The 114,203-nt window shown below is 67.5% G+C and carries 96 protein-coding genes and 2 pseudogenes (1 of these 98 running past the window's edge); 44 read left to right on the top strand and 54 right to left on the bottom strand.

Features of this window, described 5'->3' with window-relative positions:
• The 5 genes from AC1D2F_RS12565 to AC1D2F_RS12585 all read left to right on the top strand — a co-directional run.
• A partial coding sequence (locus tag AC1D2F_RS12565; RefSeq protein ID WP_476966854.1) for a PKD domain-containing protein occupies positions 1–304 on the top strand: 304 nt, incomplete at its 5' end.
• A gap of 417 nt (positions 305–721) precedes the next feature.
• The gene (locus AC1D2F_RS12570) at positions 722–2,248 is read left to right on the top strand and encodes a M23 family metallopeptidase (protein WP_476966855.1); all 1,527 of its coding nucleotides are present in this window, start codon (positions 722–724) and stop codon (positions 2,246–2,248) included.
• A gap of 139 nt (positions 2,249–2,387) precedes the next feature.
• Entirely contained in the window at positions 2,388–2,873 is a 486-nt protein-coding gene (locus AC1D2F_RS12575; RefSeq protein ID WP_229993695.1) for a glutathione peroxidase, read from the top strand.
• Positions 2,874–3,095: 222 nt separating this feature from the next.
• The gene (fdhA, locus tag AC1D2F_RS12580; RefSeq protein ID WP_229993694.1) at positions 3,096–4,307 is read left to right on the top strand and encodes a formaldehyde dehydrogenase, glutathione-independent; all 1,212 of its coding nucleotides are present in this window, start codon (positions 3,096–3,098) and stop codon (positions 4,305–4,307) included.
• A gap of 241 nt (positions 4,308–4,548) precedes the next feature.
• A complete protein-coding gene (locus tag AC1D2F_RS12585) occupies positions 4,549–5,490 on the top strand; it encodes a phosphodiesterase (RefSeq protein ID WP_229993692.1) in 942 nt (313 codons plus the stop codon).
• A gap of 63 nt (positions 5,491–5,553) precedes the next feature.
• Here the strand turns inward: AC1D2F_RS12585 and AC1D2F_RS12590 are convergent, their stop codons facing one another.
• Positions 5,554–6,969, bottom strand: a complete 1,416-nt coding sequence (locus AC1D2F_RS12590) for a stealth family protein (protein ID WP_476966856.1) — start codon at positions 6,967–6,969, stop codon at positions 5,554–5,556.
• A gap of 301 nt (positions 6,970–7,270) precedes the next feature.
• Positions 7,271–8,185, bottom strand: coding sequence for a Cof-type HAD-IIB family hydrolase (locus tag AC1D2F_RS12595; RefSeq protein WP_476966857.1), 915 nt, complete (start codon positions 8,183–8,185; stop codon positions 7,271–7,273).
• Positions 8,186–8,363: 178 nt separating this feature from the next.
• Here AC1D2F_RS12595 and AC1D2F_RS12600 point away from each other — a divergent pair, with 178 nt between their 5' ends.
• Together AC1D2F_RS12600 and AC1D2F_RS12605 are read left to right on the top strand one after the other, a co-directional pair.
• On the top strand, positions 8,364–8,663 hold the full coding sequence (locus AC1D2F_RS12600) for a type II toxin-antitoxin system VapB family antitoxin (RefSeq protein WP_026266597.1): 300 nt from the start codon (positions 8,364–8,366) through the stop codon (positions 8,661–8,663).
• On the top strand, positions 8,656–9,333 hold the full coding sequence (locus AC1D2F_RS12605; RefSeq protein ID WP_364748428.1) for a LytR C-terminal domain-containing protein: 678 nt from the start codon (positions 8,656–8,658) through the stop codon (positions 9,331–9,333). The genes AC1D2F_RS12600 and AC1D2F_RS12605 overlap by 8 nt, the downstream gene beginning before the upstream one ends.
• A 23-nt stretch (positions 9,334–9,356) precedes the next feature.
• Here AC1D2F_RS12605 and AC1D2F_RS12610 read toward each other — a convergent pair whose 3' ends face one another.
• The gene (locus AC1D2F_RS12610; RefSeq protein WP_229993688.1) at positions 9,357–9,995 is read right to left on the bottom strand and encodes a TetR/AcrR family transcriptional regulator; all 639 of its coding nucleotides are present in this window, start codon (positions 9,993–9,995) and stop codon (positions 9,357–9,359) included.
• Positions 9,996–10,097: 102 nt separating this feature from the next.
• Complete coding sequence (locus AC1D2F_RS12615) at positions 10,098–11,051, bottom strand: GlxA family transcriptional regulator (protein WP_229993687.1); 954 nt, start codon at positions 11,049–11,051, stop codon at positions 10,098–10,100.
• Positions 11,052–11,152: 101 nt separating this feature from the next.
• Here AC1D2F_RS12615 and AC1D2F_RS12620 point away from each other — a divergent pair, with 101 nt between their 5' ends.
• The 3 genes from AC1D2F_RS12620 to gad all read left to right on the top strand — a co-directional run bounded on the left by AC1D2F_RS12620 (position 11,153) and on the right by gad (position 16,663).
• Positions 11,153–12,505 (top strand): alpha/beta fold hydrolase, encoded by a 1,353-nt coding sequence (locus tag AC1D2F_RS12620; protein ID WP_229993686.1) that lies wholly within the window; start codon positions 11,153–11,155, stop codon positions 12,503–12,505.
• Positions 12,506–13,137: 632 nt separating this feature from the next.
• Positions 13,138–15,252 carry a chloride channel protein gene (locus AC1D2F_RS12625; RefSeq protein WP_229993685.1) on the top strand — a complete coding sequence of 705 codons (2,115 nt, stop codon included), beginning with the start codon at positions 13,138–13,140 and terminating at the stop codon, positions 15,250–15,252.
• A 31-nt stretch (positions 15,253–15,283) separates the two neighbouring features.
• Complete coding sequence (gene gad, locus AC1D2F_RS12630; protein ID WP_364748424.1) at positions 15,284–16,663, top strand: glutamate decarboxylase; 1,380 nt, start codon at positions 15,284–15,286, stop codon at positions 16,661–16,663.
• 62 nt (positions 16,664–16,725) lie between these two features.
• Here the strand turns inward: gad and AC1D2F_RS12635 are convergent, their stop codons facing one another.
• Positions 16,726–17,976 carry an MFS transporter gene (locus AC1D2F_RS12635; protein ID WP_364748422.1) on the bottom strand — a complete coding sequence of 417 codons (1,251 nt, stop codon included), beginning with the start codon at positions 17,974–17,976 and terminating at the stop codon, positions 16,726–16,728.
• Between the two features lie 74 nt (positions 17,977–18,050).
• On the opposite strand from AC1D2F_RS12635, the gene AC1D2F_RS12640 reads away from it, so the two are divergent.
• Positions 18,051–18,593: an ArsR/SmtB family transcription factor gene (locus AC1D2F_RS12640; RefSeq protein WP_229993681.1), complete on the top strand. Its 543-nt coding sequence runs from the start codon at positions 18,051–18,053 to the stop codon at positions 18,591–18,593.
• A 63-nt stretch (positions 18,594–18,656) separates the two neighbouring features.
• Here AC1D2F_RS12640 and AC1D2F_RS12645 read toward each other — a convergent pair whose 3' ends face one another.
• From AC1D2F_RS12645 to AC1D2F_RS12705, 13 genes and pseudogenes are all read right to left on the bottom strand, one after another.
• Positions 18,657–19,979, bottom strand: a complete 1,323-nt coding sequence (locus AC1D2F_RS12645) for a nicotinate phosphoribosyltransferase (protein WP_364748419.1) — start codon at positions 19,977–19,979, stop codon at positions 18,657–18,659.
• A gap of 84 nt (positions 19,980–20,063) precedes the next feature.
• Positions 20,064–20,834 carry a DsbA family oxidoreductase gene (locus AC1D2F_RS12650; protein WP_229993678.1) on the bottom strand — a complete coding sequence of 257 codons (771 nt, stop codon included), beginning with the start codon at positions 20,832–20,834 and terminating at the stop codon, positions 20,064–20,066.
• 113 nt (positions 20,835–20,947) lie between these two features.
• Positions 20,948–21,484: a GNAT family N-acetyltransferase gene (locus tag AC1D2F_RS12655; RefSeq protein ID WP_229993677.1), complete on the bottom strand. Its 537-nt coding sequence runs from the start codon at positions 21,482–21,484 to the stop codon at positions 20,948–20,950.
• A 123-nt stretch (positions 21,485–21,607) separates the two neighbouring features.
• Entirely contained in the window at positions 21,608–22,456 is an 849-nt protein-coding gene (locus AC1D2F_RS12660; RefSeq protein WP_229993676.1) for a sugar phosphate isomerase/epimerase family protein, read from the bottom strand.
• A gap of 89 nt (positions 22,457–22,545) precedes the next feature.
• Positions 22,546–23,769 (bottom strand): substrate-binding domain-containing protein, encoded by a 1,224-nt coding sequence (locus AC1D2F_RS12665; protein ID WP_229993675.1) that lies wholly within the window; start codon positions 23,767–23,769, stop codon positions 22,546–22,548.
• Positions 23,769–24,881, bottom strand: a complete 1,113-nt coding sequence (locus tag AC1D2F_RS12670; RefSeq protein ID WP_229993674.1) for an ABC transporter permease — start codon at positions 24,879–24,881, stop codon at positions 23,769–23,771. Before AC1D2F_RS12670 ends, AC1D2F_RS12665 begins: the two co-directional genes overlap by 1 nt.
• Positions 24,878–25,915, bottom strand: a complete 1,038-nt coding sequence (locus AC1D2F_RS12675; protein ID WP_229993673.1) for an ABC transporter permease — start codon at positions 25,913–25,915, stop codon at positions 24,878–24,880. The genes AC1D2F_RS12670 and AC1D2F_RS12675 overlap by 4 nt, the downstream gene beginning before the upstream one ends.
• Positions 25,912–27,492 carry a sugar ABC transporter ATP-binding protein gene (locus AC1D2F_RS12680; RefSeq protein WP_476966901.1) on the bottom strand — a complete coding sequence of 527 codons (1,581 nt, stop codon included), beginning with the start codon at positions 27,490–27,492 and terminating at the stop codon, positions 25,912–25,914. The genes AC1D2F_RS12675 and AC1D2F_RS12680 overlap by 4 nt, the downstream gene beginning before the upstream one ends.
• Positions 27,493–27,586: 94 nt before the next feature.
• Positions 27,587–28,582, bottom strand: coding sequence for a sugar phosphate isomerase/epimerase family protein (locus AC1D2F_RS12685; protein ID WP_229993672.1), 996 nt, complete (start codon positions 28,580–28,582; stop codon positions 27,587–27,589).
• A gap of 1 nt (position 28,583) precedes the next feature.
• Positions 28,584–29,780, bottom strand: a complete 1,197-nt coding sequence (locus tag AC1D2F_RS12690) for a Gfo/Idh/MocA family protein (protein WP_229993671.1) — start codon at positions 29,778–29,780, stop codon at positions 28,584–28,586.
• 9 nt (positions 29,781–29,789) lie between these two features.
• The gene (locus tag AC1D2F_RS12695; RefSeq protein WP_229993670.1) at positions 29,790–30,917 is read right to left on the bottom strand and encodes a Gfo/Idh/MocA family protein; all 1,128 of its coding nucleotides are present in this window, start codon (positions 30,915–30,917) and stop codon (positions 29,790–29,792) included.
• Entirely contained in the window at positions 30,914–31,669 is a 756-nt protein-coding gene (locus AC1D2F_RS12700; protein ID WP_229993669.1) for a sugar phosphate isomerase/epimerase family protein, read from the bottom strand. The genes AC1D2F_RS12695 and AC1D2F_RS12700 overlap by 4 nt, the downstream gene beginning before the upstream one ends.
• Before the next feature lie 45 nt (positions 31,670–31,714).
• Positions 31,715–31,972 (bottom strand): annotated as a pseudogene (locus tag AC1D2F_RS12705) (carbohydrate ABC transporter permease); the annotation flags it as partial.
• Between the two features lie 241 nt (positions 31,973–32,213).
• On the opposite strand from AC1D2F_RS12705, the gene AC1D2F_RS12710 reads away from it, so the two are divergent.
• The 3 genes from AC1D2F_RS12710 to AC1D2F_RS12720 all read left to right on the top strand — a co-directional run bounded on the left by AC1D2F_RS12710 (position 32,214) and on the right by AC1D2F_RS12720 (position 35,534).
• The gene (locus tag AC1D2F_RS12710) at positions 32,214–33,425 is read left to right on the top strand and encodes an ROK family transcriptional regulator (protein WP_229993667.1); all 1,212 of its coding nucleotides are present in this window, start codon (positions 32,214–32,216) and stop codon (positions 33,423–33,425) included.
• A 119-nt stretch (positions 33,426–33,544) separates the two neighbouring features.
• Complete coding sequence (locus AC1D2F_RS12715) at positions 33,545–34,732, top strand: MFS transporter (protein WP_476966858.1); 1,188 nt, start codon at positions 33,545–33,547, stop codon at positions 34,730–34,732.
• A gap of 178 nt (positions 34,733–34,910) precedes the next feature.
• Positions 34,911–35,534 carry a dihydrofolate reductase family protein gene (locus AC1D2F_RS12720; RefSeq protein ID WP_229993665.1) on the top strand — a complete coding sequence of 208 codons (624 nt, stop codon included), beginning with the start codon at positions 34,911–34,913 and terminating at the stop codon, positions 35,532–35,534.
• A 358-nt stretch (positions 35,535–35,892) separates the two neighbouring features.
• Here AC1D2F_RS12720 and aceB read toward each other — a convergent pair whose 3' ends face one another.
• Both aceB and aceA read right to left on the bottom strand, forming a co-directional pair.
• Positions 35,893–37,557 carry a malate synthase A gene (gene aceB / locus AC1D2F_RS12725; RefSeq protein WP_476966859.1) on the bottom strand — a complete coding sequence of 555 codons (1,665 nt, stop codon included), beginning with the start codon at positions 37,555–37,557 and terminating at the stop codon, positions 35,893–35,895.
• Positions 37,558–37,656: 99 nt separating this feature from the next.
• Positions 37,657–38,988, bottom strand: coding sequence for an isocitrate lyase (gene aceA, locus AC1D2F_RS12730; RefSeq protein WP_476966860.1), 1,332 nt, complete (start codon positions 38,986–38,988; stop codon positions 37,657–37,659).
• 142 nt (positions 38,989–39,130) lie between these two features.
• Between aceA and AC1D2F_RS12735 the strand changes: the two genes are divergently transcribed.
• From AC1D2F_RS12735 to AC1D2F_RS12745, 3 genes are all read left to right on the top strand, one after another.
• Positions 39,131–40,642 (top strand): helix-turn-helix transcriptional regulator, encoded by a 1,512-nt coding sequence (locus AC1D2F_RS12735; protein ID WP_229993662.1) that lies wholly within the window; start codon positions 39,131–39,133, stop codon positions 40,640–40,642.
• 82 nt (positions 40,643–40,724) lie between these two features.
• The gene (locus tag AC1D2F_RS12740) at positions 40,725–42,473 is read left to right on the top strand and encodes a pyruvate dehydrogenase (RefSeq protein ID WP_476966861.1); all 1,749 of its coding nucleotides are present in this window, start codon (positions 40,725–40,727) and stop codon (positions 42,471–42,473) included.
• A gap of 296 nt (positions 42,474–42,769) precedes the next feature.
• Positions 42,770–44,044: a serpin family protein gene (locus AC1D2F_RS12745; RefSeq protein WP_476966862.1), complete on the top strand. Its 1,275-nt coding sequence runs from the start codon at positions 42,770–42,772 to the stop codon at positions 44,042–44,044.
• 91 nt (positions 44,045–44,135) lie between these two features.
• On the opposite strand, the gene AC1D2F_RS12750 is transcribed toward AC1D2F_RS12745, so the two are convergent.
• Positions 44,136–44,498 (bottom strand): iron chaperone, encoded by a 363-nt coding sequence (locus tag AC1D2F_RS12750; protein WP_364748409.1) that lies wholly within the window; start codon positions 44,496–44,498, stop codon positions 44,136–44,138.
• A gap of 32 nt (positions 44,499–44,530) precedes the next feature.
• Complete coding sequence (locus AC1D2F_RS12755) at positions 44,531–45,403, bottom strand: hydroxymethylpyrimidine/phosphomethylpyrimidine kinase (RefSeq protein WP_364748407.1); 873 nt, start codon at positions 45,401–45,403, stop codon at positions 44,531–44,533.
• 157 nt (positions 45,404–45,560) lie between these two features.
• Between AC1D2F_RS12755 and AC1D2F_RS12760 the strand changes: the two genes are divergently transcribed.
• Positions 45,561–46,976, top strand: coding sequence for an MFS transporter (locus AC1D2F_RS12760; protein WP_476966863.1), 1,416 nt, complete (start codon positions 45,561–45,563; stop codon positions 46,974–46,976).
• 149 nt (positions 46,977–47,125) lie between these two features.
• Here AC1D2F_RS12760 and AC1D2F_RS12765 read toward each other — a convergent pair whose 3' ends face one another.
• Together AC1D2F_RS12765 and AC1D2F_RS12770 are read right to left on the bottom strand one after the other, a co-directional pair.
• Positions 47,126–47,908, bottom strand: coding sequence for an ABC transporter permease (locus AC1D2F_RS12765; RefSeq protein ID WP_476966864.1), 783 nt, complete (start codon positions 47,906–47,908; stop codon positions 47,126–47,128).
• A complete protein-coding gene (locus AC1D2F_RS12770) occupies positions 47,908–48,699 on the bottom strand; it encodes an ABC transporter ATP-binding protein (protein ID WP_476966865.1) in 792 nt (263 codons plus the stop codon). The genes AC1D2F_RS12765 and AC1D2F_RS12770 overlap by 1 nt, the downstream gene beginning before the upstream one ends.
• Before the next feature lie 388 nt (positions 48,700–49,087).
• Here AC1D2F_RS12770 and AC1D2F_RS12775 point away from each other — a divergent pair, with 388 nt between their 5' ends.
• Positions 49,088–49,783 carry a queuosine precursor transporter gene (locus AC1D2F_RS12775; RefSeq protein ID WP_229993655.1) on the top strand — a complete coding sequence of 232 codons (696 nt, stop codon included), beginning with the start codon at positions 49,088–49,090 and terminating at the stop codon, positions 49,781–49,783.
• A 239-nt stretch (positions 49,784–50,022) separates the two neighbouring features.
• Here AC1D2F_RS12775 and AC1D2F_RS12780 read toward each other — a convergent pair whose 3' ends face one another.
• Together AC1D2F_RS12780 and AC1D2F_RS12785 are read right to left on the bottom strand one after the other, a co-directional pair.
• The gene (locus tag AC1D2F_RS12780; protein ID WP_476966866.1) at positions 50,023–50,964 is read right to left on the bottom strand and encodes a type IV toxin-antitoxin system AbiEi family antitoxin domain-containing protein; all 942 of its coding nucleotides are present in this window, start codon (positions 50,962–50,964) and stop codon (positions 50,023–50,025) included.
• Between the two features lie 234 nt (positions 50,965–51,198).
• Positions 51,199–52,212: a LacI family DNA-binding transcriptional regulator gene (locus tag AC1D2F_RS12785; RefSeq protein ID WP_476966867.1), complete on the bottom strand. Its 1,014-nt coding sequence runs from the start codon at positions 52,210–52,212 to the stop codon at positions 51,199–51,201.
• 154 nt (positions 52,213–52,366) lie between these two features.
• Between AC1D2F_RS12785 and AC1D2F_RS12790 the strand changes: the two genes are divergently transcribed.
• Together AC1D2F_RS12790 and AC1D2F_RS12795 are read left to right on the top strand one after the other, a co-directional pair.
• Positions 52,367–53,545, top strand: a complete 1,179-nt coding sequence (locus AC1D2F_RS12790) for a Gfo/Idh/MocA family protein (protein ID WP_476966868.1) — start codon at positions 52,367–52,369, stop codon at positions 53,543–53,545.
• The gene (locus AC1D2F_RS12795; protein ID WP_229993651.1) at positions 53,542–54,561 is read left to right on the top strand and encodes a sugar phosphate isomerase/epimerase family protein; all 1,020 of its coding nucleotides are present in this window, start codon (positions 53,542–53,544) and stop codon (positions 54,559–54,561) included. Before AC1D2F_RS12790 ends, AC1D2F_RS12795 begins: the two co-directional genes overlap by 4 nt.
• Before the next feature lie 147 nt (positions 54,562–54,708).
• Here AC1D2F_RS12795 and tgt read toward each other — a convergent pair whose 3' ends face one another.
• From tgt to AC1D2F_RS12835, 8 genes are all read right to left on the bottom strand, one after another.
• Positions 54,709–56,007, bottom strand: coding sequence for a tRNA guanosine(34) transglycosylase Tgt (tgt, locus tag AC1D2F_RS12800; protein WP_476966869.1), 1,299 nt, complete (start codon positions 56,005–56,007; stop codon positions 54,709–54,711).
• 33 nt (positions 56,008–56,040) lie between these two features.
• Positions 56,041–56,766 carry an SRPBCC family protein gene (locus AC1D2F_RS12805; protein WP_229996195.1) on the bottom strand — a complete coding sequence of 242 codons (726 nt, stop codon included), beginning with the start codon at positions 56,764–56,766 and terminating at the stop codon, positions 56,041–56,043.
• 127 nt (positions 56,767–56,893) lie between these two features.
• A complete protein-coding gene (locus AC1D2F_RS12810; protein ID WP_476966870.1) occupies positions 56,894–57,955 on the bottom strand; it encodes a DUF6707 family protein in 1,062 nt (353 codons plus the stop codon).
• A 120-nt stretch (positions 57,956–58,075) separates the two neighbouring features.
• Positions 58,076–58,615, bottom strand: coding sequence for an NUDIX hydrolase family protein (locus AC1D2F_RS12815; protein WP_229994615.1), 540 nt, complete (start codon positions 58,613–58,615; stop codon positions 58,076–58,078).
• Between the two features lie 44 nt (positions 58,616–58,659).
• The gene (locus tag AC1D2F_RS12820) at positions 58,660–59,394 is read right to left on the bottom strand and encodes an RraA family protein (RefSeq protein WP_476966871.1); all 735 of its coding nucleotides are present in this window, start codon (positions 59,392–59,394) and stop codon (positions 58,660–58,662) included.
• Positions 59,391–59,837: a RidA family protein gene (locus AC1D2F_RS12825; RefSeq protein WP_476966872.1), complete on the bottom strand. Its 447-nt coding sequence runs from the start codon at positions 59,835–59,837 to the stop codon at positions 59,391–59,393. The genes AC1D2F_RS12820 and AC1D2F_RS12825 overlap by 4 nt, the downstream gene beginning before the upstream one ends.
• Positions 59,834–61,216, bottom strand: coding sequence for an MFS transporter (locus AC1D2F_RS12830; protein WP_229994618.1), 1,383 nt, complete (start codon positions 61,214–61,216; stop codon positions 59,834–59,836). The genes AC1D2F_RS12825 and AC1D2F_RS12830 overlap by 4 nt, the downstream gene beginning before the upstream one ends.
• A 187-nt stretch (positions 61,217–61,403) precedes the next feature.
• Entirely contained in the window at positions 61,404–62,594 is a 1,191-nt protein-coding gene (locus tag AC1D2F_RS12835) for an RsbRD N-terminal domain-containing protein (protein ID WP_476966873.1), read from the bottom strand.
• Positions 62,595–62,756: 162 nt separating this feature from the next.
• Here AC1D2F_RS12835 and AC1D2F_RS12840 point away from each other — a divergent pair, with 162 nt between their 5' ends.
• The 6 genes from AC1D2F_RS12840 (at position 62,757) to AC1D2F_RS12865 (ending at position 71,556) form a co-directional block, all read left to right on the top strand.
• Positions 62,757–64,094 carry an MFS transporter gene (locus AC1D2F_RS12840; protein ID WP_476966874.1) on the top strand — a complete coding sequence of 446 codons (1,338 nt, stop codon included), beginning with the start codon at positions 62,757–62,759 and terminating at the stop codon, positions 64,092–64,094.
• Positions 64,091–65,716: a thiamine pyrophosphate-dependent enzyme gene (locus AC1D2F_RS12845; protein ID WP_364748377.1), complete on the top strand. Its 1,626-nt coding sequence runs from the start codon at positions 64,091–64,093 to the stop codon at positions 65,714–65,716. The genes AC1D2F_RS12840 and AC1D2F_RS12845 overlap by 4 nt, the downstream gene beginning before the upstream one ends.
• Positions 65,717–65,728: 12 nt before the next feature.
• Positions 65,729–67,156: a gamma-aminobutyraldehyde dehydrogenase gene (locus AC1D2F_RS12850; RefSeq protein WP_364748375.1), complete on the top strand. Its 1,428-nt coding sequence runs from the start codon at positions 65,729–65,731 to the stop codon at positions 67,154–67,156.
• Between the two features lie 22 nt (positions 67,157–67,178).
• The gene (locus AC1D2F_RS12855) at positions 67,179–68,930 is read left to right on the top strand and encodes an amidohydrolase (protein ID WP_476966875.1); all 1,752 of its coding nucleotides are present in this window, start codon (positions 67,179–67,181) and stop codon (positions 68,928–68,930) included.
• A gap of 9 nt (positions 68,931–68,939) precedes the next feature.
• On the top strand, positions 68,940–70,202 hold the full coding sequence (locus tag AC1D2F_RS12860) for a M20 family metallo-hydrolase (RefSeq protein ID WP_364748372.1): 1,263 nt from the start codon (positions 68,940–68,942) through the stop codon (positions 70,200–70,202).
• 388 nt (positions 70,203–70,590) lie between these two features.
• Entirely contained in the window at positions 70,591–71,556 is a 966-nt protein-coding gene (locus AC1D2F_RS12865) for an amidohydrolase family protein (RefSeq protein WP_364748370.1), read from the top strand.
• A gap of 445 nt (positions 71,557–72,001) precedes the next feature.
• On the opposite strand, the pseudogene AC1D2F_RS12870 reads toward AC1D2F_RS12865, so the two are convergent.
• A pseudogene (locus tag AC1D2F_RS12870) lies at positions 72,002–72,268 on the bottom strand (IS110 family transposase); the annotation flags it as partial.
• Between the two features lie 268 nt (positions 72,269–72,536).
• Positions 72,537–73,304 carry a VOC family protein gene (locus tag AC1D2F_RS12875; protein ID WP_364748368.1) on the bottom strand — a complete coding sequence of 256 codons (768 nt, stop codon included), beginning with the start codon at positions 73,302–73,304 and terminating at the stop codon, positions 72,537–72,539.
• Positions 73,305–73,395: 91 nt separating this feature from the next.
• Here AC1D2F_RS12875 and AC1D2F_RS12880 point away from each other — a divergent pair, with 91 nt between their 5' ends.
• Positions 73,396–73,995: a YdeI/OmpD-associated family protein gene (locus AC1D2F_RS12880; protein ID WP_476966876.1), complete on the top strand. Its 600-nt coding sequence runs from the start codon at positions 73,396–73,398 to the stop codon at positions 73,993–73,995.
• Positions 73,996–74,073: 78 nt separating this feature from the next.
• Entirely contained in the window at positions 74,074–74,919 is an 846-nt protein-coding gene (locus AC1D2F_RS12885) for a phosphatase PAP2 family protein (protein WP_476966877.1), read from the top strand.
• Here AC1D2F_RS12885 and AC1D2F_RS12890 read toward each other — a convergent pair.
• The 5 genes from AC1D2F_RS12890 to AC1D2F_RS12910 form a co-directional block, all read right to left on the bottom strand.
• Positions 74,872–76,827 carry a glycogen debranching N-terminal domain-containing protein gene (locus AC1D2F_RS12890; protein ID WP_476966878.1) on the bottom strand — a complete coding sequence of 652 codons (1,956 nt, stop codon included), beginning with the start codon at positions 76,825–76,827 and terminating at the stop codon, positions 74,872–74,874. The two genes, AC1D2F_RS12885 and AC1D2F_RS12890, sit on opposite strands and share 48 nt — an antisense overlap.
• 26 nt (positions 76,828–76,853) lie before the next feature.
• Positions 76,854–78,044, bottom strand: coding sequence for an ABC transporter ATP-binding protein (locus tag AC1D2F_RS12895; RefSeq protein WP_476966879.1), 1,191 nt, complete (start codon positions 78,042–78,044; stop codon positions 76,854–76,856).
• Entirely contained in the window at positions 78,041–79,540 is a 1,500-nt protein-coding gene (locus tag AC1D2F_RS12900) for an ABC transporter permease (protein ID WP_476966880.1), read from the bottom strand. The genes AC1D2F_RS12895 and AC1D2F_RS12900 overlap by 4 nt, the downstream gene beginning before the upstream one ends.
• 98 nt (positions 79,541–79,638) lie before the next feature.
• On the bottom strand, positions 79,639–80,694 hold the full coding sequence (locus AC1D2F_RS12905; RefSeq protein ID WP_364748352.1) for an iron ABC transporter substrate-binding protein: 1,056 nt from the start codon (positions 80,692–80,694) through the stop codon (positions 79,639–79,641).
• Positions 80,695–80,858: 164 nt separating this feature from the next.
• Positions 80,859–82,058 (bottom strand): glycoside hydrolase family 76 protein, encoded by a 1,200-nt coding sequence (locus tag AC1D2F_RS12910; RefSeq protein WP_229994633.1) that lies wholly within the window; start codon positions 82,056–82,058, stop codon positions 80,859–80,861.
• Between the two features lie 195 nt (positions 82,059–82,253).
• On the opposite strand from AC1D2F_RS12910, the gene AC1D2F_RS12915 reads away from it, so the two are divergent.
• Both AC1D2F_RS12915 and AC1D2F_RS12920 read left to right on the top strand, forming a co-directional pair.
• Positions 82,254–83,102 carry an SDR family NAD(P)-dependent oxidoreductase gene (locus tag AC1D2F_RS12915; RefSeq protein WP_476966881.1) on the top strand — a complete coding sequence of 283 codons (849 nt, stop codon included), beginning with the start codon at positions 82,254–82,256 and terminating at the stop codon, positions 83,100–83,102.
• A gap of 26 nt (positions 83,103–83,128) precedes the next feature.
• Entirely contained in the window at positions 83,129–84,364 is a 1,236-nt protein-coding gene (locus AC1D2F_RS12920; RefSeq protein WP_476966882.1) for an acyl-CoA dehydrogenase family protein, read from the top strand.
• 20 nt (positions 84,365–84,384) lie between these two features.
• Here the strand turns inward: AC1D2F_RS12920 and AC1D2F_RS12925 are convergent, their stop codons facing one another.
• The 4 genes from AC1D2F_RS12925 to AC1D2F_RS12940 form a co-directional block, all read right to left on the bottom strand.
• Positions 84,385–85,227 carry a DUF1684 domain-containing protein gene (locus AC1D2F_RS12925; RefSeq protein ID WP_229994635.1) on the bottom strand — a complete coding sequence of 281 codons (843 nt, stop codon included), beginning with the start codon at positions 85,225–85,227 and terminating at the stop codon, positions 84,385–84,387.
• Positions 85,214–85,885: a TetR/AcrR family transcriptional regulator gene (locus AC1D2F_RS12930; RefSeq protein WP_364748347.1), complete on the bottom strand. Its 672-nt coding sequence runs from the start codon at positions 85,883–85,885 to the stop codon at positions 85,214–85,216. Before AC1D2F_RS12930 ends, AC1D2F_RS12925 begins: the two co-directional genes overlap by 14 nt.
• A 70-nt stretch (positions 85,886–85,955) precedes the next feature.
• Positions 85,956–86,549, bottom strand: coding sequence for a TetR/AcrR family transcriptional regulator (locus AC1D2F_RS12935; protein ID WP_229994637.1), 594 nt, complete (start codon positions 86,547–86,549; stop codon positions 85,956–85,958).
• Entirely contained in the window at positions 86,546–87,562 is a 1,017-nt protein-coding gene (locus tag AC1D2F_RS12940) for an aldo/keto reductase (RefSeq protein ID WP_476966883.1), read from the bottom strand. The genes AC1D2F_RS12935 and AC1D2F_RS12940 overlap by 4 nt, the downstream gene beginning before the upstream one ends.
• A gap of 162 nt (positions 87,563–87,724) precedes the next feature.
• Between AC1D2F_RS12940 and AC1D2F_RS12945 the strand changes: the two genes are divergently transcribed.
• From AC1D2F_RS12945 to AC1D2F_RS12955, 3 genes are all read left to right on the top strand, one after another.
• The gene (locus AC1D2F_RS12945) at positions 87,725–88,405 is read left to right on the top strand and encodes an NADPH-dependent F420 reductase (RefSeq protein WP_476966884.1); all 681 of its coding nucleotides are present in this window, start codon (positions 87,725–87,727) and stop codon (positions 88,403–88,405) included.
• Between the two features lie 239 nt (positions 88,406–88,644).
• A complete protein-coding gene (gene ppc / locus AC1D2F_RS12950) occupies positions 88,645–91,458 on the top strand; it encodes a phosphoenolpyruvate carboxylase (RefSeq protein ID WP_364748341.1) in 2,814 nt (937 codons plus the stop codon).
• Positions 91,459–91,595: 137 nt separating this feature from the next.
• A complete protein-coding gene (locus AC1D2F_RS12955; RefSeq protein WP_018774310.1) occupies positions 91,596–91,901 on the top strand; it encodes a hypothetical protein in 306 nt (101 codons plus the stop codon).
• Here AC1D2F_RS12955 and AC1D2F_RS12960 read toward each other — a convergent pair.
• Entirely contained in the window at positions 91,898–92,533 is a 636-nt protein-coding gene (locus tag AC1D2F_RS12960; RefSeq protein ID WP_229994641.1) for a DedA family protein, read from the bottom strand. The genes AC1D2F_RS12955 and AC1D2F_RS12960 overlap by 4 nt on opposite strands.
• A gap of 27 nt (positions 92,534–92,560) precedes the next feature.
• Positions 92,561–93,553: an RluA family pseudouridine synthase gene (locus tag AC1D2F_RS12965; protein WP_364748457.1), complete on the bottom strand. Its 993-nt coding sequence runs from the start codon at positions 93,551–93,553 to the stop codon at positions 92,561–92,563.
• 371 nt (positions 93,554–93,924) lie between these two features.
• Here AC1D2F_RS12965 and AC1D2F_RS12970 point away from each other — a divergent pair, with 371 nt between their 5' ends.
• Both AC1D2F_RS12970 and AC1D2F_RS12975 read left to right on the top strand, forming a co-directional pair.
• Positions 93,925–94,635 carry a helix-turn-helix domain-containing protein gene (locus AC1D2F_RS12970; RefSeq protein ID WP_476966885.1) on the top strand — a complete coding sequence of 237 codons (711 nt, stop codon included), beginning with the start codon at positions 93,925–93,927 and terminating at the stop codon, positions 94,633–94,635.
• Complete coding sequence (locus AC1D2F_RS12975; protein ID WP_476966886.1) at positions 94,628–95,320, top strand: SRPBCC family protein; 693 nt, start codon at positions 94,628–94,630, stop codon at positions 95,318–95,320. Before AC1D2F_RS12970 ends, AC1D2F_RS12975 begins: the two co-directional genes overlap by 8 nt.
• Before the next feature lie 169 nt (positions 95,321–95,489).
• Here AC1D2F_RS12975 and yczR read toward each other — a convergent pair whose 3' ends face one another.
• Entirely contained in the window at positions 95,490–97,013 is a 1,524-nt protein-coding gene (gene yczR, locus AC1D2F_RS12980; protein ID WP_476966887.1) for a MocR-like transcription factor YczR, read from the bottom strand.
• Positions 97,014–97,074: 61 nt separating this feature from the next.
• On the opposite strand from yczR, the gene yczE reads away from it, so the two are divergent.
• Entirely contained in the window at positions 97,075–97,743 is a 669-nt protein-coding gene (yczE, locus tag AC1D2F_RS12985) for a membrane protein YczE (protein ID WP_476966888.1), read from the top strand.
• A gap of 16 nt (positions 97,744–97,759) precedes the next feature.
• On the opposite strand, the gene AC1D2F_RS12990 is transcribed toward yczE, so the two are convergent.
• From AC1D2F_RS12990 to AC1D2F_RS13015, 6 genes are all read right to left on the bottom strand, one after another.
• A complete protein-coding gene (locus tag AC1D2F_RS12990; RefSeq protein WP_476966889.1) occupies positions 97,760–98,626 on the bottom strand; it encodes a DNA-formamidopyrimidine glycosylase family protein in 867 nt (288 codons plus the stop codon).
• Positions 98,619–103,856, bottom strand: a complete 5,238-nt coding sequence (locus AC1D2F_RS12995; RefSeq protein WP_476966890.1) for an Lhr family helicase — start codon at positions 103,854–103,856, stop codon at positions 98,619–98,621. The genes AC1D2F_RS12990 and AC1D2F_RS12995 overlap by 8 nt, the downstream gene beginning before the upstream one ends.
• Positions 103,857–103,974: 118 nt before the next feature.
• A complete protein-coding gene (locus AC1D2F_RS13000) occupies positions 103,975–104,592 on the bottom strand; it encodes a DUF4232 domain-containing protein (protein WP_364748321.1) in 618 nt (205 codons plus the stop codon).
• 174 nt (positions 104,593–104,766) lie between these two features.
• A complete protein-coding gene (locus AC1D2F_RS13005; RefSeq protein WP_364748318.1) occupies positions 104,767–104,913 on the bottom strand; it encodes a hypothetical protein in 147 nt (48 codons plus the stop codon).
• Positions 104,900–105,145: a hypothetical protein gene (locus AC1D2F_RS13010; RefSeq protein WP_364748315.1), complete on the bottom strand. Its 246-nt coding sequence runs from the start codon at positions 105,143–105,145 to the stop codon at positions 104,900–104,902. The genes AC1D2F_RS13005 and AC1D2F_RS13010 overlap by 14 nt, the downstream gene beginning before the upstream one ends.
• A gap of 258 nt (positions 105,146–105,403) precedes the next feature.
• On the bottom strand, positions 105,404–106,414 hold the full coding sequence (locus AC1D2F_RS13015; RefSeq protein ID WP_229994843.1) for a LacI family DNA-binding transcriptional regulator: 1,011 nt from the start codon (positions 106,412–106,414) through the stop codon (positions 105,404–105,406).
• 261 nt (positions 106,415–106,675) lie between these two features.
• Between AC1D2F_RS13015 and AC1D2F_RS13020 the strand changes: the two genes are divergently transcribed.
• From AC1D2F_RS13020 to rhaI, 7 genes are all read left to right on the top strand, one after another.
• Positions 106,676–108,220, top strand: a complete 1,545-nt coding sequence (locus AC1D2F_RS13020) for a sugar ABC transporter ATP-binding protein (RefSeq protein ID WP_229994842.1) — start codon at positions 106,676–106,678, stop codon at positions 108,218–108,220.
• Positions 108,217–109,263 carry an ABC transporter permease gene (locus AC1D2F_RS13025; RefSeq protein WP_229994841.1) on the top strand — a complete coding sequence of 349 codons (1,047 nt, stop codon included), beginning with the start codon at positions 108,217–108,219 and terminating at the stop codon, positions 109,261–109,263. Before AC1D2F_RS13020 ends, AC1D2F_RS13025 begins: the two co-directional genes overlap by 4 nt.
• Positions 109,256–110,338, top strand: coding sequence for an ABC transporter permease (locus AC1D2F_RS13030; RefSeq protein ID WP_476966891.1), 1,083 nt, complete (start codon positions 109,256–109,258; stop codon positions 110,336–110,338). Before AC1D2F_RS13025 ends, AC1D2F_RS13030 begins: the two co-directional genes overlap by 8 nt.
• Positions 110,339–110,417: 79 nt before the next feature.
• Positions 110,418–111,485, top strand: coding sequence for a rhamnose ABC transporter substrate-binding protein (rhaS, locus tag AC1D2F_RS13035; protein ID WP_229994839.1), 1,068 nt, complete (start codon positions 110,418–110,420; stop codon positions 111,483–111,485).
• Positions 111,486–111,677: 192 nt separating this feature from the next.
• Positions 111,678–113,126 carry an L-fucose/L-arabinose isomerase family protein gene (locus AC1D2F_RS13040; RefSeq protein ID WP_229994838.1) on the top strand — a complete coding sequence of 483 codons (1,449 nt, stop codon included), beginning with the start codon at positions 111,678–111,680 and terminating at the stop codon, positions 113,124–113,126.
• Complete coding sequence (locus AC1D2F_RS13045) at positions 113,123–113,506, top strand: L-rhamnose mutarotase (protein ID WP_229994837.1); 384 nt, start codon at positions 113,123–113,125, stop codon at positions 113,504–113,506. The genes AC1D2F_RS13040 and AC1D2F_RS13045 overlap by 4 nt, the downstream gene beginning before the upstream one ends.
• Positions 113,503–114,203: the 5' portion of an L-rhamnose isomerase gene (gene rhaI, locus AC1D2F_RS13050; protein ID WP_229994836.1), read on the top strand. The gene runs 478 nt beyond the window's last position; 701 of the gene's 1,179 nt are visible here — the first part of the coding sequence; it begins with the start codon at positions 113,503–113,505; its stop codon lies beyond the right edge, outside the window. The genes AC1D2F_RS13045 and rhaI overlap by 4 nt, the downstream gene beginning before the upstream one ends.

Here is a 114,203-nt window from a genome sequence, read left to right on the forward strand (position 1 = left end):
GGTCACCGTTGTTGCGCTGCCGGTCAATGCTGCTCCGGTGTCTTTGATTGCTGAGACGGTCTCGGGTCTCGATGTTGTTTTTGATGGGTCCGGTTCCTCGGATGATGGGTCGGTGGTTTCCTATGCCTGGGACTTTGGTGATGACTCGCTTGCGGGAACCGGGCCGACGGTGCGGCACAGTTACGGGAAGGCGGGGACATACACGGTCCGTTTGACGGTCACTGATAATGCCGGCGTCGAGGGCACGAGTTCGAAGATGGTCACCGTTGTTGCGCTGCCGGTCAATGGTGCTCCGGCGCCTTGACACCAGCCATCGCAGTGCTGCGTCGGGCCCCGACGGGAGGGCGGTGCCGCCTGACCTGGGCCCGTCGGGCCCAGGTCAGGCGGCAGCCGATGCAGCAGCTGATCCCCGACGAAGTCCCGCCCTCTAGCTTCAACAACTGGGTCAGCGCCGCCGCCACGATTCCGTGGATGCCTGGGTCCCGTCCCCGCCGGTCCTTGCGCCCGCTCCTTTGCTACCTTCTCCCCGGCGCCCGGCACCTGCAATTCCGCGGAGGACTACTGGGCCGCCACCGGCCAGCTACTGGGGATATCCGTGGTTCTCTGATTGGTACCGCAAAAGGTGCGTGCTGACGGTTCACAGACCCGGCCGTCTGTGGTCACATAGGGGGGTGAGTCCGTGACGATTGGGGTCTGGCGGACATAGTGCGGGAGTCACATCGTGGGAAAACACTGGGGAAACTCATCGAGTGAGCAGTCAGCCAGGGCGCGGACCATTGCCGTGCGCTGCGTATCCGGAGGCCTGTGCCTGTCCCTGGCCGTTCTGGCATTCGGTGGCTTTCAGGGGCTGAGCGCCTTCGCGTCCTACGGGGCGCCCGCCGCCATCCCGACCGCCGCCATGCCGCCCGCCGGCGCGGTGGGGCGCGAAACCCTGGACCCGCAGGCCCACTCCGCCGCTACCGGTGCTGCGGGGACTCCCGGCACAGTCACTGCCGACGCCCTGGCGCTCCTGGCCTTCAGCCGGAGCACGGTGGACACGGTCACCAGGGAAGGAGTGCGTGGCGAGCTCAATGTGGCCTCGGCGGTCCTGAGCCGGCCCGCGGCCGGTTTCCTCATGGCCCCGCTGGAATCGCTCGTGCCGTCGTCCCCGTTCGGGCTGCGCACCAGCCCCCTGACGGGATTCGCGGGCGAATTCCATTGGGGCCAGGACTTCGCGGCATCGTGCGGCACCAGGGTCTACTCCGCCGACGCCGGCGTGGTGAGGGCCGTAGGGTGGCATCCCTGGGGCGGCGGCAACCGGGTGGAAATCGACCACGGCAACGGGCTCATCACCACGTACAACCACCTGGAGGCGATCGCGGTCAAGAAGGGCGACTCCGTGCGGGTGGGGGAGGTCATTGCCCGGGTGGGTACCACCGGCTCCTCCACCGGCTGCCACCTACATTTCGAAACGATCCTCAACGGCTCCCACACCAATCCCCGGGACTGGACGTTGCTCCCCATCAAGCAGGTGGATCAGCTCAGCCCGATGGACATGACCAGCTACGCACCCGACGCCGGCAAGGCAACCAACGCGGGGATTGGCTGGGCGATTCCTGTCCGGGAGGATCTGACCCACGTGGTGGCCGGCGGCGTTCAGGAACAGCCCGCCGCGGTGGCCGCCAAGCCGTCAGCGAGTGCCTCAGCAGCAGCCACCGAAGCCGCCGCCAACAAACCGTCGGCAAAGCCTTCCGCCACCTCGAAACCGACGCCGACCGGCACTGCCTCCGCTACACCGACGCCGTCGCCGACCGGCACTGCCTCCGCGAAGCCGACGCCGTCGCCGACCGGCACTGCCTCCGCGACGCCGTCGCCGACCGGCACTGCCTCCGCGACGCCGTCGCCGACCGGCACTGCCTCCGCGAAGCCGACGCCGACCGGAACTGCCGCGACGACCGCCCCTGCCGCCCCGACGCCCACCCCAACCCCGACGGGAACAATTCCCGCCAAGCCGTCAGCTCCGGTGCCGGTCATGCCGTCGATAAATCCGACGCCCTCCGCGCCCGCGACGGCCTCCGCGGCCGCGACAGAGGCTGCGGGCAGCGCCGCGCCGCCGAGCCGGCCCCTGGCGCCGGCCCCAATCACTGTGCAGCCGGCCCCGGTCACCGCGCCGGCCGATGAGCCGAAGCCCACGACGACCACGCAGTCGGCCACCAAAGCAGTGACAACGAAGCCCTCACCGACGCCCACTTCGACGCCCAGCCGTTAGACGCCGGGTCGGGACCCAGTTACCGGCCCAGCGTCGGGTCCGGGATGCGCACCCATACCCGCACGCCTCGGTGCCGGATAATGGGGGGAACAGTTCCGAACCCCGGCTCCGGACCACCGATATCGCAAGGACGCGCTCCATGACAGCTCTGCACTCCATTCCCTTGACCCTCATCGACGGGACCGAGACCGATTTTGGCCGCTTCAGGGGAGAGGTGGTTCTGGTGGTCAACGTGGCGTCCGAGTGCGGTTTCACGCCCCAATACGCAGGACTCGAGGCACTGCACAACAAGTTCCGCGGCCAAGGCTTCCAGGTCCTCGGCGTCCCCTGCAACCAGTTCGCCGGGCAGGAGCCCGGCGGCGACGCAGAGATCGCCGAGTTCTGCCAGCGCAATTTCGGCGTGACCTTCCCGCTGACAGTCAAGTCCAGCGTCCGGGGAAAGAACCAGCACCCGCTCTACGCCGAGCTCACCAAGTTCAAGAACGGGCTCCTGCCCGGCCTGGTGAAGTGGAACTTTGAGAAGTTCCTCGTGAACCGCGACGGCGAGGTCATCGCCCGCTTTGCGCCCACCGTGGAGCCGGACTCACCGGAGATCATCGACGCTGTTCAGTCCGCCCTGGACTGAAACAGCCCCGGCCCGCCTTCCGATTCCGCAGCCTCTATCCCTAAGCATGCTTACCCCCTAGACTGGCCGAACCCTCCAACATTCCGGGCACATCCACGGCGCAGTCATCCCTGACAGCCGCCCTTCGGCAGTGCGGCCGAGGTGTCCCTGCGGAGGGCGCATCAAACACTTCGTCAATCACAGCAGGGCCCCGTGTGGGTCCGTGAACGCAGGAGGAATGAGATGACAGGGAACAAAGCCGTTGCCTACAAGGGGCCGGGAAAAGTCGAACTGATAGACATTGACTACCCCACCTTTGAACTCAAGGACGGCCCGGGGGTCAATCCCGCCAACGTCGGCCGGCAGGTGCGCCACGGCGCCATCATCAAGACCGTTGCCACCAACATCTGCGGCTCGGACCAGCACATGGTCCGGGGACGCACCACAGCCCCCCCTGACCTGGTGCTTGGGCACGAGATCACCGGCGAAGTGGTGGAAGTGGGGCCGGACGTTGAATTCATCAAAGTGGGGGACATCTGTTCCGTCCCGTTCAACATCGCTTGCGGGCGCTGCCGGAACTGCAAGGAACGCAAGACGGGCATCTGCCTGAACGTCAACCCCGACCGGCCAGGCAGCGCCTACGGCTACGTGGACATGGGCGGCTGGGTCGGCGGCCAGGCCAACTACGTCCTGGTGCCGTACGCCGATTGGAACCTGCTGAAGTTCCCCGACAAGGACCGGGCCCTTGAAAAAATCATGGACCTGGCCATGCTCTCGGACATCTTCCCGACCGGATTCCATGGCGCGGTCACCGCGGGCGTCGGCCCCGGCTCCACCGTCTACATCGCTGGCGCGGGCCCCGTAGGCCTGGCCGCGGCGACCAGCGCGCACCTGCTGGGTGCCGCCGTCGTGATTGTGGGGGACCTGAACGCGGACCGTTTGGCCCAGGCGCGCAGCTTTGGCTGCGAGACCGTCGACCTGAGCAAGGGCGGCCCGGCGGAGCAAATCGAGCAGCTCCTCGGCGTCCCGGAAGTCGACTGCGGCGTTGATGCCGTAGGCTTCGAGGCCAGGGGCCACGGTGCCGGAGCCCAGGAAGCCCCGGCAACCGTCCTGAACTCCCTCATGGAAGTCACGGCCGCCGGCGGCGCCCTCGGCATCCCCGGGCTCTACGTCACCGGCGACCCGGGCGGCATAGACGAGGCTGCACGGAAAGGCTCGCTGTCGCTCAGCCTCGGAACGGGCTGGGCGAAATCGCTCAGCTTCACCACGGGACAGTGTCCGGTCATGAAATACAACCGGCAGCTGATGATGGCCATCCTGCACGACAAGGTACACATCGCCAAGAACGTCAACGCGAAGGCCATTGCCCTGGAGGACGCGCCGAAGGGGTACGCCGAATTCGACGCCGGCGCGGCGACGAAGTTCGTGCTCAACCCGAACGGCTACCTCAGCTAGCGCAACCCCAACCCGGCGGCACTGCCGGCCCCGCCCCGCTGAACCGGGGTTTTGGGAGTGCCGCCGGGCGGCCGCGTCCTGCATATGCCTGCAGGAGCATGTGAGGGCACGCCACCTGTTAACGCGCGATTTTCCAATATGCCTGTCCCAGTTTTTACATTGTTTGCCTAATGTCTGGTTGGATAGTTCTTACTGAGAGGGACACTGGAGGCACCGCTTCCACCCAACCAAGAAGGCAGCAATGGAGCGCATCGAGGCCGAGCACCCCCGGCCACGTCATTTCCTACTTCACCTGAGCGACCCCCACTTGCTGGGGGGTCCGCAACCCCTGCACGGCGTCGTGGACAGCGAAGCCCTGCTCAGGCAGCTCTTCGAGGAGGTCCACGCCTCGGGTGCACGCCCCGAAGCCGTGATCTTCACGGGGGACCTGGCTGATCTCGGGGAACCCGAGGCGTATGCCAAGCTCCGCGCAATCGTGGATCCGGCCTGCAAGGCCTTGGGGGCGAAGGTCATCTGGGCGATGGGCAACCACGACAACCGGGCCAACTTCCGGGCCGGGCTCCTGGACCAGGCCGACAATGACGCGCCGGTGGACCACAGCTACTTCGTCAACGGGCTGCGCATCATCACCCTGGACACCTCCGTGCCCGGCTTCCACCATGGCGAATTGAGCCACGGCCAGCTGGATTGGCTCGCTGCTGAGCTGGCCACGCCGGCCCCGGACGGGACCATCCTGGCCCTGCACCACCCGCCGGTGCCGTCCGTGCTGGATCTTGCCGTGCTCGTGGAGCTCCGGGGCCAGTCGGCGCTTGCCGGTGTCCTGCGCAACTCCGATGTCCGCGCCATCCTGGGCGGCCACCTGCACTACTCGACCACCGCAACATTCGCGGGTATCCCCGTGTCCGTGGCCTCAGCCACCTGCTACACCCAGGACCTGAACGTTCCGGTGGGCGGCACCCGTGGCCGCGACGGCGGGCAGGCGTTCAACCTGGTCCACGTCTACGAACACACGATCGTGCACTCAGTGGCGCTGCTCGGCGACACCCCGGCCGTCGGCGAGCTTGTCTCTCCTGAGGAAGTCCAGCGCCGGCTCGCAGCCGCCGGGATTTCCATCCCGGAGCAGGCCAAGCTCGAGGCCCCGGCCCGGACGCCGGCGCCCCGCAGGTTCACCACCCTGAACTGATGCAATCCCTGGCTGGCGGCGTCACTCCCTGACGGAGGCGGCGCCCGCTTTGGTCACGATTCGTTACTTCTCCCAGGGCGCCTTGATGGGGTAGAACTTCTCCAGGAAATCCGTGACCAGCTCGGCCCGCTCTTCGGCCGGGACCTCGGGGAAGCTGCCATCGTTGAGGCAGAAGAAGTCCATGTTCCGCTTGGCCAGGAGCTTGGGCAGGTAGTTCAGGCCCGCCCGCGCCGTGGTGTCCACATATCTGACCTTGGCAGCCGTCTGGGTCACGGCCCGGCCCGTGAGCAGCGCGTAGTAGTGGTAGAACGAGTTGGTCACGGAGATGTTGTCAGCGGCACGGAACGTGCTCGCGGCCGTCTTGGCAAACTCGGCCGGGAATTCCTGTTCCATCTGCTCGACCACGCTGCGCCGCAGGGGGGCCGCCGTGTGCTCCAGGTGCCGGGTGGTGATGCGGCCGAAGCGGTTCCAAAGCAGCTTGCGGTTCACCCGGGCGGCGTTCTCAAAGCCGCTGCGTTCGGCGTCGTTGTCGCCCAGCCCGATCCGGGTCTCGGCCTCGATGAACTTCGTGATGCCGCCCGGGGTGAAGAACATGTCCGGCCCCACGGCGCGGCCGAAGAACATGTCGTCGTTCGAATACAGGAAGTGCTCGGACAGGCCCTCGATGTGGTGCAGCTGGCACTCCACGGCCTGTGAATTGTGCGTGGGCAGAACCGAAGTGTCGGCGAAAAACTCTTCGCTGCGGACGATCGTCACGCTGGGGTGGTCCGCCAGCCATGACGGCGTGGGGGAGTCCGTGGCGATGAAGATCCGGCGGATCCACGGCGCGAACATGTAGACCGAGCGCAGGGCGTACTTGAGCTCATCGATCTGGCGGAAGCGGGCCTCGTGGTCATCTCCCTCGCCCACCACCACGCCGGCCATGCGGGCGCGGCGGGCCGCGATGTACTCGGGGGAGCTGCCGTCAACCCATGAGAACACCAGGTCGATGTCGAAGCTGATGTCGCTGGCATGGTCCGCGAACATATTCTCGATGGTGGGCCACGTGTGGCCGTAGCGTTCCACCGTGCCGCGGACTGCGTCCTGGGCCAGCATGGTGCGGCGCGTCAGGGAGTTCTCGATCGGCAGGATCAGCTGGTCGCCCTCGAAGCTCCACAGCTCCAGCTGGACGCCGGCGGAAGCACCGAATTCAAAGCCACCCTCCGGCTCCACCCTGGGCCGGTACAGCCGGAAAATCCGGGCCTGGCGGTTCGGCGAAAGCTCGCCGTCGGCCACCAGCACGGAGGACTTCTTCTTGGCGTCCACGCTCATGGAATAGAACGGCTCGTCGCGGCAGGCCTCCACGAGGGCGTCGCGGAGTTCCTTGCGGTCTTTCCAGTCGACTGCGACGACCGGGCGGTGGTTGTTGCCGCGGACCAGCAGGTAGCTGATGCCGGCGCCGGCCATGACGGAACGCAGGAACATCAGGTCCTCGACCATGGCCTGGTACGGCGTGCGGTTCTCGTTGATCAGCGCGTAGCGGCCGCGGCGGCGGACAACATCGGAGCGGGTCCGGAATCTGGCGACGGCGGCCGCCGACGTGATCTCGGCGTGGGCATCCGCGGATGCCTGGCTGCCATAGTAAATCTCGTCTTGGATCGCTGCTTCGGTAATGTCTGATCTCCCGCTTCTTTGAGTGCGTTGGTTTCTACTTGCATGATAACGCGGGCCTCAAAATTGCCGCGGAAAACCGGCCGGCGCCGGGCGTGCATGACGACGGAATGTGACGGCGGAAAGGGCCTCAGCCGGTGACGATGGCCAGCCAGTGGTGCAGGAAGGCTCCACCGGCGTCGTCGTGGATCACATCCTCGCCGAGGCCCAGATCGGCAGCGGTGAGAACCTCGTAGGGTTTCACCGGGATGCCGTCCGCGGGCCGGACGTCCACGTGCTTCACGGCATGATCGTTGTGGTGCAACCAGTCGGCCATGGCGTAATCCGTGCGGGAATCGCCCACCGTGCGCCAGGCCTGCGGCGTGATGCCCTGTGCGGCCAGGAACTCCACTGCCCGGCTCGCGCCCAGGTCTTTGCCCAGCCGGACCGATTCGATATCGGTCGAGATGATGGTCGGATCGACGCGGAAATCGATCTGGTCATCCGAATCGGGGACGTGGTGGTCCAGCCGCACCACACCGAGCCCGTGCCGTGCCATGATGCCCATGGCGTCGGCGTCGAAGAGTTCCTGCTCGGCCCGGTAGTCAGGGTTGGCGACGGCGATGTGCTGCTCCACGGAGACCATGGCCCGCTTGGTTTCGTCGTAGAACATGTGGGCGGAGTAGTCCTCGGCGACCAGGCGGCGGACGTCGTCGCCGAAGGCCTGCGGGATGGCGAGTTCATGATCCACGTGGACCGGGCCGGGGCCCTCCGCGGTGTAGCTGAACCAGACGGCGCCCTTTTCGCAGATGGCGTGGATGACGGTGCCGGCGGGCATCCCGGCAGCAATCATCGGTTCCATGACTTGTTCGCGGATGAACGCGTCCGACCGGCCGGTGTTGAAGATGACCGGCACGCCGGCGGCGGCCAGGGCCACCAGATCCGCGATGATGCCGGGCTGCACTTCGCGGGTGACCGGGCTCGCGACCGGGCCGTCGACGTCGAGCAGCAGCGCCAGCACAGGGGCCGACGGCGACGGAACAGGGGCAGTCTCGGGTGAAGTCATACGGCTATTCTGTCAGCCGCGCGGACCGTTTGCGTGAACGGTGCAGAAGATCGGCGGCGAGCGCTGGAAGTGACAGGCGGCGAAGCATCGTGTGACAGATGGTTACTGTTTGGCCACAACCTCACGCCGCCCGCGGAACTTGATTCCTTCGGGCGTCCAAGTTCCCTAGGCTGGCATGGTGATATTCAAAGCTGTGGGCGAGGGACGCCCGTACCCCGACCATGGTTACACCACGCCCAAGGACTGGGCGGCCCTGCCGCCGCGTCCGGTCCGGCTTGATGAGCTGGTGACCACGAAGCGCACGCTGGACCTTGAAGCCCTGTTGGCCGAGGACTCCACGTTTTTCGGCGACCTCTTTCCGCACGTCGTGGAATACCGCGGCGTCCTCTACCTTGAAGACGGCCTGCACCGGGCAGTCCGCACTGCGTTGCACCAGCGCACCGCAATCCACGCGCGAGTCCTCGTGATAAATGGCTAGGAAGCCGCGAGACGTCCGAGTCCTGCATGGGCACCGCGTCATCAGTGGCTCCGAGCTGCGGGCCACGTTCGTGGTGCAGGACGACACGGCAGACAACCCCGTCCGGCTGCGGCGCAGGATCCTGCACGGCGTGGTCCTGGTGATGCTTGTCGGCCTGCTCGCGGCGGCGATCGTGGTGGCCCTCGCCATCATGAACGGCCAGATCAAGCTGCCCGCGGCGGAGCGGAGCAAGGCGGCAGTGTCGGTGTGCCCGGCGGCCACCTACGACTACACGCCGCCGGATAAGGTCAGCGTCAACGTCTACAACTCCACGAGCCGGCCGGGCCTGGCCCGGAGCGTGGCCGATCAGCTCGTCGCCCGGAAGTTCCTCGTGGGCGCGGTGGGGAACACGACGTCGAGCTACCGCGGCGTGGCGCTGGTCGTCTCCGGCGCCGCCGGCCAGTCGGCTGCCTTCAGCGTCCAGCGCAACCTGCCCGGCTCGGACTATGTCCAGGACGGCCGCACGGACCCGAGCGTGGACGTCATCATTACCGGCGACTTCAAGGAACTGGCCAAGCCGGAACTCGTGGACCAGACGCCGGGCCAGCTCAGCTGCCCCCGCGAGGACCGGCGCATCGTGGATGACACCACCCTGCCCATCCTGCCGACGGCCACGCCCGCGGCGGGCTAGGGCACGCAGTTCGGGCACACAGCTTAACTGTTGGCGCGGACCGGCCGGCCGGCGTCGTCGAACCTGGCCCCGGCGCCCAGCTGGATGAACCGCACCGTCCGGGCCAGCCGCGCCTCAGCCTCGGCGTCCTGTCCCGCACCGTCGCCCCGGGCAGCGCTCGAGGAAAGCGTGCCGTGGATGAGCTGGGCGAGCTGGGCGACGTCCGACTCGGGCAGGTAGCCCTGGGTCATGCCGTCGCGCAGGATCCCCCGCAGGAGCACGCTGAGCTCACCCACGTGGTCCGCGAGCTTGGCGAACGACGACGGCGAGAGCACCGCCGCCATGGCCGGCCCCGGCGGCAGGTGGCGCCGGCTCAGGTCCTCCACCTGGGCCCGGACGTAGACGGCCAGCCGCTCCACCGGGTTCTCCAGCGCATCGAGCGATTCGCGCAGGTCGAGCAGGAACCGTTCCGTCTCATCCAGGGCGTAGGCGATCAGGAGTTCTTCGATGTCCGCGTAGTAGTTGTAGACGGCGGTCCGGCCGATCTGGGCGTGGCGTGCGACGTCCGTCATGGTCAGGCCGGGCAGCCCGTGGGTGAACAGGAGTTCCCCGAAAGCGGTCAGGATGCGGCGCTGGGTCTCGGCACGTTGGGCGGCGTTGTTCGCGGCCGAAATCCTGGGCATACGGACACTTTAGCGCGATCTGTCACCAAAGCAGCCGAGTGGCGGACTGTGACACGGCCGGGCGCGTGACATTTAAGAGACGGCACCGCCAGGAAGGGGGTTTTAGGTTGGTGCAGCGTGCCGGTTCCTGCCTTGGTAGAGGCGACGGTAGCTTGAGGGTGTGGTGTTAAATTTCCGGGTGAAGTGGAGCCGGAAATTTGCTGTCGTTCCCAAACCAGTCCTGGAGGCAACCGCCTGTACAGTCAGATCGGTGGTTTCCAAGAGCCGGCATGCTTCGCCTATCCGTTGATCGTTTAGCCACCTCAAAGGTGTCATTCCTGCTTCGGCCGTAAATTTGCGTGTGAAGCTCCTGGGTGCCCAGCCGGCGTGGGCGGCCAGGTCGTCGACTGTGAGCGGTTCAGCCAGGTTCTGCCTTGCCCAGGCGCAGGTGTCGGCGAAGAGGGCCAAAGGCGCGGCGACCGCACGTTCCATGAACTGGACTTGGCCCCCTTCCCGGTGCGGGGCCACTACCATCCGTCGTGCAATGCTGTTGGCCGCCTCCGTTCCATAGTCCTTGCGGACCAGGTGCAGACATAGGTCTATGCCTGCCGCTACCCCGGCGCTGGTGCTGACGCTGCCTTGGTCTATGTACAGGACGTCTGCGTCGACGGCGACTCCCGGGTACAGGGTCTGAAGACGTTCGGCGTTTCTCCAGTGGGTGGTTGCCCGCTTGCCGTCCAAGAGACCTGCAGCAGCGAGGGCGAAAGCGCCTGTGCATACAGACACCATGCGGGCTCCGTTGGCCGCTGCCTGACGCAGCGCCACACAGACCTCCGCGGGTGGATCGTTCAGCGGTGCGTAGCCGGGCACCACGACCGTATCCGCGGATAGAAGGGCACCCAAACCGTCAGCGGCCAGGATGGAATATCCGGACGTCGTCGGCACCAGGCCAGGCTGGGCTGCGCAGACCCGGAAGGAGTACCGTCCCCGTTCATCCTCGTGGCCGAAAATCTGCGCTGGAATGGCAAGGTCAAAAGCGACCACATCCGGCAGTGCCAGGGCGACAACTCGGTGCATAGAATCACTGTACTCACGAAGGCACCAGGTGGGCGGAATCCTTTCCATGCAGGGCATTTTTGCCGTGCACTTCCGCTGCCGGCGAATGACAGCATTAGCGCATGACACTCTTCCCTGCGAGGCAGGAATTGACGGCAGCCCCTCCCACGGGCTCCACATCCACGGGCCAGGACCGTCCGCCCGGCGCTGATCCTTCCCAGAATGGACACCTCGGCTGGATCGTAGCCAGCTCATTGATTACCGGGGTCCTCGCTGCACTGCTGCTGGCCGTCGCCCCGTTCATTCCAGCAACCCAGAGCAGCGTGACCGGGGCCATCCTGTTGGGGCTTTCGCTGGGATGGGCAATGGTGGCTGTGTTGTCGGTGAGGTTCACGGAGCAACCACAGAAGTGGGCGGTGGCTCCAGCGCTTTTCATCGGGCTGGGCGGTTTCTTTTTGCTGGCGTTCGGCTCCCCAGCGCAGGAAGTGCTCGCCTGGGTATGGCCCCCCGCTTTGATGGTGTTAGCGCTCTGGACAGGCTCTCAAGCCAATCGGCAGCTTCGTAGCCGGAGCGGGCGCGTGCTGCTGTACCCAGTGATCGCGATGCTGGTTCTGGCTTCACTGGGTAGCGGCTACGAAACCGTGCGCGAAGCGGCGGATGCGGGGGCCTCTCCAGTGCAGGGCCAGTTGATCGACGTCGGCGGACACCGCCTGTACCTCAACTGCACCGGCTCGGGCAGCCCTACCGTCGTGCTCGAACCGGGCGCAGGCCAAGTGTCGTCTGACCTCGCATTGATCGCACCGGCCGTTGCCCGTGACACCCGGGTGTGCGTCTACGACAGGGCAGGACGTGGGTGGAGCGATTCAGCGAGGACCGCGCAGGAGGGCGCGCAGATCGCGACCGATCTCCACACGTTGCTGCAGCGCGGGAACGAGTCGGGACCGTATGTGCTGGCGGGGCATTCATTCGGGGGCCTCTACGCACTCACTTTCGCTGCCAGCTTTCCCGAGGACGTAGCCGGATTGGTCCTGGTGGACTCAACCGCACCAGCATGGGACTCGGAATCAGCACACCCTTCTCGCTCGGAGTCCGACGACACGATGAACCGTGCCTCCGCACTGGTCTCGAGCGCAGCTCGACTTGGCCTCGGCCGGTTGCTCGGCATGACACCCAACCACCTACGCAGCACGATCGACGAGTACATTCATGCGGGCTCCTCGGTGCAGCAAGCTGCCGCGTTGAGGAACTTCACCAATAGGCCGCTGGTAGTTCTGACGGCAGGCAGTGGGAGCGCGCCCGGCTGGGCGGCTTCGCAGGAAGCCCTTGCCTCTCTCTCGACCAACAGCCTGCACCGCGTCATCAACGGCGCCACCCATGCGTCTTTGATTAGCGAGCAGGAGGATGCGGCCGCGACCACCCGCGGGATCCTCGACGTCGTCTCTGCCGTGCGGACTGCAAGCCCGCTGATCCCGTAGGACAAAAGGAAGCCCGTGACACCCTCGTCGAGGGAAAGCGGCACCTGATCGGCCGAGGTCGGCGGTACAAAATAGCCCCGGTAAAACTCCGGCTGGCCATTGCTTCTATCCCACTGATACTGAACAGCCTCGCTACTCTCGCTGACCCTGCCACCGCCACTCATCCCCATGGGGAACCCCAGCGCCTGTTTCACTCTCACCGACGTGCCCGAAGGACGTCGGTGTTCTTCGGTTCTTTTTCACCCGCATTGGGTGAGGACTGCCCCCACTGAAAGCGTTAGCTTGGAGAGCATGTGATTGACCAGCCCAAATCGCTTGCGCGACCCACTATAGGCTCCCGCCGTCTAGCGCACGGCCAGCGGAAGGAGACGGGATGCTCAACTGTTACCACGGGCGCACCGAACCCGTTCTCTCGGTCCTCTCGGCGCCTCCGTTTGCTGGGGGCCGTCCTTCTGGCGGACGCTGGCTAAGTCCGTGCCGGATTGGGAAGCCTTCGGTGACGTGGCGCCGGAGGGCAGCCTGATGTTCTGCCCGGTGATCATCGGTGGCTCGCGGTGTGGCCGGCTGGGCAAGTCGACCCGATCTAGAAGAAGGACATTCGGAGTGACCCGAATCGTCATAGGCGCGCCGCGATGCCGGGATTGAGAGAGCCTGCCGCGCCGCCACCCAGTATCGATCCGGCCAGTTTCGATCCGGCCGCCGTGATTCGTTCCAGGTCGTACATCGCTGCGCTCGTGCTGGCGGCGGTCTTGGGCGTTCCCATCTCGGCCATTGCTTACGGCTTTCTCGCTTTGGTCGCGACGATCCAGCGGTACGTCTTCGACGGGCTGCCGAATCAAGTCCTAGGGGGTCCTGCTCCCGCGTGGTGGCCGGTTCCGTGGTTGGTGCTGTGTGGGTTGTTGACGGCGTTGACCATCCGGTATCTGCCGGGAACCGGGGGCCACTCGCCTGCTTTCGGGTTCAAGACGGGCGGCGGTCCGCCGAACGGGCGGGAGCTCGTGGGCATCGTTCTCGCGGCGCTGACCACGCTCAGCCTGGGTGCGGTGCTCGGGCCCGAGGGGCCGCTGATCGCGATCGGTGGCGGCCTCGGGGCGTTGGCGGTGCACCTAGTGAAGAAGGACGCTCCGCCGATGGCCCTGACGATCATGGCGTCGGCAGGCAGCTTCGCCGCGATCAGTACCTTGCTCGGGTCTCCCGTGCTCGGTGCGTTCCTGATCATGGAGGCCGCCGGGATCGGGGGAATGACGCTGAGTCTGATGGCCCTGCCCGGGCTGCTCGCTTCTGGCGTCGGGGCGCTGGTGTTTGTCGGCTTGGACGGCTGGACCGGGTTGGGCAGCTTCTCGCTGGCGCTGCCTGTGGTGCCGCCTGCGGAGCCGCCGACGCTGGCGACGTTGGGCTGGGCGGTGGTCATGGGCGCGGTCGGCGCACTGTTGGGATGGTTGATCCGCTGGGTCGGGCTGTCGCTTCGTCCTGTTGTGCATCTGAACCGGGTGTTAGTGACCGCTGCGCTCGGCTTGCTGATTGGTCTTACCGCGATGGCGTACCAGTTGATCTCTGGGAGAAGCTTCACGCAGGTGTTGTTCTCGGGGCAGGACGCACTTCCGGAACTGGTCGAACACGCCGCGGACTACTCGCTTGGTGTGCTGGTCCTGCTGATCGCTTGTAAGACCTTGGCCTACGGGCTCTCGCTGAGCGCATTCCGTGGTGGTCCCGTGTTCCCGTCGATGTTCATCGGTGCGGCGCTCGGTATTGCTGCGAGTGGGTTGCCCGGAATGAATCTCGCGGCAGCGATCGGCATGGGCATAGGAGCCATGTGCGCAGCCATGCTGCGGCTGCCGTTGACATCGACGCTGCTGGCCACGCTGCTGCTGGGAGTGGACGGTGTGGCCGTAACACCCCAGGTGGTGGTGGCTGTGGCGGTGTCCTTCGTGATCACCAACGTGCTCCCGGCACCGGGTCCGGGCTCGGGCCAGGGCCCGACGGCGTCCGTGGCGCCTGACGATGCCGGCAGCGTTCAACATCGGGCCCACACGAAGGCCGACCACGCAACTGAGATCTCCAGCGCGGACCGTTCGACCGTGCGGGGCCGGTGGATCGCCTGGTTGTTCATCATTGGCTCGAGTCTGTTCGCCTTGGGGGCGCTGCCGTTGTACGCCGAGGCCGTGGGACTGCGCTGGTGTGCGGCCACATTCTTCGTCGGTTCGCTGTTCTTCACCTGCGCGGCGTTCCTGCAGTACCGCGAAGCCGTTGACGCGCTCCCGGCCGCGCGTGCCACGCGGCGCCAGTCGTTTTGGGTATGGGCGCCGCGGAATCTCGGCTGGCTCGCTGGCGCGGTTCAACTTGCCGGCACGCTGTGGTTCAACTGGAGTACGGGAAATGCACTGCGGGACAATCTCAGTGCGGCGCTGACCGAGCAGCGGGTGTGGCGACCCGATGCGCTGGGTTCAGTCGCCTTCCTCGTTTCAAGCGGGGTTGCGTTGCGGGACGCCGGTCGTGGCGCCATCGCCGGCCTGCCCAGGCCGCGGACATGGAAGATCGGCGTGATCAACGTGGCCGGCTCTGTTGCCTTCGGCATCTCGGCTGTCGCGGCCTTTGTCATACCGTCGAGCGGCGAAGTGTGGAACGCCGAGCTGTCCAATCTCGGCACACTCGTGGGCGGCCTGTGCTTCCTCACCGGAGCGATTCTGATGCTGAGTCCAGAATCCACCGACGCCTCGGTTCCTGCGCACCGGGGAGCTCATCCGTAACCCCTTTTCAACAGTCTCTGAAGGAGAAGTGATGTCAGCAAATTTCCAGCCGGCCGATGCCGACGTGGCGCTGTTCGGCAACCGATTCGTCACCCAGGAGGTTCCGAGCCGGGAGTTCCCGGAGACCGGCATTCCTGCTGAGGACGCTTTGCGCCTGGTCTCGGAGGACCTGGCGCTGGAGGGTGATCCGGCCCGGAACCTGGCGACCTTCGTGACGACATGGATGGAGCCGCAGGCCCAGCAGATCATCGCCGCGAACCTGCACCGCAATTTCATCGACCACGCCGAATATCCCCGCACGGCCGAGATCGAGCAGCGCTGCATTCGGATGCTCGCCGACCTCTTCCACGCGCCCGGCGAGACGACGGGAGCCCGAACCCAAGGATCGTCCGAGGCGATCATGCTCGGCGGCCTGTCCCTGAAGTGGAACTGGCGCAAGCGTCGCGAGGCCGCCGGCGCGTCGACGTCGAGCCCGAACCTGGTGTTCGGCGGCGACGTGCATGTCGTGTGGGAGAAGTTCTGCCGCTACTTCGACGTCGAGCCGCGGATCGTGCCGTTGCAGCCGGGGAAGTACACGATCGGCCCGGAGGACGTGCAGGCCCATGTCGATGAGAACACCATCGGTGTCGCTGCCGTGCTGGGTACGACGTTCACTGGGCACAAGGACGACATCGCCGGCATCAACGATCTGCTGCTACGGATCAAGCGTGAGCGTGGCCTTGATGTGCCGTTGCACGTGGACGGGGCCAGTGGGGGGTTCGTCTGGCCCTTCCTCTACCCGGACTCCGAGTGGGACTTCCGGCTCGAGCAGGTCCACTCGATCAATGTCTCCGGGCATAAGTTCGGACTGGTCTATCCCGGCATCGGCTGGCTGATCTTCCGGGAGAAGGCCGACCTGGCCAAGGACCTTGTTTTCGAGGAGAACTACCTCGGCAAGACCGACTCGACCTTCACCCTGAACTTCTCCACGGGCTCGTCGATGGTTCTCGCCCAGTACTACAACTTCGTGCGCTATGGCCGCGCCGGTTACACCTACATCATGCAGAACATGCAGACCAACGCCCGCGTCCTCGCCGAGAAGTTGGAGGCCATGGGCCGGTTCGAGATCATCGGCCCCGACGAGGAGCAACTTCCCCTGGTCGCGTTCCGGCTCGCCGCCGACCCCGGGTACGACGAGTTCGACATTGCCTGGCAGCTCTCGGCCGAACGCGGCTGGATGGTGCCGGCCTACACCCTGCCGCCGAACGCCCAGGACGTGACGATCATGCGTGCCCTGGTCAAGGAAACGATGAGCCGCGAGCACGTCGACACGCTCGCCCGAGACATCGAAGAGGCGTGCTCCACGCTGGCGAAGAAGGGCGGCGCGCACGAATCGGAACGGAAGAAGATCGTCACCGGACCCGGCCATTGACCCAGTGCAACGGTGACGCACCGGTCCCGACACTTCCGGCCGGGCCGGCGCGGGAACACCACTCAGGATTCGACGTCGGCCGCGGCGATTGCCTTGTCCGTGAGGATGGGCATCATCCCCAGTAGCGCGAGGGTCAGCACTCCCATGATGCCGAACATGACCTGCAGGCCCAGCCATTGGGCCAGCAGTCCGCCCGCTGCTGCACCGAGCGGCATGGTTCCCCAAGCCAGCAGGCGGTAGACGCTGTTGACTCTGCCCAGCAAGGGGTTGGGCGTAATGCGCTGGCGCAGGGATACGGTAATGACGTTCCAAAGCACGATCAGCATGCCGCCCACAAAGAGGATGGGGCCAAGAACGTAAGGGCTGTCGGTCATGGCGGGCGCACCCACCAGCAGCGCGCCCCCGAAGATCGTGAGCGTCAGGGACCTGGACCTACCCAGCTTGGACTCCACCGGTTCGGCGATGAACGAGCCAACGAAGGCGCCCAAAGCGGAGGTCGTCAAAAGTAGGCCGAACCCCACCTCGGACAGTTCCATTTCTGAAGCCGGGCCCACGGCAAACAGCACCAAGACCGCGAATGCCGCGTTGGATGCGAAGTTGAACACCCCGGTCATCACCGCGAGCGTGCGAAGGATCTTCTGGTTCCAGAGGAACCGCAAACCCTCAGCAACGTCGAATCGCAGTGTCGTCTTCACCTCCCGCTCTGTGCGAAAAGCTCCCGGGACCAGGAACAGGACACCGGCGGCCGCAAGCCACAGTGCCGCCGGCGCGGCAAAGCCCGCAACGACGCCGATGGCCACCAGCAGCCCGCCCAGCGGTGGACCAACGAACTGGTTGGCGGTGAGCTCGACGGCGTAGAGCCGGCCGTTGGCGCGCGAAAGCTGATCCCTGTGCACCACCTGGGGCAGGATCGACTGCGCGGAGGTGTCGTAGAGCGTTTCAGCCACACCCACCATCAATGCGACGATGTACAGAGCCCAAATGGAGCCCAAATCCAGCAGGACGACGGCGACCAGCAAGGCGGGCAGCATCGCGCGGCTGAGGTTGGCCCACAACATCAGCTTGCGCCTATCCAGCCGGTCGGCCAGCGCTCCGGCAGTGAGGGCGAAGAGAAGCCAGGGAAGCGTGGCTGCGACGGTCAGCCCGGCAATCAGCGTGGGTGACTGAGTGAACTGAATGGCCAGCAGCGGCAGCGCGATCTTGAAGACGCCGTCTGCGAGGTTGGACAGCCCGGATGAGGTCCACAGCTTCCAGTAGGACGCACCCAGCGGCGCATCACTCCGTGCCTGCACCTGCGCAGAGTGACTAGTCATAGGTGAACCATTCCCTATTGATTGAGAAAATTCAAGGTGGTTGAAATTAGTACATCAGATCGTAGGATGGGTACATGACGGACGCAGAGCCGACGAGCGCGAACGAGAAGAAACCCGCCGCCAGCGCCCGCGAAATTAAGGCCCTGGCCCATCCGCTGCGCCTGAGGATCCTGCGCCTGTGCGGGCTCCACGAACTGACCAACAAGCAACTCGCCGATCGGCTGGGTCAGGATCCGGGGACGATGCTTTATCACGTGCGGCAATTGCTCTCAACCGGATTCCTTGAACCCGCCGAGGTCCGCACGGGGGTCAGCGGTGCGCTTGAGAAGCCGTATCGTTCCACGGGACGGTCCTGGAACCTGGACACCGCACTGCGTGAAGCTGGTCCGGACGGTCCAATGGCACCGATCGAGGCGTTTCGGGAAGAGCTGACGGAAGCCGGGCCGGATGCGCTCACCAGCCTCTCACGCTTCGTTCTGCACCTCTCCGAGAAAGACGCCGAGGACCTCATCAGGCGCATCTACGCTGTGCTGAGCGAATACACCGACAGCGATCGGCAGCGATCGGACCAGCCCGCATACGGCGGCATCTTTGTCCTTCACCGGTCGTCAGACTAGGCCGTCGGCCCCGCCTGGAACGACTTGCGAAGACCCCTCCGCGAAGAGTGCCTGCTCCCCGCCTTATTCGTAGATGGTGGGGATGGCCGGTTCGCCCGGTTGCAGCCTGTCCACCACCCGGGGCAGCTCTGCCATGGAGGCCGTGTGCCGCTCCCGGGCCCGCCCCACGGCGTCCGGCCCGGTCCAGCCGGGCAGGATTTCGCCATCCTTCATGAACTGCTGCAGCAGCGGGCGACCGTTCGGGACGGCGGCCGGCGGGTGGCCCACGCCGAGGACCTCGTGGGTGGCGGTGCCGCTGTCGTTGAGGCGTCGCACGGCGAACTTGCGGCCGCCCATGTTGATCTTGTCCTTCGAGGTCTTCGCCACGGCAGTCAGCTCACCGGAGTCCCCGGCCCGGCTCACCAGCTTGTAGACCATGCCGGCCGTGGGCGCACCGGAACCGGTMACGAGCGCAGTGCCGATGCCGTAGGAATCGGCCGGGGCGGACCGGAGAGCGGCGACGGAGAATTCGTCCAGGTCTGAGGTGACCACGATCCTGGTGTGCACATTGCCGAGGCTGTCCAGGAGTTCGCGGACCCACCGGGCCTGGGCCACGAGGTCCCCGGAGTCCAGCCGGATAGCCCCGAGGCTGTCTCCGGCGAGGCCGACGGCGGTGCGGACCGCCGCCTCGACGTCGTACGTGTCCACGAGCAGCGTGGTCCCGGGCCCCAGCGAGGCCAGCTGGGCCGCGAAGGCGTCGCGCTCGGAGTCGTGGAGCAGGGTGAAGGAGTGGGCGGCGGTGCCGACGGTCCGGAGGCCGTAGCGCCGCCCGGCAGCCAGGTTGGAGGTGCCGGAAAAGCCGGCGATCACGGCCGCGCGGGCCGCTGCGGCGGCAGCTTCCTCGTGGGTGCGGCGTGAGCCCATCTCAATGCAGGGCCTGCCGCCGGCTGCACTGATCATCCGGGACGCGGCCGACGCGATGGCGCTGTCATGGTTCAGCACTGACAGGACGTAGGTCTCCAGGACGCAGGCCTCGGCGAACGTCGATTCGATGATCAGGACGGGGGAGTGCGGGAAATACGCTTCGCCTTCCGGGTAGCCCCAGATGTCGCCGGAGAACCGGAAGGCGGCCAGCTGGTCCAGCGTATCCTCTTGGACCACACCGGTGCCTGCCAGGAAATCGAGGTCGTCCGCCTCGAAGCGGAAGTCCGCGATCCCCTCAAGGAGCCGGCCGGTGCCGGCCACGATGCCGTACCGGCGCCCGGCCGGCAGCCCCCGGGCAAAGGCCTGGAAGACGGACCGGCGGTGGGCCGCGCCGGAGTGCAGAGCCGCCTGGAACATGGTCAGCTCATAGTGGTCCGTAAACAAGGAGGTCCGGCGTCCGCCCGGGCCGGCCGAAGTGTCCATGCTCCACTCTAGGCCGGGGATCCGCGCTAGGCCGGACCGGCTGGGAAAAGGCGGCCGAACCTCAGGCGACCTGCCGGGGCGGACTCAGACGGCGCAGCCGTCGGGGCCGCAGGCGCCGGAATCCGTGGCACTGTCCGCGGCGGCTCCCGCGCCGCTGGCGCCCCCGGCGGTTGCGCCCGCGGCGGCTTCCGACCCGGCGGCGCCCACCATGACCAGCGGGTGGCTGTCCTGCCACGCCTGCTCGAGGGCCGCGCTGAAGGTTTCCGCAGGCTGGGCGCCCGAGAGCCCGAATTTCCGGTCAATCACGAAGAACGGGACGCCGCTGATGCCCAGGGCCCGGGCCTCGGCGATGTCGTTGCGGACGGCGTCGGAGTAGGCGTCCGTGCTGAACAGTTCCGCCAGTTCGCCGGCGTCGAGCCCGAGGTCCAGGCCCAGTGCGGTCAGGTACTCCTGGCTGCCGATGTCCCTGCCGTGTTCGAAGTGGTCGCTGAGCAGGCGTTCCTTCGCGGCATCCTGCTTTCCGTGGCCGGCGGCGAGGTGGATCAGCCGGTGGGCGGTGAAGCTGTTGGCCACCACGACGGCGTCGAACCGGTAGTTCAGCCCCTCACCCTTGGCCTGGGCCGCGACGTGCTCGAACATCTGCGATACCTGTGCCGGCGCCATGCCCTTGCGCGTGCTCAGGTAGTCCAGTTCGGTGCCGTCGTAGTGCTCCGGGAGCGTTGGGTCCAGCTGGTAACTGCGCCACTGCACCTCCACGGAATCGCGGTGCGGGAAGGCCGCGAGGGCGGTTTCGAAACGGCGTTTGCCGATGTAGCACCAGGGGCAGGCGACGTCTGACCAGATCTCAATCTTCATGCCGGCAACAACCCCGCCGGCGCCGGGTCCATTCCCCGGCGGCATGTCGGCTTCGTCACGGCCCGCCGGCTGACGGGCTGGCAGCCACAGACCCGTGCTCACAGGCCCCGCGCTCACGGCGCGACCGGGCGCTCCATCACGAAGTCGTGCTCCACGGTGTCGCCGAGCTGGAAGGACTTGGTGCCGACCTTGCGGAAGCCGGACTTCTCGTAGAACCGGATGGCCCGGGCGTTCTGGCTGTTCACGCCGAGCCAGAGCCCTCGGGCGCCGGCCGCCGCGGCCGCGCCGACGCTGGCGTGCATCAGTTCGGCCGAGGCGCCGAGCCCGTGGTGGTCCGGGTGGACGTAGCACTTGCTCAGCTCGGTGCACGGCAGTTCGCTCAGGACAGCGGCCACCTCCGGGTCCCGGGTGGGGCGGGCCACCAGCAGGCTGTAGCCGCGGAGCTCGCCGTCGGCGTCGATCACCAGCACCGTTACCTCTGGATCCGCCAGATAGGCCCGGAAATTGGGCTCGCTCAGGGTATTGGCCAGATGTGCCGCGATGTCTTCTGGCCGGGATTGCGGCGGGCACGCGAGCGGGAAGGTGACGGCCGCCAGTGCTGCCAGCCTCCCGGCGTCGTCCGCGGTTGCCTTTCGGAGTACGTGGGTCATGGGGGATCTCCCGGCTAGTGCTGGATTTTTCTCTCCGACCAACGCCGTCAAACGGCGCCTCCGGCGGCGTTGGCTGTCCCTAAAAGACTCTAGCGGGCGTCGGTCTCCATGCCCGCAGCGCACTCACAGGCTGCGCAGGAAAGCGAGGCCACTTTCCGCCAACTGGTCCTGGCTGGGGGCCAGCGGCCGCCAGATCGATGCCGCGACCGCAATGGCGGCATTGTCGACGGTGAAACTTTCAATGTTGAGTGGTCCCGTGTAGCCCACCTCATTCAGGACGTGCAGGAAGCTTTTCCAATCAGTCTGGTCCCCGCCGGGGGCACCGCGGTCGTTGCCGCAGACCTGCACGTGCACCAGATGTTCTCCGGCGGCCCGGATCGCCGCGGCCACCGAACGCTCCTCTATGTGCAGGTGGTAACTGTCCAGCGCGAGGCCGACGCCGTTCCCGAGCAGTGGCCCCAGCGCCTCAAGCGCCTGGTCCACCGTGTTAATCAGCGAAGTTTCATACCTGTTTAGCGGCTCGATGCCCAGCACCACGCCCGCCTCCTGGGCCCGGGCCGCGACCGGCTGGAGGTTTCGGCGCAGCTCCGCGTAGGCGTCGCGTCGCTGCTCCCGCGACATCCGCCAGACTCGACCCGTTTGGGCATAGAAAGGTCCGCAGACCGTGGGCGAGCCGATGCTGCTGGCCATGGTGATGCAGGCTGACAGGTAGGCCTGGGTCCTTTCCACGGAAGCCTGATCCGCGGCTACGAGGTCCCGCCCCGGTGCCATGGCCCCCACCACGAACGGTTTGAGCCCGTTTCCCGCGAGGGATTCCCGTACCGCTGCGGGCGTGAAGTCGCCCTCGTTTTCCAGCGGAAGTTCGACGGCGTCAAACCCTATGGCGGCGATTTTTGCGAGGAGTCCGGGGAGGTTGGAGTCGGTCAAGGGGGATTCCCAGACCCAGGTGCTGATTCCGGTCAGACGCTCCAAGCTGTCTCCTTCCGTCTGTTTGTCCTGCCGACTGTTCCAGACGCGGCGGTCCCGCGGGGAGGGGTATCCCGCGCGACCGCCGGGCCGCGTCAGGGAATCTGCCGTTGCTGCCAGACCTCCGGGTAGCCGGCCAGGTCCTCACCGCCGAACTTGGCGTAGTGCCCGCTGGGCATGCCCTGGTTACGCTGCAGCCATTGGTCCAGTTCGTCCGCGAGGATGGGCTTCTGCGGCAGAACCCATTCGGTCGGAATCGGCTCGCCCTTAAAGATCTTTTCCAATGCCAGCAGCGGGGTTCGCCATTGGAAGTTCGAATAGACCGGGGCCATGGCGTCGATTCCGGTTTGCTTCCACTTGGTCAGGAAGCTCATCTCATCCTCGCCGGTCATCACGGGCAGCTTCTTGCCTGCATCCTCGAAGGCCTCGAGGGCCGCCACCGCACCGTCTCCGGCGTCCATCCAAACGCCCTTGACGTCGCCCGTGGCCAGTTCATCGGAGATGATCTTCTTGATCTCGGTGGGGTCGGCGTTGGTGAAGTAGTCCTTGGCCTGGATTCCCTTTTCCTCGAAGATCTTCTTGGCCGCCGCCCAGCGGTGCTCCAGGACATCCACACCCGGGAGGATGCGAAGGGCAACAACCTTGTCCCCGGACTGAAGCTTGTCACTCAGGAAAGTGGCGGTGTCGATGCCCCAGGCGAATCCGCCGATCGGATGGATGAACGTGGTGGCGCAGTCCGTCTCCACACCGCGGTCAAACACCACCACGGGCTTGCCCGTCTGGCAGGCACGTTCGACGGCCTGCGTGAGGGCGGCCGTGGAATTGGGTGAAATGACGAACGCATCGCACTTGCCCTCGGCGATGAAATAGTCGATGTCCGCAATTTGGGTGTTGTCATTGTCCTTGGCATCCCGTGTTTCCATTTCGGAAATGACCCCGGAGCCCTGGAGTGCCTTGAGTTGCTGATTCATGGTGATCCACCCGGTTTGCCGCCACGGGTTGGAGATGGAGGCGTTGGCGAAGCAGACCTTGTGCGCTCCCGGGGCCTTGAACTTGGACGTGTCCGTCATCGGGCCCGCGATGTACTGCAGGTAGGGCTTCTCCGGGCTCCCTTCAAAGGTTGCCGAGCGCTGCTGGTTCTGTGTGTCGTACAGCGCCTGGTCAAACCAGTCTTTGCTTGCCGGGCTGGATGCCGCCGCAGAGCCGGTGCTGGTCCCTGATGTTTGGGTGACGGATGGGTCGGTGGTGGTACAGGCGGTCAGGGCCACCAGCGGCAGTGTTGCGGCAAGGGCGATCGCGCGGACAGGATTATTGCGCATCAGACTCTTTCTCCTCCTTGTTCGATGCCCTCGGCGGGCGTGGGTGCTGCGGCCAACTTGTGCTGTTCGTCATGGGCAGCGGAACTGGCTCCCTTGCGCTTGCGCTGCCACGACCTGGATGCCGCGGCCACAGCGATGATGATGATTGCTCCTTGGACCGTGTCCCGCCACGTCGCCTGGACGCCCATGAAGTTTAGGAGGGTGAACAACGACTCCAGGGCGAACGCCCCGGCCGCGGCGGACAGGACCCAGCCGCGTCCGCCGCCCAGCACAACGCCCCCGAGAACGACGGCGGTGATCGCCGTGAACTCGTACCCGCGCCCCACCGACGGGTGCACGCCGGCGTAACCCACGAGCAGGATGCCGGCCACGGTGGCCGACAGCGACGACATCATGAAGGCGCGCGTCCGCACCCACCAGACGGGGGAGCCGGTAAGTGCCGCCGCCGCAGGATTGTCGCCGATCGCGATAAGCATGCGGCCGTAGGGGCGGCGCATCAGGACGAACGCCGCTACCGCCACCGCCGTCAGGATAATGACCGGGTAGGGAATGATGTCCAGGACCGGAACGTCCTGGATGCCGCCGCGCCCGATCTGCCGGAAGCTGTCCGCAGGGTTCCCCTGGGCCGCGCCGCCGGTCCAGTAGAGGACCAGCCCGAGCAGCGCCAGCATCATGCCCAGCGTGACAATGAAACTCGGGACTTGCAGGAGCGTGGTGATCAGTCCGTTCACCAGCCCGATGAATGCTCCCAGCACAAACATCAGGACCAGCACGGGGATCACCTTGGAATCGTCCTGCCGTATCAGGTTGCCGGCAACGATGACCTGCATCGTCACGACCGATCCCATCGACAGGTCGAATTCCCCGCCGACAATGACGAAGTACTGGCCGATGGCGGCGATGGCAATGGGGGCAGTCCTGCCGATGAACCGGATGAAGGAGCCCGGCTCCCCGAAGGACGGATTCAAGACGATGATTGCCACCAGGAGGCCGATCAGCAGGATGAAGACGGCGCCGCCGGGGGTGCGGACGGCGCGCAGGAGCCGCTCGGAACGGCTAGCTCGGTTGCGCTTGAGAACTGCGCTGCGCTCGGAGTTCAGTGCTGTGCTCATGGCCCCTCCGCGGGCACAGGCTGGGCAGCGGGCGTTTCCGCGGAACCTTTCGAGTCGAACCGTTCGGGCCTGCTGACGATCCGGCGCCGGGCATAGACGGCGACGGCGACGACGATGACTACGCCTCTGACCACGTCCTTCAGGAACGGGTTGACCTGCATGACGGACATGATGTTGTCCAGCATGGCAAAGATCAGCACGCCGCCGAGGGTGCCGGTGATAGTCCCTTTGCCGCCGGAGAGCAACGTGCCGCCGAGCACAACTGCTGCGATGGAGAGCAGATCGTAGCCGCCCTGGGAACCCACAGTGGGACTACCCACGCCCAGCCTGCTGGCAAGGAGCAGCCCTGCCATCCCCGCCAGTACTGAACAGATGACGTGCGCCGTAATGACCGGCACGTCAACGCGGATTCCGGACGTACGGGCGACGGCAATGTCGCCGCCGACAGCGTACAGGTGGTGCCCGACGCGGGTACGGTGCAGGAGCAGCCCGGCCAGGCCCGCGCAGGCCAGCATGATGATCGTGGAGATCGGAACCGGGCCGATCCCCGTGGCGCCGACCAAGCGGAACGCTAGCGGTGTCTCGCCGAAGCTGCCCTTAAAATTGGTGGCGAGGTAGCCGCTGATGATCAAGCCAACGCCGAGCGTGGCGATGAATCCGTGCACATTCAGGCGGGCGACGATCAGCCCGTTCGCGAGTCCAATGACTGCTGCCGTCCCCAGCGTCAGCAGGACTCCGGACAGGACGTTGTTTGAGTTGTTGGCCATCACCCCGGCGGCGATGAGGCTGGCCAGACTGGTGACGTAGGGAACTGACAGATCCAGGCTGCCTGCCAGGATGACCAGTGTCTGGCCGATGGCGATGAAGCCCAGAACGCTGGTTCCGGTCAGGATGCTCGAGATATTTCCTGGGCTGAAGAAACTCCGCCCGATGGAGTTCACCAACAACACACCCAGGATGAGTGTCACCAGCGCCACCAGGTAGACGATCTGCGTGGAGGACAGCCTCTGGAAGAAGCCCGCTCGCTGTTTCATGCCTCTCCTTCGGGTGCTGTCCTGGCGCCGGTGCCCAGCTGGAGGATGGCTTCCTCTGACGTTCCGGCAGGCAGTTCGCCGACGAGCCGGCCATCACGCATGACAAGGATCCGGTCCGACATGCCGATAACTTCTGGGAGCTCGCTGGACACCATCAAGATGGCCTTGCCCTCCGCCGCGAGCTGGCGCATCAGCCGGTAAACCGCCACCTTGGCCCCCACGTCAATGCCGCGGGTGGGTTCATCCAGCAGGACAAGCCGGGGGCGGATAGCCAGCCACTTGGCGAGGACCACCTTTTGCTGGTTGCCGCCCGACAGGTACTGCACCTCCTGGTCCAGGTCACGGGCGATAACCTCGAGGGAGGAGAATACGCCCGGGATTTCTGTCCTGACGGTCCCTGTGCGGCGTGGAAAAACTGACCTGATCACACTAAGTGCGTTGTCCAGGATGGACTGGTTCAGGCTCAGGCCTTCAGCCTTGCGGTCCTCTGTGATCAGGGCCATCCGCGCCCGCACGCCTTGGCGCGGCGACTTGGGCAACAGCTCCCCGCCGGGCATTTTCATTGTTCCGCGGGTGAAGGGTGCTGCGCCAAAGATGCCATGAAGCAGTTCCGTGCGGCCGGACCCTTGAAGCCCGGCCAAGCCGACAATCTCGCCGGGGCGAATGCTGAGGCTTATCCCGTCCAGCTGGCCGTTTCCGGCGCCTTGCAACTCGAGGATCGGCTTCTCCCCCGGACCGTCGGGGTCCCCGTCCTCCCGGGGTAGCTTGTCCGGGAAGAACGCCGAAATGGGCCGGCCCACCATCAGCCGGACCAGCTGGGCGTCGTCAAGTTCCGAGGCGGGTAGGGTGCTGACCACCTTGCCGTCCTTCAGGACGGTGATGACGTCGCAGAGGTCGAACACTTCGCGGAGGCGGTGGGAGACATAGAGGATGGCCGTCCCACGTTCACGAAGGCGTGCCACGATCTCGTAGAGGAGTTCAACTTCGGCGCCGGCCAGGGCCGCAGTCGGCTCGTCCATGGAGATGATCCGCGCGTCGTAGCTGACTGCCTTCGCGATCTCCACTATCTGCTGCTCAGCCACAGTCAGGCTCCGCACCTGCATGGTGGGCCGGATGGCGGTGATCCCCAGGGAATCAAGCAACTCCGCCGTTTTCGAATTCATCAGGGCCTTGTTCACGAGCAGTCCGCGGCGCGGCTCCCGGCCAAGATAGATGTTCTCGGCCACCGTCCGGTCCGGCAGGAGGTTGAACTCCTGGAACACCGACGACAGCCCGGCTTCGTGCGCCTTCGTGGGGTGGCTAAAGTTGACTTCCTCGCCGTCCAGGAGGACGGTTCCGGCGTCGGGCTGGTACACACCGGCCAGCACCTTCATCAGGGTGGACTTTCCGGCGCCGTTTTCCCCCATGAGCCCGTGCACCTCTCCCCGGTGAAGGCTGAGATGGGCGTCTTCCAGTACGGGTATGCCGAAAAAACTCTTGGTCAGTCCGCGGACTTCCAGGATTGGCGGTGGTGCCGGGGAACCGGAGTGGAGCGCCTCGGAAGCATTCACGGCATCAGTTTCGTTGTGGTTCTCCATCGATGCGCCCTCCACGAGCTAACTGTTACAGCAGCGGTTCTGATCCGTCAAGGAATAAACGAGCGTTCACTATTGCCGCTTTTCGGCTGGTCCCTTACTGCTTGAAGGCGGCGTCGAAGGAGGTGTTCGAGGGCGGGAAATCGTACTTCTTGAGCGCGGCGAGGGCTTCGGGGGCGCCGTGGAGCCGGTCCATGCCGGCGTCCTCCCATTCGACCGAGATGGGGCCGTCGTAGCCGATCGCGGCCAAGGCGCGGAAGGACGATTCCCAGGGCACGTCCCCGCGGCCAGCGGAGACGAAGTCCCAGCCGCGGCGCGGGTCGCCCCAGGGCAGGTGTGAGCCCATCACGGTGTTCCGGCCGGTGGGCCGCAGCTTGGTGTCCTTGCAGTCCACGTGGTAGATCCGGTCCTTGAAGTCCCAGATGAAGGAGACCGGGTCGATGCCCTGCCACATGAAATGGGACGGGTCCCAGTTCAGCCCGAAAGCTTTGCGGTGGCCGATCGCCTCGAGGGTCCGGACGGTGGTCCAGTAGTCGTAGGCGATCTCGGAGGGGTGGACCTCGTGCGCGAAGCGGACGCCGCACTCGTCGAAGACGTCCAAAATCGGGTTCCAGCGGTCCGCGAAGTCCTGGTAGCCGGCCTCGATCACCTTCTCCGGCACGGGCGGGAACATCGCGACGTACTGCCAGATGGAGGAGCCGGTGAAGCCGACCACGGTGTCCACGCCCAGGGCCTTGGCGAGCCGGGCGGTGTGCCGCATTTCCTCGGCGGCGCGCGTGCGGACGCCTTCGGGGTCGCCGTCGCCCCAGACCTTGGCCCCGACGATGGCCTCGTGGCGGAAGTCGATCGGGTCGTCGCACACGGCCTGGCCCTTGAGGTGGTTGGAGATGGCCCAAACCTTCAGGTTGTACTTCTCCAGCACGGCGAGTTTGGACTCGACGTAGCCGGGCTCGTCCCACCGCCAGGCGTCCAGGTGGTCGCCGGAGACGGCGATTTCCAGGCCGTCGTAGCCCCAGCCGGAGGCCAGGCGCGCGACTTCCTCGAACGGCAGATCGGCCCACTGGCCGGTGAACAGGGTGTAGGGGCGGGGCATGTCAGGCTCCTTCGGTAGTCGTCGTCTGGGTGGTCGATGCGGACGGAGTGAGCTGGATGAGCGAACTTCTGGCCGCGGCGCTTTCCTCCACGGCTGTGAGGATCCGCTGGACGGCCAAGCCGTCCTCGAACGACGGCGACGGCTGGGTTCCGCTGCCCACCGCCAGGAGGAAGTCTCGGATCTCGTGCGTGAACGTGTGTTCCCAGCCGATCACGTGGCCCTGCGGCCACCATGCTTCAAGATACGGGTGCTCGGGTTCGTTGACGAGGATGCGGCGGAAGCCCTGTTCGCGGACGGGCAGCGTGGCGTCGAGGAATCCGAGCTCGTTCAGGTCCTCCAGATCAAACAGCAGGGCGCCCTTGTCGCCATAGATCTCCAGCTTGAGCGAGTTCTTCTGCCCGGTGGCCACCCGGGAGACCTCCACGGAGGCGATGGCCCCGGAGGCGAGGGTCAGCGTGGCCCACGCGGCGTCGTCGACAGTCACCTGTTCCGGACCATTGGGGCCGGGCCGGCTGGGCGTGAAGGTGTGCAGCCGGCCGGTGACCTCGGTGACCTGGTCGCCGAGGAGGAACAACACCTGGTCAATCGCATGGCTGGCGATGTCGCCCAGCGCCCCCGAACCCGCGGTTTCCTTGCTCAGCCGCCAGGTCATGGGCGAGTCCGGGTCCACGAGCCAGTCCTGCAGGTAGGCCGCGCGGACGTGCCGGACGGTGCCGAGCCGGCCCTCCGCGATCAGCTCCCGGGCCAGCGCCAGGGCCGGGACCCTGCGGTAGTTGAAGCCGATCATGGACTGCACCCCTTTGTCCTGGGCGCTCCGGGCCGCCGCCGCCATGGCCTCAGCCTCGGCCAGGGTATTCGCCAGCGGCTTTTCGACGAGGACGTGCTTGCCGGCGGACAGCGCGGCGATGGCGATTTCCGCGTGCATGAACCCCGGCGCGCAGATATCGACGATGTGGATATCGTCCCGGTCAAGGACTGCGCGCCAGTCCGTGGCGGACTCCGCCCAGCCGTACTTCGCGGCAGCCTCGGCGACCCCGGCCGGGTCGCGTCCGACCAGGACGCGCCGTTCGAAGGCCGGGACGTCGAAGTAGCTGGCCACGTTGCGCCAGGCGTTCGAGTGGGCTTTGCCCATGAACGCGTACCCGATCATGGCCACCCCCAAAGGGGGAGGGCCGGGGCTGGTTTCTTGGGAGTTCATTGCTGGTTCCTAGAGTGTGGAAGCTGTGGGGTCCCAGTCCTCGGGGAGGGCTGCGGAGGCGGGGACGGCGCTTTCGACGTCGATGAAGGTGCCGGAATCGATCGACTCGGAGATCGAGACCATGGTGTCCAGGACGTGGTAGGCGAGGTTGCCGGTGGCGCGGTGCGGGACGCCGGCGCGGATGGAGCGGGCCATGTCCAGCACGCCCATGCCGCGGCCTTGGCTCGGTCCGGTGGCCGGGATGACCGTCCATTCCTCGTCGCCGGCGCGCCAGAGCCTGACGTTGCCGTCGAAGTAGTTCGGATCCGGCAGCGAGATGGTGGCCTCGGTTCCGGTGATCTCCACGAAGCCCATCCGCAGCCGCGGCGACTCGAAGCTGAAGACGCTGTGGGAGGACGCGCCGGACTCGAATTGGGCCATGGCGGACACGTGGGTGGGGACCTCGACCGTGAATTCCTCGCCGGCCTTGGGCCCGGAGCCGATGACCCGGACCTGTTTGGCCTTCGAGCCCGTGGCGGCCACGCGGCGCACGGAGCCGAACGTCTGCACCAGGGCCGTCAGGTAGTAGGGGCCCATGTCGAACAGGGGCCCGGCACCGTACTGGAACAGGAACGCGGGGTTCGGGTGCCAGGATTCCGGCCCGGGGGTCTGGAACGTGGTCATGGCCGTCAGCGGCGTGCCGATGTCGCCGCGTTCGATCAGCCGCCGCGCGGTCTGCAGCCCGGCCCCGAGGAACGTGTCCGGGGCGCAGCCGAGCCGCAGCCCGGCGGCGTCGGCCGTTTTCAGCAGGCCGAGGCCGGAGTCGCGGTCCAGCGAGAACGGCTTTTCGGTCCAGACGTGTTTGCCGGCGTTGACGGCGGCCGTGGCCACTTCGACGTGTGCAGCCGGGATGGTCAGGTTGACGATGATCTCGACGTCGGGGTGGTTCAGGGCGGCATCGACCCCGCCCCACTCCGGGATGCCGTATTCCTTCGCACGCGCCTCGGCGGCCTCTTCGAAGAGGTCGGCGATCACGTGGACCTTGATGTCGGGGAAGACCCTCAGGTTGTCCAGGTATTGCTTGCTGATGTTGCCGGCCCCAATGACCGCCACGCCCACCGGGCCGCGCCCGGTTGCCTGATTCTGTGCGGCGCTCATGCGTTCACGCCCTGCGCACTGGCGGAACCGCTCTGCAGGTAGCCGAGGCTCTGGGCGATGCCGTCGAAGATGTCGCCGGAGTAGTCGTCGAATTCCACCACGCCGACTTCCAGGGACTGTGCCGCGGCGATGACGTCCCACACGGGAATCTTGCCCTGCCCGGCAGGCTGCTGCGCCTTGGTGTCGGTGTTGACGGGACCGTCCTTGATGTGGATGAACTTGACGCGGTCGCCGAGGCGCTGCAGCAGCTGGACCGGGTCCTGGCCGCCGACGGCGGCCCAGTAGGTGTCCACCTCCAGGACCAGTTCCGGGTCCAGCAGCCCGGCGAAGTACTCCAGTGCCGTCTGTCCCTCAATGCTGGACTCCAGCTCCCAGGCATGGTTGTGGTAACCGACGCGGATGCCGTACCCGGCGCCCTTCTTGGCGGCGGCGTTGAGCTTCGCGGCGGTGGCTTGGATATCTTCGGCGGACTGCCAGTGCTCGGCCGGGAGGTAGGGATCGATCACCGTGCTGATGCCCAGTTCCTGGGCCGCGGCGAAGATTTCGTCCTGGTCCTGGCTCAGCAGCGGGGCGTGGCCGGACGGGGCGGTCAGGCCGTTGTCCTTCAGGGCCGCGCCGAGCTCCTTGGCCGTCGCCACGAAGTTGTACGGCTCCACCTGGGTGAAGCCCAGCTCGGCGACTTGTCTGATGGTGCCGGGCAGGTCTTCCTGGAGGGCGTTGCGGAGGGTGTACAGCTGGATTGAATAAGACACGGGATTCCTTTGCTGGGAGTCGGTTGTTTTCAAGTAGGGGAGGGACTAGCGGCCGAGGTATCCGCCAATACCGCCGACGCCGAAGTACTTGTTCAGGGCAGCGAAGACGAGGATGGGCGGGAGCATCATGATCACAGCCAGGGCCATGACGGAGGTCCAGTCCGTTTGATTCTGCTGGAAGAAGGACTGCACGCCCATGGGCAGGGTGAAGATTTCTGTGGAGCGCAGGAACACGATGGCAACCAGGTAGTCGTTCCAGGCCAGCAGGAAGGCGAAGATCGCAGTGGAGAGGACGCCCGGGAGGTGGCCGGCCCCCAGGATCCCCACCCCTAGCGGCGCCGGTGCCGCATGTTCTTGGCTCGACAAGTTCCATACCCCTTCGCAAGTACCTGCACCCTCCCGGCAGCGAGGCTGCTTGGGGCGGTGATCTGGCTCACTGCCAAAGCTAGAGATACTTTTGCCGGGCGTCAAGCAAAAGTTGAAAACTGCGTGTCAATCTTTTTCCGCCGTGACATGCAGAAGATCTTCGTGCTATCACTTACTCATGAGTTCTCCCACCGGTACAGAGTCCGCAGCCCCAGAGGCTGGCGGCAGCCTGTCCCGCGCCGGCGACCTCTTCCAACTCCTGCGCGACGGCAAGGCCCGGACCCGTGCGGAACTGGCCCTGACCACCGGGCTGGCCCGCTCCACCGTCGCCTCCCGCATCGACGCGCTGATGGTCTCGGGACTCGTTGGCCCCGCCGGGGAGGCGAGCTCCAGCGGCGGCAGGCCGCCGTCGCGCTTTGCCTTCAACCCTGCCGCCCGGGTAGTGCTTGCGGTGGATGTCGGGGCCACGCACGTGATCATCGCCGTCACGGATCTCAGCGGGAAGGTGCTCGCCGAGCGCCGGCTGGCGCAGGATGTCGCCGAGGGCCCGGTGGTTGTCCTGGACCGTGTGATCGAGGAAGGGCTGCGGCTGCTCGGCGAGGCCGGCCGGGGCGCCGCGGATCTGGCCGGCGCCGGAATCGGGCTCCCTGGACCGGTGGAACATGCCACCGGCATGCCGGTGAAGCCGCCGATCATGCCCGGCTGGGACGGGTTCGACGTCGTCCGCCATGTCCAGCGGTCCCTCCCGGTTCCGGTCCTGGTGGACAACGACGTGAACATCATGGCGCTGGGCGAGCGCACGGCGCACTGGCCCGAGGACGACAACTTCCTGTTCATCAAGGTGGCCACCGGCATCGGTGCTGGCATCATCAGCAGCGGCCAACTCCAGCGCGGCGCCAACGGAACCGCCGGCGACCTCGGACACGTCCGGGTTCCGCGCGGCGATGACGTGCTGTGCCGTTGCGGCAACTACGGATGCCTCGAAGCCCTGGCCTCCGGGCCCGCGGTCGCCAAGGCGCTGACGCAGCAGGGCCTGCCGGCGCACGACGGCGGCGATGTGCTGCGCCTCGTCGCAGAGGGGAACCTGCAGGCCATCCAGGCGTTGCGGCAGGCCGGCAGGGACCTCGGCGACGTCCTCTCCACGGTGGTGAACCTGCTGAACCCCTCGGTGATTGTGATCGGCGGAAGCCTCGGCCAGGCCGGGGAGCACCTCATGGCCGGAGTCCGCGAGGTGGTCTACCGGCGCTCGCTGCCCCTGGCCACGACGCACCTGCGGATCGGCGTGTCGAAGGCCGGGGACCAGGCCGCCATCCTCGGCGCCAGCCAGATGGTCACGCAGCACGTGCTCTCGCCCGCCGTCATAGAGGCGACCCTGCAGGCCACGGGCTAGGGGTGTCCCGGGAAGTGGCGCCTGAAGCGTCACATACCGCAGGTGCGGCAGGGGCCCGTGATAGCAATGGGACTGATGAAACCATATTTCTGCCCGCCCGCCGGGCGCCGGCCCACCCGATGAGCGACCTGGCCCGGGCACCTCGCGGCTGGCTCCTCATGCTCGCGATCGGGCTGATCGCGCTGAACATGCGCGGCCCGTTGGTGGCCGTGGCCCCGGTAATCGCGCAGCTGGAGGACGATCTCGGCTTCACCCCGGTGGAATTGGGATTCCTGACCGGGATCCCCGTGCTGTGCTTTGCCCTGGCCGCGCCGCTGGCCTCCCTGGCCGGGCGCAAGCTGGGTCCCGAGTTCGCTATCACCCTGACCCTGCTCGGCGTGCTCTTCGGCGTCGTGGTCCGCTCCGCGGGCGGGGGCGCCCTCGTCATGCTGGGCACCGTGATCCTCGGTGTCGCCATCACGATCGGCAACATCGTAGTCCCGCTGATCATCCGGCGTGACTTCACCCCGGCCCGGCAGGGCGCGGCGATGGGCACGTACACCGCGGCGCTGAATATCGGCTCGTTCCTGACCTCCATGGTGTCCGCTCCGCTGGCCGATCTGCTGGGCTGGCGGGCCTCGATTGCGGCCAGTGGACTCTTCGCGGTGTCGGCCGGCACCGTCTGGGTGATCGCCGTCGGCCGGCGGGCCTTTATTCCCGAAGCCGTCCCCGCCACGGACCCGGGACATCCGGGTGGCAAGCTCACCTCCCGGTGGATCACCGCGGCCCTGACCTTCGGGTTCGCCGGGCAGGCGTTCTCCTACTACGGAGTCACCGCCTGGCTGCCGAGCCTGCTGGCAGACGAACTCGGCATGGCGCCCGCAGCCGCCGGAGCAGGGTCCTCGCTCTTCCAGATTCTCGCCATTGTGGGCGGACTGGGCGTGCCGCTGGCGGCCCGTTTCGCCAGCACGACGGCGGTGGGCCTCACCCTGGGACTGCTGTGGCTCACGGTACCTTTGGGCCTACTGCTCGCCCCGGAGCTATGGTGGCTGTGGTGTTCCTTCGGCGGTGTGGCCCAGGGCGGCGGCATCACACTGATCTTCCTCGCCATCATCCGGCTGGCCCGGGACCAGGCCTCAGCGGCCCGGATGTCCGCCGTCGTCCAGGGCACGGGGTACTCGTTCGGCGCAGTGGCGCCGACACTGCTGGGCTACGTGCACGGGGTCACCGGAGCCTGGACCGGCCCGCTGCTGATGATCCTCTGCTCCGTCTGCGCGTTCATCGTGGGCACCGCGCTGTCCCTGCGCCGCGTGCCCAAGCCGCGCTAGGGTGTGCCTCCTAACGTTCGCCTAGTGTTCGGGGCGGACTGATGTCGTGGCTCGGCTGAGGTGTTGTCGGATGCCCGTGTCGATCCGGTGAAACCGTTGCTTCGCAGTGGGATCGTGTGACAGCGTCGAAGTGATCCCGTCGCCGGGGCGACGACGGGCGACAGAGAAGGAGCACGGCATGGGACTCATCCATATCGACTTGTTCACCACGCTCGACGGCGTCGCGCAGGCGCCCGGCGGGCCGGACGAGGACGCCGACGACGGTTTCGCGTTTGGCGGCTGGCAGGCGCCTCTCTTCGACGAGGTCGTCGGCGAACAAATTGACTCCGGGATGGCGGGGATGGACGCGCTGCTGCTTGGGCGCCGGACCTACGACATCTTCGCCGCGTACTGGCCGCACGCGGAAGGGGAAATCGCGCGGCTGTTCAACCGCCTCCCGAAATACGTGGCCTCGCGCCAGACGCCGACCCTCGAGTGGGCCGACTCCACACTGCTCGGTCCTGATGTCGTCGCCGCCGTGCGCGAACTGCGCGACCGGCACGCGAACATCCACGTCATCGGCAGCCTCGACTTCGTACAGACCCTTTTCGCCGAGCGGCTCTTCGATCGGCTCACGCTCTGGGTCTATCCGATCCTCCTCGGCGGTGGAAAGAAAGTCTTCGCCGACGGTGTGGTTCCGACGAACCTCAGACTCATCGAGCCGGTCGTCGCCTCACCGAAGGGTGCGGTGATGCAGCGCTACGCGCTCGCCGATGGCACGCCTGGCGTCGGCGATATGTCGGCCATCGACCAGGAGGGCTAGGGGCTGGTCTTACCAACACCAGTGCTGCGCTCCAGATGACGAAGGACTGTAGGGCGGCGGCCGATCTGTACGTGAGGACGAGCTAGTCGTACCGGGCGGGCAGTGACCGCCGCGGGCAGCGACCGCAAATGCTTGAGGGTGTTGAAGCTGCGCCGGGGTGACTTCAATCAAGACAACAGCTAAGGCCCATGTTCGTGAGGAACATGGGCCTTAGCCGTCATCTCGACGCCGTTGTCGAGTAGGTGGGGGTCTTCCGTTGCTGGACTGCCACCCGGATTTCGGGGTGCCTGTTGCGAAGGGCATGGCAGCCCAGCTAACGGAAATCTTTGCGGACCCGGATGCCCGGGGCCGTGGAGTCCTACGCCGGAACCAGCGCGGGGTCCCCGGTGGCGACGTCGGCGCCGTCGCGCGCTTCATGCAGGAAGCGGTCGTAGGCCGGCAGGGTCAGGAACGAGGGGAACTCGTTGCTGAGGGTGACTTCCTCGAAGATGTCCCGCGCGTCGGCGAAACGGTCCCCCTCGAAGCGCTCCAGCTTGGCGAATTCCTCGTCCAGCATGTCCTCCACCCACTCCCGGGTGACCACATCGCCGTGGTCGGTGATGGCCCGGGAGAAGATCCACTGCCACAGCTGCGAGCGGGAGATTTCCGCGGTGGCGGCGTCCTCCATCAGGTTGTGGATGGCCACGGCGCCGTTGCCGCGCAGCCAGGACTCGATGTAACGGATCCCCACCTCGATGTTGTTCCGGAGGCCCTGTTCGGTGATGGTTCCGGTGGTCGTGGAGATGTCCAGGAGGGCGCGGTCGTCCGGGGTGACGTCCTCGCGGAGGCGCTGGAGCTGGTTCGGGCGGTCGCCGAGGACGCCGTCGAACACCTCGCGGCAGACCGGAACCAGGTCCGGGTGCGCCACCCACGAGCCGTCGAAGCCGTCGCCGGCTTCGCGGGTCTTGTCCGCGCGGACCTTCTCGAAGGCGATCGCGTTGGCAGCCTGGTCCTTGCGGTTGGGGACGGCCGCGGCCATCCCGCCGATCGCCATGGCACCGCGCTTGTGGCAGGCCCGGACCAGCTGTTCGGTGTAGGCCCGCATGAACGGCTGGGTCATGGTGACCTGGCCGCGGTCCGGCAGCACGAAGCGGGGGCCGCGGGTGCGGAAGTTCTTGATCAGGGAGAAGATGTAGTCCCAGCGGCCGGCGTTCAGGCCCGCCGCGTGGTCACGGAGTTCGTAGAGGATCTCCTCCATCTCGAACGCCGCGGTGATGGTCTCGATCAGCACAGTGGCGCGGATGGTGCCCTGCGGAATGCCCAGCAGGTCCTGCGCCAGGATGAAGATGTCGTTCCACAGCCGGGCCTCGAGGTGGTTCTCGATCTTGGGCAGGTAGAAGTACGGTCCCTTGCCCTGGGCGATCAGGCGGCGGGCGTTGTGGAAGAAGTACAGCCCGAAGTCCACGATCCCGCCGGCGATCGGGGCGCCGTCGATGAGCATGTGCTTTTCCGGCAGGTGCCAGCCGCGGGGACGGACCACCACTGTGGGCAGCTCCCCGGCCGGGCGCAGCTTGTACTCCTTGCCCTCGGGCGAGGCGAAGTCGATCCTGCGCTCCAGGGCGTCCGTGAGGTTGAGCTGGCCCTGGATGACGTTGCGCCAGGACGGGGTGGAGGAGTCCTCCATGTCCGCGAGCCACACCTTGGCCCCGGAGTTCAGCGCGTTGATGGTCATCTTCTTATCCACCGGCCCGGTGATCTCCACCCGGCGGTCCTCCAGGCCCGGGGCCGGGGGAGCGACGCGCCAGTTCGCGTCGTTGCGGACGGCCTCGGTCTCGCGCAGGAACCGCGGATCCTGGCCTTTGGAGATCTGGTGGCGGCGTTCCTGCCGTGCCTGCAGCAGCTCCTGCCGGCGACCGGCCGTGGCCCGGTGCAGCTTGGCCACAAAGGCCAAAGCGTCCGGGGTAAGAACCTCGCTCTGCCGGCAAATCGGCTGCGCGGTCAGTGTGATCCCGTTGATGGTGAAGTTGTCAGTGAAGCTGTTCATGGGAGGTGCTCCTTGAAAGTCCGCTGTTGCCCTATCACTTTTGGTCCCCAAGGCGGCCGATGAGGACCAAAAGTGATAGAGCAACTGGCAGGGAAGTGTCTAGTGGAACTGGCCTTCTTCGGTGGATCCCACCAGGGCCAGGGTGGATGCGTTCGGGTTGAGCGCGGTGGCGATGTCGTCGAAGTAGCCGGTGCCGACTTCGCGCTGGTGCTTGGTAGCGGTGTAGCCGCGGGACTCGGAGGCGAATTCCTTCTCCTGGAGCTCGACGTACGCGCTCATGCCTTCCCGGGCGTAGCCGTGGGCGAGGTCGAACATCGAGTAGTTCAGGGCGTGGAAGCCGGCCAGGGTGATGAACTGGAAGGTGAAGCCCATGGCGCCGAGTTCGCGCTGGAACTTCGCGATGGTGGCGTCGTCGAGGTGCTTGCGCCAGTTGAACGACGGCGAGCAGTTGTAGGAGAGCATCTGGTCGGGGAACTCCGCCTTGACGGATTCTGCGAACTTGCGGGCCAGTTCCAGGTCCGGGGTGCCGGTCTCCATCCAGATGAGGTCCGAGTAGGGGGCGTAGGCCTTGGCGCGGGCGATGCAGGGTTCGATCCCGTTGCGGACCTTGTAGAAGCCTTCCGGGGTGCGGACCGGCTGTCCGCCTTCGCGGAGGATGAATTCCTGGTCGCGTTCGTCGACGTCGGAGGTGATCAGGGTTGCGGCCTCGGCGTCGGTGCGGGCGATGATGACCGACGGCGTGCCGGCGACGTCGGCGGCGAGGCGGGCGGCGTTCAGCGTCCGGACGTGCTGCTGGGTGGGGATCAGGACCTTGCCGCCGAGGTGGCCGCACTTCTTCTCCGAGGCGAGCTGGTCTTCCCAGTGCACGCCCGCGGCGCCGGCCTGGATCATCGACTTCATGAGCTCGTAGGCGTTGAGCGGGCCGCCGAAGCCGGCCTCGGCGTCGGCCACGATCGGGACCATCCAGTCCTCGACCGTCTGGATGCCCTCGGAGAACTCGATCTGGTCCGCGCGGAGCAGGGCGTTGTTGATGCGCCGGACCACGGTGGGGACCGAGTTCGCGGGGTAGAGCGACTGGTCCGGGTAGGTGTGGCCGGAGTTGTTGGCGTCCGCGGCGACCTGCCAACCGGAGAGATAGATGGCGCGGAGCCCGGCCTTAACCTGCTGCACGGCCTGGTTGCCGGTCAGTGCGCCCAGGGCGTTGGTGTACTTGCCGGTGCTGTGCTCCTCCGTGAGCTGCTTCCACAGCTTCTCGGAACCGCGGCGGGCCAGCGTGTGTTCTTCGGAGACGCGGCCGCGGAGGCGGACGACGTCGGAAGCCTTGTAATCCCGGGTCACACCTTCCCAGCGCGGGTTGGCGGCCCACTCGAGCTCCAGTGCGGCGGCCTGCTGTTCGGGCGTCTGCTGGGTGGGCTCAAATGCTGCAGTCATCTTTGTCTCCTTGGTGGGGCCGGGGTCGGTCAGTCTGCGTCTCTGCAGATCCTGGTCGGTTGTTCCCGGATGGTGAATCTTTCCGTGAGATCTACTTTTCTGCAATTTCCAAGAGGTTTCTAGACCAAAGCTATGGAAAGAAATGCACTTCTTCGCGTATTCTCAAGAAATGCACTCAACCAGCTGGAATCGCCAAGCTCTTTCGCCGTCCGCGCCCGCAGCGCCGGAGGTGGACGTCATCAGCCTGGGCCGGCGCGTCCGCCATCTGCGCAAGGCGGCAGGCCTCACGCTCGACGACCTGAGTGCCGCCGTCGGCACAGCGCCAAGCCAGCTGAGCCTGATGGAAAACGGAAAACGCGAGCCCAAGCTTGGCCTGCTCCAGCAGCTTGCAGCGGCGCTCGGGGTGAGCATCGACGAGCTGCTTGGCGCGGAGCCGCCCAACCGGCGTGCGGCCCTAGAGATCGAGCTGGAACGGTACCAGCGCAGCCCCATCTATGAGTCCCTGAACCTGCCGAAAATCCGCATCAGCTCGCGGCTTCCGATGGATGTGCTGGAGTCGATGGTGGGGCTGCAACATGAGCTGGAACGCCGCCTGAACGAACAGATCGCGACGCCGGAGGAGGCCCGCCGCGCGAACGGTGAACTGCGGGCGATGATGCGGGAGCGGAACAACTACTTCCCCGAGTACGAAGCCGAGGCGCAGAAGGTCCTGGCCTCGGTGGGACACACAAGCGGTCCGCTGTCCCACCACGTCATCTCGGACATTGCCGGGCACCTCGGATTCAGCCTCCACCATGTGGGTGATCTCCCGCATTCCACGCGTTCGGTGACCGACCTTAAGAACCGCCGAATTTATCTCACGCAGAACGCGCGCAGCGATCACGACCCCCGTTCGGTGCTGCTGCAGGCGCTGGGCCACTACGTCCTGGGCCACCAGACCCCCAACAACTACGGCGATTTCCTGATGCAGCGCGTGGCCACAAACTACTTCGCCGCCGCGCTGTTGCTGCCCGAGCAGGCCACGGTGGCATTCCTGCAGGAGGCCAAACAAGCCAAGGAAATCGCGGTCGAGGACATCCGGGACGCCTTCGCGGTGTCCTACGAGACAGCCGCGCACCGCTTCACCAACCTCGCCACCCAGCACCTGGGCATCCGCACTCACTTCCAGAAGACGCACAAGAGCGGCATCATCTACAAGGCCTACGAAAACGACGGCGTGACGTTCCCGCAGGACCACACCGGCGCCATCGAGGGCCAGTTCTCGTGCCGGAACTGGACCTCCAGGGTGGTGTTCGACGTCCCGGACAAGTTCAGCGCGTACAACCAGTACACCGACACCCCTGCCGGGACGTACTGGTGCACGGCCCGGACGGAACGCTCGGCGAACGGGGAGTTCTCGCTCTCCGTGGGTGTCCCGTATGCGCATGTGAAGTGGTTCCGCGGCCGCGACACAACGGAGCGGTCCAAGTCCACATGCCCGGACGAAAGCTGCTGCCGCCGCCCGCCGGCGTCGCTGACCGCCGAGTGGGCCGGCAACGCCTGGCCCTCGGCGCGGGCGCATTCGCACCTGCTGGCCGCAATGCCGCCGGGCGCGTTCCCCGGCGTTGACGAGACCGAGGTCTACACCTTCCTGCAGGCGCATTCGGGGAACTGAGCCTCACTCAGGTTCTGCCCGGCCGGGCGGACTATATTGGCCTGTGTCAGCTCATCGATCCACCTCGCGGGAGCGTGCACCCATGGCCAAAGAACTTGCCACCCAGCTCATCGAACAACTCCAGGCTGCCGGTGTGCAGCGGATCTACGGGATCGTGGGGGACAGCCTCAACCCGATCGTCGACGCCGTCCGCAAGACCGGCGGCTCGCAGCAGGGCGGCATCGACTGGATCCATGTCCGGCATGAGGAGGCCGCCGCGTTCGCCGCGGCGGCGGAAGCCCAACTAACCGGCCGGCTCGCGGTGTGCGCCGGTTCCTGCGGGCCCGGCAACCTGCACCTGATCAATGGGCTCTACGACGCCAACCGCTCGGGGGCTCCGGTGCTGGCCATCGCCTCGCACATCCCAAGCAAGCAGATCGGCAGCAGTTTCTTCCAGGAAACCCACCCGGACCGGCTCTTCAACGAATGCTCGGTCTACTCCGAGCTCATCAGCACCGCGGAGCAGGCGCCCCGGGTCATGCACAGCGCCATCCAGCACGCCGTCGGGCTCCGCGGCGTCGCCGTCGTGACCCTTCCCGGCGATATCGCCGGTCTGGAGGCGACCGCCGCAACCCCGGCCCCCGCGGCATTCCGGCCGGCCACGCTGACGCCGGACCCCGCCAGCGTGCAGGAACTGGCCGACGCCATCAACGCCGCCGCCAAGGTCGCCATCTTTGCCGGCGCCGGCGTCGAGGGCGCCCACGCCGAGGTGATCGCGCTCGCCGGGATGATCGCGGCGCCGATCGGCCACTCGCTCCGCGGCAAGGACTTCATGCAGTATGACAACGCGTATGACATCGGCATGACGGGGCTGCTGGGCTACGGCGCCGCGGCCGAGGGCATCGAGGACGCGGACCTGCTGATCCTGCTCGGCACGGACTTCCCGTACGACCAGTTCCTCCCGGGAACCCGCACCGCGCAGGTGGACCGGGCCGCCCACAAGCTCGGGCGGCGAACCGACGTCGACATTGCCGTGCACGGCGACGTCCTTCCCACCCTGGCCGCGCTCATGCCGTTGCTGACGGCCAAGAAGAGCCGCCGTTTCCTGGATTCGATGCTCAAGAAGCACGACCGGCTCATGAACAAGGCCGTGGGGGCGTACACCCGGAACATGGGGACGAAACAGCCGATCCACCCGGAATACGCGGCCTCGCTGCTGGACCAGGTGGCGGCCGAGGACGCGATTTTCACGGCGGACACCGGCATGTGCAACGTCTGGACCGCGAGGTACATCAACCCGCTGGGCACCCGCCGGCTGATCGGCTCCTACCTGCACGGCTCCATGGCCAACGCCCTGCCGCATGCGATCGGCGCCCAACTGGCCTACCCCGGCCGGCAGGTGGTCTCGGTCTCCGGCGACGGCGGCCTGTCCATGCTGCTGGGCGAGCTCATCACAGTCGCCGCGCACCGGCTCCCGGTCAACGTGGTGGTCTTCAACAACTCGACGCTGGGCATGGTGAAACTCGAAATGCTGGTGGACGGCCTCCCCGACTTCGGCGTCGATGTCCCGGACGCCAACTACGCGGATGTTGCCCGGGCCCTGGGCTTCCACGCCGTCCGGGTCACGGACCCGACCCGCATCGAAGCCGCCTACCGGGAAGCTTTCGCCCACCCCGGGCCGTCGCTCGTGGAGCTCATCACGGACCCCAAAGCGCTGTCCCTCCCGCCGAAGATCAAGGGCGCCCAGGTCCTGGGCTTCGCCACGGCGATGTCCAAAGTGGTCCTCAACCGGGGCGCCGGCGAGGCCGTGAGCATGGCACGGAGCAACCTGCGGAACATCCCGCGGCGCTGACGCCCGGGACGTAGCGAGTTCGCCGGAAAGTCTCGAGTTCGCCGGAAAGTCTCGAGTTCGCCGGAAACTTCCGGCGAACTCGAGCAGTTCCGGCGAACTGGACGTCAGTGGCACCGGCGTCGTGCCTCAGGAGAACCACCGGATCGGCGCCCCGGATGGGAACCGCGGAGCCGCCGCCCCGAGACCAAAACGACGGCAAACCGTGACCGTACAGGCATCGTTGTGCCACGCTCCGGCTGGTTGACTGGGAGCGGCGGATTCCGCCTATAGTCGGACGCACCTGTCGGAGGGCAGCCATGAAGTTGAAGGTGGCCAGAATTGCTGCGGCGGGAGCCGTGGCGGCCCTCACCGCATGTTCGGCCCCGGCCCCAGGGCTCTTGAAGGCCGACGGCGTGGAGCGGGTTGCGGTCGACAGCACGGCATATGCCGCCGAACTTCAGGCATTCCGGGCTTCCGCCCTTGAACTCGGCGCGGCGCTGCTGTCCGACGGCGGTGACGGTACCAACGGCAACGTCGTTTCCTCGCCGGGAAGCCTGCTGATTGCCTTGGCGATGCTGCGGGCCGGCGCCACCGGGGACACCGCCGCCGAAATGGACGGGGTGCTGGGACTCCCCGCGGACCGGCGGGACGAAGCCATGAACGCGGTGCTCGCTTCCCTCGAAAAGTTCGACGGCGACCCCGGGGCCGTGGACGAGGAGAACCCGCCGCGTAAACCGGTGATGCACGCGGCGAACGGCCTGTTTGTGGACAAAACCGTGCCCACGGGCCAGGAGTACCTGGCCACCCTTGGCCGGCACTATGGAACCGGCGTGTACCCGGTGAACTTCCCGGACGAGCGCTCCACGAAGCCTGCCATGGATGCCTGGGTGGCGGAGAACACCGGTGGCCGGATCAAGGAGGCTCCGGCGAAATACGATCCGGACAACACCTTCAGCCTGCTCAATGCGCTGTACTTCGCGGCCGCCTGGAGTGCGCCCTTTGATCCGAACAACACCTCGGACCTGCACTTCACTTTGGCGGATGGCGAGGAAATCGCCGCTCCCGCCATGAACAACGAACTGAAAATGAAATACGCGGAAGGCAAGGGCTGGCGCGGAGTTGATCTGCCGTATGCAGAGGGCTTCGTCATGCGGCTGGTTCTGCCCGACGCCGGTTCCGGCCCGCCGGCCACCGCGTTCGACGTCGGGAAGTTGACGGAAATTGCGGCAGCCTTCGACACGGCGCAGGCGGAATCCGTGCAGATCCAGCTACCCCGGTGGGATCACAAATGCAGTTTTGACCTGCGCAAGGTGCTTGGAGCCCTCGGACTGCACAAAACTCTGAGCACTGCGGAGGACTTTAACGCCATCCAGCCGAAGCTGACGCTCACGCAGGCTGCCCAGGCCGCCAACATCACGGTCGCAGAGAAAGGCACCGTGGCCGCGGCCGTGACCCAGGTCAACGGCGCAGTCACCAGTGCCCCGCCCCAGCCGGAGCGGACCATCGAGTTCGACCGGCCGTTCCATTACCAGATCGTGCACATCGAGACCGGGCTCCCGCTCTTCATGGGGAAGGTCGCGGACCCGCGCTGACGGGCAGACAACCGGGAACCAAATCGCCGGAAGCTCTCCAGTTCGCCGCAAACTTCCGGCGAACTGGAGAGTTTCCGGCGAACTCGGCGGCTTAAGGCGCCCCGCTCCGGCTCTCTTGTGCCAGGGCCGCCGCCACTTTTCCAATCAGCTCGTACGGGACAGGCTTCCGCAACGGGAACTTCAGGGTGCCCTTCGCTGCGCGGTAGGGTGCGAGTTCCGCGCTCAGCGATTCGTCGCCGTCGGGCACGGGATAGACGGAGATGTGGTGCGCCCAGCCCGCGAAATACACGACGTATTTGCCCCCGAGCGTGATCGTCGGGATGCCGTAACTGATCATCTCCGCTGACCCGGGTACCGCGGCATGGCAGCGCCGCCGGATCTCCTGCAGCGCCTCCTGCACGTCAGCAGGAAACGAGGCGATGTATTCCTCCACGGACTCAAAGTGCTGTGCCATTCCCGTTCCCTCCAACGTTCCCCCGCAACGAGTTAGCGCGCGCCGCCCTGCCACAAGGCATCGAACGGGGCGCCCGAGGCCACCCGGTTCCGGATTCCGGCGGTCACAAACGCCTTGGCCGTCCGGGCGGCGGCCAGCGGCGTCGCACCCTTGGCGAGCTCGGCCGTCACCGCTGCGGCCAGCGAGCACCCGGCGCCCGACACGGCCACTTCGCCCACCTTCGGGGCGGACAGGACTTCCAGAGTTACGCCGTCGTAATAGACGTCGACGGCGTCGGGGCCAACCAGGCGCACGCCGCCCTTGGCGAGCACCGCGGCGCCGCTGAGCTCATGGATGCGGACCGCGGCGGCCTTGAGGGACTCGACGTCTGTGATTTCCAGGCCGGAGAGCGATTCGGCCTCGAAGTGGTTCGGCGTGACGAAAGTGGCCAGCGGCAGGATGTGGGACTTGAGCGCCTGGTCAGTGTCCAGGGCGTGGCCCGGTTCCTGGCCCTTGCAGATCAGCACCGGATCCAGCACCACGTTGGCGAACTGTCCGCCGGCCAGCGCCGCGGCCACGGTCGAAATCGTCGCGGGGCTGCCCAGCATGCCGATCTTGACGGTGTCCAACACGGCCGGTGCGCCGGACGCGGCACCGTAGGCCGCCGTCGTCGCCTCCAGCTGGTCCGCGATGACCTGCTGGTCCACCGGGACAAAGCGGTGGTTCCAGTTGTCCTTGGGGTCGAAGGACACGATGCAGGTCAGGTTCGCGATCCCGAAGACGCCGAGTTCCTGGAACGTCTTCAGGTCAGCCTGCGCGCCGGCGCCGCCGGTCGCTTCGGAACCTGCGATTGTCAGCGCGACGGCGGGGGAGGAGGCGGCGTCAGAGGCGGCCAAGGCAGCGGAGTCGAATGCGGTAGAAGTCATGGTTTCATCCTGCCACGCAGCCAAATCCACCCGCATTGTGCTCATGAACAAGCATTCCATGAACAGTATGAACATAACCTTAGTGCTCCGGATCACGCGGACTAGGGTGGCGGACGGTGTTGCTTACAGGCGGCGCCGGATCCAGGAAGGTTCATTGATGAGCACCCAACTGTCCGAAGCGGCCCAGACCCGGAAAGCCGTCGGCAACATCCTCAAAGGCTCGGCCGGCAACCTTGTCGAGTGGTACGACCTGTACGTTTACACCGTCTTCGCCGCCTACTTCCAGGCGCACTTCTTCAACTCCACGGACGAGCTCCAGGCCGGCCTCGAGGCGATGGCCGTCTTCTCGACGTCGTTCCTGATGCGCCCGATCGGTGCCTGGTTCTTCGGCCGGTACGCCGACCGCAAGGGCCGCAAGGCCGCGCTGACGCTGAGCGTGACCATGATGTCCGCAGGCTCCTTCGCCATCGCCGTGCTGCCCACCCAGGACGTGATCGGCCTGTGGGCCCTGATCCTGCTGGTCCTCATCCGCGTGATCCAGGGCTTCTCCGTGGGCGGTGAGTACGGCACCAGCGCCACGTACATGTCCGAGGCTGCCACTTCCAAGCGCCGCGGCTTCTTCTCCAGCTTCCAGTACGTCACTCTGATCGGCGGCCAGATGCTGGCCCTGCTTGTCCTCGTGCTCCTGCAGAACGCCATGCCCAAGGCCGAGCTGACCGAATGGGGCTGGCGCATCCCGTTCGCGATCGGCGGCGTGGCCGCCCTGGTGGTCCTGTGGCTGCGGCGCTCCATGGAGGAAACCGTCTCGGCCGAACAGATCGAGGCCGCAAAGGCCCCTGCCGTGGCGGGCGAGGCGCAGCCGGGGACCATGAAGCTGCTGTTCACCAGCTACTGGAAGCCGCTCATGATCTGCATCGGGATCACCCTTGGCGGCACCGTGGCGTTCTACACATACACCAACTTCATCCTGAAGTTCATGAACGATACCTCCGGCATCGCCAAGACCGACACCTCGGTCATCAACTTCTGGGCCCTGTTCATCTTCATGCTGCTCCAGCCGGTCTACGGCATCATCTCGGACAAGGTGGGCCGCAAGCCGCTGCTGCTGTGGTTCGGCATCACCGGCGTCCTGTTCACCTGGCCTCTTCTGTCCGCCCTTGCCGGAACCAAGGATCCGATGACCGCGTTCCTGCTCATGATGGGCGGCCTGCTGATTGTGGGCGGCTACACCTCCATCAACGCCCTGGTGAAGGCCGAGCTGTTCCCCGCGTCCATCCGCGCCCTCGGCGTGGGCCTGGGCTACGCGATCGCCAACTCGCTCTTCGGCGGCACCGTCCCGCTGATCGGCGCGGCACTGCAGAAAGCCGGCCAGGAAGAACTCTTCTTCACCTACGTCACGGTGGCCATCGGCATCTCCCTTCTGGTCTATATCTTCGCGCTGAAGAACAAGAAGTCCACGCACCTGGACCACGAGCAGGGTCACGCCTGGGCGCCGGCCGCCGTCGACACGGGCGCCGGTGTTTCCGGCCCCAAGGACGAGGACAAGGACCTCATCGACGCCTCGCGCCGCTAGGCGCCGCGACTCGGGGAGTGCCTCGGGGGAGAACGACGGCGGGCCGCCGGCTACGGAACGTGCGTTCCGGGAGCCGCGGGCACGCCGTCGTCGTTGATGCTGGCGCCGGTAGGGTGTCGGCTCTGGGCGGCGACCGCCCGGCCCCGGGCTTACTGGGCGTTGTCCGCAAACCGCAGTTGCAGGACTGTGGCGGCGATGCCAGCTACAAACGTCGCCGCGAGCACCACATAGCTGCCCGCCGGGAGCGAGCCGACGGAGTCGGCCACCAAGCCGATCAGCAGCGGGACGATCGAGTAGGGGAACCACTCCGCCCAGCCGGTCTTGCCGAACAGGTTGCCCAGGGCCAGCATGACGAGGGAGAAGGCGATGGGGGCCACTTCGCCGCGGCTCCAGACGGCAATCCAGGCGATCACCGGCGCCAGCAGGAACGAGATCCCCGCAGCCAGAAGCACGTTTGCGATTCCGGCCCCGGCCAGCCGCGCCGAGAACCCCGGCAATCCCATCGCCAGTCCGATCCCCATCGCCTCGACGAGGACAATGATTACGAGCGCCATCCACCACACCGCCGCGACCGCCAGCTTCGCGACGGCGAACCAGTGACGGGCCACGGGCAGCGCGAGCATGTTCTTGGCAGTGGCATCACGGTATTCCCGGCCGAACAGGTAGGCGACGATGAATGCGAGCAGCAGCATCCCACCGACACCGAAGACCAGCGTGAGCATGTAGAAGTATTCGGGCCACGTCGCCTCTAGCCCGGCGAGGCTCGCTTTGGTCCCCAGAAGCCCAAGCTGGGCAGCCCGCCCCGGTTCGCGCACGATCCACATGAACAGCGCGATGCCGAGGGGCATCAGCGCCAGCACCGCCAGCGTGGCCCACGTCGCTTTGGCGCGGCGAAGCTTCATGAACTCGGTGGAGAGCACCCGTCCGAACATCAGACAACGCCACTCTTCGGGCCATCGCCCGTGCGCGCGAGGAAGTAGCGCTCCAGATCCAGTGTGAGCAGGGCCTGCTCGCGCTCTTCCGGGGTGTAGGCGCCTGCCGCGAAGGCGCGTGCCTTCGCGGCGAGTTCCTCGCGCGACGACTCCTCGATGAGGCGGCCCTCGTGGACGATGCCGATCCGGTCTGCCAGGTGAGCGACCTCGGCGAGGATGTGGCTCGACATGAAGACGGTGATGCCGCGTTCGTCGGCGAGCGAACGGAACAGCACGCGGATCTCGACGATACCGGCCGGATCGAGCCCGTTAGCCGGCTCGTCGAGCACGAGCAGCTCGGGGGAGTGCAGCAGCGCGCGGGCCAGGGCGAGGCGCTGCTTGTTGCCGAGCGAGAGCTGCCCGGCGCTCCGGTCGGCGTACGGATCGAGGCGCAACAGCGCGATCGAATCGGCAACGGATCGCGCCGGCGAGCCGGTGAGGCGGCACTGGATGTCGAGGTTCTCGCGCACTGTGAGGTTGGGGTAGGCGGTCGCGGTCTCGACGAGGAAGCCGACGCGCGAGAACACGCTCGTCTCGCCAGGCCTGACGCGCCGGCCGAGTACGCTCACCTCCCCGCTGGTCGTTCGGATCAGGCCGAGCAACATGCGGATCGTCGTCGTTTTACCCGCCCCGTTCCTGCCGAGGAACCCGTAGATTTCGCCGCGGCGGACGTCGAGGTTGAGCGAGTCGACGGCGGTGACGTCGCGGTAGCGCTTGACGAGGGCGCGCGTGGAAAGTGCGGTGTCAGGCATGGGTCTTGTCCATGGCCCCATCCTGCCACCACGCCCGGAGCGTTCACAGGGTGAGGGCGAGCCGCATGGGCGGCGTGGGTGCCGCCGACGAAGCGTGGGCCCGGCGGCATGGGCCCGGCGGCGTCGGCCCGTCGTCTTCGAAATCGCCGGAAGCGCTCCGGATCGCCGTATATTTCCGGCGACCTCGGGCGTTTCCGGCGAACTCGCGGCTACTGGTCGGGCCTACACCGCCGTCCAGACCGCCGTGCCCGCACCGCCGGGTGCGACAATGGAGGCGGTTCCGTCGGCTCGCGTCACCGGGGCCGTCCAGTGCTAATACAGCCGGCCGTCCAGCGTGTTCCCCTTGCGGGCACGGGCCGCCGAGCGAACCACTACGAATGGAATGCCCATGACTTCCGCCAAGACTTTCCCGGCCTCAGCTCCGCCGAGGTTCGCCTCGATCGGCTCCCCGTATTTCGGCATCATCCTGGCCGTCATGGCCGTTGTGCTGATCCTGTCCAACATCGGGGCGTCCAAGGGCGTGGCGATCGGCCCCGTCATCACAGACGGCGGATTCTTCCTCTTCCCGCTGGCCTACATCCTGGGCGACGTCATCAGCGAGGTCTATGGCTTCAAAGTGGCGCGCAAGGCTATCGTCACCAGCTTTGCGCTGTCCGTCTTTGCGTCCCTCTGCTATTGGGTCATCATCGCCCTTCCGGGGTTCGGCGACGAGTACGGTGCCTCCAAACAGGCAGCCTTGGAGGGCGCTTTGGGGCCGGTCCCGCAGATTGTGCTGGCATCGCTGCTGGCCTTCCTCGCAGGCCAGACGATCAACTCGTGGATCCTCGTGAAGATGAAGGCGCGGACCGGAGAAAGGTCCTTGTGGGCGCGCATCATGGGCTCCTCCGTGGCCGGCGAATTCGTGGACACACTGATCTTCTGTAGCATCGCCGCGTCCGTGATCGGCATTACCGACGCCGGGATGTTCGTGAACTACGTCCTCGTGGGCTTCCTCTACAAGACCCTCGTGGAGTTCGCCTTCGTGCCGCTGACCTCGCTCGCCATCGGCTGGGTCAAGAGGCGCGAACCGAGCTACGGGGCGTAGGCAGCCGCCGACCTCTGCCCACTCCGCGCCCTGCCGCAGCCCACCCAATCCGCCGCCGGCCGCGCAGTTCGCCGCCCGTCGGAGCCCACTCCGCGCCCCGCCGCCACCCAAGGGACCCGAGAGGCAGAACGGGCTCGGCCGACGCCCACTCCGCGCCCCGCCGCCACGCACTTCGCCGGAAACCCGCGGGGTCGCCGTAAGATTCCGGCGACGTTGCGGGCTTCCGGCGAATTCGACGCTCAAGGGTGCGGGCGTCTAGCCAGCGCACGAAGCAGACGGCTCTTGAATTCCTGCTCGCGGAAGAGGTCCTTCCACTCAACCCGGACGAACCGCCAGCCCTCTTCAGTCAGGGCCTTCTCCCGGCGCCGTTCCTCGAAGATCACCTCGGCTGTGGGACTGTAATCGAAGTACTTGATTTTGCCGTCGAACTCGAGGGCGACCTTCTCCTCTTTCCACGCAAAGTCCAGGCGATGGCGCCCGGCGCGGCTTGAGACCTCCAGTTGCGGCTCAGGAGGCCTGATCCGGCACCGCAGGATCAGCTCGCGCGCCAGGGTTTCGCCGGGAGATTCGGACCGCGGATCGGCCGAGGCGAGGACCCGCCGGAACGTCCGGATTCCCCGGCGGCCGTCCAGATCATTTGCCATGGTCTGCAGGGCGGCCGGGTCCGCGCCCAGGCGAAGCGCGTGGTCAGTGAGGATCAACGCCTGCCTGTAGCCCAGCAGCATGGCGCAGTCGGCCGTTGTGCGCTCCAGGGAAGTCGTCCGAAGGCCGTTCACTACGGCGACGTCGTGTTCCGCGAAGGGGCGCGTGTGGCAACGGACGTCCCTGCCGTGGCGCTCGTTCGAGGGGCGCACTTTCTGGAGGACATGGATCGCGTCATCCACGTCCCACAGGTAGAGGCGGCGGAGGCGTGCGGCGGAAGTGTGGCTGTAGAGGAAGGCGCCCGTCGACGTCGTGCGCGTCCCGTGGGCATGCGCGTAGATGAGCTGCCGGCTCCTGACGGCGGGGGACTGGGCCCGCCACAGGCTGGCGCGGATGTAGCAGCCGTGCCGGAGCCGGACGAGGCCCCCCGAATCCAGAAGCGAACGGATGGCGCGCGAGCCGTAGCCGAGGTCCAGGAGTTGTTCGGTGCGCCAGAGGTTGCCTGTCGGAGGCAGCTCCAGGAGGGATATCTGCGTCATGCCACAAGCTTGCGCTGCCATCCAATCGGGCGGGAGGCCTCGCCGTCGTTATGTGGAAAACGCGAGGCCGCACCCCAGATTTGTTGCGACGGCGCTTTTTGGGACGCCGCCCCCAGTTCGCCGGAACGCGGCGGAGGCGCCGCAAGTTTACGGCGAGTTCGGTGGTTTCCCGCGATTTCGACGGCGGGAGGCTGGCGGGCGCCTCCCACGAGTTCGACGGAGGTGGGGGAGGGCTCAGCCGGAAACGCGGGCCGTCGTGCCGCGGACGATGAGGGCCGGCTCGATCAGCTTGCGCCGGGGTTCGAGAGTTGGGTCCTGGATCCGTGCCAGCAGGGTGTTGGCGACATGGGACCCCACAACGTCGCTGCGATTGTCCACGGAGGTCAGGTCCAGGTACCGAGACTTGGCCAGTTGGGAGTTGTCGTAGCCAATCACGGACAGGTCCGCCGGGACGGACAGGCCGCGGGCCTTGGCCGCGGCCAGGGCACCCAGGGCCATGGTGTCATTGGCCGCGAACAGGGCGGTCGTGTCGGGGTGGTGGTCGAGCAGCCAGCAGGCGGCGGCGTAGCCATCCTCCTCCGAGGTCCCCTGGGATTCACCGGCGATCCGGACCTCGACGCCGGCCTCCACGATGCCGCTGCGGAAACCGTCCCGCCGGTGGGCAGCGGCACCTCCGGAGCCCGAAAGGTGTCCGATCCGGGTGTGGCCGAGCCCCAGCAGGTGCTCCGCCGCCATGCGGCCGCCGCCGTCGTCGTCGTTCGTAATGAGGTCTGCTCCCGCGGGAACGCCGTTTCGCCAGCCGGCGACGACTGCCGGAACCCAGGTCCCGGCCATCATGGACTCGCTTGGCTCGGCGGCGATGACAAGGCCCTCCACGTGCATGGACAGCAGGCCGTCCGTGGCCTCCGTGATGCGGTTCTCGCCCGGGCGGGAATCCGCGAGGGTGACCTGGTAGCCGTGGGGTGAAAGGGCGGATTCCATGCCGCGCAGGAGGTCCACGAACCAGAGGTTCCGGAAGTCGTCAATGACCAGCCCGATGCTCTTCGTCTGGCTGCTGGCGAGCGTGGTCGCCGCCCGGCTGGGCCGGTAACCGAGCTCCGACATGGCCGCCCGGACGGCCTCCCGGCGCTTCTCGCTGACCTTCGACGGGTTTTGCAGCACGAGCGAGACCAGCGACGGGGAGACGCCGGCGCTCTTGGCGACATCGTAGATCGTCGGGCGGCGGGTTCGGGGGGTGTTCAACGACATCTGCAGAGCCTTTCACGTCTCATCCGAGGATAACCGGTCAACCATTGACAGGACATATGTACATAGCTACGCTTTTGTTCAGCGCCCGTTTTTGTAGCGCTCCAATTTTCTAGGGTCGGGCCGGCGGCCTGGCCGAATTTCAAAGGAGAAATCGATGGCTGACAGTTTGGGAGTTGCCGTAATCGGCGCCGGAATGGCAGGAAAAGCGCACGCGGCTGCGTACCGGACGGCGTCCGCGCTCTACAGCCCCGTTCTTCCTCTTATCCGGCTGGTCTCCATCGGCGACGTCAACGCCGAGTTCGGTTCCCTCGCCGCGAAGCGTTTTGGCTACGAACGCAATGACACCTCGTGGCAGGCGATCGCCGAGGCCGATGACATCGACGTCGTGAGCGTCGTGATCGCGAACTCCCTCCACCGCGAAGTCGTGGAGGGCCTGCTGGCCGCCGGGAAGCACGTGCTGTGCGAAAAGCCGCTGAGCGACTCCATCGACGACGCCCGCGCCATGGCCGAGGCTGCCCGCAACGCCAGCTCGATCGCCCGCATCGGGTTCACCTTCCGCCGCACGCCGGGCATCGCGTACATCCGCGACCTCATCCGTAGCGGCGTCCTGGGCAACGTCCTGCACTTCAGCGGCCGCTACTGGACCGACTACGGGTTCAGCCCGTCGGCGCCCATGAGCTGGCGCTACAAGGGCGGCCCGGGCTCCGGTGCGCTGGCCGACGTCGGCAGCCACCTGACGTACGTTGCCGAGTTCCTCTGCGGCGACATCAAGTCCATCAGCGGCGGACGCCTCAGTACCGTGATCGACAAGCGCCCGCTGCCGCTTGGCGCCGTCATGGGCCACGACCACGCCGCGGTCAGCGACACCTTCGAGCCGGTCGAAAACGACGACTACGCGGTGTTCTCCGCCGAATTCGAGAACGGCGCCGGCGGCTTCGAGGTCTCCCGTGTCGCGGCCGGCCACGCCAACAGCCTCATCTTCGAGGTCTTTTGCGAGAACGGCGCCGCCCGGTTCGATCAGCGCCGCCCCGCGGAAATCGAACTGTTCCTCAACGACGGCCCGGCCAACGAGAACGGCTACCGCCAGGTCATCCTCGGACCCGGACACCCGTACATCGCCGGCGGCCTGGCCATGGACGCGCCCAGTGTCGGGTTCGGCCAGAACGACGCCTTCGCCTACCAGTCCCGGGCCTTCCTCGAGGAGGTCGCCGGCCTCAGCCAGGCGGACTCCCTGCCCCGCTGCGCCACGTTCGACGAGGGCGTGCGCAACATGGAACTGCTCGGCGCTGTCACTGAATCCGCCCTCAACAACGGAAAGAAAATCACGCTATGAAACTCGGTGTCTACAACGCAATCCTGCACGACCGGCCGCTGCCCGAGGCCCTGAAGGTCATCGCCGGCCTGGGACTGACCGGCATCGAAATCAACACGGGTGGATTCCTGCCGGCCGTCCACGTCCCCACCATGGACCAGATCCTTGAGAGCGACGCGGCCCGCGACGACTACCTCGCGATTTTCGAGGGAACCGGCGTCTCGATCGCCGGCCTGAACTGCAACGGCAACCCGCTGCACCCCAAGCGTGAAATCGGCGAGAAGCATGCCGAGGACATCCGCCGCTCCATCCGGCTGGCGCAGCGGCTGGGACAGGACCGCGTGGTGACCATGTCCGGCCTGCCCGGCGGCGAACCCGGAGCCACCACGGTCAACTGGGTCGTGAACGCCTGGAACTCGGCGGCCCTGGACGTGCTCGACTATCAGTGGGGCATCGCGGCCGACTTCTGGAAGGAAACCGACCGCCTCGCAGCCGATCACGGCGTGAAGGTTGCCCTCGAGCTGCACCCGCAGAACATCGTGTTCAATACTGCCGATGTCCACAAGCTCATCGAGCTGACCGGCGCGACCCACGTGGGGGTCGAGCTGGACGCCTCGCACCTGTTCTGGCAGCAGATGGATCCGGTGGCGGTGGTCCGCGAGCTCGGTCCGCTTGTCTTCCAGGCGGCGGCGAAGGACGTCCGCGTGAACACGGGGAACGCCGCGCTCTACGGTGTCCTCGACAACAGCTTCCGCCGGCTTTCCCCGGAGGAAAGCCGCACCAACCTCGGCGGCGACGAGTGGGCCAACGAGTGGCCCAAGGACTCCGCCTGGGACTTCGTGGCCCTGGGCCGCGGGCACGACACCGCCTACTGGACCGAGTTCCTGCGCGCGCTGTACGAGGTGGACCCCAACATGCTGGTCAACATCGAACATGAGGACGTCTCCCTGGGCCGGATCGAGGGCCTCCAGGTGGCGGCCAAGGTCCTGCGGGATGCTGACGCGGCGCTTTCGGCGTCGCTGCACCTGACGAGCTGAGGGCCTGACGGCCTGGCGGACGACTTCTACGCCGAGTCGCCGGAACGCAGCGGGGTCGCCGGAAACTTCCGGCGATCTGGCACGGTTCCGGCGACTTCGACGGCGGGGCGGGACGAGGCGGTTCGACGGCGGGGCGGCGGGAAGCCTCTAGGAGTAATACCGGCCCAGCGTCTCGGCCTTGAACTCGAAGAAGTTGCCGGCCTCGATGGCGAGCCGGGCGTCGTCCACCATCTTCACCACGAAGCGCTCGTTGTGGATCGAGATCAGGGTGGCCGAGACCATCTCCTTGGCCTTAAACAGGTGGTGGATGTAGGCCCGCGAGTAGTTCAGGCAGGCGTAGCAGTCGCAGCCTTCCTGCAGCGGGCCGAAGTCGCGCTTGTACTTGGCGCCGGAGAGGTTGTACCGGCCGGTGGGGTGGTAGAACGCCGAGTTGCGGGCCACCCGGGTGGGGGAGACGCAGTCGAAGGTGTCCGCGCCGTTCTCAATGGCGGTGAAGATGTCGTCCGGTTCGGAAATGCCCAGCAGGTGCCGCGGCTTGTTCTCCGGCAGTTCCTCGTTGCACCAGCGCACGATCGTGCCGAGGTTCTCTTTCTCCAGCGCCCCGCCGATGCCGAAGCCGTCGAAGTTCATGGCGCCGAGGTCGCGGCAGGCCTTGCGGCGCAGGTCCTCGTACTGGGCACCCTGGATCACCCCAAACAGCGCCTGGTAGGGCTTGCCGGCGCGCTCGTTCGTGAGCCGGAAGTGCTCGGTGATGCACCGTTCGGCCCAGCGCCGGGTGCGTTCCAGCGACTCCTCCTGGTAGCCGCGCGAGTTCTGCAGCGTGGTGAGCTCGTCGAAGGCGAACATGATGTCCGCGCCGATCTGGTGCTGGACATTCATGGAGATCTCGGGGCTGAAGCGGTGCCGGTCGCCGTTGAGGTGGCTCTTGAACCACACGCCTTCCTCGTCCACGTGGGCCAGGCGTTCCTTGCCGGGGGCGACGGCGTCGTCCGGCCCTGAATTGTCCACCGACTTCATGTCGATGACCTTCTTGAACCCAGAGCCCAGGCTCATCACCTGGAAACCGCCGGAGTCCGTGAACGTGGGCCCGCGCCAGTTCATGAACGCGCCGAGGCCCCCGGCCTCGTCCAGGATGTCCGCGCCCGGCTGCAGGTACAGGTGGTAGGCGTTGGCCAGCACGGCCTGTGCGCCGAGCTCGGCAATGGATTCCGGCAGCACGGATTTGACCGTGGCTTTGGTGCCGACGGCGATGAACGCCGGGGTCTGGATCTCCCCGTGCGGGGTGGCGATGGTGCCGGTCCGGCCCAGGAACTCACCGCCGTTGGCGGCAATCTGCCCGGCCGACGGCGGGCACGCCTCGCTCAGGCGTTTGCCCACGCGGAAGGAGAACTCGGACTGCCGGGCAGGCGCGGGGGGCACAGAAGCGAAGTCAGGATTGGCTGGCACGGTTCAAGTGTGCCAGCTAACGCTTCCCTTGCCTTAGTGGACGGGATCCGATGTGGGGTAGTTCTCAGCCCGCCACTTGTCCCAGTAATTACGGACCGCCTCCAGTTGGTGGGCCCCGAGGTCGTAGGTGGACACGATCGCGAGGGATCCGCCGTCGGGCCGGACGTCCTCGATGGCGGGCTGGTCCGCCACGATCAGCAGGCCGTCCCCGTGCTCGGCGTAGTGGTGGACCGTCAGGCCAACCTGATGGTTGCTGCGGAACCACACCTTGCCGGAGAGCTCCTCGCCTGTGGGCAGGGTGAGCGAATACGGGTCCCCGGGCGCCGGGACGTCGCTGAGCCCGAGTTTTTCTATCGCGGACCCGCCAGAGCCGGGCACGGAGAAGAAAAAGGTCCGGCGCTTGCCGTGCGGGTGCCGTTCCAGGGCGAAGCGCAACTGGTGGAGGAAGGTCAGCCAGCCCTGGGTGATGTCCTCGTCCCAGGCCGCCCACTCGGAATTGTGGTCGATCGCAGCCCGGGTGACGCTGACTTCCGTGCCCGTCGGGACAGGTTTCAACGTGAAGACGTCCCCGCCGTCGACCACCAAGGAGGTGTGGTCTGCGCCTTCGACCACATTGGGGCCGAAGTAGATTTCGTTGATTTCGGCCTCTTGGTCATCGGCCACCCAGCCGTGCCATTGGGCGATTTTGGCGGGTTCGCGCAGCATGGTCCAAACTTGCTGCGCGTCAGAATTAATCACAACGCTCAGATTGTTCGTCATGGGGTGAATCTACAACTCCCGGCACCCATCGGGTAGGGCCGAACGCTAAGCCCTATCGGCTAAGCCCTATCGGGCAGGCCCCAACGCCAGGCCCCAGCGGGGCAGGCCCAGCAGGACCACACAGGCCTCAGGCGCGGACTGATTCGAGCTCGTTGCCGATCCGGCGTTCCAGCTCAACGGTGCCAACCGTTTCGGAGCCGCCGTGCGCGCGCAGGAACAGGAGCGCCTCGAGCCGCAGCAGGCGCCATTCGCGTTCCGCGTCCGGGTTCGCGTTGTCGATCGAGCGGAAGATTTCCTTGTCGTACAGGTTCGGCTCGTTGAGCGAGCGCTGGCGTACCTTGGCGTTGATCCTGGCCTTGAACGGGTCCGTTTCCATGGCCTCCGGCGCGCGGAGGAATTTCTCGTAGATCCCGGCGCGCTGGTCCTGCCCCAGCTGGCGGCAGATGTAGCTGGAGAGCGCCAGGGACGACTCCACGGAGGCCCAGCGGTCGGGGTTGCCGTCGAACGGCAGGACGTTGAGCAGGTCCGCGACCGCCAGGGCGTTGTCGGCGTCCTTGAGGGTGACGAAGAGCTCGTGCGCGAGGTCGCTGAGGTCCTTCAGGCAGCTCCCGGACTTGGTGTTGATGCCCTTGGCGAGCCGTTCACTAAGTAGGAGCACGCCGACGGCGCCCGGATGGGCCTCGGCCGCGGCCTCCACGACAGACTCCGGCGTGCCCTCGAGGGCCGGGATCAGCGCCAGCTCCGCGTCGCTGGGACCGCTCACCGCGGGCGGGGCAACGGGCTGGGGAGGAACGACGACGGCGGCCGCCGTGTTGTCGGACTCCGTTGCGTCCCGCACTTCCTCTTCTGGTTCGGGGGAAGGGCCGGACGCCGGAAGTTCGGGGGCGCCGGCGTCGGGGGCTCCGTCGGAGGGGGCGACGGCGCCGAACGCGCCGCCGTCGGAAGAGGCCGGGGGGCCGGGCTCAGCGTCGTCAGTGACCCGGATCATTGATCCCGCCGCGATCCGCAGCACACCGCCGCCGCTGAGCGTCGCCAAAACCATGGCGGGAGTACCAAAATCGTCGGCTTCAACATCCACGCGATGGATCTCGGCGGAGCGGTTTCCGTCGGGCAGGATCAGGTGGTCGCCGGCCCGCAGAGATCCAGCCTGCTGTTCACTGTAGTTCCGGGAGGCTGGGGGGTGGGTCATCGGGAGTCCTTAAAGTTCTCTTGCGGTCCGCCCAACAGTCTACAAAATCCGGTGCGTGAAGTCGGGGACGCAGGGGCCGCCCCGAGCGTCCCCGGACGGCGCGGGACCGAAGGAAGCCGGCTAGTTGCCGACTCCCGCGAAGGCCAGCGCCTGCCGGATCAGGGCCCCCCGGCCGCCGCTGAATTCCAGCTGCACGTCCGTGCTCATGACCTCCTGCGGGGTCATCCAGGTCAGCTCGAGGGCGTCCTGGCGCGGGGAGCATTCGCCGGTGACGGGAATGACGTACGCCAGGGCAACGGCGTGCTGGCGGTCGTCCGTGAAGCCGGTGTGGGACGGAGACGGGAAGTACTCGGCCACCGTGAACGGCACCGGGCTGACCGGCAGCTGCGGGAAGGCAAGCGGGCCCAGGTCCTTCTCCATATGGCGGAGCAGCGCGGCGCGGATGGTCTCGCGGTAGAGAACGCGGCCGGACACCAGGGAACGGACCATGGTGCCGTCCTCGTCGGCCTGCAGCAGCGTGCCGACCTCGTTCACGAACCCGAGAGGGTCCAGCCGGACCGGAACGGCCTCGACATAGACCATCGGCAGCTTGCCCCGCGCTTCGGACAAGTCGTCGTCGGAGAGCCAGCCGGGATTCGGGTCAGGGGTGCGCACATTCATGGTTAAGTTCTACCCCATCCCTGACCCGAACCCCGCGCCGTCCCTCAGAACGCCAGCACCGATTCCAGCGGCTCGCCGGATGCGATCCGTGCCAGCAGCGCCGGTTCGGCGGCGTCAGAGGCCAGTGCCTGGCCCAGCACCTCGGCCGCCGCCTCCGGGGACAGGACGATCACGCCGTTGTCGTCCCCGAGCACCCAGTCGCCCGGATTAACCTGGATGCCGCCGCACTGCACCGGGACATTCACCGCGGAGCCGCCGCTGCGGACCCTTTTGGTGGTCAGGCACGAGGTCCCGCGGGCGAAGACCGGCAGGCCGGTGGCCCGGAGCTCCAGGATGTCGGTGGCCACGCCGTCGACGACGACGCCGGCGGCGCCTCGCGCGGTGGCCGCTGCCGCGGTGACTGCGCCCACCGGCGCGTGCCGGTGGTCACCGGACATGTCCACCACCAGCACCGCGCCGGGGTGCAGCTCCAGCAGGGCACGGTTCATGGCGTAGGCGTCATTCTCAGCGATGCGCACCGTGACCGCCGGGCCCGCCACCTTGACGCCGTCGAGCAGCGAACGGATGGCCGGATCCACGAATCCGTCCTCCAGGAAGTGCCCGATCGTGGGGTAGCTGACGGCGGCGAGCCCCTCGTTAAGCCCCGCGCTCACCGCGCTCACCGCGCTCACCGCGCTCACCGCGCTCACCGCGCTCACCGCGCTCACCGCGCTCACCGCGCTCACCGCGCTCACCGCGCTCACCGCGCTCACCGCGCTCACCGCGCTCACCGCGCTCATGGGGCTTCCGGCGCCGTCGTGCCGGCAACCACGGCCACGCAGTCGATTTCCAGCGCGACGCCCCACAGGCTCACGCAGACAGTGGTCCGCGCAGGCTTGGCCGTGCCAAAGAACTCCGAGTAGACCCGGTTGTAGGCATCGAGCCGGTCGGGATCCGTGAGATAGCCGTTCACCTTGACCACGTGGTCCAGGCCGGACCCCGCCGTCTCTAGCACGGACCGGAGGTTGATGATGGTCTGGCGCACCTGGTCCTCGAAGGTGTCCGGCTGGTCATCCAGCCCGCTGATCGCGGGGATCTGGCCGGCGGTGAACACAAACCCATTGGCGACGACTGCCTGGGAGAAGGGGCCGACGGCGGCTGCGCCACCCGGGATCTGCGCGATCCGGCGGACAGTCCCGTTTACGGGAGGAACAGCGGGGAGCACGGCGTGCGGCGTTGTCATTTGGCAGCCACCGCTTCGGCGGACGGGTCCGTGCTTGCGTCGGTGAACGCGTCAGTGGGGGCGGAGTCGACGGCGTCGATGTTGCCGTGCCGGGTTTCGGTCAGGACAAACAAGGCACCGAGCGAGACGAGGGCGGCGGCCATGATGTACCACGCAATGGAGGAGCTCTGGTGGGTCATACCCAGCAGCCACGTGGTGATGAACGGTGTTGCGGCGCTGCCGAGGAGCCCGGAGAGCATGTAGGCCACGGACAGTCCCGAGTAGCGGACTTTTGAACCGAAGAGCTCGGCGAGGAATGTGGCGATCGGGCCGTAGTTCGCGGCGAAGGCCGTCATCATGGCGAGGTAGGCGATGAAGAGCAGCGGCACGGACTTGGTGTCCATGAGCCAGAACATCGGGAACGCCAGGGCTGCCTCGGCGGCCACTCCGGCGTAGATGATCGGCTTGCGGCCGTGCTTGTCAGAGAGCCGGCCGAAGAAAGGGATCAGGACAAAGCACAAGGCGCAGGCGGCCAGCACGACCCACAGCATCAGGGCCTCCGAGTGGCCCAGTTCCTTCTTGCCGTAGGAGACGCCCGAGGCCACGAGCAGAGTGAAGGTGCTGCCGGTGGACAAGGTGGCAACGCCGCCGAGGATGACCTGCTTCCAGTACTTGGCCATGAGGGCCGCGAAGGGCAGCTTGGCCTTGGCGCCGGCATCCTTGACCGCCTGGAATGACGGGGTTTCCTCGATGTGCAGGCGGATGTAGATGCCCACGGCCACGAGCAGCGCGGAGGCCAGGAACGGGATGCGCCAGCCCCAGGCAAGGAGCTCTTCGGTGCTGACCGTCGAGGCGACAATGAGGAACGCGACGTTGGCGATCAGGGTCCCGGCGGGCACGCCCACCTGGACCAACGAGCCGTAGAACCCGCGCTTGGACGCGGGAGCGTGTTCCACCGTCATCAGGACGGCGCCGCCCCATTCGCCGCCCAGGGCCAGGCCCTGGATGACGCGCAGGAAGAGCAGCAGCAGAGGCGCCATGATGCCGATGCTGTTGTAGTCCGGCAGCAGGCCGATGGCGAACGTGGCGGCGCCCATGGTCAGCAGTGAAATCAGGAGCATGGACTTCCGGCCCAGGCGGTCCCCGAAGTGGCCGAAGATGATGGCGCCCACCATGCGTGCAATGTAGGCGGAGGCGAAGGTGCCGAACGCGAGCATGGTGCCCACGATGGGGTCGAAGCTGGGGAAGAAGATCTTGTTGAACACCAGCGCGGACGCTGTGCCGAATACAAAGAGGTCGTACCACTCGACGGTGGTGCCAATGACGCTGGCTAGGGCGATTTTGCGCATTTTTGCGAGGTCCAGCCGTGCCGTAGCAGCGGCGGCAGTGGTATTTACCATGTGAGCCATCAGTTCTCCAGATGGGGTGCGGGGACGATTGTCCGGTGCAGATAGTCACCAACTATCCTGTGTCAGCCATCACAGTTCAATGGCAAAAAATCCACCAGAAATCCACCAAAATTGTGTGTTCACACAACCCGGAGGCAAGGTTCAGGCAGGCCGCCCTACGCCAGCACCCCAGCCGCACTCAGGCCCACGCAACCACCAGCCTGGCCGCTTGGGAGGGTACTGCGAGGTCGATCCCGGTCAGGTCCTGGAAGCGGTGAAGCCGGTTGAGGATGGTGTTCCGGTGGCAAAAAAGGGCCTGTGCCGTGATGGTGATATTGCCGGTGGACAGGAAGTGGCGCACCGTTTCCTCCAGGCGTTCGCGCTCCCCGCCGCGGCATGGCGAGAGTGCCGAGTCCAGGTCCGCCCACAGATCCAGGCCGGCGTCCTGGAGCTGCTGCTTCGCGAGCCTGGCCCAGGCGCCGGCGGCAGTCAGGGGGCCCTTGTCCGAAGGTTGGAGGAGCAGTGCCAGACGCTCGGCAGTCCGTGCCGCTGCCGGGAGGGCGCGCAGGCCGGCAAAGCCTTCCACATAGCCGCAGGGGATCCCGGCGATGCCGGCCGGGAGATAGGCGGGGCCTTCCTGTTGCGCCCGTCCACTGGCGGGACGGCCGAGGGCCCAGAAAACATAGGCGCTGCCGCCGAATTCGTGCACAAAGAGCTTCTGCGAGGACTGCGGGCCCTGAGCTGCGATGGCGCGCAGTTTCGAGGCTGCCTCCCCGCTGGCGGCAACTATGGAGAACCTGGCGTCAGGATCGGTAACGAGGGCTGCGGCCGCCTGGCTGATCGTGTCTGCGGAAAGTTCAGACTTGCTGAAAAGCCGGGCGATGAACTCGCGGCGGATATTTGATTCTTCCTGTGCCATGCGCACCCGTTCCGCCGAGTAGCTCGAGTGCGTATGGGTGGCGAATTCATCCACGACGCGCCACACCCTGTCCACCCTGGATGTCAGCAGCATGGCGTCTTCGGGATCAGAGATCTGCAGCAGGTCATCCCACAGGATGCTGAAATCCAGCCGGACGGCTGAAATCAGGGCCTCGGGAGAGATCCCTGCCCTTGCTCTCTTGGCGCCCAGCTCGGAGGAGAACTGCATCAGCGAGTCGCGGTCGCCGTTGCGGCCCGCCTGCTGCAACTCCTTGTCCCGCAGCCCGTCCACGAGACGGCGGAACGTCTCGCGGGCAGTTTTGCGAAGTTCCGGGAGGTCAACCCTGTTGCCGGCATATTCGGGGATCTCCTGGACCCGGGCCATGAAGAGGTCCACGAGTTCGTCGAGCCGCCCGTGCAGCCGCTCCACCAGTTCTCCCCAGCGCGCGGCGTTGTCCTGAAAGTTGTGCATTTACACATTCTAGGACCGAAATCCCGTGACGCATTGCTAGTTATTTTGGATGAACCTACTGGAAGAATGGAGTCAGACCCAAGGGTGAGCCACATCACGGGGCAGGCGGCGAAAGATGTCGTCCGTCCGAGGTATCCGGTCCCTAGCAATTTGGAGTATTTCATGGCAAGCAACAACAGCACGRCAGTGACGGGGGTGGAGCGCCCGGACCTACGGATCGTGGATGAGAGTGTCACCCGCAAGGTGGCCCTGGCAGCCCTGGTGGGCACAGCCCTCGAGTGGTACGACTTCTTCCTTTTCACTACGGCCGCGGCGCTGGTGTTCAACGCCCAGTACTTCGTGTCCGAGGACCCCTTCGTCTCGGCGATGAGCTCTTTCGCCACCCTGGCTGTCGGCTTCGTGGCCCGCCCGATCGGCGGGTTCATCTTCGGCTCCTTGGGGGACAAGGTAGGCCGGAAGAAAATCCTGATGGTCACCATCGTGGGCATCGGCGTCGTGACCGGCCTGATCGGCCTGCTGCCGAACTACATGACGATCGGCATTGCGGCCCCTATTATCCTGGTGGCCCTGCGGATCATCCAGGGACTCGCGGTGGGCGGCGAGTGGAGCGGCGCGGTGATCATCGCCGTCGAAAACGCGCCCGTGGCAAAGCGGGCCCGCTATGCTGCGCTGCCCCAGATCGGTTCGCCGATCGGCACCATTCTGTCCTCCGGCGGGTTCTTCGGCATGCTCTACCTCGTGGGCCAAACGAACTTTGACGCGTGGGGCTGGCGAATCCCGTTCATTGCCGCGATCCCGCTGCTGGCCATCTCGATGTGGATCCGCAGCAGGCTCAGTGAATCCCCCGAGTTCGAGGCCCTTATGGAGTCGGGTGAGACCGAGCACGCGCCTATCCGCGGCGTCCTGACCAACAGCTGGCGCCAGATCCTGGTCGGCATGTGCTCCGCTTTGCTGGGCATCGGCGGTTTTTACCTCATCACCAGCTTTGTGGTCTTCTACGGCACCAAGATCCTCAAGATGCCCTACGAAACCCTGCTCTTGGGCTCCCTCCTCGCGGCAACGCTGGAGATCTTTGTCCTCATCTGGGCTGGCCGAATGGGCGAGAAGTTCGGCGCCAGCCGCGTCATTCTGTGGGGCGGCGTGGTCTCCGCGGTTGTGGCCGTTCCGGTCTTCCTGGCTATCGACACCGCGAACCCGGTGCTGGTCATCGGCGCCATGATCATCGGCGTCGCCACCCTGTCCGTCCCTTACGCGGTGTCCGGCACTGCGCTGACCGCCCTCTTTGCCACGAAGGTCCGCTACACGGGCGTAGCCATCACCTCCAACAGCGCCGGCGTTATTTCCGGCTTTATCCCACTTATCGCCACAGCCCTCGTGGCTGCCAGTGGCAATTCATTCTGGCCCGGGGCCATCATCCTGCTGGTTGTGTCGGTTCTGACCGCACTCTCGGGGATTGTCCTGCCGGCCCTCAGCATCGAAGAAAAAGGTATGAAGCATTGAGCACCTCAACCACAGCAGGGCACCTGATTGTTGCCCAGCTCGAACGCGCCGGCATCCAACGCGTCTACGGAGTCCCCGGGGAGAGCTTCCTGGATGTGCTGGACGGCCTCCACGGATCCTCCATTGAAACCGTGGTGACCCGCCACGAAGGCGGCGCCGGGTTCATGGCCCTCGCCGAAGGCCGGCTCACGGAGCTTCCGGGCGTGGCCATGGTGACCCGTGGTCCCGGTGCCGCCAACGCCTTCATCGCCATCCACACCGCGCACCAGGACGCCACCCCGATGATCCTGTTCGTCGGCCTCATCCCGGTGGCGGACCGCGGGCGGGAGTCGTTCCAGGAATTCGACATCAACGCCTGGTTCGGCAGCACCGCCAAGAAGGTCGTGACGCTCGACGACGCCGCGTCCGCCGCCCGCGTGGTGGACGACGCCATCTTCACGGCCCTCAGCGGCCGGCCGGGTCCCGTGGTGATCGGCCTCCCCGAAGACGTGCTGGTCCACGCCATCGAATCCGGCACCGTGGAACCGCGCATCGTCTCCCGCCCGGCACCTGCGGCCCCGGCCCTGGCCGAACTCGAAACCCGGCTGGCCGCGTCCAAGAAGCCCCTCATCGTGGTGGGCGGCGAAGGCTGGAACCAGGCGTCCTCCGACGCGCTGGCCGGCTGGGCCTCCCGCCACGGCATCCCCGTGCTCGCGGATTTCCGCGCCTACGACGCCGTCCCGCACAGCAGCGACTCCTACGCCGGCTACCTCGGCTACGCCCGCAGCGACGCCAACGCCCGCCGCCTCGATGAGGCCGATCTGCTGGTCTTCGTCGGCTGCGTCCGCGCTGACGTGCTCTCCGACGGCTACAAACGCGGACTGGATGCCGTCACGGTCGTCGTCCACCCCGGCGCCGATCTGCTGGGCCACTTCGGCCGGCTGGACCAACACATTCCGGCCCACGTCGCGTCCTTCGCCAACGCACTTGCCGGCACGGAATCCGCGGTGGAACCCGCGGCCGGCTGGCTGGCCGGGGCCCGTGCGGACTACGAGAAGTTCTCCACCGCGCAGCCGGACGGCGGCACCGGTGTTGACCTCGCCGTCGTGATGGAAATCCTCAAGCAGGAAATGGACGACGACGCCGTCATCACCTACGGCGCCGGGAACCACTCGTTGTGGCCGGCCCGCTATCTGAAGCACAATACGGCGAACTCGCTCGCCGCGCCCCGCAACGGTGCCATGGGCATGGGAATCCCGGCGGCGGTGGCTGCCTCCCTGGCCTACCCGGGACGGCAGGTGATCTCCGTGGCCGGCGACGGCTGCTTCATGATGAATGGCCAGGAAATGGCCACGGCCATGGGCCACGGCGGGAAGTTCATCGCCCTCGTGGTGGACAACGGCATCTTTGCCACGATCCGTGAGCACCAGGAAGGCCACTACCCGGGCCGGCCCTCGGGCACGCACATGACCAACCCGGACTTCGCCGCGCTGGCCCGGTCCTACGGCGGCTACGGAGAACGCGTGGAGAGGGCAGAGGACTTCGGCGCCGCCTTCCGCCGCGCCGTCGAATCCGGGCTGCCGGCAGTCCTGCACCTGCCGCAGGACCCCACCACCCGCTCACCCAAGACCGCCAGCAACTGACCGGAGCCCGTCATGATCACCCTGCACAACATCATCAACGGTGAGATCGCCCCAGAGGCTGCGGCGGACGGTTCAGCTGCCGCCACTCTGCCGTTCTTCGACCCCGCCACCGGAGTCCAGCTCGGCACCGCGCCGGACAGCGACGACGCCACGGTGGACCGCGCTTTCCAGGCCGCCCACACCGCTTTCCAGAGCTACAAGCGGACCACCCCGGCCGAACGCCAGGCCATGATGCTCAAACTCGCTGACCTCATCGAGGCCAACGTCGACAGGCTCCTCGACGCTGAAGTGGCCTGCACCGGCAAGCCCCGTCAGGTCACCCGCGAGATCGAGATCCTCCGCGGCGCCGACCAGCTGCGCTTCTTTGCCGGCGCCTGCCGCGTGGTGTCCGGGACCGCGCAGACCGAATACGTCCGCGGCTTTTCCTCCACCGTCCGGCGGGAACCCCTCGGCGTGGTCGCCCAGATCACCCCGTGGAACTACCCGTTCATGATGGCCATCTGGAAGATCGGACCGGCGCTCGCCGCCGGCAACACCCTGGTCCTGAAACCGGCGGACACCACACCCTGGTCCACCCTGGTCCTGGGCGAGCTGGCGCAGGAGGCTTACCCGGCCGGCGTCGTGAACGTCATCTGCGGCGGCCGGGGGACCGGTGCCGCCATGGTGGACCACGAGATCCCGGAAATGGTGTCCATCACCGGCTCCACCCGGGCCGGGGCACAGGTGATGTCCGCGGCGTCGAAGACCCTCAAGGACGTCCACCTCGAACTCGGCGGCAAGGCACCCGCGATCGTCTTCGCGGACACCGACATTGACCTGGCGGCCAAGGAGATCGCGCTCGGTGCGTTCTTCAACGCCGGGCAGGACTGCACCGCCGTGACCCGTGTGCTCGTGGAGGAATCCATCCACCAGGAGTTCGGCTCCGCGCTCGCCGCGGCGGCCGCGGCGCTGCAGGTCGGCGGCGACGCCGCGGACCTGGGTCCGCTGAACAGCGCCGCGCAGCTGGACCGGGTGGAGGGCTTCATGTCCCGGCTTCCCGCGAACGCCAGGGTCCTGGCCGGGGGCAAGCGGACGGGCGCCGGCTTCCACTTCGAGCCCACCGTGATCGATGGAGTGTTCCAGGCCGACGAGGTGGTCTGCGAGGAAATCTTCGGACCCGTGGTCACCATCCAGCCCTTCCGGGACGAGTCCGAGGCCGTGGAGCTCGCCAACGGCACGAAGTACGCGCTGGCCTCCAGCGTCTGGTCGAACAACCACGGCGTCGTCACCCGGGTATCCAACGAACTGGACTTCGGCGCCGTGTGGATCAACTGCCACCAGGTGATTCCGGCCGAGGCCCCGCACGGCGGGTTCAAGCACTCCGGCACCGGCAAGGACCTCTCCGTCTTTGGCCTGGAGGATTACACCCGCATCAAGTCAGTCACCACGTCCCACCGCTAAAAGAACCACGCTAGGTAATCCCATGAAACTCGACCTGCTGCTGCGCAACGCGGACATCCTCACCATGGATAACCGCCGCCCGCAGGCCACCTCGCTGGGGGTCTGGCAGGGCCGGATTGTAGGCCTCGACGGTGACCTGGACTCGATGGAGGCCGCCGAGGTCCTGGACCTCGGCGGCGCCACCGTGACTCCCGGCTTCATCGACGCCCACTGCCACACCACCTGGTTCGGGCTGGGCCTGGGCGAGCTGGACGTCTCCGCCGCGCGCGGACTGCACCAGCTCTACGCCCTGCTGGAGGCCGGTATGGCGGCAGACAGCGCCGCAGGGCCCGGGGCAGAGCACGGGTCCAGCCCGGCGTCGGGCTGGCTGCTGGCCACCGGCTTCAGCCAGCAGCAGCACGGCGGCGAGTTCCCGGACATCGCCGTCCTGGACCGGATCACGGGAAACCGGCCCCTGTTGATGCGGCACAACTCCGGCCACATGGCCGTAGTCAACACCGCCGCGCTCCGGCTGGCCGGCGCCGAACCGGCGTCGTTTCCGGACCCCGACGGCGGCGTGATTGTCCGCGACGGCGCCGGCCGTCCCACGGGGCTGGTTCAGGAAACCGCGCAGCAGCTGATCCAGCAGCTGATCCTGCCGTACTCGTCCGAGGCGATCGAAGCCGCACTGGACCGGGCCACCAGCCACTACGCCGCGGAGGGCATCACGAGCTTCACCGAGGCCGGGATCGGCGGCGGCTGGATCGGCCACAGCCCCGTGGAGCTGGCCGCCTACCAGCGGGCGGCGGCCGGAGGCAGACTCCACGCGCGGGCACAGCTGATGCCGGTCCTTGATGTGCTCCACCCGCTCGGCGGACAGGACCCGCAGGACCCGGCACCTGCCGGTCTGGACCTGGGCATCGCCAGCGGATTCGGCGGCGACTTCCTGTCCCTGGGCCCGGCGAAGGTGTTCCTGGACGGTTCGCTGCTCGGCGAAACGGCCGCGGTCAGCCAGGACTACTGCAGCCACGGCGGGACGGACAACACCGGCAACACCGGCTACTTCCAGGCGGAACCGGAGGCGCTCCGGGCAAAGATCGAGGCCGCCTACGCGGCGGGCTGGTCGATCGCGGCGCACGCGATCGGCGACAGCGCCGTTGACCTCGCGATCGAGATCATCACCGGCTGCGCCGCGAAATACGGCCCCCGGACCGTGCCCAACAGGATCGAACACGCCTCGATGACGCGGCCGGAACAGCTTCCACGGCTTGCCGCAGCCGACATCGCCGTCACCCCGCAGGCCAGCTTCTTTTTCGACGGCGGGGACGGTATGACGCTGTCCCTCGGGCCGGAACGGCTCGGCTGGGCCTACCGGGCCGCGTCGTTCCTTGCCACGGGGGTGACTCTCGCCGGCAGCTCCGACCGCCCCGTGGCGGACGGCAACGTGCTCCGCGGCATGCAGGCCTTCGTGGACCGGCGCACCGCCTCGGGCGCCGTTTTCGGGAACCCGGACGAGCGGCTGAGCCCGCTCCAGGCCCTGGCGGCGTATACCACCGGAGCCGCAGCAGCCACAGGCACGTCCGGCATCAAAGGCTCACTGACCACCGGGAAGCTGGCCGACTTCACCGTCCTGTCCGGGTCCCCGCTCACCGCGGGCAGCATCGCCGAACTCCAGGTGCTGGCCACCGCCGTCGGGGGGACGTTTACGTTCCGGACGCCCGGCCTCTCGTCCCCGGTTGCGGTCGATTCGGCCGCAACCGGTCCATTCTTCAACCCAGCTACCAACCGTTCATAGGGGAACACCGTGACTACTCACACCATTTTCAGCACCCGCGACGCCGCGTTCGTGCGGGACTTCCACATCATGAGCGAATTCGGCGCGACCGAGAACGGCGGCGTGGACCGGCAGGCGGCCAGCGTGCCGGACGGCCAGCAGCGGCAGTGGCTCACGGGCCTGCTGGAGGCCAAGGGCTTCACCGTCCGGTTCGACCGGGCCGGCAACCAGTGGGGTCTGTACGAGGCCGTGCCGGGTGCGCCGTTCGTGGTGGTGGGCTCCCACATGGACTCCCAGCCGACGGCGGGACGCTACGACGGCGCGTACGGCGTCCTTGCCGCAGCCCACGCGGCGTTTCGGCTCGTGGAGCAGTGGGCCGCGGCCGGGGCCGCCGGGCAGCCCCGGTTCAACATCGCGGTGGTCAACTGGTTTAACGAGGAGGGCTCCCGCTTCAAGCCGTCCATGATGGGCTCCTCCGTCTACACCGGAAAGCTCGACCTCGAGACCGCGCTGGCCACCACGGACACGGCCGGAGTCTCGGTCCGCGAGGCGCTGGACGCGATCGGCTGCCGGGGCAGCTACGAGGGCCCCGAAGCCGCCTACTGCGCCGAGATCCACATTGAGCAGGGCCGGAGCATGGAGCGCGAAGGCATCACCATCGGCCTGGTGAACTCCAACTGGGCGGCCAACAAATACGAGTTCGTGGTCCATGGCGAGCAGGCCCACACGGGCTCCACTGTGATTGCCGACCGGAAGGACGCGCTGCTGGGTGCCTCCATGATGGTGGTCGCCGCCCGGGAACTTGCCGACACCTTCCCCGGCGTGCTGCACACGTCCGTGGGGCAGCTGAACGTCTACCCCAACTCGCCCGTCGTGGTGCCGTCGCGGGTGAGCCTGCTGCTGGACCTGCGCAGCGCCGATGAAGCTGTCCTGGCCGAGGCGGACGCCTTGCTGGACGAGCGGATCGCCGGGATCGAGAGGCTGGCGAACGTCACGGTGGAGCGCAACCACGCCCACACCTGGCCCGTGACCCCCTACCAGCCAGAGGGCGTTGAACTCGCGGCCAAAGTGGCGGCCGACCTGGGTCTGGCGAACAAGCAGGTCATGACCCTGGCCGGGCATGATTCGACCAACATGAAGGACCTGGTCCCGACGGTGATGCTGTTCGTGCCCAGCGTGGACGGGATCTCACACAACGAGCACGAATACACCACGGACGAGGACATCGTGGCTGGCCTGACGACGCTCACAGAGGTAGTGAACCGGCTCTGCAACGGGGCGCTGGAGGACTGACCGCGGGCCCGGCTGTACCTCCGAAGGAATCTCAATGATGTTGTCAATGGATTCCTGAGGCCTATGGCTAGGGGCCGAGGCACTTGGCGGTCGTCGTTCCGGGATATGGTCTGCGGGTTTTGCTGTTGCTCATGGACTGTTCCTTTCACGTGGGCGGGGCGGCACCTGTACCGGTGTCCCTTCTCCCCCACCAGCAGGGCGACTAAGAGAACGGCTCCCAGCGCCCGCGGCGGTTGGTACACACGATTTCGAAGAGCGCCCACTGACGGTCTAGCTCAGTCCCAGGCACCGTCCGGCGGTCTGCTCACGGGTCGGATTTGCGAGTAGATTGTTCACATCCGCTGAGTGCCCGCGTATCAGCGAAACGAGCACGTGGACAGGGATCCGGATGGGCCGGCCGTACCGCATTGACACTCACCAGCACATCGTTCCGCCTGGGTATGCGCGCTGGATGCTTGAAAAGGGCATCCGCCCCGGCGGCATTGGCCTGCCGTCGTGGTCCGAGCGCTCAGCGTTGAAGTTCATGGACAGGCACGACGTGCAGACCGGCATCTTGTCCCTGTCCACGCCCGGCGTGTACTTCGGGGACGCTGCGGAGGCACGGCGGCGGGCGCGGGAGATCAACGAATACAGTGCAGAGGTGGTCGCGGCCCGGCCTGAGCGGTTCGGGTTCTTCGCGACGCTCACGCTGCCGGACGTGCAAGGCGCCCTGGCGGAGGCCCAGTACGCCCTGGACACCCTGCTCGCGGACGGGATCGTATTGCTGGCCAACAACGCCGGCCGCTATCTGGGCGATCCTGGCTTTGAGCCTCTGCTGGAGTTCCTGCACCACCGCCGGGCCGTAGTGTTCATCCACCCCGCTGAGCTGCCCGCTCCGGCGGTGCCGGGCATACCCGCCTTTGCCGCAGATTTCTTGCTCGACACCACCCGCACCGCTATCAGCCTGATCCTGTCCGGTGCGATGGAAAAGTTCTCGGGAGTCAGGTTCATCCTGGCTCACGCGGGCGGCTTCGTGCCTTACATCGCCTACAGGATCCTGCTGACGATGCTCAACGATAAGGACCTGGCCCTCAGCGCGCTGGCGGCGCTGGGAGATAAGAAGCAGTCCATCTTGCGGCGGTTTTATTACGACGTGGCCCTGTCTGCCAGCCCGGCGGCCCTGCCCAGCCTGCTCGAGGTAGCTGACCCGAGCCGCATCACATACGGAACTGACTTCCCGTTCGCACCCTCTGCGGCGATCGATTTCCTGAATATGGAGTATGAGAATTATCCGCTGGACCCCTCCGTGCGCGCGGCGATAGACCGCGGCAATTCCGAGGCGCTTTTTCCCCGGCTGAGGCCTGAGCAGACTTAGTTCTTATTGTGCGCGTTGCGCTCCCTGGCAGGCGGGGTTCCGGTGGAGATCTTCCTGTCTCTCGGGCTCGTCGCCGTTTTTCGCAGCGAGGACCTTTCCACCCGGTGCGTCGCTGCATGTTGGCGGGAAGGGCCTTGGCAGTCACACGTGGCGGGCAAGCTCACGGACAGGCGTGCTGTGAACCCGTCGGGTTCCTCATCGAAGGAGGTGGAGATGGAGCCGACGACGGTTCCGTCTTCGAGTGCGAGACGGGACCGGCGAAGGCCTGCCGTTTCAGTGGGAGCGGCAGGCTGGTGCTGCTCCGTGAGGATGCTTTGATCCCATTCGCGCATGAAGAGATGCCGTGCGCGCGGAGTGTCGTCGTGCCCCGGAGAGGTAGAAGACGCGCAGGAGCCGCCGGTCGTAGCGGCGGGGCCGGTACCGGGCATGCTCAGCAGCACCTGGGGTGGACGATCCGGCCCGGGATGTAGAGGATGTTCTGGCCGTGGGCGACGAGGATGGCGATCAGGAGCGCCGGGCCGCCGTGGTTCAGGTCGGTCGCCCAGACGACCTCGTCGCCGTCGCCGAGTTTCAGGACGGAGGCGATGAGTTCCAGCAGGGCCGGTTCGTCGTTAGGGATTTTCTGCGAGAGCAGCCGGTTTCCGTCGGCGTCGATCACGACGCAGTGATGATGGGCTTTGCCGGCGTCAATGCCGGCCCATAGATGCACCAAAACAGCCTCCAGTCTGTCGGATGGGTGGAACCCGGCAGATAACCGCGCCGTCGTGTCCCTATCCGGCGATCAAGTCGCGTCTCTCAATCAGCGGTCGGGTCATCGCGGGGCGGCGGGCGGCCAATCCTTCGAAGCCGTCACGACACCAATCGTCCGGCCACAGCAACAAAGCCATACCCGCCACCCCCGGGTAGCCACGACCCCACAACGGCCACGGAACCACCCGACAACACCATAAGGAACAGCCACAGGCGCACGGGAGGGACCGTCAGGCGCCTTCCGGCTTCGCCGAAATCCAGAGCATCGCCCCGTTGGGGTTCTCCGGCAGCTCGACCGCATCGGGGTTGGCCACGTGCAGGGTCCGCCCGAACGCCTCTTCCGTCAGACTGACCGAGTGCCCCGCGGCCGCCAGGCGGTCCCGCAGGGCGGACAGGTCGCCGGTGTATTCAAAGCCCAGGCCGGACCGGGCGGCGCCGCCGGCGGGCCGGACCATCAGCACGCCGCCGTTCTTCGCCGTGAAATCCGCCGTTTCGTCATCGTCCGGTGCCGGGCGCAGCCGTGCGCCCATGTTCCGCAGGGTTTGCGCGGCGGCGGCCGCGTCCGGGGTGAACCAGACCTCGACGACAGCGAGGGCCGGATCGGCGTCCGCGCACTGCGCGCCGTGGGCGGCCTTGTCCGCGAAGAAGCCGAAGCCGTCCTCGCCCGTGATGCGGCACGTGTCGCCGTGGCGGGCGCTGACCAGCTCGGCCGGGGTGGTCCCGTCCTCCACACCCGCGGCGTTGGTGCGGCGCGCGAACTCCGCCAGATCCCCGACCTCGACGCCGAAGTCCGTCTTGCCATCCAGCACCATTCCGGCACCGGCGTCCCCGCCGGGATGGGCGCCGGCGGCGACGCGGTGCAGGGCGAGGCGGCCCGAGCCGGCGTCGAACTCCTGCCAGTCGCCGTCGTCGACCGTCCGCACCATGCCGAGGGCGGACAGCAGACGCTCCCACTGGTCCATGCGGGAGGTGTAGTGGATCGGGCGGACGCGCAGCATGGGATCTCCTGGTGACGTACGGATGTGGCTCCACCTGCCATGGTGCCACCAAAGCACTCATCCGGTCAGCCCCACGGTGCACAATGGGGCCATGGCTGTTGAACTCGAGGAATTGCTGGTGAAGGACGCCGCCGAGTGGCGCGCCTGGCTGGAGCACCATCATGCGCAGAGCCCCGGCGTGTGGCTCGTGCTGCACAAGAAGGGCGGTTCGGTGACCGAACTGGACTACGAGGCCGCGCTGCAGGAGGCGCTGTGCTTCGGCTGGATCGACGGGCAGGGCCGGAGACGGGACGAGGAAAGTTCCTTCCAGCGGATGACCCGGCGGGGACGCAAGAGCGTGTGGTCGGCCCGGAACGTGGAACGGATTGAACGCCTGGAGTCGGCGGGGCGGATGGCCCCGGCCGGCCGGGCCGCCGTCGAGTCCGCCAAGGCTGACGGGCGCTGGGAGGCCGCCTATTCGGGCTCAGCGACGGCGGAGGTTCCGGATGACCTCGCCGCGGCCATCGCGGCGGAGCCCCGGGCGCAGGCGATGTTCGAGGTCCTGACATCCGTGAACAGGTATGCCCTGATCTACCGCACCAACTCGGTCAAGCAGGCCTCCACCCGGGAGAAGAAGATCGCCGGGTTCGTGGAGATGCTCGACCGGTTCGAAACGCCGTACCCGCAGACCAAGCGGCCCCCTGAGCCATAAGGGCCGGACGCCGCGGACCCAGCGAATTCCCAGCGGCCGTCCGGGCTGCAGGTAGTTGCCTCTGGCAGAATGTGGCGGATGTTCCTTGCCCAGCGTGCCCCGCGACCCCCTGCCCGCCCGCCGCTGACGTCCCAGCGGCGGCTCTTCTTCGTGGCAGCGGGCATGCTGATCGCAGGGGAGACGATCTTCTGGACCGTGCTCGCCGCCGTGCAGTCGAACAGCGGCGTGGCCGCCCTGGACGCGCCCGTGCACGATCGACTCGTGGCGTCCCGGAACCCGCTCGCCACCGCTTTCCTGGCGGCCGTGACCACGGTGACGTCGCCGCTGTGGATGACGGTGATCGGCTGCGCGGTGGCGCTGGCCTGGGCGGTCTGTAAACGGGAAGTCTGGCGTCCCGCCCTGCTAATCGGCGCCATGGCGGCCACCTTCGCGGTGTCCACGCTGATCAAGCACGACGTCGGCCGGGGCAGACCCGCCGCCAGCGACTTTCTGCTGGGACCGGATGATGCCCTGTCATTTCCCTCCGGCCATACCTTCGGTGCCGGCGTCTTCCTGTGCGTCGTCAGCTACCTGCTGGTGGCGGCCCGCGGAACGCGGACGAGCAAACAGTCGACGTCGGTGCTCGCCTTCGCGGCCGCAGCCGCTGGGACGCTGGTGGTCGCCCTCAGCCGCCTGTACCTGGGCTATCACTGGCTGACGGACGTGCTCGCCGCCATGGGCCTGGCGCTCGCCGTTACCGGGATCGTGATCCTGGCCGACGCGCTCCGCGCCTCTATGGCGCCGCGGCCGGTACCCCTGACACGGGCCGCGCTCCCGACGCGGCCCGGGCCGGCGGAGGTTCGCCCGGCGGCGGTCCGCCTGTCAGAGCCAGGCCCGTCAGAGCCCGACGCCCATCGCCTGGGCGATCACCACCGCCGAGGCTGAGGACCACGCCTGCGGGTGGCACGACGCCGGATAGGGCACCGCGACGCCCGAGTCCTCGGCCCGCACCCCTGCGAACACCTCCGGCAGCCGGTGCCCGAAGGAGGCCGCCGCCGCGAGCAGGCCATCGGCGAGGATCCGGCCCTCGGCGATGAAACCGTCGGCCAGGAGGCCGCGGATCGCGATGGCGGTGTCGTGGCTCCAGACCGAGCCGCAGTGGTAGCTGAAGGGCCAAAACCCTGCGGCCCGCCGCGAAATCGTGTGCACGCCGTAGCCGGAGAACAACTCGGGGCTCACCAGCCGGTCCGCCACGATCCGGGCCTCGGCCGCGTCCAGGATGCCCGTGCCCAGCAGGTGTCCCATGTTTGAGCCGGGGATGTCCAGGGGAACCCCGTGTCCGTCCAGGGCGATGGCCGGGAACGGTCCGCCGTCGTCCTCAACCCAGAAGCGCTCCCGGAACCTGAGCCGGAGGGCAGCGGCGAAGTCGCGCAGTGCCTGGCCGCCGGGTTCGCCGAAGGCGTCGAACAGCTCCGCCGTTTCCATCGCTGCCTGGTACGCGTAGCCCTGCACCTCGGACAGGGCAATCGGCCCCTCGGCCTGGAGTCCGTCGCGGAACTGCATGGCGTCCCGGGAGTCTTTCCAGCCCTGGTTGCTCAGGCCGTGCCCGGACGCGTCACGGTAGCTGAGGAACCCGCCGTTGCCCGGTGCACCGTTGCCCGCCGTGCCGTCCGCTGCACCGACCGTTCCGTTGGTGCCGGCAGCGAGCAGCCATTCCGCGGCGCGTGCCGCGTTCGGCAGCAGCGACCGTACGGCGTCGTCGTCCCGGCCGGCGCGCCAGAGTTCGCCGAGCAGGCAAAGCCACAGCGGGGTGGAATCCACGGCACCGAAGTACACCGGCGGCAGACGCAGGCCCTGGCTCTCCAGCACAAGCTCCTTGGACCGCAGCTCGTGCAGGATCTTGCCCGGTTCCTCGGCCGCCGCGGCGTCCGTGCGGGTGCCCTGGAAGGCTGCAAGTGCGCGCAGCGTGCCCGCCGCCAGACCGGTGTCCGGTCCGGTGTCCAGCGGCAGCAGCAGCCGCGCGGCCCACAGCGAATCCCGCCCGAACAGCGTGAAGTACCAGGGCGCCCCGGCGGCGATGAACGGAGCGTCCGGCAGTTGGCGGGTGGCCAGACGGAGCCCGGCCACTTCATCGAGGGAGTTATCCAGGAGCAGGCCCAAGGCTCCGGCCGGTCCGGTTCGCGGCGGCCGGGCTGCGGGCGGGCGGGCCGCCACCACAGCGGCGTCGTCGTCGGTGAGGACGGCCTGCCATTCGGCCTCGAACGGCCGGCCCCGGCCCAGGGTTCCGCGCCAGGTAAGGTGCCCTTCCGGGGTGACGGCGCCAGCGGCCGCAACCGTCAGGGTCTTGCCGCCCTCCTTCCAGCGCAGCGCGGACTCATCGGCAGAGACCGGCCCGGACGCGTCGCGGAAACGGCTGAGGCGGATCTGGGCCATGTCGGTGAAGTCCGCGGCAAGTTCAATGTCGATTTCGACGTCGAGGGACTCCAGTGAGGTGCGCAGCTGCAAGGTGTGCCGCACCACGCCCGGCGTCACGGTCCAGGTCTGGAAGAGCTCGACGGCGGGATCCTCAGTGGGTCCCGGGATGCCCCGGACCAGGCCCCGGACGCGCAGGACACCACCGGGCTCGGTCTCGACGGTCGCCGGTTCGGGTTCCAGGCCGTTGACGCGCACGAGCGCCCGGCACAGCATCCGGGTGTCGCCGTGGAGCAGCCCGGTGAACCCGGCCGGATCAGCAGCCTCACCGGCTCCGGGCGGCTTGACCTCGCCGGCCAGGCGGCCGTCCGGATCGAGCCACAGCTGCGTGGGGGCGGCAACGGAGCAGTATTGGCGGTGCAGGCCAGGCTGAACAGTCATCCGCCCACCCTATCTGCAGAGCACGATTACGGAGACTGCTGCTCATCCACCGGGAAGGCCACGGCCTCGCCCACCACGCGAAGCCGAAGCTCCGTGCCGGGACGGGCGATCGAGGCGTTCCAGTGCCGGATGGTGATGATTTCCCCGCCGCCGGGGTAGCGGTGGTCCGGGACGGCGCCGGCGGCAAGGACCGGCGGAACCGGCAGCTGGAGCCGCACCGTGGTCTCGGGGCCGAAGTAGTCGGTGTCCACCACGGTGCCGCGGATGGGGCCGTCCTCGGAAATACGGATCTGCTCGGGCCGCAGCATCAGCTGGACCCGGCCCTGGGCCGGCGGGCGGCGCACGGGGATCCCGCCGAGCGAACACGTGGCCAGGGAGCCTTCCATCCAGGCATCCAGGATGACGGCGTCGCCCAGGAATTCGGCGGTGGCACGGTCCGCCGGGCGGGTGTAGACGACGAACGGGTTGCCGATCTGGGCCAGCCTGCCGCCGCGCATCACGGCCACCTGGTCGGCGAAGGACAGCGCCTCGGCCTGATCATGCGTGACCAGGATCGTGGTGACGCCTGCATCCTTCAGGACCTGGGCCACGGCGCGGCGGGTGGCCACCCGCAGGCCGGCGTCCAGGGCGGAGAACGGCTCGTCCAGCAGCATGAGCGCGGGCTTGCGGGCCAGCGCCCGGGCCAGGGCGACCCGCTGCTGCTGGCCGCCGGAGAGCTGGTGCGGGCGGCGCTTGGCCATGGCCGGGTCCAGGGAGACCATTTCCAGCAGCTCGCCGACCCGCGCCTTGACGCCGCGGTGCCCGCCGGGGAGTTGCGCGGCGTCCAGGCCAAAGGAGATGTTCTGCCCGACGGTCAGGTGCGGGAACAAAGCGCCGTCCTGGGCCACGTAGCCGACGTGGCGCTTGTGGGCGGGGACCCAGGCGTTCTCGCCCGCCACCTTGCTCCCGTTGAGCGAGATGCTGCCGGTGTTCGGATGTTCGAAGCCGGCAATCAGGCGCAGGAGTGTGGTCTTGCCGGAGCCGGACGGCCCCACGATCGCCGTCGTTCCGCCCCTGGCGACGGAGAGGTTGACGCCCCTGAGGACGGCCTGGGGGCCAAAGTTCTTGGTGACCGCGTCGATTTCCAGGTGGCTGTTGGTGCTGGTGGCCACGGAGGCCGCGACTCGCGGCTCGGGCAGACGCGAGGGGGCCTCACGCGACGGGTAAACATCGGTCACTGTCCGGCTACTTTCTTGGACTGCTGGAAGAGGAGGTAGGTCATGGGCGCCGAGATCAGGATCATCAGCAGCGCATAGGGGGCGGCGCCAGCGTAATCGATCTCGCTGCTCTTGCTCCAGAACTCTGTGGCGAGGGTGCGCGTCCCGTTGGGCGAGAGCAGGAGGGTGGCGGTGAGTTCGTTGACGATCCCCAGGAACACCAGGGCGGCGCCGCCGGCCGCGGCGGGAGCCGTGAGGCGCAGCGTCACGCGCAGGAAGGCCAGCAGCGGCGGCTTCCCGAGCACCTGAGCGGCCTCGTCGAGTTCCTTCGGTGCCTGGGACAGCCCCGAGCGGATGTTCACCAGGGCCCGGGGGAGGAACAACAGCACATAGGCCGCGATGAGCAGCGCTGAGGTCTGGTACACGCTGGGCACCATCCGGATGCTCACGGTCACGAAGGCCAGGCCCACCACAATCCCGGGCATGGAGCTGGTGATGTAGTTGGACAGCTCCAGGGTCTTGCTGAACCAGCCGGGACGTCGCACGGCCAGATAGGCCATGGGGAACGCGACCACGGTGGTGACGACGGCCCCCGCAAGGCCGTAGGCCAGGGTCTGCAGGAGGGCCGGCATGAATTCCTCGGCTGCCCAGATTTCCGGGCCGCCGGCGACGATCCAGCGCAGCACAAACGTCAGCGGCAGGCCGAACGCCAGCCCGGTGAGGGCGATCAGGGACAGCTGGGCGGGGACCTGGTAGGCGTGCAGAGGCAGGCGTAAGGCGCGTGCCTGGGCGCCCGAGCCGATCCTGGCGTACCGGGCGCTGCCGCGGCTGCGGACCTCCACGAGCAGCAGGATCAGGCACAGGAACACCAGCACGCTGGCCAGCATGTTCCCCGCGGTCCCGTTGAAGGTGGACTGGTACTGCACCATGATCGCGGTGGTGAAGGTGTCGAAGCGGATCATCGCGAACGCCCCGTATTCGGCCAGCAGGTGCAGCGCGACCAGCAGCCCGCCGCCGGTCATGGCGATGCGCAGCTGCGGCAGCACCACGCGGAAGAACGCGCGCCAGGCGCCGAGCCCGAGGGAGGCGGCGGACTGTTCGATCGCCGGGTCCAGGCGGCTGAGCGTCGCGGCCGCCGGGATGTACACAAGCGGGAAATAGGACAGGGTGGCGATCAGGACCCCGGACCACAGCCCGCCGAGGGAGGGCACCGCGGAAACCCAGGCGTAGCTGTTGACGAAGGCGGGGATGGCCAGCGGCGCGGCGAGCAGCACGGCCCACCATTTCCGGCCCCTGAGGCTGGTGCGTTCGACCAGCCACGCGCCGCCGACGCCCAGGACCAGGCACAGCGGCACCGTCACCACGGTCAGCAGCACGGTGTTCAGCAGGAGTTCGCCCACGCGCGGGCGCAGGATCAGGGCGGCGGCGGTGTCCCAGCCAGTGGAGGCCGTCATGAAGACCACGTAGGCCAGGGGCACCAGGGAAAACAGGGCGATCAGGACCGCAATGATGGACACGACAGAGACGCCGAAAGGCGGGCGGGGACGTTTGCCCCTGCCCGCCGTCGTCGTGTTCCCAGATGGACCGGGGACCGCCAGCTTGCTAGTCACTGCTGCTACAGCAGTCCTGCCTGGGTCATCAGCTCGGTGACCTTGGCGGAATTGAGCTTGGCGGGATCCACTGTGGGTGCCTGCAGCTCCTTGAGCGGAACCAGCTTGTCGTTGGACGGGACGTCCGAGGCGACGGCGTACTCGAAGGAGGTGCCCTTCTGGAGCACTTCCTGGCCCTTCTTGCCGGTGATGAACTTCAGGAAGGACTGGGCCGCTGCGGCGTTCTTGGAGGACTTCAGCACGCCGCCGCCGGAGATGGAGACGAATGCGCCCGGGTCCTGGTTCTTGAAGTAGAACGGCGTGACGTTGTTGGAGTTCTCGCCGGTCTTGGCCTGGTCGCCGTAGTAGTAGTAGTGGTAGATCAGGGCGGCGTCCACTTCGCCGGCGTTGACGGCCTTCATGGCCGTGCTGTTGCCCTTGTACGCCTTGGAGTTCTCTTTCATGCCCTTGAGCCATGCCTGCGTGGCGGCTTCACCCTTGAGTTCCAGCAGGGCCGAGACGATCGCCTGGAAGTCGGCGCCGGACGGGGAAGCGGCCCATTTGCCCTTCCACTCGGGGTTGGCCAGATCCAGCATGGACTTAGGCAGCTTGTCGGCGCTGATCTTGTTCTTGTCATAAACCAGCACGGTGGAGCGGGCCGCGATGCCAGTCCACTTGTTGGTGGAAGGACGGAATTCGGCGGGGACCTGGTCCACGGTGGCCTTGTCCACGTCCGCGAAGAGGCCGGCGTTTTCCACCTGGGCCATGGCGGGGGAGTTCTCGGTGAGGAAGACGTCCGCCGGCGAGGCCTGGCCTTCCTGGACGATCTGGTTGGACATTTCGGTGTCGTCGCCCTGGCGCACGGTGACCTTGATGCCGGTTTCGGCGGTGAAGGCGTCGATCCACTCTTTGGTCAGGGATTCGTGCTGGGCGTTATAGACCGTGATCTCGCCGGCGGAGGAGCCACCGGCGGCTGCGCTGCTGCCGGCCGGGGAGGAGGAGCCGGAGCCGCAGGCGGCCAGGCCCAGGGCGGCAGTGGCGGCCAGGGCGATGCCCGCCAGCGCGTTGGTGCGGATCTTCATGGGGCTACTTTCTGCAAGGAAGTCGTCGTAGTGCCCTGCCCCCGTGAGCGGGGAAGTTAGGGCATGCTCACTACGAAAGACTGTAGGTTAGCCAAACCTAAGCGACCAACCCGAATCCGCATTAAGTGATCAGTATCACATGAATTACGAAACTGTTGCGTGACCTAATTGGGCTGCGGTGCCGGCGCCGTCGCGATGGATGCGGCCGCCTCCAGCACCATCCAGGCCTGGAGCTGTGTGGACAGCTCGACGGCGGCGCCCTCCGGGTAGCTGCGGCGTGCCGGCAGTTCAGTGCGGTCGGAGAAGACCAGATGGCTGCCGGGGCGCGCGAGGCGGTCCTGCGCCGGGAGGATCCGACGGCCTTCCCAGAGGGCCTCGGCTGTATCGTTCACGAGTGCCGCCGCCGTGGCCCGGGTTTCGGCGGGCAGCCGTTCGTCGACGGCGGCAAGGGCCAGGTAGCGGACGAGGATCCCGGTGAAGAGTCCGCCGTCGCCCCTTCCCTCGCAGCGCAACACCGCAGCGGTGCGCCCCAGCAGCGGGGCCGGATGCGTGAGGCTGCGCGCCACGGCGGCCACCAGCGCGGCCGCACGCCCGAGGTTCGCCTCGCCCCCAAGTTCGAGCAAGGCCCCGAGGACGGGCCCCTGGTTGTAGGTGTAGATGGTCTCTTCCAGCACCACGTCACCCGTCCCGGAAATCCGCAGGCCGTCCCGGTAGAGGCCTTGCCCGGGTTCGTAGAGCTTGGCGTCCAGCCAGTCCAGCAGGGCCTGCGCCTTGGCCCGGTTGCCCGTCCGCGCGTAGTAGAGGGCCACCGGTGCGGTGGCGGGTGTGTTCTTGAAATCGCGCTTCGTGCTCCAGAAGGTGCCGCCGCCGAGGTCGTCGGTGGAGGCGGAGTCGAACTGCAGGGTCAGGCTCTGCAGGACCTTGGCGTTGCGCTGCCGGCCGGTGCGTTTGCGGCTGTCCTCGGCGAGCTTGTCCAGCCGGAGCGTGGCCAGGGCCAGCCAGGCCATGTCGTCGTAGTAGTTGTTGACCACCGTGAGCAAATTGCGCAGCCGGATGCCCGTGACGAGCCGCGATGCGAGGCGGCCGGCGCTGGGCCGGTTCTCGCCGTCGAACTTGGCCCCCCGACGCCCGGGCGAGCCCAGTTCCCGGCGGCCGGCGTCCACGAGGCAGTCCAGGTAGTGTGCCTGCCACCAGTAGTGCCAGGGCCGGGACAGGTTCTTCAGCCGGCCTGACGGCCGGAGGATCGCGGCGATGTGGGTTCCCGGCAGGAAGAAGAGCCGCTGCCCGAAAAGCCTGGTCACCGAGCGGGCTGCCTCGTCCGCGCGGAAGGACCAGTTGGGGGCGGAGGCGTCGGCTCGGGTCATGGCTCAAGCCTATTCGCGGGAGCCCGTCCGGACCTCGATCGTGACCGCGGCCCTGAGCGGGTGCGCCCAAAGGTGCGCAATGGCCGCATTCCAGTTAACATTCACTAACTAATGTTCCCCGCGGGCTGCTGCTTCAGGCGCCGCCCGCGTCAGAGGCTTCGCGGCCGGGGTTCGGTTCCACATCAAGGAGGATGGATGGACATCAAGGGTACTGTCGCGCTGATCACGGGCGGGGCCTCAGGTCTCGGAGCAGCCACGGCCAGGCGCCTGTTCGACGCCGGTGCGTCGGTGGTGCTCGTGGACCTGCCGGGTTCCGCCGGGGACGCCTTTGCCGCCGAACTGACCGCCTCCGCCGCTAGCGAGGCCGCCGCCGGTGCCGCCGCCGGTGCCGCCGCCGGTACGCCGGCCGGAACCGGCCGCACGGCCGTCTTCGTCCCCGCCGACGTCACGGACGAGGTGCAGGTGCAGGCCGCCGTCGATGCCGCCGCCGCCCTGGGCCCGCTGCGCATCGTGGTGAACTGCGCGGGAATCGCGACCCCCGGCAAGGTCCTGGGCCGCGAGGGCGTGCTCCCGCTGGAGGCCTTCAACCGCGTCATCCAGATCAACCTCGTGGGCACCTTCAACGTGATCCGCCTCGCCGCGGCCGCCATGGCAGCCACCGAGCCCGCCGCCACCGAACTCGGCGGCCCCGAACGCGGCGTCATCATCAACACCGCCTCCGTTGCCGCGTTCGACGGCCAGATCGGCCAGCCCGCCTACGCCGCCTCCAAGGGCGCTGTCGCCGCCATGACCTTGCCGATCGCCCGCGAACTCGCGCGCTCGCTGATCCGGGTGGTTACCATCGCACCGGGCATCTTTGAGACTCCCATGATGGCCGGCCTGCCGCAGGAGGCGCAGGACTCCCTGGGCCAGCAGGTGCCGCACCCCTCGCGGCTGGGCCGCCCCGCCGAATACGCGAACCTCGCCGCGCACATTGTGGAGAACGCCATGCTGAACGGCGAGACGATTCGCCTCGACGGCGCCATCCGCATGGGCCCGAAATGACCGGCTCCGAAATGACCGATTCCGAAATGACCGATTCCGAAATGACCGGGACAGGGCTGGCCGCCACCCCCGCGCCGTCAGTGGCGGGGCTGCCCACGGCGGACTTCTTCGATTACGAATCCCTGCTCAGCGCGGCGGAGCGGGCCAAACTGGCGCAGCTGCGGGAGTTCCTGGCCGCCGAGGTCGCCCCGTTCGCCACGGACTGGTGGAACAAGGCCGAATTCCCGGCCCACATCCTGCCCAAACTGGCCGCCCTGGAGCTCAGCGCCCCCGCCCAGCGCGGCTACAGCAACCTGTTCGCCGGGATCATCATTGCCGAGATGACCCGGGTGGACACCTCGCTCGCCACGTTCTTCCTGGTCCACCATGACCTTTTCGTGGAGTCGCTCTACGGCTTCGGCTCCGAGGAGCAGAAGGCGCGCCTGCTCGAGGACGCGGCGAACCTGCGCACCACCGGCGCCTTTGCCCTCACCGAACCGGACCACGGCTCGGACGTTGCCGGCGGCATGGAAACCCGGGCCCGGCGGGTCCCCGGCGGCATGGCCGACGGCGGCGACGCCTGGGTGCTCAACGGCGCCAAGCGCTGGATCGGCAACGGGACGTTTTGCGACTACATGCTGGTCTGGGCCCGGGACGAGGCCGACGGCGGCATCCGCGGCTTCATCGTCGACGCCACCTTGCCGGGCGTGAGCCGGAGCCGGATCGAGAACAAGATTGCGCTGCGCACGGTGCAGAACGCGGACATCGTCTTCACCGACGTCCGGGTGGCCGAAGCGGACCGCTTCGCGGGCATCAGCAGCTTCGAGGACACCAACGAGCTCCTGCGCGGTTCCCGGATCATGGTGGCCTGGCAGGGCGTGGGGCAGCAGCTCGCGGCCTTCGACGTCGCCCGGCAGTACGCCGTCGAACGCCGGCAGTTCGGCCGCCCGCTGGCGAAGTTCCAGCTGGTCCAGCAGCAACTGGTGACCATGCTCGGCAACGCCGTGGCCAGCATGGGCATGATGGTCCGGATCGCGCAGCTGCAGGACCAGGGCGCCGCGGACATGCCGCAGGTGGCCCTCGCAAAGTCCTATGTCAGCGCCAGGATGCGCGAAACCGTGGCGATGGGCCGGTCCCTGCTGGGCGGCAACGGGATCGTCACCGACTACCGGATGGCCAAGATCTTCTCCGACGCCGAGGCGATCTACACCTACGAGGGCTCGTTCGAGATCAACACCCTGATTACGGGGCGTGCCGTCACCGGTGTGTCCGCGATCGTCTAGAAGACCGTTCAGAAGACCGTTCAGAAGAGGCCGGGTTCCTTCTCGCCGGCTGCGATGCGGTAGTCCAGGCTGTTGTTCTTCACCGGCATGGGGCAGGTGCCGTACGGGGTGAAGGCACTGGGGTAGTTGATGGCCCGGTTGAAATCCAAGATCACGGTCGCATTTCCGGATGAATCGACGCGGGGTTTTGCGGTGGAGACTTTCCGCCACTCGTCCGTCGATTCCCCATTGGTCTCGTCGTGGAACGTGACCGTCAACGCACCGAGCTTCTCCTCCTCGGCGTGCAGGTGGAACTCGTGGTCTGTGCCGGGCAGCCGGAAGACCAACTCGCCGACCGAGCGGTGGACCCCGTCCACGAGCGGGTTGGCGGTGCCGATCGGGACATCCACGGGCTCGGGATAGGGCATGAACCGGGCCTCGATGACCAGGTCCGGGCGGAAGTCGAAGGTGGGCACGCCGTCGAACTCCGTGAACGCCGGGGACTGGGAGTCGCGCGTGCGGATCGCGTACTTGTCCGCCCGCATGGCGAGCTCCACCACCACCTGGCGGCCGTCGTCGCCGCCGTACTGGACCCACATGAGTGATTCCTCGTCCGAGAGCACGGCGCTGATGGTCCCGTCCACGGGTTCGCCGGTTTCCACGAGGGTCAGACCGTCCGGCGCGGCGGCGGTGAGGAACGCCGTCGTGCCGTCAGTGGACCAGAGCCCGGGGGCGAGCTCGACGGCGGCCGGCCGGTCCTCGAGCCACTGGAACGAGGTCAGCGTCAGCCAGCCGTGGTCGCTGGCGAGGGCCGCGTTCCGGCTGTTCCGGAAGCGCTGCCAGCGGGCAAGCTGCGGGTCGACCGCGGGCTCAATGGTGGTCATGGGTTCCTCCAGGGTTTCCGTCGGGGCCGGTTCTCAGGCTGCGTCCGCCGGGGGAGCTGCCGAGGCTGGCAGCCACCAGTTGGGCTGCGGTGGTCCCGGCGGCGGTGGCCGCTTCCGGGTCGCCGTCGAGCACTCCGCTGGCCAGGCCGCCGTCGAGGAGCAGGGTCAGGCTGCGGGCAAGCTGGTCCGGGTCCTGGGCGCCGGCGCGGGCGGCCAGGTCCCGGATCCAGGCGCGGATCTGCTGCTTGTGGGCCACGGTCCGGTCGTGGACCCGGGTGCCGGCGGCCGACTCGGCAGCTGCGTTGATGAAGGCGCAGCCGCGGTAGCCGTCCCGCCGGCAGGCGGTTGTCAGGGCATCGAACAGGCCCACGAGCTGCGCGGCGGGGTCTTCGCCGGCGGCCTCGGCGGCGGCGTGCAGCTGCCCGGTCCAGATGCCGTCGACCTTCTCCAGATAAGCCAGGATGAGGTCGTCCTTGGCCGGAAAGTACTTATAGAACGTGGCTTTCGCGACGCCGGACTCGGCGATGATCGTATCGATGCCGGCAGCCCGGAATCCGTGCGCGTAGAAGAGCCGGAAGGCCGTGGCCAGGATTTTCTCTCTGGCCTGCCCGGCGGGGGTGCGGGCCGCCGGCGGGGCAGGGGCTGCTGACAGCGTCATGACACCATCGTACACAGACAAGTCTGTCTACGCCCTGGCTCGAATCACGCCGCGCAGGCCTGCCCCGGGCTCACGGCCGTACGGCCAGGCCCTGTACGAGCAGCCGCCAGACCTCCTGCAGCTGGGCCCCGATGGCCGGATCCGCCCATTCCGCCGCGTGCAGCGGGTGGTGGAACCGCGCGGTCGCGTGCAGGACCGCAAGGCCTGCCGTCGGCGGATCCGTGACAGCAAACTCGCCCCTGCTGACGCCGTCGGCAATGATTTCCGTGAGCTGCGCGGCCAGATGCCCAACGTGGACCGCCACGACATCCCGTGCCTCGGTGGTCAGCTGGCTGAAGGTGGCAAACAGCTCGGGATCGTTCAGCGCCATGCCCTGCTTGATGGCCGCGAGCCGTTCCAGCCAGCGGAGCAGACGTTCCGCAGCCGGGCCGTCCGTATCCCGGGCCGGATCCAGCGGATCTGCGAGGCGGTCCAGCCAGCGCCGGGCCACCGCGTCCCGCAGCGCGACCTTCGTGGGGAAGTGCCGGTACACGCTGCCGTGGCTGACGCCGAGGGCCTTTGCCACGTCCACCACCGTGGCCTTGGCCGGCCCGAAGCGCCGCAGCACGTCTTCCGCGGCGTCGAGGATGCGCTCTTCCGTCAGGACGACGGCGGCAGGGGTCACCGGCGTTCGCTGTCGAGCATGGCCATCTGGCCGGCGTCGTAACGCGTGCCCGCGGCGGCGTCGGCCGGGACGGCGTCCTCGATCTCCGCAAGGTCCTCGACGGAGAGGACCAGATCGGTTGCTCCCAGCGATTCGGTGAGCCGCTCGCGGCGGCGGGCGCCGATGAGGGGGACGATGTCCTCGCCGCGGGAGAGGACCCAGGCGATGGCGAACTGGGCGACGGTCGCACCCTTACGGTCCGCGATGCCGCGCAGCCGTTCGACGAGTTCGAGGTTGCGCTGCAGGTTCTCGCCGGAGAAGCGGGGCAGGTGGGCCCGGAAGTCGCGTCGGTTCTCGGTTCCGGCCGCGGGCCAGTGGCCCGAGACCAGGCCGCGGGACAGCACGCCGTACGCGGTGACGCCGACGCCGAGTTCGCGGGCCGTGGGCAGGATGTCCTGCTCGATGCCTCGTGAGATGAGTGAGTACTCAATCTGGAGGTCGGAGACCGGGTGGACGGCGTTGGCGCGGCGCAGGGTATCGGCGCCAACCTCGGAGAGCCCGATGTGGCGGATGAGGCCCTGCTGCACGAGCTCGGCCAGTGCGCCCATGGTTTCCTCGACCGGCACGGTCGGATTCAGGCGGGCGGGCCGGTAGATGTCCACGTAGTCGGTGCCGAGGCGCCGCAGGGTATAGGCCAGAAAGTTCTTGACGGCGGCGGGCCGGGTGTCCACGCCGTTCCATCCGCCCCGGGCATCGCGCAGGACGCCGAATTTCACGCTGATCTGGGCGTTCTCGCGCCGGCGGCCGCGGATCGCGTCGCGCAGCAGCATTTCGTTGTGCCCCATGCCGTAAAAGTCCCCGGTGTCCAGCAGCGTCACGCCGGCGTCGAGGGCGGCCTGGATCGTGGCGACACTCTCGGCGTCGTCGGCGGGACCGTAAAGATCGGACATGCCCATCAGTCCGAGACCGATGGGGGCGGTGGTGGGGCCCGTGGAGCCCAGCGTGCGGGTGGCGCCGAGAGTAGAAGTTGTCATGGATCCAGCATACGACAATCAGATGACAGATTTCAAACTTTGTCAGTCGTTCTTTTGGTGTGCGGGATGCGTTCCCTCCTTGCCGTAGACAGGTCTGTCTGATAGCGTCGTGCCGACACGTAGACGAACCTGTCTACTCCGCTGATTCAGAATGAGGATGCCATGAAGATTGCAGTACTGGGAACCGGCATGGTGGGGCGCACGATTTCCGGCGCACTGGCGGGCCTGGGGCACGATGTCGTGATGGGCACCCGCGACCCGCAGGCGACGCTCGCCCGGACCGAGCCGGACATGATGGGCACCCCGCCCTTTGCCCAGTGGCACGCCGCGAATCCCGGACTCCGTCTCGCCACCTTTGCCGACGCAGCAGCCGACGCCCAGCTGGTCGTCAACGCCACGAACGGCGGCGGCTCCCTGGCGGCTCTGGCCGCCGCAGGCACGGGGAACCTCGCCGGAAAAATCATCATGGACATCGCCAACCCGCTGGACTTCTCGCAGGGCATGCCGCCGTCGTTGAACCCGGTGAACACGGACAGCCTCGGCGAGCAGATCCAGCAGGCCTTCTCGGAGGCCAAGGTGGTCAAGACGCTGAATACCATGACGGCGTCCGTGATGGTGGATCCGGCGCGCGTTGCCGGCGGCGACCACTCGGTGTTCGTCTCCGGGGACGACGCCGAGGCCAAGGCCGCCGTAACGGAACTGCTCAAGGGCTTCGGCCACCGGGACGTGATTGACCTCGGGGACATCACGAGTGCCCGCGGCGCGGAAATGATCCTGCCGATCTGGCTGCGGCTCTGGGGCGCGCTGGGCACCGGGGAGTTCAATTTCAAGATCGCGCGCTAACGCGTTCACCCAACTAGCTCGCAGCTGTGGGCCGTTTTGGGGTCCAAAAGGGGTCACAACTGCGAGCTAGAGGGTGCCGGGGGCCAGGGGGACTGGGCGGCGCGGCAGGGCATGACACTATCTGAGACGGAATTCCAGCCGGGAGTGCCTGCGGGTAACATCCCATGGGAAGAAGTAATCGGGCTCACAGTATCCAGCGCAGTGTACGAGCCAAGTCGAACCCTCGAAAGATAGTTTCCATGGCTGACACTGCAATGCATTCCGACACCGATCTTGCCGCCGAACTCCGGGCTGATGTCCGCCGGGTCTCCACCCTGCTGGGCGAATCCCTGGTCCGCCAGCACGGACCGGAACTCCTGGACCTCGTGGAGCAGGTGCGCCTGCTGACCAAGGAATCGAAGGAGGCCGCCCGCGGCGGGGCCGACGCCACCGGGCCGTGGAGCTCGTACGACGTCGTCGCCCAGGTCCGCGAACTGCTCGGCTCCCTGCCGCTGGACCAGGCCACCGACCTGGTCCGCGCGTTCGCGTTCTACTTCCACCTGGCGAACGCCGCCGAGCAGGTCCACCGGGTCCGCGGGCTGCGCACCCGGCAGGAAAAGGACGGCTGGCTCGCCAAAGCCGTTGAGGAGATCGCGGACCAGGCCGGCAACTCCGTGCTGCAGGAAGTCGTCAACGAACTCGACGTCCGTCCCATCTTCACCGCACACCCCACCGAGGCCTCCCGCCGTTCCGTGCTGGACAAAATCCGCCGGCTCTCGGACATCCTGTCCGAATCCACGGCGGAGGGCACGTCCGCGCGCCGCCGCCAGGACCGCCACCTGTCCGAAGTGATCGACCAGATGTGGCAGACGGACGAGCTCCGCCAGGTCCGGCCCACCCCGGTGGATGAGGCCCGGAACGCCATCTACTACCTCACCGGGATCCTCAGTGACGCCATGCCGGAAATGCTCTCGGACCTCTCCGAGCTGCTCGCCGAGCACGGCGTCACGCTGCCGCCGCAGAAGGCGCCGATCCGCTTCGGCTCCTGGATCGGAGGGGACCGGGACGGCAACCCCAACGTCACCGCCGCCGTCACCCGCGAAATCCTCCAGATCCAGAACCAGCACGCCGTACGGATCAGCATCGGCCTGATCGACGGGCTCATCTCCATCCTGTCGAATTCGACCGCGCTGGCCGGGGCCGACCAGGAACTCCTGGACTCGATCGACGTCGACCTGGGGAACCTGCCGGGCCTGGACCGCCGCGTCCTGGAGCTGAACGCGCAGGAGCCGTACCGGCTCAAACTCACCTGCATCAAGGCCAAACTGATCAACACCGGCCGGCGGGTCACGGCCGGATCCGCGCACGAGCCCGGCCGCGACTACACCGCCACCGCGGAGCTCCTCGCCGAGCTCGGCCTGCTGGAACGGTCGCTGCGGAACCACCACGCCGCCCTCGCCGCCGACGGCGCCCTGTCCCGGGTCCGCCGCGCCATCGCCTCCTTCGGCCTGCACCTGGCCACCCTGGACATCCGCGAGCACGCCGACCACCACCACGAGGCCGTCGGGCAGCTCATGGACCGCCTCGGCGGCCCCGGTGTCCGGTACGCCGAACTCAGCCGCGCCGAGCGGTTGGAGGTGCTGGGCTCCGAACTCGCCTCCCGGCGTCCGCTCTCCGGCCACCCGATCAAGCTCGACGGCGTCGCTGACGGCACGTACGACGTCTTCCGGGAGATCCGGCGTGCCCTGCGCACCTACGGCCCCGACGTGATCGAGACCTACATCATCTCCATGACCCGCGGCGCGGACGACGTCCTGGCCGCGGCCGTGCTGGCCCGCGAGGCCGGCCTGGTCAGTCTCTTCGGCGAGGCGCCCTACGCCAAGATCGGGTTCGCGCCGCTGCTGGAAACCGTCGACGAGCTCCGCGCGTCGGCCGAGATCGTGGACCAGCTGCTCTCTGATTCGTCCTACCGCGAACTGGTCCGGCTCCGCGGCGACGTGCAGGAGATCATGCTCGGCTACTCGGACTCCAACAAGGAATCCGGCGTCATGACGAGCCAGTGGGAAATCTACAAGACCCAGCGCAAGCTCCGGGACGTGGCCGCGAAGCACGGCGTCCGCGTGCGCCTCTTCCATGGCCGCGGCGGCTCGGTGGGCCGCGGCGGCGGGCCGACCTACGATGCCATCATGGCCCAGCCCAACGGCGTGCTCGAGGGCGAGATCAAGTTCACCGAGCAGGGCGAGGTCATCTCGGACAAGTACTCCCTGCCGGAGCTGGCCCGCGAAAACCTCGAGCTCTCCCTTGCCGCGGTGCTGCAGGGCTCGGCACTGCACCGCGCGCCGCGCACCTCGGAGGACCAGCGCGTGCGCTACGGCCACGTCATGGAAACCGTCTCCGACGCCGCGTTCGCGCGCTACCGCACGCTGATCGAGGACCCCGACCTGCCCGCCTACTTCATGGCCTCCACCCCGGTGGAGCAGCTGGGATCCCTGAACATCGGATCCCGTCCGTCCAAGCGGCCCGATTCCGGCGCCGGACTGGAGGGACTGCGGGCCATCCCGTGGGTGTTCGGCTGGACGCAGTCACGGCAGATCGTGCCGGGCTGGTTCGGCGTGGGCTCCGGCCTCAAGGCCGCGCGCGAGGCCGGAAACTCGGCCCAGCTCAAGGAGATGATCGAGGGCTGGCACTTCTTCCGATCGGTGCTTTCCAACGTGGAAATGACCCTGGCGAAGACGGACATGGACATTGCCGGCTACTACGTCTCCACCCTGGTGCCGGAGGAGCTGCACCACCTGTTCCATGCCATTCGGGAAGAGTATGAGCTCACCGTCGAGGAAATCCAGAACCTCACGGGCGAGCACGTGATCCTCGATGCCCAGCCCACCCTGAAGCGCTCCCTCGAGATCCGGGACCAGTACCTCGACCCGATCAGCTACCTGCAGGTGGAGCTGCTGCGCCGCGTCAGGGCCGAGGCCGCAGCGGGCATGTCCGGTGCCGAGATCGACGAGCGCCTCCAGCGCGCCATGCTGATCACGGTCAACGGAGTCGCCGCCGGGCTGCGCAACACCGGGTAGCCCTCTCAGACCCTCCCGCACGCCCAGCCTCTGCCCACCCCCTGTTGCCCTATCACCTATGGCGGCCATTTCGACTTCTTGGCAGCCAAAAATGATAGCGCAACGGGAGTGTGTGGCGGTGCGGCTAGGGTTGTTCCATGCCGTCGTTCCAGACCAGACTGAAGATCACCGGCCTCAAGCCGGGCACCGCTCCGGAAGCGGTCATGGCCGCGGCCATCGAGGCCCTCGGGACGCGGCACCACGTCGAATCGCACCAGCTTGAGCTCGCCGGCGGCGTACCTCAGCTGAACCTGCGCTTCCTGGTCGATGCCACCGCGTACAGCGCAGAAAACAGCCAGGCGCTGGAGTCGGCAGCCATGATGCGCGACGCCGTCGAACGCGTTGCGCTCACCGGCGCGCTGACCGTGTTGCGCCGCAGCCGCGGCCGCTGGGCACCCGTCTAAAAGTCCAGTTCCTGGTCCGGGTCCACCGCTGCGGAATCCGCGGGGGAGGGGTTGCCCCGGCGTCGCGTCACGATCACGCCAACGACGGCGCCGATCACCAGCCCGACGCCGACGCCGATCAGCGAGCTCGCCCAAAACGGGAGTCCGGTGGCGGAGCCCGCGAAATAGCCCAGCGCCACGGACCAGCTTGCCCAGAGCAAGCCGCCGATGGCCGCGCAGAGGCTGAACCCGCGCGTCGAGACGTTGGCGATGCCGGCCGCGGCCGTCGCGGCCAGCCGCCCGCCAGGGATGAAGCGGATGCCGATAATCGCTCCGTACGTGGAGGAACGGCCCGCCTTCGCGATCGCCGCGTGCACGGCCGCGTGGAACCTTAGGCCCCATTTCCAGCGGTCGAGCACGTGGCTCAGCCGCCGTTTGAAGAGCTGGAAGACGAGAATGTCGCCCAGCCATGAGGACACCGTGGCCAGGAGCACCACGAGGAACGCGTTGATGTGGCCCTCCGCGGAGAGTGCACCGCCGGTGATGACCAGCATTTCCGAGGGCACAGGCGGAAAAATGGCATCGCCGATCACGAAGGGGAAGATCCAGAAATAGATCGCGGCGCCCCAGCTGTCCGCATTTCCGAAGTCCATGGGCACAAGGTACCGCACTTCCAGCCGCTACCGTGCTTCGCTGAGTTCCAGTCTGCTGCGGTATTCCACCGGGCTCCCCGAGATGGGGTCGACGAAGCGGATCCCGCGGGCCAGGAGCTGCAGCGGCTTGGCGTAGTTGTCCGGAGCCTTGTCCAGCAGCTCCGGGTAGAACGCATCGTTGACGATCCCCAGGCCCAGTGAGGCCATGTGCACGCGCAGTTGGTGGGTCTTACCCGAATGCGGCTCCAGCCGGTACAGCGCGCGGCGTTGGGGTCCGCCGTCGGGTGCGCGGTGGGGTCCGCCGGATGGTGTGCTTTCGGGCCTGCTGGCGGGACTGCTGGCCGCGTCAAACGTGTGCAGCCGCTCGATCCGGGTTTCCGCGTTTGGTTCGCCGTCAACCACCTCGGCCAGCAGATAGCTGCGGGACTTGGTCATCCGGTTCCGAACCACCACCGGGAAGTCCACGGCGGGGTGCCCCGGCGCCGACTCCGCGGCGGATACACACTCGTATTCCTTCTGGACCTGGCGCTTTTCGAAGAGCACCTGGTACTTGCCCCGGGTCTCGGGGTTCGTGGAGAGCAGCAGGATTCCGGCGGTCATTCGGTCGAGGCGGTGCATGGGGATCAGGTCCGGGAGCCCGAGCTGGTTCCGGAGCCGGACCAGGGCCGATTCCTGGATGTACGTCCCGCCGGGGGTGGTGGGCAGGAAGTGCGGCTTGTCCACGACCAGCAGATGATCGTCCTGGTGCAGGATGCTCAGCTCCACCGGGATCCGGGTCTCCGGAGGCAGGGAGCGGTAGTACCAGATGAACGTGTGGTCCTGCATCGGCGTGCTGCGGTCCAGGACTCTCCCGGCCTCGCCAACGATCTCGCCGGCGTCGAACCGGTCCTCTATGCCCTGGGGATCGATATGCCCCCACCGGTGCATCATGTAGTCCAGTGCGGTCTCCCAGGGCCCCTCGTCCGGCAGGCGCAGGCGCGTCGCGTTGACGCCGTCGCGCACGGGGAGGGGGGATTGCATCACCAGCCCATTCTACGTGTCCGGTCTCCCGCCCCGCCGCCGCCCCTCGCCTGCGCTCCCTGCCCGCGCCGAGCCCCTCGCCCTCCGCTCCCTGCCCGCCCGCGCCTCCCCCTCGCCCTCCGCTCCCTGCCCGCCCGCGCCTCCCCCTCGCCCTCCGCTCCCTGCCCGCCCGCGCCTCCCCCTCGCCCTCCGCTCCCTGCCCGCCCGCGCGTCCCCCGCCTGCGCTCCGGTTCGCCGGAAGCGTGCGAGGTCGCCGGAAAGGTCCGGCGACCTCGGGCGCTTCCGGCGAACTCGCGTCGCCGCGCCAGTCGATCGCACCGACGAGAAAAAAGTTCTTGACAAATAAAATTGTCGGCGGGCAGACTTGACGCATGTTGGACATTGAAGTGATTGAGGATCCGGCCGCGGCGGAGGCCTCGCTGGACCCGATCCGGACGAGGATCCTGCGCGAGCTGGCCGAGCCCGGATCCGCAACGCAGCTCGCCGCGAAGGTGGGCCTGCCGCGGCAGAAGGTGAACTACCACCTCAAGGCCCTCGAACGGCACGGGCTTGTCGAGCTCGTCGAGGAGCGGCGGCGCGGCAACGTCACCGAACGCATCCTGCGGGCGACGGCGGCGTCGTACCTGATCTCGCCGGCGGCCCTGGCTTCCGTGGCGCCGGACCCGCGGCGGTTCTCGGACCGCTTTTCCGCCTTCTGGCTGCTGGCGCTCGCCGGCCGCATGGTCCAGGAGATGGGCCAGCTGATCGCCGGGGCGGCCGCGGCCAGGCAAAAACTCGCCACCTTTGCCATCGACGGCGAGATCACCTTCCGGTCGGCGGCGGACCGGGCGGCCTTCGCCGAGGAGCTCGGCGAAGCCGTGACCCGGCTCGTGGACAAGTACCACGATGGCGGACGCGACCTCCCGCCAGGTTCGCCGGCAACGACCCTGCCAGCAGGACGCAAACACCGGCTGGTCGTCGCGCTCCACCCGTCATTGAAGGCGCCGGCGCCCAAGGCAGCGCAAGCAGACCCGCACGCAGCCCCAGAAACTAAACACCCACAAACTGAAAGCCCACAAGCTAAGGAGCAGGACAATGACTGACAAGCGGAAATTCGAGATCGTCTACGACACCGAACTGCCCGGCACCCCCGAGCGGGTGTGGGAGGCCGTTACCAAGGACACCCCGGCCTGGATGTTCCCCACGGACCAATGGCCGGCGGTCCGGACCGTGGACGAGTACCCCTCCCATCTAGTGTCCCGGATGGACGGGCCTGATGGCTGGTTCAACCAGCTGGAGCACGTCCTGGAACCTCTCGACGGCGGCCGGGCCCGGCTGCACTACGTCCACAGCGGCATCTTCGCGGACAACTGGGATGAGCAGTACGACGGCGCCAGCAAGCACACCGCGTTCTACCTCCACACCCTGGGCCAGTACCTGAAGTACTTCGACGGCAAGCCCGTCGTCTTCACGGACATCCAGGCACCCGCTGCGTCGCAAACGCCGGACGGCTTCGACCGGCTCAAGAGGGCCCTCGGCGTCGACACTGCGGCTCAGGGGGAGGCGGTCAAACTGGAGCTCGACGGCGTCGGCCCGCTCAGCGGCGAAGTCGACTTCTCCAACGAGAACTTCCTCGGCCTGCGGGCCGCGGACACGATGTACCGCTTCTTCGGGCGCAACGCCTTCGGCGCACCGGTGGGCATGACCGTGCACGACTTCAGCGGCAGCGGGGACACCGCGACGACGGCCAAGGCTTGGGCCGGCTTCCTGGCGAAGGTCTACGCCTAGCCCGCGACGCCCATCCTGCCTGGCGACGCACTGATGCCCTGTCGACACCCGGATTCGGGCGTCGGCAGGGCATGTGCGCAGCGCCGGGAAGAGCGGGCGTCGGCAGGGCCTGTGCGCAGCGCCGGGAAGAGCGGGCGTCGCAGGACGGGCCTGTGGGACGCCTCTGGATTCAGGCGATGGCCGCGGCCGGCGGGGCTGAGACGTTGCGCCTCAGCTGCGGCGAGGCCTCCAGCCGATCCTGCGCCGAACGCAACGCCAGCACGGCCGTCTCCAGTTGCTCCGGCGGCAGGGTGAACGGCAGCCGCAGGTACTGCTCAAACGCACCGCCGACGCCGAACCGCGGCCCCGCGGCCAGCCGGATCCCGACGTCGGGAGCCACCACCGCAAGAGCCGTGCTGATCGGCGCCGGAAGACGGCACCAGAGGGACAGTCCGCCGTCGGGCCATTCCGGCTCCCAGCCCGGCAGGTGCGCGTGTATCAGTTCGAGCAGCGCGTTCCGGTTCTCGCGCAGCGCGGCGAGCCGGGCAGGGAGCGGCTCCGTCATGGCGTTGACCAGATGCGCCGCGGCAAGCTGTTCCACCACGGGCCCGCCGAGGTCCAGGGTGGTGCGGGCGGCGGCGAAGCGCTGGATGAGCGGCTCGCTGGCGCGGATCCAGCCGGTGCGCAGCCCTGCCCAGTGCGACTTGCTGAGGGAACCGAGGGAGACCACCGCCGGGCTGAATGCGGCCATGGGGGTCGAGGCGGCGCCGTCGAGGTTCAGCTCCCGCAGCGTCTCGTCCGCCACCAGCACGGTGTCCGACGCCGCTGCCGCCGTCACGAGGCGGCGCCGCTGCGCATCGGGCATCAGCCGGCCGGTGGGGTTGTGGAAGTCCGGCACCACGTAGGCCATCGCGGGCCTCTGCTGCAGCAGCGCCGATTCCATGGCCTCGATGTCCCAGCCGCCGGCGCCCTGAGGGGCGGGGGCGTGGCGGCCCTGGCCGATGGGGTTCGCGGCGGGCATGGCCACCGGGACCGGGCGGCAGCCCGCAGCCCGGATCGCGTCGAGGGCGTTCGGGTAGCTGGGATGTTCCACAAGCACTTTGGTCCCCGAACGGCGGGCCAAAGCGCGGAGCACAATGTTCAGCGCATGCTGGGCGCCCGAGGTGACCAGGATCTGGCCGGCCGTTGTGGGGACCCCGGCGGCGGTGTACCGGGCCGCAATGGCTTCGCGGAGCGGGCCCACGCCCAGGGCGTCGTAGCCGAAGCCCGGCAGCAGCGCCGGCAGCTCGGTCAGTGCCGCGGCAAAGGCCCGGTGCACCACTTCGCCGCTGGCGGGCAGGGAGGCATAGGCCAGGTCCAGGATCCCGTCCGGCACGGCCAGGCCGGGGGCGCCACTCAATCGCAGAGCGCCGTCATGACCGCCGGCATGCCCGGGCCCCTGGCTCGGGATGCAGCTCCGGCTCCGGCTGCCTTGGCCGCTGCTAAGAAATCCCTGCTCGCGCAGCAGGGCGTACGCCGCGGTCACCGTGGTGCGGCTGATGCCAAGGGCCGCCGCCAGCGAACGCTCGCTCGGCAGGGCGACGTCGAGGGCGACGCGGCCGTCGAGGATGAGCAGGCGGACGACGTCGGCCAGTTCGCGGTAGGCGGGGGCGGCACCAACGTTCCACTCGCCCAGCAGGCGGGCCAGCGACCCCGGAGTCAGAGAGATGGGCATGTAGCCAGTATTTCAAACTGGCTATGGATTGCAAGGCCAGTTTTCTAGGAGGATGGACACCATGTTGACCCGCAGACTCCTCCAGCTCCTGATCGGCCTCGCCCTGTACGGCATCTCCCTGGCCATGTTCATCCGTGCCAGCCTCGGCACGGCGCCTTGGGACGTTCTCCACCAGGGGCTGACGGCCAGGACCGGGCTCAGCCTCGGTACGGTGGTGATTGTTGTCAGCTTCCTGGTGCTGCTCCTGTGGATCCCGCTCCGGCAGTGGCCCGGCGTGGGGACCGTGTGCAACGCGGTGCTGGTGGGGGTCTTCGCGGACATCGGGCTGGCGCTGATTCCACAGTTCTCGCATCTGGGCGGCCAGATCGGCCTGCTGGTCGGGGCCGTGCTGCTCAACGGCGTCGCCTCTGCCTGCTACATCGGCGCCCGCCTGGGCCCGGGCGCACGGGACGGCCTCATGACCGGGCTCGCCCGGCGGACGGGCTGGCCCGTCCGGGTCTGCCGCACCGGCATTGAAGTGGTGGTCCTCGGCGCCGGCTGGCTGCTGGGCGGCTCGGTCGGGGTAGGCACGGTGCTGTACGCGCTGGCGATTGGACCCCTGGTGCAGTGGCTGCTGCCGCGGTTCACCGTACCCGGTGCGCGGCCCGTCTCCGTGGCCGGGACTGAAACGGAAGCCGCTGTTGCAGGGACGGCAGTCCCGGCAACAGCATCCAGCGCCCGGACAGATTGATCCCCCGCGCGTCCCGTCAGCTGACGCTCTCTGGCCCGGGGCCCGGCAAGGGCTGGCACATAGGGCAGTAGTAGATGTTCCGTTCCTCCGTGTAGGTGCCGGTGCCTGTGTCCCTGCCAAGGATGCCGCGGCGGATTGGGGTGCCGCATTTCAGGCACGGCTGGTGCTCGCGCCGGTAGACCCAGTAGCCGGGGCGCCCGGCGGTGCGGCCCACAGGCACGCCGCGCGCGTTCAGCACAGTGGTCCGGCGGCCCGGCCCGAGGTTGGCGGAGAGCAGGACCTGCGCATCGGTGATGATGGCGGGAAGATCCGGCACTGTGGACACGGGCGACGCCGGATGGACTCCCGCGAGGAAGCAGGCCTCGCACCGGTAGATGTTCCCGATCCCCGCCAGTTTGCTCTGGTCCAGCAGGGCGACGCCGATGGGAACGTCCGGGGCCGCCAGCAGCCGGCGTTCGGCCTCGGCGGCGTCCCAGTCCGGGCCCAGCAGGTCCGGGCCGAGGTGCCCCACGATGGCGTCTTCCTGGTCGGTGCGGACCACCTCGAGAATGCCCAGGGAGAATCCGATGGCGTCGGCCGTGGCGGTCCGCAGCACGCAGCGGGCTGTGAAGCCGGGCTTCCGCCAGCGGCCCCCGGGCGGGTACACCTGCCAGCTGCCCTCCATCTTCAGGTGCGAGTGGATGGTGAGCCGGTCCTTCGGCGTCGGGCCCTGCACGCGCATCAGCAGGTGCTTGCCGCGCGGCACCACCTCATCGACCGTCCAGCCGCCGAGCTTCAGGGTGGCGAAGCGCGGGACCCGGAAATCGGACGAGACCAGTTCCTTTCCGGCCAGTGCCGCGTGCAGCTGTGCCGCGGCGCGAAAGACCGAATCGCCCTCAGGCACGGATCCTCAGTCCCTTCGGAGTGGAGTAGGCCCCGGCCTGGGCGAGGGCGGCCGCCACCGGGGTGTCCAGGATGCCGTGGCCATTGACTTTTTCCATGATCAGCTTGTCGATGGCCCCGCGGGTCACCACGCCCACCAGGGCCGAACCGGCCGCGGCCAGGACGTCGGTGTCGTCGCTGAAGGCGAGCAGGGTCTTGCCGCCGCGCTCCACATACAGGGCCAGGGCGCCGTCGACCAGGACCACGAGGGCGCCTGCCTTCCGGCCGGGGCGATGGCCCGTGCCGGCGTCGACGTTGAGCGCAGGCCACGGCAGCGCGGCGCCGTAGGGGTTGGCGGGGTCGGTCGCGGCCAGGGCCAGGGCCACCGGCTCGGCCTTGTGCAGCTGGGCGTCCTCGACGTAGGACCGCAGCCGGTCCACCGTGGCCGGGACGGCGAACTGCGCCGCGCCGAGGTGTTCGATGAAGTAGCCGCGGCGGCAGCGTCCGGCTTCCTCGAGCCGGGCCAGCACCTTGTACATGAGGCCGAAGCCGCCGAGGATGTTTTCCGCCATGACCGAGCCGCGGGTGACCACGCCGTAGCGGTCCAGGAGCAGTTCCGCCGTGGCCCGGGCATGGATGGTGGGATCKAGTTCGGGGGAGGGCAGCGCGGACCAGCGTCCTGCGGCGAGCGGGGGTGCCGGTGCGGTGCCGGTCACGGTGCCGTACCGGCCGCCGGTGAGTCCGGGCGATCCCAGCAGGCCGGTGCCGTGCGCCCGTCCGAGCCGGCTGAGCCGCGGTGCCCTGGCGCGCGGGGCACGCCCCACCTGCCGGTGCGCGGTGTGGCCGCCGGCGATCAGGGCCCTGACGGGGGCGAAGGTGTCGCCGGTAATCCGGCCCGCCCAGGCGAGATCCCAGAGGGCGGCCACCACGTCCTGGTCGCTCAGCACGGAATCCATGCCGCCGGCAACCTCGGTCAACTGCCGGAAAAAGTAGCCGCCGCCGTTGTTCTGGAGGTGCTCAAGGAGCCGCCGCTGCGCATCGCCGGGTTCGAAATCGATGGCAGGGCTCAGCGTCAGTTCGGCCGAATCCGCGAGGTGCAGGCTGACCCAGCCGTCGTTGCCGGGCAACGAGCCGGCACCGGACCAGAGGACTTCGCCGGCGGCCATGAGTTCGTCCAGCATGGCCGGCTGGTAATTCGAGACACGGCTGGCCAGGACAAGCGGTTCCCACGCGGAGGCCGGAATGGGCACGCCGGAGAGTTGGTCGATGGCTGTGATGATGCCGTCCAGGCCGCGGAGCGCGGACTGCCCGCGCCCGCCCGGGGTCCGCACGTTCTGCCAGGCGGGAAGGAACCGCCCGTACGCGGCGGCGTCCACGGGCTCCACTTCGGCCCGGAGCGCGGCGAGCGAGCGGCGGCGCAGCTTACGGAGGACCTCGGCGTCGCACCATTCGCTCACACCCGCCGCAGGCAGAACGGCAGACGGGACCGTGGCGGGAACGGCAGCTGGGACCGCCGTGTCGCCGGACCCCTCAATGCCGGATTCCTCAACTCCGGATTCCGCAACTCGGGACGCCGCAACCCCGGCTGCCGTGCCGGCCGGCGTGACTCCCGGTGGCGTAGCGTGCGGGCGGAACTCGCCTTCCACCACGCGTCCGTCCGCGGCCAGCCGCTTCAGCGCCGTGCCGACGACGGCGACGCCGAGTCCCAGCCGTGCCGCGGCCTCGGCGGCGGTGAAGGGCCCGTGCGTGCGGGCGTAGCGCGAGACGAGGTCGCCGAGGGGGTCCGCGACCGGTTCGATGAAGGCCAGCGGCACGCCCATGGGCAGCGGTACGCCGAGGGCATCCCGGAGCCGGGCGGCATCCTCGACCGCCGCAAAGCGTTCGATGCCGCCGATGTTGACCTTGATCGCCCGGTTGGCCCGCTGCAGGGCCGCGAGGTGGGCAGCGGCGTCGGCCTCCGTTGCCGGGGTTTCGACGGGCAGAACCGCCGGGGTTTCGAGAGGCTCAGCCGCCGGGGCGGCCCCGGCGGTATCGTCCGCCGGGACCGGTCCGGCCTCCGGTTCCAGGCGGGCGGCGACTTCGTTCGGCGCGAGCGGACCCAGGAGGCGCAGGAGGTCCGCGACGCCCTCCAGCCCGCGTACCTGGCGGTCCCGGGCCAGGCGCTGGAGTTCGCGCTCGGTGGCGTCGATGACCTTCGCATCCAGCAGTTCGCGCAGCTCCACGCGGCCCATGAGCTCATTGAGCAGGGTGGAATCGAGGGCCAGGGCGGCGGCACGGCGCTCCGCGAGCGGGGAGTCGCCTTCGTAGAGGAACTGGGCCACGTAGCCGAAGAGCAAGGACTTCGCGAACGGTGAGGGCTGCTGGGTGGTGGTCTGGACGATCCTGAGCTCGCGGCGCTCCACCGAGGCGGCGATGTCCTTCAGCGCCGGAAGGTCGTAGACATCCTGCAGGCACTCGCGGACCGTCTCGAGGACAATCGGGAACGTCGGGTACTTCYGGGCAACATCCAGCAGCTGCGCCGAGCGCTGCCGCTGCTGCCACAGGGGCTGCCGCTTGCCGGGATTCTGCCGGGGCAGGAGCAAAGCACGGGCGGCGCACTCGCGGAACCGGGACGCGAACAGGGCGCTGCCACCGACCTCCGCCGTCACAATCTGCTCGATTTCCTCCGGATCGAACAGGAACAACTCGGCGCCCGGCGGCTCATCCTCCATCATGGGCACGCGCAGCACGATGCCGTCGTCGGCGGCCATGGCCGAGCCGTCCATCCCGTAGCGCTGCTGCAGGCGCTGGCCCACGGCCAGGGCCCACGGTGCGTGCACGGGCATGCCGAAGGGGCTGTGCAGCACCACGCGCCAATCGCCGAGCTCGTCGTGGAAGCGTTCCACCACGAGGGTGGTGTCGCTGGGGACCACCTCGGTGGCGAGCCGTTGTTCGGCGAGGTACTGGATCAGGTTGTTCGCGGCGTAGTCGTCCAGTCCGCTGGCCTTGCACCGCTCGGTTGCCGGCCCGACGTCGGACGCCGCCAGTTCGCGCATGAACGCGCCGAGGGCGCGGCCCAGGTCCACGGGCCGGCCGAGCGAATCGCCCTTCCAGAACGGGAGCTTGCCGGGCTGGCCGAACGCCGGCGAGACCAGGACACGGTCGTGCGTGATGTCCTCGATCTTCCAGCTCGTGGCGCCGAGGGCGAAGATATCGCCAACCCGGGATTCATAGACCATTTCCTCGTCGAGTTCGCCCACCCGGCGCCCGCCCTTGGCGGCCGCCGTGGCCGGGCTGGCTGCCCTGCCGTCCGCACTGGCACCGCCGGAGGAGCCGCCCCCGCCTGACCCCGAACCGCCGGTGCCCTCGACTTCGCTGCCAATGATGTAAACGCCGAACAGCCCGCGGTCCGGGATGGTGCCGCCGGACGTGACGGCCAGCCGCTGCGCGCCGGGACGGCCCTCAATGGTCCCGGCGTTCCGGTCCCAGATGACACGGGGCCGCAGTTCCGCGAACTCGTCCGAGGGATAGCGTCCGGCCAGAAGGTCCAGGGTGGCCTCGAACGCGGAGCGGGGGAGTGAGGCGAAGGGCGCGGACCGCCGGACGGTGGTGAACCACTCCTCCACGTCGATGGCACCCAGAGCGGTGGCGGCGACCGTCTGCTGGGCCAGGATGTCCAGCGGGTTGGCCGGCACGCTGAGCCGCTCGATCTTGCCGTCCAGCATCCGCTCCACGGTGATGGCTGTGTGGACGAGGTCTGCCCGGTGCTTCGGAAACAGGACGCCCTGGGAGATTTCGCCGACCTGGTGGCCGGCGCGGCCCACCCGCTGCAGGCCGCTGGCCACCGAGGGCGGCGACTCGACCTGCACCACCAGGTCCACCGCACCCATGTCGATGCCAAGCTCGAGTGAGGACGTGGCCACCACGCAGCGCAGGCGGCCGGATTTCAGGTCGTCCTCGATCAAGGCGCGCTGGTCCTTGGACACGGAACCGTGGTGCGCGCGGGCCAGCACGGGGTCGGCGCCGGCGGTGCTGCCTGCCTGGGCCATCATGTGGGCCGGTGTGGCGGTGGACGTGGGCTGTGCAGCGGCACCGCCGGGCGGCACGGCGTTGGGCACTGTACTTGGCACCGATTTCGGCACTGATTTCGGCACTGCGGCCGGTACGGCGTCGAAGTCCGGCGCCCCGGCGCCAAACTCGGTCCAGTCGCCGCCGGCCGCCATGAGCTGGCGTTCGGCGTAGATCTCGTTGAGCCGGGCGGTCAGCCGTTCGGCGAGGCGGCGGGAGTTCGCGAACACGATTGTGGACTGGTTGGCCAGCACCAGGTCCACGATCTTTTCCTCCACATGGGGCCAGATGGACGCCTGCGGCTGGAGCCCGGAGGCCGGGCCGGAATCGAAGGCGCCGGCGGCGCCCTGGAGATCGGACATGTCCTCCACAGGTACAGAGACGGTCAGGTCCCAGTTCTTCCGCGACGGAGGGGCCACAATTTCCACCGGCGCCGATCCGGCGAGGAACTGAGCCACCAGCTCTTTGGGTTCCACGGTGGCCGAAAGCCCGATGCGCTGGGCGGGCTTGGACAGCAGCGCGTCGAGCCGTTCCAACGACACCGCCAGATGCGCCCCGCGCTTGGTCCCGGCGACGGCGTGGACCTCATCGACAATGATCGTGTCGACCTCACTGAGGGTTTCGCGCGCCTTGGACGTCAGCATCAGGAAGAGGGATTCCGGGGTGGTGATGAGGATATCGGGCGGGTGGCTGAGCAGCGAGCGGCGGTCTGACGCCGTCGTGTCCCCGGACCGGACGCCCACGGTAATGAGCGGGGCGGGCAGGTCCAGGCGTTTGGCGGTCTGCGTGATGCCGATCAGCGGTGCGCGGAGGTTGCGTTCGACGTCGACGCCGAGAGCCTTGAGCGGGGAAATGTACAGCACTCGGGTCTTCCGCTGGGCTGCCTTCCGCTGGGCTGAATTAATCCGCGAGGCCGTTCGGCGCCCGCTCTTGGCCGCCGTGTCCAGGCCGGGCAGGGGCTCGGGCTCGGCGGGGGCGGAAACGAGCAGTCGGTCCAGCGCCCAGAGGAACGCGGCGAGAGTCTTGCCGGAACCGGTGGGGGCGACCACGAGGGCGTGCGCACCGGAGGAGATGGCATTCCAGGCGCCGTTCTGGGCCGGGGTGGGCGCGGAAAAAGCGCCCAGGAACCAGTCCCGGGTCGGTCGGCTGAACCGGTCCATGGCGTCGGCCGAGAGTGTGCCGCCGGCGAGCTCCTGCCCCTTCATTCCTCCATCATGCCCTACCCCACCGACACTATTAGCCGGGCCCGATCACGGCGGCCCGGCGGCCCCAGAAGGGCAAATGCACCGTGGCGGGCGCGAGCAGAGACGCGGGTGCCCAGCGTTACTTGGGCTGGAAAGCTCCGATGGTCAGCAGGTTGATCTCCGTGTTGGCGCAGGCGTCCAGCGGCTGCGCGAGGAACAGCGAGTCGGTGTCATCGGGCGGGTAGACCCGGAGTCCTGCCGCCGGCGTCCGGGTGCAGTCCGGGTAGTTGGCGGCCTGGGTGTAGCGCAGCGTGGCGGCGCCGGCCTTGCCCGGGGCGAGCAGGACATCGGTGACCGGGGTCGAGTCGTCGCGGGTGGCGGCGGCGCCGATCGGCTCGCCGTCGGCCCCGGCTGTGAGGGAGACGCCCGCATAGCCCTTCAGCAGGCACGGTTCGGTGCCGGAATTGGTCACGATTAGCTGCATGTAGACGCTGCCCGCGGCGCCGCCGCCCGAGGAGTCCGTGGTGGCGGTCAGGCTTCCGGCCTTGCACAGTGCGGGGCCGGCCTGGGCCGCTTGCGAGGATGCGGCGGCCGCAGAGGATTCCGTTGCGGCACCGGAAGTTGCGGGCTGGCTTGTTTCGCTGGCCGACGGGGTGGGCGGGGACGTGGCCGGCTGGGTCTGCGTCGAGCTGCCCCCGCAGCCGCTGAGCAGGAGGGCCGCCGCGGCAGCCGTTGTCACAACCAGTGCGTGCTTCATTCGCTGAGACCTCATGGCTCAACCATTATGCCCGCCGTTGCCTTAGTCAACGATGCCACGGCGGCGGAGCCCGATTGATGCCCGGATTGTGATTTCCGGGCATCGGCCGAGGTCAACTGCTCCTACGGACCCCTGGGGCCTCCTGCGGCCGCGGCGCAAGGGGAGCCGTTGCCGCTAGTCGGTCTCGGGGCCGGAGCAGTAGTGGCAGTCATCCGGGCAGGAGGCGGCGGTGCCGGCTGCCCAGGTGCCCGTCCCGGTCGCGACGCCGGACAGGGGGTTCGGCTGCTGCATCAGGGCGGGTTGGCGGTCAGTTGTCAGCATGGCGGGCCCCTTCGGGGTCTGCCACGCTCAGTTTGAAGCCGTCGGCGACGTGGAACAGCTTCCGGTGCCCGGCCTTGGACACCACCCACACGACGGCGCCGTCGGCGGTGCGGTTGTCTACACGGCCTGCGTGCTCGAGGAGGCCGCCCCGGCGGAGGTGGACGGCGTCGCCGATCTCGACGTCGTCCCAGTCTGTGGCGCGGCCCGAGGGCCGGTTATTCTGCAATGTCATGAGGAGTCCTGAACGGTTACGGGCAAGCGAGGATGTGATCCAGCTAACCGTGAAATGGCCCCCGTCTCAATGGTCAAATGTATGAGGCCCTCTCGTTCTGTTGTGCAGGCGTCTAGACGCGAGGCGCTCCGGTGTGGGTCCCTGCGGGCTGCGGGAGTGCGGGTTGGGTGCCGGCTCAGCCAAGTGGCGGTCAGATCGGCAAATGTGGCGGTGGTGGCGCCGGAACTCATAGTCTGCGCTGCCCATCGGGGCCTCCTGTCAGCCCTGCGTGGATGCCCTCACTATCAGTTCGGGCGGAAAGACCACCTGGGTGGGTGCAAATCCGTCCTCGGCTGCCGCTTCCCGGAGCAGCAATTCCAGTGCGGTGGAGCCGATGAGGGCGCTGGGCTGCCGGATGGAGGACAGGGGTACGACGGCGGCGGCGGCGAACTCAATGTCGTCGTAGCCGATCAGGGCGATCTCTTGCGGCACGTTGACGCCGCCCATGAGCATCAGGCCCTGGAGGACACCTATGGCCAGCAGGTCGTTGGCTGCAAAGATCGCATCCGGGCGTTCGGCTTCGGGCCGGGACCGGATGGACTCGCCGGCTGCCCTTCCCGAAAGCACGGTCAGGGATTCCGTCGCGATGACCTCGAGGGCTGCACCCGCAACGGCGTCGACGGCCTTCCGGGCCCCTGCCAAACGGTCCGCGACCTGCCGGATGCTTGCCGGGCCGCCAACAAACGCGATCCGCCGCCGGCCCAGCGACAACAGGTGGGCTGCAGCCATCTCCCCGCCCGCCAGGTCATCCACGGCCACCGAGGAGAAGCTCAGGTTCTCTGTCTGCCGGTCCACGAGCACCGTCGGGATGCCCCGGCGCCGGAGCTGCTCCAGCCGGGGGATCACATTTCCTACCGGGGACAGCAGTACGCCCCGCACGCGCTGCTGCTCGAAAAGATCCAGATAGGCGGATTCCCGGCCCTCATCCTCATTGCTATTTCCGACGAGGACCGTTAAATTCTCCGCGGTGGCACGGTCCTCTGCACCCCTGGCCAGATCCGTGAAGAAGGGGTTTGCGGCGTCTAGGACCACCAGGCCGATGCTGTGGCTCATGCCGGCGCGCAACTGGCGCGCGGCGTCGTTGCGGACGAAGCCGAGCTTGTCGATGGCGGACTGGACCCTGCCGGTGACTTCGGCAGAGACCTTCTCCGGCCGGTTCAGCACATTGGAGACCGTCCCGACCGAGACGCCGGCCAGGGCCGCGACGTCCTTGACGCTCGCTGAAACCATTTCCTGTGCTCCTGAAGGTGGACGCCGCAGCCCTTGGGGCTAGGCGGCGCATACGCAAAATACTCACTTCAGGATACCTGTCCGGGGCCTACTTTGAACCCTTTCATTGAAACGAATCAAAAGCTGCGTCACGGATGGTTGACAGCAGTTGACGTGTCCATTTGAAGACCCTATGATTCAAATCACAGCTGGTTATGAAACGATTCATTGCTGTGTTCAACAAGGCAGTGCTCACTAAGCCCCAAAGGTGCGGTTAATTTTATGCAGCAGACATACAGTTCCCGGTCCGGCCCCTCCGAGGGGGAACCGGTTCCGGTTCTCTCGCTCTCACACGCAGCCAAGACCTTTGGCCCGGTGGTCGCCCTGGCCGATGGAACCATCAACATCGAGGCTGGCGAAATCCACGCGCTGGTCGGGGAGAACGGCGCCGGCAAGTCCACGCTGGTGAAAATCCTCGCCGGCCTGCACCATCCCGATTCCGGCGACTTCCAGGTGGCGGGCCAGAGCGTCCAGTTCCGCAATGTAGCCGAGAGCAAGGACGCCGGAATTTCCGTCATCTACCAGGAGCCCACACTCTTTCCGGACCTGAGTGTCGCAGAGAACATCTTCGTTGGCCGCCAGCCCAAGGGCCGCTTCGGGCTCATCAGCAAGGCGACGATGGTCAGGGAAGCGCACAAGCTGTTCGAACGCCTTGGCGTTCCCATCGACCCGACCCGCATCGCCGAGGGCTTGTCCATCGCGGACCAGCAGATCATTGAAATCGCCAAGGCCATTTCGCTGGACGCCAAAGTCCTGGTGATGGACGAGCCCACCGCAGCCCTCAGCGGCGTCGAGGTGGAGCGGCTGTTTGCCGTGGCCCGGAGCCTCCGGGACCGCGGGACCGGCATCCTCTTCATTTCGCACCGTTTCGATGAGGTCTTTGACCTCTGCGACCGCATCACCGTCATGCGGGACGGCCGGTACATCTCCACCCACCGGACAGCAGACGTCACCGTGGAGCGGATCGTTCGCGAGATGGTGGGCCGTGACATCGGCGCCCTGTTCCCCAAAGCCCCTGCCGAGATCGGCGATGTCGTCCTGAAAGTGGACGGGCTCAGCCGCGCAGGAGTGTTCCGCGATATCAGCTTCGAGGTCCGCGCCGGGGAAATCGTTGCGCTGGCCGGCCTCGTGGGCGCCGGCCGCACCGAGGTGGCCCGTGCCGTGTTCGGAATCGATCCCTATGACGCCGGCGCCATCACCTTCGACGGGCGCAAGCTCAGGCCCCGCAATGCCCAGGCGGCCATCACTGCCGGCATGGGCTTCGTCCCGGAGGACCGCCGCAAGCAGGGCCTCGTGATGGACCTGTCCGTGGCCCGGAATGTCACGCTCACGCTGCGCAACAAATACACGACGGCGGGGCTGATCAACGGTGCCGCCGAGCGGCGCGCCGCCCAGGAGTGGAGCAAACGGCTCCAGGTGAAGACCGGCTCGCAGGAGTACGCCGTCTCCACGCTCTCCGGCGGCAACCAGCAAAAGGTGGTGCTCGCAAAGTGGCTGGCCACGGACCCGCGGCTGCTGATCATCGACGAGCCCACCCGCGGCATCGACGTCGGCACCAAGAGCGAGGTGCACCGGCTCATTTCGGACCTCGCCGGGCGCGGGATCGCGATCCTGATGATCTCCTCCGAACTGCCCGAGGTCCTCGGCATGGCGGACCGCGTCCTGGTCATGCGCGAAGGCCGGATCACCGCCGAACTCGACCGTGCCGATGCGAACCCCGAATCGGTCATGCACGCCGCCACATCTTCCGCAGGAGGAACCCTGTGAGCTCAGCTCTGGACCACAAGAACGCAACGACGACGGCGCCCGCCGCCGGCGCCCGAGGCGCCGTCGCTGCGGTGCTGCGGATGCGCGAACTCCCCGTGCTGATCGCGCTGGCACTGCTGGTACTCGTCACCTACCTGATCAACCCGCTGTTCCTCACCGCCCAAGGCGTGAAGGACCTGCTGCTCAACGCCACGATCATCATGATTCTGGCGGTAGGGCAGACCCTGCTGATCATCACCCGGAACATCGACCTCTCCGTCGGCTCCATGCTGGGGCTGGTCGCCTTCGGCACCGGCTCCATTTTCTCGGCCGTGCCCGGCGTTCCGATCATCGCAGTGTTTGCCATCGGTATGGCCTTCGGGGCGTTGCTCGGCGCCTTCAACGGCGCCCTGGTGACCCTGGCCAAAGTCCCCGCCCTGGTCATCACGCTCGGGACGCTCTACGTGTACCGCGGCCTGAACAACGCCTGGGCCGGCGGCAAGCAGTTCTTCGCGGGCGATCGTCCGGAGGAGTTCGGCGCACTCTCGGTGAACACCTTTCTGGGGTTCCCCGTCATCACGCTGCTGGCCATCGTCGTCGTGATCGCCGTGGCCGTCTACATGTCCGGCACCCGCCCGGGCCGTGACCTGTACGCCATCGGCTCGGACCCGGACGCGGCGACAGCCTTCGGCATCAAGGTCTCCAAGCGCGTGTTCCTGGCCTTCCTGGCCAACGGGGCGCTCGCCGGCCTGGCCGGCGTGCTCTACGCCAGCCGCTTCAACTCGGTCGGCGCGACCACCGGCACCGGCATGGAACTGACCGTGGTGGCGGCCGCCGTCGTCGGTGGCGTGGCCATCTTCGGCGGCAGCGGATCGGTGACCGGGGCCGCCCTCGGCGCCGTGCTCCTGACCACCATCACCAGCTCCCTGACCGCCCTCAGGGTGGACAAATTCTGGCAGCAGGCGATCGTCGGCGTGCTGATCCTCACCGCCATCATCATCGACCGCGTGGCCAGCCTGCGCACAGCCAAGAAACTGCGGATTAGCGAGGCTCGCAATGTCTGAAACCACGTCCACCACCAGCACGGCGCCGGCACCCGTGGCTGACAACACCAAGCCGCTGGCCAGCGAACCGAAGGGCCGGACCGGCGCCGCACGGATCCTTACCGGCCGTGACGCCATCACCATCTACGCCCTGATTGCTTTCCTGATCTACGCGGCCATCGCGATCCCGCGCTTCGCCTCGCCGGTGACCACCGGCTTCCTGCTCCTGGACGTGATCCCGGTCCTGCTGATTGCGATGCCGATGACGCTGATCATCATCACGGGCGAGATCGACCTGTCCGTGGCCAGCACGGCCGGCCTGACCAGCGCCTTGATGGGCGTCCTCTGGGCCGGCGGGATGGACGTCTGGCTGGTCCTGGCGATCAGCCTGCTGGCAGGAATTGCCGCCGGCATGTTCAACGGCTTCCTGATCGCGGTCCTCGGACTGCCGTCCCTGGCGGTCACGATTGGCACCCTGGCGTTGTTCCGCGGCCTGGCACTGGTCATCATCGGCGACAACGCCGTGGCCAACTTCCCGAAGGCGCTGACTGCCTTCTTCACCTCCAAGATCGGTGGCACCGGGATCCCCACGGTGATGATCGGCGTGGTCGTGGTGGTGGTCTTCTTCGGCGTGCTGCTGCACTTCACGCCGTTCGGGCGGGGGCTCTATGCGATGGGCTACAGCAAGGAAGCCGCCAGCTTCGTCGGCATCAACGTGGCCCGCAGCAAGTTCTGGCTGTACGTCGGATCCGGCGCCGTCTCTGCGCTCGCCGGCATCTACTGGACGCTGCGCTACACGAGTGCCCGCAGTGACAACGCCTCCGGCCTGGAACTGGCTGTCATCGCCGCTGTCCTGCTCGGCGGCGTGTCGATCTTCGGCGGCAAAGGCTCCATTCCCGGCGTGATCGCGGGGGTCCTGCTGATCGGGACGCTGAACTATGCGCTGCGCCTGGCCCGGGTGTCCGACGTCGTCCTCATCACGGTTACCGGGCTGCTGCTGATCGTCTCGGTGGTGGCGCCGAGCATCGGCTCCGCCATCCGGCAATGGCGCCACACCCGGCGCGTACGACGAAGTTTCACCCGCAAGGCCACCTGAAATCTGCACACGAGAACCACAGAAACCGTGCCCGCCTGGGGCCGGCCGCACCTACCGCACGAAGGAAAAGGGAAGAACAATGATGTTGAACCGCAAGAACAAGGGCCAGACCGGCCGACTGGGAAGCATGGTGGCCATCACCGCCGTGGCCGCACTGGCGCTGACAGCCTGCAACAGCGGCTCCGCATCCTCCAGCGATACCAGCAGCCCCTCAGCAGGGGGAGGGGACCAGAAGATCACCTTCATCCCCAAGCAGCTGAACAACCCGTACACCGACGTCGTCCTGGGCGGCGGCAAGAAGGGCGCCACCGAGGCCGGATTCGCCTCGTCCCAGGTGGTCGGACCGCTGGAAGCCTCCGCCTCCAGCCAGGTTTCCTTCATCAACGCCGAGACGCAGGCCGGCACGAACGTCATCACGATCGCGGCAAATGACCCCGACGCCGTCTGCACGGCCCTCGGCGAAGCCCGCTCCGCCGGCGCCAAGATCGTCGCGTTCGACTCCGACACCAACCCTGACTGCCGCGACGTCTTCATCAGCCAGGTCGTCGCCAAGGACGTTGCCCTGATCCAGACCAAGCTGATCTCCGAGCAGATCGGCGGCAGCGGCGAAATCGCCATCCTGTCCGCCACCGCCAACGCCACGAACCAGAACGAGTGGATCAAGTACATGGAGGAGGAGCTGGCCTCCAACCCCGCGTACAAGGACATCAAGCTTGTTGCCAAGGTCTACGGCGATGACAACGACACCAAGTCCTTCCAGGAAGCCCAGGGCCTCATGCAGGCCCACCCGAACCTGAAGGGCATCATCTCTCCGACCACAGTGGGCATCGCCGCCACTGCCCGGTACCTCTCAACGTCCGCCTACAAGGGCAAGGTTGCCCTCACCGGGCTGGGGCTGCCGAATGAAATGCGGCCCTTCGTGAAGGACGGAACCGTCAAGGAGTTCGCTCTCTGGGACCCGGCACAGCTTGGCTATGTTGCCGCGTTCGCCGGCAAGGCCCTCACGGACGGCAAGATCACCGGCAAAGAAGGGGATACCTTCACCGCCGGCGAGCTTGGCGAACGCAAAGTCGAAAAGGGCGGCCTCGTGATCGTCGGCCCGCCGACCGTCTTCAACGCCGAGAACATCGACAAGTACAACTTCTGATCCGTCCCTGACCCATCCCGAGCAGCCGGGCGGGCCGCCGACAGCCCGCCCGGCATCTCGTTCCTTCCACCCACACCATTCCACTTCACCGGTGCCGCAGCACCGGGTCCACGGCGCCCTTCTCCACAGCCGTGCCCGGAACCCGCATTCCGGAGCCCCAGGTACCCCTTTTCACGCCGGAAGGCCCCTTACATGAACCAGAAACAACCGGCAGACCGGCTGCTGCACCCGCACCGGCGCCGCCCCACCCGCATCGGGCTGGTCTCCGGCGGGCTGGGCGCCTACTGGCCCCAGTTCCCGGAGCTGCTCCCGCAGCTGCAGGACTCCGTCCGCTACGTCACCGGCCGCTTCCAGGGACTCGACGCCGAAGTCGTCGACACCGGCTTCATCTCCGACGCGCAGGAGGCCGCGACGGCCGGTGAAAAGATGCGCGTCGCCGACTGCGACCTCATCGTCATCTTCCTCACCACGTACCTGACCTCCTCCATGGTCCTGCCGATCGCGCAACGGGCGAAGACCCCCGTCCTGGTGATCGACCTGCAGCCGACCGAAGCGATGGACCACGCCAACTTCGACACCGGCAAATGGCTGGCCTACTGCGGCCAGTGCCCGGTGCCGGAGGTCGCCAACGTCTTCCGCCGGGCCGGGATCGACTTCCGCTCAGTCTCCGGGCATCTCAAGCAGGAGTCCGCCTGGGAGCGGATCACGCAGTGGGTCCACGCCGCCGGCGTCCGCGCCCGGCTCCGCAGTGCCCGGCACGGGCTCATGGGCCACCTCTATCCGGGCATGCTCGATGTCGCCAGCGACCTCACCACCGTCTCGACCACCTTCGGCTCCCACGTCGAAGTGCTCGAATTCGATGACCTCCGCGAACGGGTCAACGCCGTGACGGACGCGGAGGTCTCCGAACGGCTCGGGCTCGCCCGCGAACTTTTCGTTGTCGATGACTCCGTGAACGACGACGACTTCGCGTGGGGCGCGAAGGTCTCGGTGGGCCTGGACCGCCTCGTGCAGGACTTCGACCTCGACTCCGTGGCCTACTACCACCGCGGACTGGCCGGGGAACAGCACGAACGGCTGGGCGCCGGGATGATCCTGGGCTCCTCCATCCTGACCGCCCGGGGCATCCCGATGGCCGGCGAATTCGAACTGCGGACCTCCATTGCCATGCTGGCCGCCCAGGCGATCGGCGCCGGGGGATCCTTCACCGAGATCCAGGCCCTGAACTTCCTCGACAACGTGGTCGAAATGGGACACGACGGCCCGGCCCACCTGGCCGTGTCCGCCCAGGACCCGCTCCTGCGCGGACTCGGCATCTACCACGGCAAGCGCGGCTGGGGCGTCTCGGTCGAATTCGATGTGCGCCACGGCCCCGTCACCACCTTCGGCCTCGGCCAGGACCCGGACGGAAGCTACGTCTTCGTCACCTCCGAAGGCGAAGTTGTCCCGGGGCCCCTCCTGCAGATCGGCAACACGACCTCCCGGGTGGACTTCGGCGGGGACCCCGGGCTCTGGGTGGACCAGTGGAGCCAGACCGGAATCGGCCACCATTGGGCCCTCTGCATCGGCCACCGGGCCGCCGACATCAAGGCCGCCGCGTCCCTGTTGGGCATCGAACACCGCCACGTGGTGCTCTCATGAGCACGCAACGCGTTTGCTTCCAACTTCAGGTCAAGCCCGGGCTGATCGAGGAATACACCCGCCGGCACGCCGCCGTCTGGCCGGAGATGCTCCGGGCCCTCAAGGCCTGCGGCTGGAACAACTACTCACTCTTCCTCCGGCCCGACGGGCTCCTGATCGGCTACTTCGAAACAGACAGCCTGACCGGCGCGCAGGCCCGGATGGCAGCCACGGACGTCAACGACCGCTGGCAGGCCGACATGGCCGGCTTCTTCGAGGATCTCTCCGGTGCACCGGACCAGGGCTTCCTCCAGCTCACCGAAATCTTCAATCTCGAGGACCAGTTGTCCGCGGCCAACGCCGCCGGGGACAACCACCAACCGCAAAAGGAACAGTCATGAACACCACAGAAACGGCCCTGGGCCGCCTCGGGGAACTCGCCATCGAGGTCCCGTCCTGGGCCTACGGCAACTCCGGCACCCGCTTCAGGGTGTTCGGCACGCCCGGCACCCCGCGCACCGTCCAGGAGAAGTTGGCCGACGCCGCGAAGGTCCACGAACTCACCGGCCTGGCACCCACGGTCGCCCTGCACATCCCCTGGGACAAGGTGGATGACTACGCGGCCCTGAAGGAGTACGCGGCGGGTCTGGGCGTGGGCCTGGGCACGGTGAACTCCAATACCTTCCAGGACGACGAGTACAAGTTCGGCTCGCTGACCTCCTTGAACCCTGCGGTGCGCCGCCGCGCCATCGACCACCACCTCGAGTGCCTGGAGATCATGCACGCCACGGGCTCGCGCGATTTGAAGATCTGGCTCGCGGACGGCACCAACTACCCGGGCCAGGACGACATGCGCGGCCGGCAGGACCGCCTGGCCGAATCCCTGCAGGAGATCTACGCCGCCTTGGGCGCGGAACAGCGCCTGGTGCTGGAATACAAGTTCTTCGAGCCGGCTTTCTATCACACCGACGTCCCGGACTGGGGCACCTCCTACGCTCAGACCCTGGCGCTGGGCGAGAAGGCCCTCGTCTGCTTGGACACCGGCCACCACGCCCCGGGCACCAACATCGAATTCATCGTCATGCAGCTGCTGCGCCT

This window comes from Arthrobacter sp. P1_B3, assembly GCF_056406615.1.

Bases quoted from the DNA above. Each gene is read 5' to 3' on its own strand.
- AC1D2F_RS12720 (WP_229993665.1), top strand. From the start codon at position 34,911: ATGGGACTCATCCATATCGACTTGTTCACCACGCTCGACGGCGTCGCG.
- AC1D2F_RS12855 (WP_476966875.1), top strand. From the start codon at position 67,179: ATGAAACTCGACCTGCTGCTGCGCAACGCGGACATCCTCACCATGGAT.
- AC1D2F_RS12890 (WP_476966878.1), bottom strand. From the start codon at position 76,827: ATGACTGTTCAGCCTGGCCTGCACCGCCAATACTGCTCCGTTGCCGCC.
- AC1D2F_RS12640 (WP_229993681.1), top strand. From the start codon at position 18,051: ATGACGGACGCAGAGCCGACGAGCGCGAACGAGAAGAAACCCGCCGCC.
- AC1D2F_RS13000 (WP_364748321.1), bottom strand. From the start codon at position 104,592: ATGAAGCACGCACTGGTTGTGACAACGGCTGCCGCGGCGGCCCTCCTG.
- AC1D2F_RS12680 (WP_476966901.1), bottom strand. From the start codon at position 27,492: ATGGAGAACCACAACGAAACTGATGCCGTGAATGCTTCCGAGGCGCTC.
- AC1D2F_RS12815 (WP_229994615.1), bottom strand. From the start codon at position 58,615: ATGAATGTGCGCACCCCTGACCCGAATCCCGGCTGGCTCTCCGACGAC.
- AC1D2F_RS12695 (WP_229993670.1), bottom strand. From the start codon at position 30,917: ATGAGCGCCGCACAGAATCAGGCAACCGGGCGCGGCCCGGTGGGCGTG.
- AC1D2F_RS12965 (WP_364748457.1), bottom strand. From the start codon at position 93,553: ATGCAATCCCCCCTCCCCGTGCGCGACGGCGTCAACGCGACGCGCCTG.
- rhaS (WP_229994839.1), top strand. From the start codon at position 110,418: ATGATGTTGAACCGCAAGAACAAGGGCCAGACCGGCCGACTGGGAAGC.
- aceA (WP_476966860.1), bottom strand. From the start codon at position 38,988: ATGACTGCAGCATTTGAGCCCACCCAGCAGACGCCCGAACAGCAGGCC.
- aceB (WP_476966859.1), bottom strand. From the start codon at position 37,557: ATGAACAGCTTCACTGACAACTTCACCATCAACGGGATCACACTGACC.
- AC1D2F_RS12810 (WP_476966870.1), bottom strand. From the start codon at position 57,955: ATGACCCACCCCCCAGCCTCCCGGAACTACAGTGAACAGCAGGCTGGA.
- AC1D2F_RS12710 (WP_229993667.1), top strand. From the start codon at position 32,214: ATGAGTTCTCCCACCGGTACAGAGTCCGCAGCCCCAGAGGCTGGCGGC.
- AC1D2F_RS12760 (WP_476966863.1), top strand. From the start codon at position 45,561: ATGAGCACCCAACTGTCCGAAGCGGCCCAGACCCGGAAAGCCGTCGGC.
- AC1D2F_RS12665 (WP_229993675.1), bottom strand. From the start codon at position 23,769: ATGCGCAATAATCCTGTCCGCGCGATCGCCCTTGCCGCAACACTGCCG.
- AC1D2F_RS12750 (WP_364748409.1), bottom strand. From the start codon at position 44,498: ATGGCACAGCACTTTGAGTCCGTGGAGGAATACATCGCCTCGTTTCCT.
- AC1D2F_RS12670 (WP_229993674.1), bottom strand. From the start codon at position 24,881: ATGAGCACAGCACTGAACTCCGAGCGCAGCGCAGTTCTCAAGCGCAAC.
- AC1D2F_RS13040 (WP_229994838.1), top strand. From the start codon at position 111,678: ATGAACCAGAAACAACCGGCAGACCGGCTGCTGCACCCGCACCGGCGC.
- AC1D2F_RS12835 (WP_476966873.1), bottom strand. From the start codon at position 62,594: ATGCACAACTTTCAGGACAACGCCGCGCGCTGGGGAGAACTGGTGGAG.
- AC1D2F_RS13010 (WP_364748315.1), bottom strand. From the start codon at position 105,145: ATGACATTGCAGAATAACCGGCCCTCGGGCCGCGCCACAGACTGGGAC.
- gad (WP_364748424.1), top strand. From the start codon at position 15,284: ATGTCAGCAAATTTCCAGCCGGCCGATGCCGACGTGGCGCTGTTCGGC.
- AC1D2F_RS12605 (WP_364748428.1), top strand. From the start codon at position 8,656: ATGGCTAGGAAGCCGCGAGACGTCCGAGTCCTGCATGGGCACCGCGTC.
- AC1D2F_RS12595 (WP_476966857.1), bottom strand. From the start codon at position 8,185: ATGACTTCACCCGAGACTGCCCCTGTTCCGTCGCCGTCGGCCCCTGTG.
- AC1D2F_RS12880 (WP_476966876.1), top strand. From the start codon at position 73,396: ATGGCTGTTGAACTCGAGGAATTGCTGGTGAAGGACGCCGCCGAGTGG.
- AC1D2F_RS12850 (WP_364748375.1), top strand. From the start codon at position 65,729: ATGATCACCCTGCACAACATCATCAACGGTGAGATCGCCCCAGAGGCT.
- AC1D2F_RS13005 (WP_364748318.1), bottom strand. From the start codon at position 104,913: ATGCTGACAACTGACCGCCAACCCGCCCTGATGCAGCAGCCGAACCCC.
- AC1D2F_RS12775 (WP_229993655.1), top strand. From the start codon at position 49,088: ATGACTTCCGCCAAGACTTTCCCGGCCTCAGCTCCGCCGAGGTTCGCC.
- AC1D2F_RS12715 (WP_476966858.1), top strand. From the start codon at position 33,545: ATGAGCGACCTGGCCCGGGCACCTCGCGGCTGGCTCCTCATGCTCGCG.
- AC1D2F_RS12795 (WP_229993651.1), top strand. From the start codon at position 53,542: ATGAAACTCGGTGTCTACAACGCAATCCTGCACGACCGGCCGCTGCCC.
- fdhA (WP_229993694.1), top strand. From the start codon at position 3,096: ATGACAGGGAACAAAGCCGTTGCCTACAAGGGGCCGGGAAAAGTCGAA.
- AC1D2F_RS12770 (WP_476966865.1), bottom strand. From the start codon at position 48,699: ATGCCTGACACCGCACTTTCCACGCGCGCCCTCGTCAAGCGCTACCGC.
- AC1D2F_RS12655 (WP_229993677.1), bottom strand. From the start codon at position 21,484: ATGACCCACGTACTCCGAAAGGCAACCGCGGACGACGCCGGGAGGCTG.
- AC1D2F_RS12785 (WP_476966867.1), bottom strand. From the start codon at position 52,212: ATGTCGTTGAACACCCCCCGAACCCGCCGCCCGACGATCTACGATGTC.
- AC1D2F_RS12635 (WP_364748422.1), bottom strand. From the start codon at position 17,976: ATGACTAGTCACTCTGCGCAGGTGCAGGCACGGAGTGATGCGCCGCTG.
- AC1D2F_RS12885 (WP_476966877.1), top strand. From the start codon at position 74,074: ATGTTCCTTGCCCAGCGTGCCCCGCGACCCCCTGCCCGCCCGCCGCTG.
- AC1D2F_RS13045 (WP_229994837.1), top strand. From the start codon at position 113,123: ATGAGCACGCAACGCGTTTGCTTCCAACTTCAGGTCAAGCCCGGGCTG.
- AC1D2F_RS12615 (WP_229993687.1), bottom strand. From the start codon at position 11,051: ATGCACCGAGTTGTCGCCCTGGCACTGCCGGATGTGGTCGCTTTTGAC.
- ppc (WP_364748341.1), top strand. From the start codon at position 88,645: ATGGCTGACACTGCAATGCATTCCGACACCGATCTTGCCGCCGAACTC.
- AC1D2F_RS12735 (WP_229993662.1), top strand. From the start codon at position 39,131: ATGCACTTCTTCGCGTATTCTCAAGAAATGCACTCAACCAGCTGGAAT.
- AC1D2F_RS12740 (WP_476966861.1), top strand. From the start codon at position 40,725: ATGGCCAAAGAACTTGCCACCCAGCTCATCGAACAACTCCAGGCTGCC.
- AC1D2F_RS12940 (WP_476966883.1), bottom strand. From the start codon at position 87,562: ATGACAACTTCTACTCTCGGCGCCACCCGCACGCTGGGCTCCACGGGC.
- AC1D2F_RS13020 (WP_229994842.1), top strand. From the start codon at position 106,676: ATGCAGCAGACATACAGTTCCCGGTCCGGCCCCTCCGAGGGGGAACCG.
- AC1D2F_RS12745 (WP_476966862.1), top strand. From the start codon at position 42,770: ATGAAGTTGAAGGTGGCCAGAATTGCTGCGGCGGGAGCCGTGGCGGCC.
- AC1D2F_RS12820 (WP_476966871.1), bottom strand. From the start codon at position 59,394: ATGAGCGCGGTGAGCGCGGTGAGCGCGGTGAGCGCGGTGAGCGCGGTG.
- AC1D2F_RS12905 (WP_364748352.1), bottom strand. From the start codon at position 80,694: ATGAAGATCCGCACCAACGCGCTGGCGGGCATCGCCCTGGCCGCCACT.
- AC1D2F_RS12875 (WP_364748368.1), bottom strand. From the start codon at position 73,304: ATGCTGCGCGTCCGCCCGATCCACTACACCTCCCGCATGGACCAGTGG.
- AC1D2F_RS12755 (WP_364748407.1), bottom strand. From the start codon at position 45,403: ATGACTTCTACCGCATTCGACTCCGCTGCCTTGGCCGCCTCTGACGCC.
- AC1D2F_RS12920 (WP_476966882.1), top strand. From the start codon at position 83,129: ATGACCGATTCCGAAATGACCGGGACAGGGCTGGCCGCCACCCCCGCG.
- AC1D2F_RS12575 (WP_229993695.1), top strand. From the start codon at position 2,388: ATGACAGCTCTGCACTCCATTCCCTTGACCCTCATCGACGGGACCGAG.
- AC1D2F_RS12915 (WP_476966881.1), top strand. From the start codon at position 82,254: ATGGACATCAAGGGTACTGTCGCGCTGATCACGGGCGGGGCCTCAGGT.
- AC1D2F_RS12780 (WP_476966866.1), bottom strand. From the start codon at position 50,964: ATGACGCAGATATCCCTCCTGGAGCTGCCTCCGACAGGCAACCTCTGG.
- AC1D2F_RS12805 (WP_229996195.1), bottom strand. From the start codon at position 56,766: ATGACGAACAATCTGAGCGTTGTGATTAATTCTGACGCGCAGCAAGTT.
- AC1D2F_RS12910 (WP_229994633.1), bottom strand. From the start codon at position 82,058: ATGACCCGAGCCGACGCCTCCGCCCCCAACTGGTCCTTCCGCGCGGAC.
- AC1D2F_RS12765 (WP_476966864.1), bottom strand. From the start codon at position 47,908: ATGTTCGGACGGGTGCTCTCCACCGAGTTCATGAAGCTTCGCCGCGCC.
- AC1D2F_RS12945 (WP_476966884.1), top strand. From the start codon at position 87,725: ATGAAGATTGCAGTACTGGGAACCGGCATGGTGGGGCGCACGATTTCC.
- AC1D2F_RS12865 (WP_364748370.1), top strand. From the start codon at position 70,591: ATGGGCCGGCCGTACCGCATTGACACTCACCAGCACATCGTTCCGCCT.
- AC1D2F_RS12925 (WP_229994635.1), bottom strand. From the start codon at position 85,227: ATGACCACCATTGAGCCCGCGGTCGACCCGCAGCTTGCCCGCTGGCAG.
- AC1D2F_RS12930 (WP_364748347.1), bottom strand. From the start codon at position 85,885: ATGACGCTGTCAGCAGCCCCTGCCCCGCCGGCGGCCCGCACCCCCGCC.
- AC1D2F_RS12970 (WP_476966885.1), top strand. From the start codon at position 93,925: ATGTTGGACATTGAAGTGATTGAGGATCCGGCCGCGGCGGAGGCCTCG.
- AC1D2F_RS12625 (WP_229993685.1), top strand. From the start codon at position 13,138: ATGCCGGGATTGAGAGAGCCTGCCGCGCCGCCACCCAGTATCGATCCG.
- AC1D2F_RS12690 (WP_229993671.1), bottom strand. From the start codon at position 29,780: ATGAACTCCCAAGAAACCAGCCCCGGCCCTCCCCCTTTGGGGGTGGCC.
- AC1D2F_RS12790 (WP_476966868.1), top strand. From the start codon at position 52,367: ATGGCTGACAGTTTGGGAGTTGCCGTAATCGGCGCCGGAATGGCAGGA.
- AC1D2F_RS12590 (WP_476966856.1), bottom strand. From the start codon at position 6,969: ATGGTCGAGGACCTGATGTTCCTGCGTTCCGTCATGGCCGGCGCCGGC.
- AC1D2F_RS12960 (WP_229994641.1), bottom strand. From the start codon at position 92,533: ATGGACTTCGGAAATGCGGACAGCTGGGGCGCCGCGATCTATTTCTGG.
- AC1D2F_RS12955 (WP_018774310.1), top strand. From the start codon at position 91,596: ATGCCGTCGTTCCAGACCAGACTGAAGATCACCGGCCTCAAGCCGGGC.
- yczR (WP_476966887.1), bottom strand. From the start codon at position 97,013: ATGCCCATCTCTCTGACTCCGGGGTCGCTGGCCCGCCTGCTGGGCGAG.
- AC1D2F_RS13015 (WP_229994843.1), bottom strand. From the start codon at position 106,414: ATGGTTTCAGCGAGCGTCAAGGACGTCGCGGCCCTGGCCGGCGTCTCG.
- AC1D2F_RS12610 (WP_229993688.1), bottom strand. From the start codon at position 9,995: ATGCCCAGGATTTCGGCCGCGAACAACGCCGCCCAACGTGCCGAGACC.
- AC1D2F_RS12675 (WP_229993673.1), bottom strand. From the start codon at position 25,915: ATGAAACAGCGAGCGGGCTTCTTCCAGAGGCTGTCCTCCACGCAGATC.
- AC1D2F_RS12975 (WP_476966886.1), top strand. From the start codon at position 94,628: ATGACTGACAAGCGGAAATTCGAGATCGTCTACGACACCGAACTGCCC.
- AC1D2F_RS12650 (WP_229993678.1), bottom strand. From the start codon at position 20,834: ATGAAGATTGAGATCTGGTCAGACGTCGCCTGCCCCTGGTGCTACATC.
- yczE (WP_476966888.1), top strand. From the start codon at position 97,075: ATGTTGACCCGCAGACTCCTCCAGCTCCTGATCGGCCTCGCCCTGTAC.
- AC1D2F_RS12830 (WP_229994618.1), bottom strand. From the start codon at position 61,216: ATGGTAAATACCACTGCCGCCGCTGCTACGGCACGGCTGGACCTCGCA.
- AC1D2F_RS12585 (WP_229993692.1), top strand. From the start codon at position 4,549: ATGGAGCGCATCGAGGCCGAGCACCCCCGGCCACGTCATTTCCTACTT.
- AC1D2F_RS12825 (WP_476966872.1), bottom strand. From the start codon at position 59,837: ATGACAACGCCGCACGCCGTGCTCCCCGCTGTTCCTCCCGTAAACGGG.
- AC1D2F_RS13030 (WP_476966891.1), top strand. From the start codon at position 109,256: ATGTCTGAAACCACGTCCACCACCAGCACGGCGCCGGCACCCGTGGCT.
- AC1D2F_RS12685 (WP_229993672.1), bottom strand. From the start codon at position 28,582: ATGCCCCGCCCCTACACCCTGTTCACCGGCCAGTGGGCCGATCTGCCG.
- AC1D2F_RS12620 (WP_229993686.1), top strand. From the start codon at position 11,153: ATGACACTCTTCCCTGCGAGGCAGGAATTGACGGCAGCCCCTCCCACG.